This is a genomic window from Streptomyces sp. NPDC051315, assembly GCF_044455165.1.
Taxonomy (GTDB): Bacteria; Actinomycetota; Actinomycetes; order Streptomycetales; family Streptomycetaceae; genus Streptomyces.
This window is the reverse complement of the sequence record NZ_JBITEN010000007.1, coordinates 226641-340890: the sequence shown is the minus strand read 5'-3', so window position 1 is coordinate 340890 and position 114250 is coordinate 226641. Positions and strand designations below refer to the sequence as shown.

General features: G+C 72.1%; 98 protein-coding genes, 3 tRNA genes, 1 other RNA gene, 1 pseudogene and 1 riboswitch (2 of these 104 only partly in view). Of the genes and pseudogenes, 62 read left to right on the top strand and 41 right to left on the bottom strand.

Going from position 1 to position 114250, the window contains the following annotated elements:
* Nucleotides 1–386 carry the 5' portion of a UDP-glucose 4-epimerase GalE gene (galE, locus tag ACIBBD_RS16590; RefSeq protein WP_399420092.1) on the bottom strand. It extends 595 nt beyond the left edge of the window, so the window shows 386 of its 981 coding nt (coding positions 1–386); it begins with the start codon at nt 384–386; its stop codon lies off the left edge, out of view.
* A gap of 159 nt (nt 387–545) precedes the next feature.
* Nucleotides 546–1055 carry a MarR family winged helix-turn-helix transcriptional regulator gene (locus ACIBBD_RS16585; RefSeq protein WP_399420091.1) on the bottom strand — a complete coding sequence of 170 codons (510 nt, stop codon included), beginning with the start codon at nt 1053–1055 and terminating at the stop codon, nt 546–548.
* A gap of 141 nt (nt 1056–1196) precedes the next feature.
* Here ACIBBD_RS16585 and ACIBBD_RS16580 point away from each other — a divergent pair, with 141 nt between their 5' ends.
* A complete protein-coding gene (locus ACIBBD_RS16580) occupies nt 1197–1610 on the top strand; it encodes an organic hydroperoxide resistance protein (RefSeq protein ID WP_399420090.1) in 414 nt (137 codons plus the stop codon).
* A gap of 10 nt (nt 1611–1620) precedes the next feature.
* Here the strand turns inward: ACIBBD_RS16580 and ACIBBD_RS16575 are convergent, their stop codons facing one another.
* From ACIBBD_RS16575 to ACIBBD_RS16535, 9 genes are all read right to left on the bottom strand, one after another.
* Complete coding sequence (locus tag ACIBBD_RS16575) at nt 1621–3174, bottom strand: hypothetical protein (protein WP_399420089.1); 1554 nt, start codon at nt 3172–3174, stop codon at nt 1621–1623.
* Nucleotides 3175–3247: 73 nt separating this feature from the next.
* Complete coding sequence (locus ACIBBD_RS16570; RefSeq protein WP_399420135.1) at nt 3248–4525, bottom strand: hypothetical protein; 1278 nt, start codon at nt 4523–4525, stop codon at nt 3248–3250.
* Between the two features lie 2 nt (nt 4526–4527).
* A complete protein-coding gene (locus ACIBBD_RS16565) occupies nt 4528–6759 on the bottom strand; it encodes a CDP-glycerol glycerophosphotransferase family protein (protein ID WP_399420088.1) in 2232 nt (743 codons plus the stop codon).
* A gap of 8 nt (nt 6760–6767) precedes the next feature.
* Complete coding sequence (locus ACIBBD_RS16560) at nt 6768–8972, bottom strand: CDP-glycerol glycerophosphotransferase family protein (RefSeq protein WP_399420087.1); 2205 nt, start codon at nt 8970–8972, stop codon at nt 6768–6770.
* A 64-nt stretch (nt 8973–9036) separates the two neighbouring features.
* Nucleotides 9037–11301 carry a CDP-glycerol glycerophosphotransferase family protein gene (locus ACIBBD_RS16555; RefSeq protein ID WP_399420086.1) on the bottom strand — a complete coding sequence of 755 codons (2265 nt, stop codon included), beginning with the start codon at nt 11299–11301 and terminating at the stop codon, nt 9037–9039.
* Between the two features lie 210 nt (nt 11302–11511).
* A complete protein-coding gene (locus ACIBBD_RS16550; RefSeq protein ID WP_399420085.1) occupies nt 11512–12393 on the bottom strand; it encodes a carbohydrate ABC transporter permease in 882 nt (293 codons plus the stop codon).
* Nucleotides 12390–13673, bottom strand: coding sequence for a carbohydrate ABC transporter permease (locus ACIBBD_RS16545; RefSeq protein ID WP_399420134.1), 1284 nt, complete (start codon nt 13671–13673; stop codon nt 12390–12392). Before ACIBBD_RS16545 ends, ACIBBD_RS16550 begins: the two co-directional genes overlap by 4 nt.
* Before the next feature lie 70 nt (nt 13674–13743).
* A complete protein-coding gene (locus ACIBBD_RS16540; RefSeq protein WP_399420084.1) occupies nt 13744–15120 on the bottom strand; it encodes an ABC transporter substrate-binding protein in 1377 nt (458 codons plus the stop codon).
* A gap of 204 nt (nt 15121–15324) precedes the next feature.
* On the bottom strand, nt 15325–18801 hold the full coding sequence (locus ACIBBD_RS16535) for an FHA domain-containing protein (RefSeq protein ID WP_399420082.1): 3477 nt from the start codon (nt 18799–18801) through the stop codon (nt 15325–15327).
* A 392-nt stretch (nt 18802–19193) separates the two neighbouring features.
* On the opposite strand from ACIBBD_RS16535, the gene ACIBBD_RS16530 reads away from it, so the two are divergent.
* The 4 genes from ACIBBD_RS16530 to ACIBBD_RS16515 all read left to right on the top strand — a co-directional run bounded on the left by ACIBBD_RS16530 (nt 19194) and on the right by ACIBBD_RS16515 (nt 24942).
* Nucleotides 19194–20897 carry a serine/threonine-protein kinase gene (locus ACIBBD_RS16530; protein WP_399420081.1) on the top strand — a complete coding sequence of 568 codons (1704 nt, stop codon included), beginning with the start codon at nt 19194–19196 and terminating at the stop codon, nt 20895–20897.
* Between the two features lie 148 nt (nt 20898–21045).
* Nucleotides 21046–22293, top strand: coding sequence for a serine/threonine-protein kinase (locus ACIBBD_RS16525; RefSeq protein ID WP_399420080.1), 1248 nt, complete (start codon nt 21046–21048; stop codon nt 22291–22293).
* A 344-nt stretch (nt 22294–22637) separates the two neighbouring features.
* On the top strand, nt 22638–23744 hold the full coding sequence (gene prfB / locus ACIBBD_RS16520; RefSeq protein ID WP_399420079.1) for a peptide chain release factor 2: 1107 nt from the start codon (nt 22638–22640) through the stop codon (nt 23742–23744).
* Nucleotides 23745–24048: 304 nt separating this feature from the next.
* Nucleotides 24049–24942, top strand: coding sequence for a hypothetical protein (locus ACIBBD_RS16515; RefSeq protein ID WP_399420078.1), 894 nt, complete (start codon nt 24049–24051; stop codon nt 24940–24942).
* Nucleotides 24943–25057: 115 nt separating this feature from the next.
* On the opposite strand, the gene ACIBBD_RS16510 is transcribed toward ACIBBD_RS16515, so the two are convergent.
* Complete coding sequence (locus ACIBBD_RS16510) at nt 25058–25249, bottom strand: hypothetical protein (protein WP_385073572.1); 192 nt, start codon at nt 25247–25249, stop codon at nt 25058–25060.
* 237 nt (nt 25250–25486) lie between these two features.
* Here ACIBBD_RS16510 and ftsE point away from each other — a divergent pair, with 237 nt between their 5' ends.
* The 5 genes from ftsE (at nt 25487) to ssrA (ending at nt 29502) form a co-directional block, all read left to right on the top strand.
* On the top strand, nt 25487–26176 hold the full coding sequence (gene ftsE, locus ACIBBD_RS16505) for a cell division ATP-binding protein FtsE (protein WP_264930924.1): 690 nt from the start codon (nt 25487–25489) through the stop codon (nt 26174–26176).
* A 31-nt stretch (nt 26177–26207) separates the two neighbouring features.
* Nucleotides 26208–27125 (top strand): permease-like cell division protein FtsX, encoded by a 918-nt coding sequence (gene ftsX, locus ACIBBD_RS16500; protein WP_399420077.1) that lies wholly within the window; start codon nt 26208–26210, stop codon nt 27123–27125.
* 68 nt (nt 27126–27193) lie between these two features.
* Complete coding sequence (locus tag ACIBBD_RS16495) at nt 27194–28363, top strand: S41 family peptidase (protein WP_399420076.1); 1170 nt, start codon at nt 27194–27196, stop codon at nt 28361–28363.
* A 70-nt stretch (nt 28364–28433) separates the two neighbouring features.
* Nucleotides 28434–28979, top strand: coding sequence for an SsrA-binding protein SmpB (gene smpB, locus ACIBBD_RS16490; protein WP_399420075.1), 546 nt, complete (start codon nt 28434–28436; stop codon nt 28977–28979).
* A 119-nt stretch (nt 28980–29098) separates the two neighbouring features.
* Nucleotides 29099–29502, top strand: a transfer-messenger RNA (tmRNA) gene (gene ssrA, locus ACIBBD_RS16485).
* A 58-nt stretch (nt 29503–29560) separates the two neighbouring features.
* Here the strand turns inward: ssrA and ACIBBD_RS16480 are convergent.
* The 7 genes from ACIBBD_RS16480 to ACIBBD_RS16450 form a co-directional block, all read right to left on the bottom strand.
* On the bottom strand, nt 29561–32476 hold the full coding sequence (locus ACIBBD_RS16480) for a glycoside hydrolase family 3 C-terminal domain-containing protein (RefSeq protein WP_399420074.1): 2916 nt from the start codon (nt 32474–32476) through the stop codon (nt 29561–29563).
* Between the two features lie 69 nt (nt 32477–32545).
* Entirely contained in the window at nt 32546–33553 is a 1008-nt protein-coding gene (locus ACIBBD_RS16475; protein WP_399420073.1) for a LacI family DNA-binding transcriptional regulator, read from the bottom strand.
* Nucleotides 33553–35802 carry an alpha-xylosidase gene (gene yicI, locus ACIBBD_RS16470; protein ID WP_399420072.1) on the bottom strand — a complete coding sequence of 750 codons (2250 nt, stop codon included), beginning with the start codon at nt 35800–35802 and terminating at the stop codon, nt 33553–33555. Before yicI ends, ACIBBD_RS16475 begins: the two co-directional genes overlap by 1 nt.
* 11 nt (nt 35803–35813) lie before the next feature.
* Nucleotides 35814–36638, bottom strand: coding sequence for a carbohydrate ABC transporter permease (locus ACIBBD_RS16465; RefSeq protein ID WP_399420071.1), 825 nt, complete (start codon nt 36636–36638; stop codon nt 35814–35816).
* On the bottom strand, nt 36635–37600 hold the full coding sequence (locus ACIBBD_RS16460; protein WP_399420070.1) for a carbohydrate ABC transporter permease: 966 nt from the start codon (nt 37598–37600) through the stop codon (nt 36635–36637). The genes ACIBBD_RS16465 and ACIBBD_RS16460 overlap by 4 nt, the downstream gene beginning before the upstream one ends.
* Entirely contained in the window at nt 37597–38895 is a 1299-nt protein-coding gene (locus tag ACIBBD_RS16455) for an ABC transporter substrate-binding protein (protein WP_399420069.1), read from the bottom strand. Before ACIBBD_RS16455 ends, ACIBBD_RS16460 begins: the two co-directional genes overlap by 4 nt.
* A 129-nt stretch (nt 38896–39024) precedes the next feature.
* Complete coding sequence (locus tag ACIBBD_RS16450; RefSeq protein WP_399420067.1) at nt 39025–40407, bottom strand: MFS transporter; 1383 nt, start codon at nt 40405–40407, stop codon at nt 39025–39027.
* Nucleotides 40408–40490: 83 nt separating this feature from the next.
* Between ACIBBD_RS16450 and ACIBBD_RS16445 the strand changes: the two genes are divergently transcribed.
* From ACIBBD_RS16445 to ACIBBD_RS16405, 9 genes are all read left to right on the top strand, one after another.
* Nucleotides 40491–41483 carry a LysR family transcriptional regulator gene (locus tag ACIBBD_RS16445; RefSeq protein WP_399420066.1) on the top strand — a complete coding sequence of 331 codons (993 nt, stop codon included), beginning with the start codon at nt 40491–40493 and terminating at the stop codon, nt 41481–41483.
* Nucleotides 41484–41874: 391 nt separating this feature from the next.
* Entirely contained in the window at nt 41875–43269 is a 1395-nt protein-coding gene (locus tag ACIBBD_RS16440; protein ID WP_399420065.1) for a nitrate/nitrite transporter, read from the top strand.
* 117 nt (nt 43270–43386) lie between these two features.
* Nucleotides 43387–44565 carry a uroporphyrinogen-III synthase gene (locus ACIBBD_RS16435; protein ID WP_399420133.1) on the top strand — a complete coding sequence of 393 codons (1179 nt, stop codon included), beginning with the start codon at nt 43387–43389 and terminating at the stop codon, nt 44563–44565.
* Nucleotides 44566–44840: 275 nt separating this feature from the next.
* Nucleotides 44841–45434, top strand: a complete 594-nt coding sequence (locus ACIBBD_RS16430; protein ID WP_399420064.1) for a CGNR zinc finger domain-containing protein — start codon at nt 44841–44843, stop codon at nt 45432–45434.
* A gap of 518 nt (nt 45435–45952) precedes the next feature.
* Nucleotides 45953–46474 carry a sigma-70 family RNA polymerase sigma factor gene (locus ACIBBD_RS16425; RefSeq protein WP_010039908.1) on the top strand — a complete coding sequence of 174 codons (522 nt, stop codon included), beginning with the start codon at nt 45953–45955 and terminating at the stop codon, nt 46472–46474.
* 50 nt (nt 46475–46524) lie between these two features.
* Nucleotides 46525–47298 carry an anti-sigma factor family protein gene (locus tag ACIBBD_RS16420; protein WP_399420063.1) on the top strand — a complete coding sequence of 258 codons (774 nt, stop codon included), beginning with the start codon at nt 46525–46527 and terminating at the stop codon, nt 47296–47298.
* Between the two features lie 130 nt (nt 47299–47428).
* Nucleotides 47429–49786: a HelD family protein gene (locus tag ACIBBD_RS16415; protein ID WP_399420062.1), complete on the top strand. Its 2358-nt coding sequence runs from the start codon at nt 47429–47431 to the stop codon at nt 49784–49786.
* Between the two features lie 325 nt (nt 49787–50111).
* The gene (locus ACIBBD_RS16410; protein WP_399420061.1) at nt 50112–51527 is read left to right on the top strand and encodes an NAD-dependent malic enzyme; all 1416 of its coding nucleotides are present in this window, start codon (nt 50112–50114) and stop codon (nt 51525–51527) included.
* 326 nt (nt 51528–51853) lie between these two features.
* Nucleotides 51854–52135 (top strand): HU family DNA-binding protein, encoded by a 282-nt coding sequence (locus ACIBBD_RS16405; protein ID WP_004000874.1) that lies wholly within the window; start codon nt 51854–51856, stop codon nt 52133–52135.
* 324 nt (nt 52136–52459) lie between these two features.
* Here ACIBBD_RS16405 and murA read toward each other — a convergent pair whose 3' ends face one another.
* A complete protein-coding gene (murA, locus tag ACIBBD_RS16400) occupies nt 52460–53806 on the bottom strand; it encodes a UDP-N-acetylglucosamine 1-carboxyvinyltransferase (protein WP_399420060.1) in 1347 nt (448 codons plus the stop codon).
* A gap of 269 nt (nt 53807–54075) precedes the next feature.
* Here murA and ACIBBD_RS16395 point away from each other — a divergent pair, with 269 nt between their 5' ends.
* The 13 genes from ACIBBD_RS16395 to ACIBBD_RS16335 all read left to right on the top strand — a co-directional run bounded on the left by ACIBBD_RS16395 (nt 54076) and on the right by ACIBBD_RS16335 (nt 67781).
* Nucleotides 54076–54648, top strand: a complete 573-nt coding sequence (locus ACIBBD_RS16395) for a YqgE/AlgH family protein (RefSeq protein WP_399420059.1) — start codon at nt 54076–54078, stop codon at nt 54646–54648.
* Nucleotides 54649–54677: 29 nt separating this feature from the next.
* Nucleotides 54678–54959, top strand: coding sequence for a DUF3039 domain-containing protein (locus tag ACIBBD_RS16390; RefSeq protein WP_397964895.1), 282 nt, complete (start codon nt 54678–54680; stop codon nt 54957–54959).
* Nucleotides 54960–55197: 238 nt separating this feature from the next.
* On the top strand, nt 55198–56490 hold the full coding sequence (locus ACIBBD_RS16385) for an extracellular solute-binding protein (RefSeq protein WP_399420058.1): 1293 nt from the start codon (nt 55198–55200) through the stop codon (nt 56488–56490).
* Nucleotides 56487–57464, top strand: a complete 978-nt coding sequence (locus tag ACIBBD_RS16380) for a carbohydrate ABC transporter permease (RefSeq protein ID WP_399420057.1) — start codon at nt 56487–56489, stop codon at nt 57462–57464. Before ACIBBD_RS16385 ends, ACIBBD_RS16380 begins: the two co-directional genes overlap by 4 nt.
* Complete coding sequence (locus ACIBBD_RS16375) at nt 57461–58318, top strand: carbohydrate ABC transporter permease (RefSeq protein WP_399420056.1); 858 nt, start codon at nt 57461–57463, stop codon at nt 58316–58318. Before ACIBBD_RS16380 ends, ACIBBD_RS16375 begins: the two co-directional genes overlap by 4 nt.
* 1 nt (nt 58319) lies before the next feature.
* Nucleotides 58320–59951 (top strand): beta-N-acetylhexosaminidase, encoded by a 1632-nt coding sequence (locus tag ACIBBD_RS16370; RefSeq protein ID WP_399420055.1) that lies wholly within the window; start codon nt 58320–58322, stop codon nt 59949–59951.
* A gap of 284 nt (nt 59952–60235) precedes the next feature.
* Nucleotides 60236–61129 carry an FAD binding domain-containing protein gene (locus ACIBBD_RS16365; RefSeq protein ID WP_399420054.1) on the top strand — a complete coding sequence of 298 codons (894 nt, stop codon included), beginning with the start codon at nt 60236–60238 and terminating at the stop codon, nt 61127–61129.
* Nucleotides 61126–62802, top strand: coding sequence for a 2Fe-2S iron-sulfur cluster-binding protein (locus tag ACIBBD_RS16360; RefSeq protein WP_399420053.1), 1677 nt, complete (start codon nt 61126–61128; stop codon nt 62800–62802). The genes ACIBBD_RS16365 and ACIBBD_RS16360 overlap by 4 nt, the downstream gene beginning before the upstream one ends.
* A complete protein-coding gene (locus ACIBBD_RS16355) occupies nt 62799–65108 on the top strand; it encodes a xanthine dehydrogenase family protein molybdopterin-binding subunit (protein ID WP_399420052.1) in 2310 nt (769 codons plus the stop codon). Before ACIBBD_RS16360 ends, ACIBBD_RS16355 begins: the two co-directional genes overlap by 4 nt.
* The gene (locus ACIBBD_RS16350) at nt 65105–65233 is read left to right on the top strand and encodes a hypothetical protein (protein ID WP_399420051.1); all 129 of its coding nucleotides are present in this window, start codon (nt 65105–65107) and stop codon (nt 65231–65233) included. Before ACIBBD_RS16355 ends, ACIBBD_RS16350 begins: the two co-directional genes overlap by 4 nt.
* On the top strand, nt 65230–65790 hold the full coding sequence (locus ACIBBD_RS16345) for an AAA family ATPase (protein ID WP_399420050.1): 561 nt from the start codon (nt 65230–65232) through the stop codon (nt 65788–65790). Before ACIBBD_RS16350 ends, ACIBBD_RS16345 begins: the two co-directional genes overlap by 4 nt.
* Nucleotides 65791–65903: 113 nt before the next feature.
* Nucleotides 65904–67085 (top strand): SUKH-4 family immunity protein, encoded by a 1182-nt coding sequence (locus ACIBBD_RS16340; RefSeq protein ID WP_399420049.1) that lies wholly within the window; start codon nt 65904–65906, stop codon nt 67083–67085.
* 207 nt (nt 67086–67292) lie between these two features.
* The gene (locus ACIBBD_RS16335; RefSeq protein ID WP_399420048.1) at nt 67293–67781 is read left to right on the top strand and encodes a DUF6083 domain-containing protein; all 489 of its coding nucleotides are present in this window, start codon (nt 67293–67295) and stop codon (nt 67779–67781) included.
* Nucleotides 67782–67862: 81 nt separating this feature from the next.
* On the opposite strand, the gene ACIBBD_RS16330 is transcribed toward ACIBBD_RS16335, so the two are convergent.
* From ACIBBD_RS16330 to ACIBBD_RS16320, 3 genes are all read right to left on the bottom strand, one after another.
* The gene (locus ACIBBD_RS16330) at nt 67863–68747 is read right to left on the bottom strand and encodes a GyrI-like domain-containing protein (protein WP_399420131.1); all 885 of its coding nucleotides are present in this window, start codon (nt 68745–68747) and stop codon (nt 67863–67865) included.
* Between the two features lie 268 nt (nt 68748–69015).
* Nucleotides 69016–69090, bottom strand: a tRNA-Cys gene (locus tag ACIBBD_RS16325).
* 7 nt (nt 69091–69097) lie between these two features.
* Nucleotides 69098–69195, bottom strand: a tRNA-OTHER gene (locus tag ACIBBD_RS16320).
* Between the two features lie 217 nt (nt 69196–69412).
* Here ACIBBD_RS16320 and ACIBBD_RS16315 point away from each other — a divergent pair.
* The 4 genes from ACIBBD_RS16315 (at nt 69413) to ACIBBD_RS16300 (ending at nt 73437) form a co-directional block, all read left to right on the top strand.
* A complete protein-coding gene (locus ACIBBD_RS16315) occupies nt 69413–70861 on the top strand; it encodes an MFS transporter (RefSeq protein WP_399420047.1) in 1449 nt (482 codons plus the stop codon).
* Between the two features lie 78 nt (nt 70862–70939).
* Nucleotides 70940–71140, top strand: coding sequence for a hypothetical protein (locus tag ACIBBD_RS16310; RefSeq protein WP_399420046.1), 201 nt, complete (start codon nt 70940–70942; stop codon nt 71138–71140).
* Complete coding sequence (locus ACIBBD_RS16305) at nt 71137–71511, top strand: type II toxin-antitoxin system death-on-curing family toxin (RefSeq protein ID WP_399420045.1); 375 nt, start codon at nt 71137–71139, stop codon at nt 71509–71511. Before ACIBBD_RS16310 ends, ACIBBD_RS16305 begins: the two co-directional genes overlap by 4 nt.
* 123 nt (nt 71512–71634) lie before the next feature.
* The gene (locus ACIBBD_RS16300) at nt 71635–73437 is read left to right on the top strand and encodes a DEAD/DEAH box helicase (protein WP_399420044.1); all 1803 of its coding nucleotides are present in this window, start codon (nt 71635–71637) and stop codon (nt 73435–73437) included.
* Nucleotides 73438–73698: 261 nt separating this feature from the next.
* Here ACIBBD_RS16300 and ACIBBD_RS16295 read toward each other — a convergent pair whose 3' ends face one another.
* The gene (locus ACIBBD_RS16295) at nt 73699–74340 is read right to left on the bottom strand and encodes an IclR family transcriptional regulator (RefSeq protein ID WP_399420043.1); all 642 of its coding nucleotides are present in this window, start codon (nt 74338–74340) and stop codon (nt 73699–73701) included.
* Nucleotides 74341–74737: 397 nt separating this feature from the next.
* On the opposite strand from ACIBBD_RS16295, the gene ACIBBD_RS16290 reads away from it, so the two are divergent.
* The gene (locus ACIBBD_RS16290) at nt 74738–75529 is read left to right on the top strand and encodes a S16 family serine protease (protein ID WP_399420042.1); all 792 of its coding nucleotides are present in this window, start codon (nt 74738–74740) and stop codon (nt 75527–75529) included.
* A 33-nt stretch (nt 75530–75562) separates the two neighbouring features.
* Here the strand turns inward: ACIBBD_RS16290 and ACIBBD_RS16285 are convergent, their stop codons facing one another.
* From ACIBBD_RS16285 to ACIBBD_RS16265, 5 genes are read right to left on the bottom strand one after another with little or no spacing between them, the layout of a single operon-like run.
* Nucleotides 75563–76519 (bottom strand): glycine betaine ABC transporter substrate-binding protein, encoded by a 957-nt coding sequence (locus ACIBBD_RS16285; protein ID WP_399420041.1) that lies wholly within the window; start codon nt 76517–76519, stop codon nt 75563–75565.
* Entirely contained in the window at nt 76516–77358 is an 843-nt protein-coding gene (locus tag ACIBBD_RS16280) for an ABC transporter permease (RefSeq protein WP_399420040.1), read from the bottom strand. The genes ACIBBD_RS16285 and ACIBBD_RS16280 overlap by 4 nt, the downstream gene beginning before the upstream one ends.
* Nucleotides 77355–78596, bottom strand: a complete 1242-nt coding sequence (locus ACIBBD_RS16275) for a betaine/proline/choline family ABC transporter ATP-binding protein (RefSeq protein ID WP_399420039.1) — start codon at nt 78594–78596, stop codon at nt 77355–77357. The genes ACIBBD_RS16280 and ACIBBD_RS16275 overlap by 4 nt, the downstream gene beginning before the upstream one ends.
* Complete coding sequence (locus tag ACIBBD_RS16270; RefSeq protein ID WP_399420038.1) at nt 78589–79236, bottom strand: ABC transporter permease; 648 nt, start codon at nt 79234–79236, stop codon at nt 78589–78591. Before ACIBBD_RS16270 ends, ACIBBD_RS16275 begins: the two co-directional genes overlap by 8 nt.
* Nucleotides 79237–79242: 6 nt before the next feature.
* Nucleotides 79243–79737: an Lrp/AsnC family transcriptional regulator gene (locus tag ACIBBD_RS16265; protein ID WP_399420037.1), complete on the bottom strand. Its 495-nt coding sequence runs from the start codon at nt 79735–79737 to the stop codon at nt 79243–79245.
* 168 nt (nt 79738–79905) lie between these two features.
* On the opposite strand from ACIBBD_RS16265, the gene hppD reads away from it, so the two are divergent.
* Entirely contained in the window at nt 79906–81051 is a 1146-nt protein-coding gene (gene hppD / locus ACIBBD_RS16260) for a 4-hydroxyphenylpyruvate dioxygenase (protein WP_399420036.1), read from the top strand.
* Nucleotides 81052–81143: 92 nt separating this feature from the next.
* Here hppD and ACIBBD_RS16255 read toward each other — a convergent pair whose 3' ends face one another.
* Complete coding sequence (locus ACIBBD_RS16255; protein ID WP_399420035.1) at nt 81144–82595, bottom strand: tetratricopeptide repeat protein; 1452 nt, start codon at nt 82593–82595, stop codon at nt 81144–81146.
* Nucleotides 82596–82687: 92 nt separating this feature from the next.
* Between ACIBBD_RS16255 and ACIBBD_RS16250 the strand changes: the two genes are divergently transcribed.
* Entirely contained in the window at nt 82688–84094 is a 1407-nt protein-coding gene (locus ACIBBD_RS16250; RefSeq protein ID WP_399420034.1) for an FAD-binding oxidoreductase, read from the top strand.
* 14 nt (nt 84095–84108) lie between these two features.
* Here ACIBBD_RS16250 and ACIBBD_RS16245 read toward each other — a convergent pair whose 3' ends face one another.
* The gene (locus ACIBBD_RS16245) at nt 84109–84585 is read right to left on the bottom strand and encodes an SsgA family sporulation/cell division regulator (protein WP_399420033.1); all 477 of its coding nucleotides are present in this window, start codon (nt 84583–84585) and stop codon (nt 84109–84111) included.
* Between the two features lie 251 nt (nt 84586–84836).
* On the opposite strand from ACIBBD_RS16245, the gene ACIBBD_RS16240 reads away from it, so the two are divergent.
* Together ACIBBD_RS16240 and ACIBBD_RS16235 are read left to right on the top strand one after the other, a co-directional pair.
* Nucleotides 84837–86687 carry an RDD family protein gene (locus ACIBBD_RS16240; protein WP_399420032.1) on the top strand — a complete coding sequence of 617 codons (1851 nt, stop codon included), beginning with the start codon at nt 84837–84839 and terminating at the stop codon, nt 86685–86687.
* Between the two features lie 99 nt (nt 86688–86786).
* On the top strand, nt 86787–87497 hold the full coding sequence (locus ACIBBD_RS16235; RefSeq protein ID WP_399420031.1) for an RDD family protein: 711 nt from the start codon (nt 86787–86789) through the stop codon (nt 87495–87497).
* A gap of 72 nt (nt 87498–87569) precedes the next feature.
* On the opposite strand, the gene ACIBBD_RS16230 is transcribed toward ACIBBD_RS16235, so the two are convergent.
* Complete coding sequence (locus ACIBBD_RS16230; protein ID WP_399420030.1) at nt 87570–87839, bottom strand: hypothetical protein; 270 nt, start codon at nt 87837–87839, stop codon at nt 87570–87572.
* 352 nt (nt 87840–88191) lie between these two features.
* Between ACIBBD_RS16230 and ACIBBD_RS16225 the strand changes: the two genes are divergently transcribed.
* Complete coding sequence (locus ACIBBD_RS16225; RefSeq protein ID WP_399420029.1) at nt 88192–90540, top strand: immune inhibitor A domain-containing protein; 2349 nt, start codon at nt 88192–88194, stop codon at nt 90538–90540.
* 157 nt (nt 90541–90697) lie between these two features.
* Nucleotides 90698–91039: a hypothetical protein gene (locus ACIBBD_RS16220; RefSeq protein WP_399420028.1), complete on the top strand. Its 342-nt coding sequence runs from the start codon at nt 90698–90700 to the stop codon at nt 91037–91039.
* A gap of 76 nt (nt 91040–91115) precedes the next feature.
* Here the strand turns inward: ACIBBD_RS16220 and ACIBBD_RS16215 are convergent, their stop codons facing one another.
* Both ACIBBD_RS16215 and ACIBBD_RS16210 read right to left on the bottom strand, forming a co-directional pair.
* Nucleotides 91116–91703 (bottom strand): isochorismatase family protein, encoded by a 588-nt coding sequence (locus ACIBBD_RS16215; protein WP_399420027.1) that lies wholly within the window; start codon nt 91701–91703, stop codon nt 91116–91118.
* A 115-nt stretch (nt 91704–91818) separates the two neighbouring features.
* Entirely contained in the window at nt 91819–93165 is a 1347-nt protein-coding gene (locus tag ACIBBD_RS16210) for a nicotinate phosphoribosyltransferase (RefSeq protein WP_399420026.1), read from the bottom strand.
* Nucleotides 93166–93222: 57 nt separating this feature from the next.
* Between ACIBBD_RS16210 and clpS the strand changes: the two genes are divergently transcribed.
* The 8 genes and pseudogenes from clpS (at nt 93223) to ACIBBD_RS16170 (ending at nt 99056) form a co-directional block, all read left to right on the top strand.
* Nucleotides 93223–93540, top strand: a complete 318-nt coding sequence (gene clpS, locus ACIBBD_RS16205; protein WP_397958826.1) for an ATP-dependent Clp protease adapter ClpS — start codon at nt 93223–93225, stop codon at nt 93538–93540.
* 11 nt (nt 93541–93551) lie between these two features.
* Nucleotides 93552–94154: a DUF2017 domain-containing protein gene (locus tag ACIBBD_RS16200; RefSeq protein ID WP_399420024.1), complete on the top strand. Its 603-nt coding sequence runs from the start codon at nt 93552–93554 to the stop codon at nt 94152–94154.
* A 322-nt stretch (nt 94155–94476) separates the two neighbouring features.
* Entirely contained in the window at nt 94477–95901 is a 1425-nt protein-coding gene (locus tag ACIBBD_RS16195) for an amino acid permease (protein ID WP_399420023.1), read from the top strand.
* Nucleotides 95902–96034: 133 nt separating this feature from the next.
* Nucleotides 96035–96457 (top strand): Mov34/MPN/PAD-1 family protein, encoded by a 423-nt coding sequence (locus tag ACIBBD_RS16190; RefSeq protein ID WP_399420022.1) that lies wholly within the window; start codon nt 96035–96037, stop codon nt 96455–96457.
* Nucleotides 96458–96492: 35 nt separating this feature from the next.
* Nucleotides 96493–97511: pseudogene (locus ACIBBD_RS16185) on the top strand (LacI family DNA-binding transcriptional regulator).
* A gap of 88 nt (nt 97512–97599) precedes the next feature.
* Nucleotides 97600–97695 carry a putative leader peptide gene (locus ACIBBD_RS16180; RefSeq protein ID WP_392001449.1) on the top strand — a complete coding sequence of 32 codons (96 nt, stop codon included), beginning with the start codon at nt 97600–97602 and terminating at the stop codon, nt 97693–97695.
* A 115-nt stretch (nt 97696–97810) separates the two neighbouring features.
* Nucleotides 97811–98089, top strand: coding sequence for a MoaD/ThiS family protein (locus ACIBBD_RS16175; protein ID WP_399420021.1), 279 nt, complete (start codon nt 97811–97813; stop codon nt 98087–98089).
* A gap of 16 nt (nt 98090–98105) precedes the next feature.
* Nucleotides 98106–99056 carry a PLP-dependent cysteine synthase family protein gene (locus ACIBBD_RS16170; protein ID WP_399420020.1) on the top strand — a complete coding sequence of 317 codons (951 nt, stop codon included), beginning with the start codon at nt 98106–98108 and terminating at the stop codon, nt 99054–99056.
* A 200-nt stretch (nt 99057–99256) separates the two neighbouring features.
* On the opposite strand, the gene ACIBBD_RS16165 is transcribed toward ACIBBD_RS16170, so the two are convergent.
* Nucleotides 99257–99715, bottom strand: a complete 459-nt coding sequence (locus tag ACIBBD_RS16165; protein ID WP_399420019.1) for a type II toxin-antitoxin system PemK/MazF family toxin — start codon at nt 99713–99715, stop codon at nt 99257–99259.
* Between the two features lie 256 nt (nt 99716–99971).
* On the opposite strand from ACIBBD_RS16165, the gene ACIBBD_RS16160 reads away from it, so the two are divergent.
* Nucleotides 99972–100724, top strand: a complete 753-nt coding sequence (locus tag ACIBBD_RS16160) for an MBL fold metallo-hydrolase (protein WP_399420018.1) — start codon at nt 99972–99974, stop codon at nt 100722–100724.
* Between the two features lie 81 nt (nt 100725–100805).
* Here the strand turns inward: ACIBBD_RS16160 and ACIBBD_RS16155 are convergent, their stop codons facing one another.
* Together ACIBBD_RS16155 and ACIBBD_RS16150 are read right to left on the bottom strand one after the other, a co-directional pair.
* Entirely contained in the window at nt 100806–102059 is a 1254-nt protein-coding gene (locus ACIBBD_RS16155; protein ID WP_399420017.1) for a PTS transporter subunit EIIC, read from the bottom strand.
* A 139-nt stretch (nt 102060–102198) separates the two neighbouring features.
* Nucleotides 102199–103500 carry a PTS transporter subunit EIIC gene (locus ACIBBD_RS16150; protein ID WP_399420016.1) on the bottom strand — a complete coding sequence of 434 codons (1302 nt, stop codon included), beginning with the start codon at nt 103498–103500 and terminating at the stop codon, nt 102199–102201.
* A 63-nt stretch (nt 103501–103563) separates the two neighbouring features.
* Between ACIBBD_RS16150 and ACIBBD_RS16145 the strand changes: the two genes are divergently transcribed.
* The 4 genes from ACIBBD_RS16145 (at nt 103564) to rdgB (ending at nt 105918) form a co-directional block, all read left to right on the top strand.
* The gene (locus ACIBBD_RS16145) at nt 103564–103914 is read left to right on the top strand and encodes a glucose PTS transporter subunit EIIB (RefSeq protein WP_399420130.1); all 351 of its coding nucleotides are present in this window, start codon (nt 103564–103566) and stop codon (nt 103912–103914) included.
* Between the two features lie 74 nt (nt 103915–103988).
* Nucleotides 103989–104726 (top strand): ribonuclease PH, encoded by a 738-nt coding sequence (gene rph, locus ACIBBD_RS16140; protein WP_399420015.1) that lies wholly within the window; start codon nt 103989–103991, stop codon nt 104724–104726.
* 150 nt (nt 104727–104876) lie between these two features.
* Nucleotides 104877–105278, top strand: a complete 402-nt coding sequence (locus tag ACIBBD_RS16135; protein WP_399420014.1) for a hypothetical protein — start codon at nt 104877–104879, stop codon at nt 105276–105278.
* A gap of 37 nt (nt 105279–105315) precedes the next feature.
* A complete protein-coding gene (gene rdgB / locus ACIBBD_RS16130) occupies nt 105316–105918 on the top strand; it encodes an RdgB/HAM1 family non-canonical purine NTP pyrophosphatase (protein ID WP_399420013.1) in 603 nt (200 codons plus the stop codon).
* 48 nt (nt 105919–105966) lie between these two features.
* Here rdgB and ACIBBD_RS16125 read toward each other — a convergent pair.
* The 3 genes from ACIBBD_RS16125 to bcp form a co-directional block, all read right to left on the bottom strand.
* Nucleotides 105967–106045: transfer RNA gene (locus ACIBBD_RS16125), tRNA-Leu, on the bottom strand.
* 536 nt (nt 106046–106581) lie between these two features.
* A complete protein-coding gene (locus tag ACIBBD_RS16120) occupies nt 106582–107232 on the bottom strand; it encodes an HNH endonuclease signature motif containing protein (protein WP_399420012.1) in 651 nt (216 codons plus the stop codon).
* A gap of 139 nt (nt 107233–107371) precedes the next feature.
* Nucleotides 107372–107839 carry a thioredoxin-dependent thiol peroxidase gene (gene bcp / locus ACIBBD_RS16115; RefSeq protein ID WP_399420011.1) on the bottom strand — a complete coding sequence of 156 codons (468 nt, stop codon included), beginning with the start codon at nt 107837–107839 and terminating at the stop codon, nt 107372–107374.
* Nucleotides 107840–107945: 106 nt separating this feature from the next.
* Here bcp and ACIBBD_RS16110 point away from each other — a divergent pair, with 106 nt between their 5' ends.
* The 3 genes from ACIBBD_RS16110 (at nt 107946) to ACIBBD_RS16100 (ending at nt 109166) form a co-directional block, all read left to right on the top strand.
* A complete protein-coding gene (locus ACIBBD_RS16110) occupies nt 107946–108275 on the top strand; it encodes a DUF3618 domain-containing protein (protein WP_399420010.1) in 330 nt (109 codons plus the stop codon).
* Nucleotides 108276–108318: 43 nt separating this feature from the next.
* On the top strand, nt 108319–108675 hold the full coding sequence (locus ACIBBD_RS16105; protein ID WP_399420009.1) for a GroES family chaperonin: 357 nt from the start codon (nt 108319–108321) through the stop codon (nt 108673–108675).
* 61 nt (nt 108676–108736) lie between these two features.
* Nucleotides 108737–108804: riboswitch (guanidine-III (ykkC-III) riboswitch) on the top strand.
* A gap of 41 nt (nt 108805–108845) precedes the next feature.
* A complete protein-coding gene (locus ACIBBD_RS16100) occupies nt 108846–109166 on the top strand; it encodes a DMT family transporter (RefSeq protein ID WP_399420008.1) in 321 nt (106 codons plus the stop codon).
* On the opposite strand, the gene ACIBBD_RS16095 is transcribed toward ACIBBD_RS16100, so the two are convergent.
* Nucleotides 109160–111553: a transglycosylase domain-containing protein gene (locus tag ACIBBD_RS16095; protein ID WP_399420007.1), complete on the bottom strand. Its 2394-nt coding sequence runs from the start codon at nt 111551–111553 to the stop codon at nt 109160–109162. The two genes, ACIBBD_RS16100 and ACIBBD_RS16095, sit on opposite strands and share 7 nt — an antisense overlap.
* Before the next feature lie 215 nt (nt 111554–111768).
* On the opposite strand from ACIBBD_RS16095, the gene ACIBBD_RS16090 reads away from it, so the two are divergent.
* The 3 genes from ACIBBD_RS16090 to ACIBBD_RS16080 form a co-directional block, all read left to right on the top strand.
* Nucleotides 111769–112569 carry an ABC transporter permease gene (locus ACIBBD_RS16090; RefSeq protein WP_399420006.1) on the top strand — a complete coding sequence of 267 codons (801 nt, stop codon included), beginning with the start codon at nt 111769–111771 and terminating at the stop codon, nt 112567–112569.
* A gap of 88 nt (nt 112570–112657) precedes the next feature.
* Complete coding sequence (locus tag ACIBBD_RS16085) at nt 112658–113422, top strand: ABC transporter permease (RefSeq protein WP_399420129.1); 765 nt, start codon at nt 112658–112660, stop codon at nt 113420–113422.
* Between the two features lie 8 nt (nt 113423–113430).
* A protein-coding gene (locus ACIBBD_RS16080; RefSeq protein ID WP_399420005.1) for an ATP-binding cassette domain-containing protein crosses the window boundary here: on the top strand, nt 113431–114250 show its 5' portion. 230 nt of this gene lie beyond the right edge of the window; 820 of the gene's 1050 nt are visible here — the first part of the coding sequence; its start codon is at nt 113431–113433; its stop codon lies beyond the right edge, outside the window.

Below are 114250 nucleotides of genomic sequence, written 5' to 3'. Positions count from 1 at the left end.
ACCAGGTCGACGTCCGGCATGCCGTAGACGGCGGCCGAGGAGGAGAAGACGAACGACGGGACCTCGGCCTCGGTGACCGCTTCGAGGAGGACTCTCAGACCCTCCACGTTCTCCCGGTAGTAGTGCAGGGGCCGGTCCACCGACTCCCCGACCCGCTTCTTCGCCGCCAGGTGGACGACACCGGTGACGGAGTGCCCGGCGAGCGTGCGGGCCATCAGCGCCCCGTCCAGCGTCGAGCCCACCACCAGGGGCACGTCGGCCGGTACGCGCTCGGCGAGGCCCGTCGACAGGTCGTCGTACACGACCGTGCGCTCACCCGCCCGGGTCATCGCCCGTACGACGTGCGCCCCGATGTAACCGGCACCGCCTGTGATCAACCACGTCATCCGGGGACCTCCCCCTCGTCGGAGTCGTCTCACAGTGAAGCAGTCGGCGGGCCCTCCCGCAGGGCCTGTGGACAACTCTCCGCACCGGATGCGGCACGGAGGGTGTCCGCGCATCCGGCGTCACCGCCGTCCGTGTCCGAGGCCGTCCGCTGCCCCTGGTCAGCGGCCCGGCTCCCCCTCCACGTCCGCCTCCACCGCCGCCGAGTCCAGCGCGGCTGTCAGCCGGTCCAGGCGTTCGCGCAGTTCGCGGATCTCCTCCACGCCGAAGCCCGTCGCACCGGCGATCCGGCGGGGGACCCGCAGCGCGCGCTCCCGCAGTGCGGTGCCCTCCTCGGTCGGCCGGACCACCACCGAGCGCTCGTCGCGGGTGCTGCGCTCGCGCCGCACCAGTCCGGCCGACTCCAGGCGCTTCAGCAGAGGCGAGAGCGTGCCGGAGTCCAGGCGCAGGTGCTCGCCCAGCTTCTTGACGGGCAGTTCGCCCTCCTCCCACAGCACCAGCATCACCAGGTACTGCGGGTAGGTCAGCCCGAGCTCCTTGAGGATCACGCGGTACACGCCGTTGAAGGCGCGCGAGGCGGCGTGCAGGGAGAAGCAGATCTGGCGGTCCAGCCGGAGCCAGTTCTCCTCGGAGGTCTCGGCGGCGGTGGCGGGAGTCGACGTCGCGGTCATGTCTCCAGAGTAGCTCTCGCCGGACGATTTAGTTGTGCACAATTTAATTGTGTGCTCTACTGGAGCTCGTGAGGCGGCCCGGACGCGGACAGCGCGAGGGCCGACCCCCTGACACCGATTTCCGAGAGGGATGGTTCATCCATGGACGCGCTCTACACCGCAGTCGCCACCGCCACCCACGGCCGTGAGGGGCGCACCGTCAGCTCCGACGGGAAGATCGACCTCGCGCTGGCCATGCCGGTGGAGCTGGGCGGCAACGGTCAGGGCACCAACCCCGAGCAGCTCTTCGCCGCCGGGTACGCCGCCTGCTTCGGCAGCGCCCTCGGCCTGGTCGGCCGCCAGGCGAAGGTCGACGTCAGCGACGCCGCCGTGACCGCCGAGGTCGGCATAGGCAAGCAGGGCGAGGGCTTCGGCCTCAAGGTCGCGCTCCGCGTCGAGCTGCCGGACAGCGTGGACGAGGAGACCGGCCGCAAGCTGGTCGAGCAGGCCCACCAGGTCTGCCCCTACTCCAACGCCACCCGCGGCAACATCGAGGTCGACCTCGTCATCGAGTAGTCGGCACCCCTCACCCGACCCGCGCCAGCACCTCGCCCGTCCGCCGGCTCCACGCGACCACCACCGCCTCCTCGGGCACCGGCTGCCGGCGTGTGAGCAGCAGCCAGCGGACACGGTGGCGGCGGGCGATCGCCGACCGCTCGGCGCGGGTCGACGCCGGGGAGAGGTAGGCCCGCACGTCGGCGAGCCTGCGCAGCCGCTCCCGCTCCTCCAGCGCCGCGTCCGGCCAGGCGGGCGCGGCGAGGTTCGGCCCGTACCCGGCGATCGCGTGGACGGCGTAGTACCCGTCGGTGATCACCACCTCGCCGGGCCCGATGTGCCGCGCGGCCCAGTCGTACGAGGGCCAGCGCGGCGGCTGCTCGAAGCCGACCGGATCCAGCGCGCGCGGTACGACCGCCCCGGCGTGCACGGTGAAGAAGCCCAGGCAGGCCGCGCCCGCCGCGACCACCCCCAGCACCCTGCGCCCCGCGCCCCACGGCCGGGATGCCGCCAGTTCCACCGCGAGCGCGAACTGCGGCGGCACGAGGGTGAGCCCGAGAATCCGCCCGTAGGTGTAGTGGCCGCTGACCCAGCCGTACGACACCACCAGGCAGTCGGCGGCGAACAGCAGCACCAACGGGTCGCGTGCCGAGCGCCGCCCGCGCAGCCACAGCGCAGGCAGACCCAGCAACGCCAGTCCGAAACGCCCCGTGAGCCCCTCGTACAGCCGCCGGTGCATCGCGTCCACGCTGTCGTCGCCCGCCAGCGCGAACACGTCGAAGTACGGCCACGCCACCGCGACCAGCAGCGCCACGGCACCCACGACCGCCCACCGCAGCGCCACCGCCGGCCGCCAACCCCGCTGCCACCCCAGGACGAAGGCCGCGCCGCCGGTCACCGCCGCGATCGACGTGATCGGATGCACCAGCAGGATCACCCCGTACAGCGCGCCCAGCGCCGCGTACCCGGGGAGGCCGCGCAGCCCGCCCGGCCCCACGAACCGCACCCGGCGCCCGTCACGCGCGCGTGCGCCCGTCAGCGCCCACGCCCAGAAGGCGAGCCCGATGGCGAAGGTGGACGGATAGCCGAGGTTGCCGGTCATCGACATCAGCCCCAGATAACCGCTCCACCAGGCCCGTTCGGTGCCCCACAGCAGGGTCATCGCGGCCAGGGCGAGCACCGGCGCCCACGGCCGGGGCGTCAGCACGCGCGTGAAGCGGCCGATCCCGGCCAGCAGCACCAGCAGGTTCACCGGCCCGGCGACCCGCAGCACCTCCCAGCCCGTCAGTCCGGTCAGCCGGGCCACCGCGCCCTCGGCCACCGCGTACGGCGAGTAGTAGGGGCTGCCCGCGCCCGGCAGGTCCGCCATCGGATGGCGCGGGTCCAGCAGATCGGCCGTCAGCCGCTCGACGACCGCCGCGTGCTGCCCGGCGTCGCAGCACAGCGGCACCCGCCAGTACGCCAGCGACATCACCAGCCAGAACAGGAGCCCGAAGACCTGATACGGCGTCGGACGCCCCACGCGCCCGCCGCGCAGCGCCGTCGCACCGCGTACGGCGCGTCGGGTGAGGACGTCGACGCTCATCGGACGGCGGGGGGAAGGGACATGGGGGGCATTCGCCGTATGTTCCCGCCCGGGTCAACGGCCTTGCCGGCCGTCACCTCATCGAGTGAGCCCGGTCGGTCCCCTCCTGCACCGGCAGCGCGATGCCCTCCCGGAGGCGGGACTCCAGCAGCAGCGGCACGCCCAGCACCGGCAGCAGCCACGCCAGCACGATCAGCCTGCCGCCCCAGATGTTGATGTCGGGGTGCCCGGCCTGGGTGAGGAACCCGGTGCAGGCGGCGGCGAGCACCACGGCACCGGCAGCCCGGCGCCGCCCGCGCGCCACCCCCCACGCCCCGGCCGCGAGCGCCGCCAGGAACAGCGGCTCCCACAGCTGCCGCCGCAGCCACTCCACCCAGAAGTTGCCCTGCAGCTGGAAGAACTCCGGCCACACGCGTGTGCGGTCGGGCCGGGCGAAGTGGTGGGTCAGCAGGTCCTGGAGGCTCTCCGACTCCGACGGGTAGTGCAGCACGCGCGCCAGCAGCACCGTCCCCAGCGCCCCGCATCCGCCCGCGACGGCGACCACGACGGCCCCGCGCCCCACCGGCCGGCCGCACCGACGGCGCCGTACCGCGATCAGCGCGCCCGCACCCGCCAGGCCCGCCCCGAGGAACAGGGCCTGCGAGTGCTTGACGGTGAACAGGGCGGCCAGCGCGCCGCCCACCAGCCACCCCCCGGCCCGCACCCGCCCGTCCAGGGCCAGCACACATCCCCACACCGCCGCCAGGGTCAGCGCCAGCATCAGCCCCTCGGTCATCGGGCGCATGGCGGTCGTGCCGCACGGCAGGACGTAGTACAGGACCTGCCCGGTCAGACAGACGGGGACGGGCGCGCGCAGCGTCCGAAGGATCAGGAAGGCCAGCGCCCCGCCCGCCGCCGTCACCACGACACCCGCCGTCCACAGCCCCCAGGTCACGCCGAACAGGGTGACGAAGGGGACGAGGAACACCGGGTAGCCGGGCCGCACCTCGAAGATCCGCATGAAGCGTTCCGGCATGAAGGGCACCGTGTGCCCGCCGGTCCGGCCCGCCGCCAGCCGCGCCCCGACGGCGCGCCACTCCCGCGCCCGGCACTCGGCCATGACCCGCCCTGTGGGGTCGGGGCCGTGGAAGCGGACCACGTGCACGCTCTGCCGGCGGGCGGCGAGCGAGGCCTCGCCCTCGCACACGTGGTCGATGGTCGCGGCCGCCGCCTCCCGCTTGCTCTCGCCGCGCAGACTCAGCGCGTACGACAGGTAGTTCTTGCTGTCCGGGGTGGCCCGGCCGGTGACGTTCGCCAGCTGGAGCAGCGCGAACACCGCGGCCAGGACCAGCACCCAGGTGCGCGGGCGCAGCCTCACGTGGACGCCAGCACGTCGGGGGCGGTGGCCGGACCCGGCACCCGCGCCGACAGGCGCTCCGGCATCGGCTCGCCCAGCAGCAGCGTCCGCACGACCCGCTCGGCGGCCCGCCCGTCGTCGAACGCGCAGAACCGCTTGCGGAAGCCCGCCCGCAGCCGTGCCGACTCCGCGTCCCGCCAGCCGCCGGACGCGAACAGCCAGGCCAGCTCCCGGTAGCTGCGCGAGACATGGCCGGGCGCCTCGGCGGTGATGTCGAAGTAGGCGCCCCGGCTCGCCGCGAACGCGTTCCAGTCGTCGGCGTGGACGACGATCGGCCGGTCCAGGTTGGCGTAGTCGAACATCAGGGCCGAGTAGTCGGTGACCAGGACGTCGGAGGCGAGCATGACGTCCTCGACGTGCGGTTCGTCCGTCGCGTCGACGACGATCCCGCGCCGGTGCAGATCGGCCAGGCCCATGCCGCGCGCCGGGCCGGTCGCCAGTGAGGGGTGCAGGCGGACGACGAGGGTGTGGTCCTCGCCGAGGTCGGCGGCGAACCGGGCCAGGTCGATCCGGTCGACGTGCCCGCCCCGCCGGTACTCGCGGCGCGTCGGCGCGTACAGCACGACGGTGTGGTCGGCGGGGATGCCCAGCCGGGCCCGCACCGCCGCACCCGCACCCGCCGCCGGCGCCCTGCCCGCGGCGGCGTCGACCAGGACGTCGTTGCGCGGGCTGCCGGTGCGCGCCGACGCGAAGTGACACGGATACGCCCGCTCCCACACCAGCTCGGAGTGGAGGTTGGCGACCAGGCTGTGGTCCCAGCGGTCGGCGCGGCGCAGCATCTGCGGCACGTCCACGCCGTACCGGGCGCCGGGCTTGTCCAGCAGGTCGGCCGCCATGTACTTCAGCGGGGTGCCCTGGTGGGTGTGGACGTGGACGCTGCCGGGCCGTTTCACCAGCGTGCCGGGCCAGTTCACGTTGTTGACGAAGAAGCCGGCCCGAGCGGTCACCCGACGGTAGGCGGGGGAGTCGAGGAGCACGTGCTCGACGCCGTCCGGGAGCCGCGCCGCCGTCTCCTCGTCCCGCACCACCCACACCCCCCGCAGCTGCGGGGCGATCTCCCGGGCCTTGCGGTAGACGGCCGCCGGGTCACCGAGCACGCCCCGGTGCGAGAACGCCGAGTACACGACGAGGTGCGGATCCAGCGGGCGCCGGGCCTGGACGGCGGTCAGGCCCCGGCGCACGCGCGCCCCGGCCGCGCCCCGCGCCTGCACCCCGCGCCGGGCCAGCTCCCGGCCGGCCCGCTCGGCCAGCCGCCTGACCCGGTAGGCCGCGTACCCGCCCTCCAGCACCCGCAGCTCGGCGGGAACCGGCTCGTCCGTCCGGTGCGTACGGAACATCTCGGCCGTACGGCGGAAGAACTCGGCCTTGTCCGACGCCGGCAGCCGGTCCGGTTTGGCCAGGATGTCCAGGCAGTGCTCGCCCATCTTGCGGTGCAGGTAGGGCCGCCAGTCCGCCAGTTCCGGGCGGGAGCCGACGAAGGCGAAGACCCGCTCGTACTGGTCGTGGATGTCGAAGTGCTTGCGGCTGGTGGTGGACAGGATGTTGCCCTGGCGGCGCTGGCGGTAGTTCAGGCAGATCCGGTCCAGCGTGGCGATCCGCTCCGCGCTGAGCATGACCGGGAACGTCCACGGCGTGTCCTCGTAGTAGCCGGGCGGGAAGCGGAAGTCGTTCCGCTCGACGAAGTCCCGCCGGTACGCCTTGTTCCACACGACCATCAGCAGGTCGAGGATCTCGGGGTGCTCGGCCGCCGTGAAGGTTTCGTCGCCGCAGTCGGCGAGGACGTGCGCGAGGGCGTTGCGGCGGGTGCCGCCCCACCAGTAGGTGCGGGCGTAGTCGAAGACCAGCACGTCGGGGTCGCCGCTCTCGGCGAGGCGGTCGGCCGTCGCGCGCAGCGCGCCCGGTGTGAGGGTGTCGTCGCTGTCGAGGAAGAGGAGGTAGTCCCCGCTCGCGTGCGGCAGGCCCGCGTTGCGGGCGCGGCCGAGACCGACGTTCTCCGGCAGGTGCAGGACCCGCACCCGCGCGTCGCGGGCCGCGTACTCGTCGAGGATCGCGCCGCAGCCGTCGGGGGAGCGGTCGTCGACGGCGATCACCTCGAGGTCCCGGTACGACTGCTCCAGGACCGAGTCGAGACACTCGCGCAGGAAGCCCTGCACCTTGAAGCAGGGGACGATGATGCTGAAGCGGGGCACTGCGGAGGTCAGCTCCTTACGAGGGGGGAGGCGGCGGGGGCCGGGACGCGCTCGGCGAGCGGCCGCACGGGCGGGATCGCCTCCGGGGGTTCGCCGAGCAGCACCCGGCGCACCACGCGCTCGGCGGCCCGGCCGTCGTCGAACTGGCAGAAGCGGGCGCGGAAGGCGGCCCTGAGCTCCCGGGACCCGGCCGAGGCGTACGAGCCGTCGCGGAACACGCGCGCCAGCTCCTCGGGCGTGCGGGCGACCGGGCCGGGCGGGGCCGCCATCAGGTCGAAGTAGACACCCCGCGTCTCGGTGTAGACGTCCCAGTCGTCGGCGTACACGACGATCGGACGGTCGAGGTTGGCGTAGTCGAACATGATCGACGAGTAGTCGGTGATCAGCGCGTCGGCGGCGAGGCACACGTCCTCGGAGGAGCGGTGTCCGGTGACGTCGATGATCCGGCCGCTGCGCTCGCGGGCGCCCCGGTCGTAGAAGTAGTGGGCGCGCAGCAGGACGACGACGTCCTCGCCGACGTCCTCGCAGAAGGCCTCCAGGTCCAGGCCGGTGTCGAAGCCGGTCCGGTAGTCGCGGTGGGTGGGGGCGTACAGGACGGCCGTGCTGCCTTCCGGCACCCCCAGTTCCCGGCGGACGCGGGCCACGTCGTCCGCGGTCGCCGTGTAGAAGACGTCGTTGCGCGGATAGCCGTACTCCAGGTGCTCGTACGAACCGGGGAAGGCGCGCTCCCACATGTGGGTGGAGTGGGTGTTGGAGGAGAGGTTGTGGTCCCAGCGGTCCACCCGGCCCAGCAGCTTGGTGAAGCTGCCGGTCGCGGCGGCCACCACCGGGTACGTCGACTGGTCGACGCCCATCTTCTTCAGCGGGGTGCCGTGCTGGGTCTGCACGTGCACGCTGCCCTCCCGCTTGACCACGCCCTCCGCGAAGTTGGCGTTGTTCACCAGGTACTTGGCGCGGGCCAGCACCTGCCAGTAGCGGCGGCTGCCGATCACGGCGTGCTCGACGCCCTCGGGCACGGCGTGCGCCTGGTCCGGCTCCACGAGGAACACCGAACGGATGTGCGGGGCGAGTTCGGCGGCCTTGGCGTGGATCGCGGCCGGGTTGCAGGCGTACCCGCGCCCCCAGTAGGCGCAGAAGACGGCCAGGTGGGGATCGATACGGCGGTGCAGCTGGCGCCGGTAGTACAGGCGGGTGCGCAGCCCCCGGGGGCGCGGGACGCGCTGGGCGGCGGCCGACGCCTTCTGGTGGGCTCCCCGCAGCGCGCTGAACGCCGTGTACGCCCCCGCGGCCAGCAGCCGGTGCTGCACGCCCGGCTTCCCGCCGGGCCTGCGGAAACCGGCCGGACGGTGGCGTCGGTACAGCGCGCCCGCCCGGCGGAAGAAGGCCCGCCGAACGGACCCGGTCAGCCGCGCCGGATGCGCGGCCGTCTTCAGGACGGCGGCGAAGAGCTCCTCGAAGAGCGCGTCCGACCGGGCGGCCGGCAGGGACAGGCCGGCCGCCGCCGTCAGCACCAGCTCCGTCTGGTCCAGCAGCTCGAAGTGGTGCGCGCCCGGCAGGTTGAGCCGGCTGCCCTGCCGCCGCAGCAGATGCCGTACGACGACCTGGCGCAGCACCGCGATCCGCTCGGCGCGCAGGGTCACCAGGCCGCCGAAGCCGACGTCCGTGAAGTGGCCGTCGGGGAAGGCCAGCTCGTGCTCGGTGAGGAAGGACCGCCGGTAGGCCGCGCTCCACGCCGGGAGCTGCACGCCGGTCACCCGGGGTGCCTCGGCGGGGGCGAAGGCGCCCATCGGGGCCCGCGCCAGCAGCGGGGCCGCCGGGTTGGCCGACTCGCCCTCCCACCACGGGGTGCGCTCGTGCTCGGCGTACAGGACGTCGACCTCACCGGTTGCGGCCAGGCGCGCGTCCAGCGCGGTCAGCGCGCCCGGGGCGAGGGTGTCGTCGCCGTCGAGGAACAGCAGATACGCGCCGGTGGCCGCCCGCAGCCCGGTGTTGCGCGCTCCGGCGAGGCCCGCCGACGGCGGCGAGTGCACCGGGGTCACCCGGGAGTCCCGCTCGGCGTACCCGGCGGCGACGGACGACGCCGGGGCGTCGGGCGCGTCGCAGACCGGGATCAGCTCGAAGTCGCCGAAGGACTGGGCGAGGACGGAGTCCAGCGCCAGGGGCAGCCGGCCCGCGACCCCATGGGACGGGACGATGATGCTGAAGCGGGGCATTCTGCTCTTTCTCTGTGGAGGGTCCTGAGGGTCCGGCTCAGGCAGCCGTGCGGGCCGGCGGCCCTCAGCGGTGTTCGCTGACGGTGCGGGGACCGGACGGTTGCGGCACGGTGGTGAGCGGGGAACGGGGGAACGCCGACGCCACCGACGGCACGGGCCGGCGCTCGGCGAGCGGCACGACCGGCGGCTGCCCCGGCTCGCCCAGCACCACGTGCCGGACGACGCGCTCGGCGGCGCGTCCGTCGTCGTACGGGCAGAACCGCTCGCGGAACGCGGCGCGCAGCTGGGCGGAGCGGGAGCCGCGCCAGTGGCCGGTGGCGAAGATGTCGATCAGTTCGTCCTCGCTGCGGGCGACCGCGCCCGGCGGGAAGGACCGCAGGTCGAAGTAGGTGCCGCGGGTCGCCTGGTAGGCCGCCCAGTCGTCGTCGGGGGAGTGGACGACGATCGGGCGGTCCAGGTTGGCGTAGTCGAACATGATCGAGGAGTAGTCGGTGACCAGGGCGTCCGAGGCCAGGCAGAGGGACTCGACACTCGGGTGGCCGGTGACGTCGAGGACGCGGCCGACGCGGGGCAGGGCGTCGGGCTGCCAGTAGTGGGCGCGCGCCAGGATCACGAAACGCGGGCCCAGACGGTGCACGATCCGCTCCAGGTCGAGGGCGGGGCGCTGGGTGCGGCGCCAGTCGCGGTGGGTCGGCGCGTACAGGATCGCCACCGTGTCGCGGGGGATGCCGAGGGTTTCGCGCAGGCGCGCCACGTCCGCGGCCGTCGCCTGCTGGAAGACGTCGTTGCGGGGGTAGCCGTACTCCAGCGTGGTGTAGCCGCCGGGGTAGACGCGCTCCCAGGTCAGGGTGGTGTGGCGGTTGGCGGACAGGACGTAGTCCCATGTGTCGACGGCCCGCAGCAGTCCCTCGAAGTCCATGTCACGGGCGGCCGCCGGACGCTCCTGGAGGTCGAGGCCCATGTGCTTGAGGGGTGTGCCGTGCTGGGTCTGGACGAAGACCTGGCCGCGCCGTTTGACCAGACGGCGGTCGAAGTTGACGTTGTTCACGAGGTACTTGGAGCGGGCCAGCGCCGTCCAGTAGGCGGCGGTGCCGGGACGCAGGGGGCGCGGGCCCGGCGGGATCGTGTCCTGGTGCTCGGGGCGGGCGATCCACGCCGTGCGCACCTGCGGGGCGATGCTGCGGAACGCGGCCTCCAGCGCACCCGGGTTGCAGCCGTGGCCGCGGCCCCAGTAGGCGGAGAAGACGGCCCGGTCGGCGCGCAGCGGCAGGCGCAGCTGGATCCGGTAGTGGGCCTGGAGGAGCCCGGCGCGCAGGGCCCGGGTGAGCTTCGCGGTGAGCCTGAGCGTGCGGCGGCGCAGGGCCGCGGCCGCCTGGAGGGTCCGGTAGGTGCGGTGCAGGCCGAGGTGGACGAGGGTGTGGCGCAGCCGGGAGCGCAGCGGGACGGGCGCGCCGGGGGCGCGGTACCGGCGGTAGTGGACGCGGGCCCTGCGCAGGAACTCGGCACGTGATCCGCGGGGCAGCCGGCCCGGCCGGGTGAACACGGTCGTCAGGTGGTCGACCATGCGCCGGAACAGCACCGGCCGCCAGCGGGCGAGTTCGGGCCGCCCGTCGATGAACGCGAAGACCCGGTCGTACTGGTCGAATACGTCGAAGTGCCGGCGGCTGGTGGTGGAGAGGATGCTGCCCCGGCGGCGCTGCCGGTAGTGCACGCAGACCCGGTCCAGGGTCGCGATCGACTCGGCGGTCATCAGCGCCGGGTAGGTCCAGGGGGTGTCCTCGTAGAAGCCGGGCGGGAAGGTCAGGCCGGCACGGGCCACGAACTCCCGCCGGTACGCCTTGTTCCACGCCACCATCAGCACCCTGAGCAGGCCCGGCCGGTCCTCCAGACGGAAGGGCGCCGGGCCCTCCTCGGTGAGCTGGGCGGCGAACTTGTTGCGCACCGCCTCACCCGTCCAGAAGGTGGTCGCGTAGTCGTAGACCAGGACGTCCGGCTCGCCGGTCTCCTTCAGCCGGTCGGCGATCGCCTGCAGCGCGTCCGGGGTGAAGGTGTCGTCGGAGTCCAGGAACAGCAGGTAGTCACCGGTCGCCTGCGCCAGGCCGGCGTTGCGTGCCCGGCCCAGACCGGTGTTCTCCGGCAGGTGCAGGGCGCGCACCCGCGGGTCGCGTGCCGCGAACTCGTCGATGATCTCGCCGCAGGCGTCCGGCGAACGGTCGTCGACGGCGATCACCTCGAGATCGGCGTACGACTGGGACAGCACCGATTCGAGGCACTCGTGCAGGTACGCCTGAACCTGGTACACGGGGATGATGACACTGAACCTGGGCAAGGGGCATCCATGGGTCGGCGCGGGCGGTAGGCCCCGCCGTCGCGTCCCGCCCGCCCCGCCCTCGGGCGGACGACGGGGAACGAGAAGCAAGGGCCTGGCCCGGGAACGGCCGATGGAGTGACTTGGTTACGTTCCCCTACGGCATCCGGGGGACACGGGGTGAACGGCGGGGAGCGGACCGGTGACGGCCCACCCCCCTTGCCGCGGCGACTACTTGACCGCGCCGGCCATCACACCGGACACGAACTGCCGCTGGAACGCGAAGAACACGGCCAGCGGGATCACCATGGAGATGAACGCGCCGGGTGCCAGCACGTCGATGTTGTTGCCGAACTGGCGTACCTGGGTCTGCAGGGCGACCGTGATCGGCTGGCTGTCGGCGTCGGTGAACACCAGCGCGACCAGCATGTCGTTCCACACCCACAGGAACTGGAAGATGCCCAGGCTGGCGATGGCCGGGCCACCCAGCGGCATCACGACCCGGACGAACAGGCGCAGCTCACCGGCGCCGTCGAGGCGGGCCGCCTCCAGCAGTTCCCGGGGGATCTCCGCGAAGAAGTTCCGCAGCAGGAACACCGCGAAGGGCAGACCGAAGCCCACGTGGAACAGGATCACGCCCAGGACGGACCCGAACAGGCCGAGTTCGCCGAAGAGTTCGGCGATCGGGATCAGCGCCACCTGCACGGGCACCACCAACAGGCCGACCACGCCCAGGAACCACCAGTCCCGGCCCGGGAACTCCATCCACGCGAACGCGTATCCCGCGAGTGAGCCGATGACCACGACCAGGACCGTCGCCGGGACCGTGATCAGCACGGTGTTCACGATCGAGTGGGTGATGTCGCTGTTCTCCAGCAGCTTCTCGTAGCTGTCCACGGTGAGCTGGGACGGCTGGGTGAACACCTCCCACCAGCCGCTCGCGCCGATGTCCTCCGGCGAGCGCAGCGAGGAGATCAGCAGACCGATGGTCGGCACCAGCCAGAACAGCCCGACGAGGATCAGCAGCACGCGGACCAGACCGCCGCCCAGCTTCTCGACGAGCCTCGCGCCCAGCGACTGCTTCGCCCGCACGGTCCCCCCGGGGGTCGTCATCGCCGCACCTCCCGCCTGAGCCTACGGATGTTGAACCACATCACCGGGATCACCAGCAGCAGCAGGAACACCGCGATCGCGCTGGCGATGCCGGGCTGGTCCTCGGAGAAGCCCTTGCGGTACAGCTCCAGGGCGAGCACGTTGGCGTCGTCCTGGGAGGAGCCGGGGGCGATGATGAAGACCAGGTCGAACACCTTCAGCACGTTGATCATCAGGGTGACGACGACGACCGCGAGGACCGGCGCCAGCAGCGGCACGGTGACCCTGCGGAACACCTGCCACTCGTTCGCCCCGTCGACCCGCGCCGCCTCCATCAGCTCCCGCGGCACGCTCGCCAGCCCCGCCGCGATCAGCACCATCGCGAAGCCCGCCCACATCCAGATGTACGACCCGATGATCGCCGGGGTGACCAGCGACGGGCCGAGCCAGTCCAGGCCGTTGTAGGGCTCCGCGAAGTTGCTCGCGGGCAGCCGGAGCCGGGCGCCGTCCGCCGCTTCCGGCAGGCTGAACGTGCCGTCGTCGGCGGCCTTCGCCGAGGCGACGACCCGGCCGTCCTTGACCGCCTCGATCCGCATCCCCGCGTAACCCAGCTCGGACGGGTCCGGGGCGCCGAGTGTCCCGACGCCCTTGCCGCGGGTGAAGTCCTGCCAGGTGGTGCCGGTGACCCTGCCCGGCTCGGGCCGGGCAGGGACGGCCTTCTGCGCGCCGTCCGGCATCCGGTCGGGGGCGACCCCGACCAGCGGGAGGGCGACCGGATCGCCCGCGCGGACGGGCTCCCTGGTGATGAAGGCGCCGCCCTTCTCCGGCTCCAGCGGCGACTCCCGGCCCGGGTGGGCCTTCGGGAACGCCGACGACTGCGCGAACGTGTCGTGCACACCGACCCACACCGCGTTCGCGACGCCCTTGTCCGGGTCCTGGTCGTAGACCAGCCGGAAGATGATGCCGGCGGCGAGCATCGAGATCGCCATCGGCATGAAGACGACCAGCTTGAACGCCGTGCCCCAGCTCACCCGCTCGGTGAGCACCGCGAAGATCAGGCCGAGCGCGGTCGCGACCGTCGGCGCGAACACCACCCAGAGGACGTTGTTCTTCAGTGCCGTACGGATGCCCTCGTCGGTGAAGAGGGCCCGGTAGTTGTCGATGCCGGCGAAGCCGTCGCCGGACTGGTCGTAGAAACTGCGGACGACCGAGTACCCGATCGGGTAGACCACGAGCGCGCCCAGCAGCACCAGGGCGGGCAGCAGGAACAGCGCTGCCACCGTCCTGCGGGTGCCGGTCACGCTCTTGCGCGAGCGAGGAGGGGCGGGGGCTTCGGGAGCCCCCACCGCCGCAGCCGATTTCACGTCCCGCTCAGTTCCCGTAGGCCGCCGCCGCGTCCGACTCCAGTTTCCGCTGGATGCCGGCCACGTCCGTCGGGTTCTTCAGGAAGTCCTGCAGGTCCTTCCACATGCCCTTGCCGGGGGTGCCGCCGAAGGCCTGCGGGGCCTGGTCCGACATGTCGAAGCGGAAGTCGTCACCCGCCCCGACCAGCGCCTCGGCGATCGTGCGCTGCACCTCGTTCGGGTACGCCGCCGGGTCGGCGTTCTTGTTCGGTGAGAGGTAGCCGCCCAGCTTCGCCTGGATCTCCGCCGCGTCCGGCGAGGCCAGGAAGGTCGCCAGGGCCTGCGCGCCCGGGGAGTCCTCCAGGATCACCGCCGCGTCACCGCCGGAGACCACGGGCGCGGTGTCGCCGACCTTCGGGAACGGGAACACCTTCGCGTCCGTGCCCACCTTCGCCTCGGTCTGCGCGATGTTCACCTGCACGAAGTCGCCCTCGTAGACCATCGCGGCCTTGGGCTGGTCGCCGCCGGTGAAGGTCTGCGTGACGGCGTTGGGGAACTGCGTCTGGAGGGCACCGTCGGCGCCTCCCGCCACGTAGTCCTTCTTGCCCCAGATCTGGGCGAGCGTGGTCAGGGCCTCCTTCACGGAGGGGTCCGTCCACTTGATCTCGTGCTTGGCCAGCTGGTCGTACTTCTCCGGGCCCGCCTGGGAGAGGTAGACGTTCTCGAACCAGTCGGTGAGCGGCCAGCCGTCCGCGCCCGGGATCGAGAACGGGGTCACGCCGGAGTCGTAGACCGTCTGCGCGGTCGCGAGCAGCTCGTCCCACGTCGTGGGCTCACTCGCGCCCGCGTTCTCGAAGACCTTGGCGTTGTACCAGACCAGCGACTTGTTGGCGGCCTTGTAGTAGACCGCGTACTGGGTGCCGTCGACCGTGCCGAGGTCCTGCCAGCCCTGCGCGTAGTTCTTCGCCAGCTCCGCCTTCGCCTCGGCGCCCAGCGGCTTGGCCCACTTCTTGTCCACGGCCTGCTGGATGGCGCCCGGCTGCGGCAGCATCGCCACGTCCGGCGGCTGACCGCCCGCGATCTTCGACCCGAGGAAGTTGATGATCGGGTCCTGCGCGGGGACGAAGGTGACCTTGGCGCCGGTGCGCTTCTCGAACTCCGCCAGCACCTTCTTGAAGTTGGCCTGCTCAGGGCCCGTCCACACGGCGGCCACCTCGAGCGTGGTGCCGTTCAGCTTGGGGAGGGTGAGCGTGCTGCCCGAGTCCTGGGTCGGGCTGCTGTCGCCTCCGCTGCTCTTGTCGTCGTCGCCGCACGCGGTCAGCGAGAGCGCGAGGGCTCCCGCGAGCAGCGCGGCGGCTGCCTTCACGGTCCTGCGTGTCCGGATGGTGTGGCTCCTGCTGCGCATCACTGCCCCGTTCTTCGTTCCTCGTCGAACGTCGAGCGCTGTCCCGTGAGCACTGGTCTACGCCCGGTGATCGGGGTCGGCAAGAGCGCGTGGTGTGTCAAGCGGGAGATCGTGACCGCGTCGTGACTGCGCGGTGCACGTGCCGTCGGCGGGGCGGCCGTGAGCCGAACGGGGGACGCCCCCGCAACACCGTACGGGAGGCCCCTACAGCAGCGACGGCACCTCCACCGCCGACACCTCCCGTGCCGCCCGCTCCAGTGCGCTCGCCAGGAGGGCCAGGTCGGTCGGGCCGTTGCCCAGTTCGCGGACGGGCCTGCGGGCCGGGGGGTCGCCCATGCGCTGCCACTCCAGGGGGACCACCGTGGGGCGCAGGGTCGCCGTGCGGGGGATACGGCCCGTCACCCGGCCGCCCTGGAAGGGGGTGAGACGGCCGTCCGCGCTCTTCAGACGGCCGCGTCCGGGGGCCGGCTCGTCGGCGCCCGAGCCGGGGGCGTCGAGGGTGATCCGCAGGGTGGCCTGCCGGGCCGGCTCCGACTCGGCCGTACGACCGCCCGGCCCGGCCGCCGCCACCAGGTGCACGCCGAGCCGCTCGCCGTCGCGGGCCACCGCCTCCAGCGCGCGCATGACGGAGCCCGCGGCGGGCCGGCCGGGGGAGCCGAGGGCGGGCGAGACCAGGGCGTCCAGGTCGTCGACGACGACCACCAGGCGGGGCAGCGGCGGCGCCGCCTCCGTCCGCTGGCGGGCCGCCGCTTTGGGCCGCAGACGCAGCGTCGAGCTGGGCGGGCTGTCGAGGTCGGCGGCGCCCGCTCCCGGGCCGCCCGGCTGCCGCTGCGGGACGATGCGGCCCGAGACCGCGCGATGCGTGTGCCACTCGGTGAAGTCGGACCGCCCGAGCAGCTCGGCCCGCCGCTTCAGCTCGGCGCTCAGCGACTGCGCGAACTCCCGCATCCGCACCGGGTCGTTGGCGGTGAGATGCGTCGTGACGTGCGGTACGTCCGTACAGACGCGCAGGCCGTCGCTGTGTCCGCCGCCGCCCTTGCCCACGGTGTCCCGGCCGTCGATCAGGACGATGCCCAGCCGGTCGGGGCGCTCGGCGGCGGCCAGCGAGGCGACGACCGCCCGCAGCAGCTCCGTACGGCCGCTGCCGGCCGGGCCCTCGATCAGCAGGTGGGGGCCCTCGGCGGCCAGGTCCGCGGTGACCGGGCCGCGCGGTCCGGCGCCGAGCACCGCCCAGGCCCGGCCGCCCAGCGCCTCGGTGTCGTCGGCCGCGTCGGCCCAGCGGGCCATCAGGGAGGCCGGGGTGGCGCGGGCGAGACCCAGTTCGTCGAGGAGCCGCGCCGACTGCGGGAGCGGCGCCGACAGGCGCGCGGGGCGCTCGCCGCCGGCCGCGCCGTCCGGGCGCAGGGGGGCGAGCGCCCGGGCGAAACGCTCCGCCCAGGCCGGGGACACCGCGTCCACCGCACCGACCGTGCCGTGGCCCACCGGGCCGGGGCGCTCCTGCTCCGACCCGGCCGGCGCGACCCGCAGCAGCCGCAGCGCGGTCGCCACGTCCCCGCTGAGCAGGGTGACCGCCCCGCACGCGCGGAACGTGGGCGCCGCCGCGCAGGCCGCCTCGTAGGTGTCCGTCACCGGCGAGGCGGGGGAGGCGGCGGCCGTCTCGGCCAGGCACACGACGTGAATGCCGGCCCGGGGGCCCGCCGTCGCCAGCCGGGCCATCGCCTCGCGCAGGTCGGCGCCGCCGGGGTCGCCGTCCACGACGACGACCGTGTACGGGCCGGGGAAGCCGCCGGCGGTGTCCTCCGCCAGCGCCCACGAGGGGCGGCGGCCGGTGCCTCGGGGCGCCGGGATGGGTGCCGCGTCCCGGGTGTCGGCGAGGTGGTCCTCCAGACGGCGCAGGAGCTCGTCGGCGCGGGCCGTGGCCTGGTCCCGGTCGTAGGCGAGGAGGAGACGGCAGTCCTGGCCGTGCCCGGGACGCACGTGCGGGAGCCAGCCCAGCCAGGACCACTCCGCGGTGCGCTCCTCCTCGGACCGCGCGCGGTCCGTGCTGATCAGGACGATCTCCAGGAGGTCCGGTGAGTGCAGCGCGGCGAGCTGGGCCAGCACCGCGCGCGCCAGCCCGGCCAGACGGGGGCGCGGCCCGGCCACGCCCAGCGCACCGACCTCCCGCAGGCCCGCCGTCACCGGTACGGCGGGCAGCGTCCCCGAGCCGTCGGGCGCCGCCCGGTCCGCCGTGCCCAGCCGGACCGCGAGCGCCTCCGGGTGACCCGGACCGCGCTCCCAGAGGCGGGGGCCCGGGCCCAGCGCGGCCAGCAGCAGCGCGGCCGGGTCCGGCCAGGTGTCCGGCACCGGCGAGGCGCCGTACGCGGGTTCCGCCTCGGCGCCGGCCCGTACCCCGTACTCCTCGTCGTGGGTCTGCGGCTCGGCCGTGCCCTGCTCGCCGCCGCGTCCGCCGGTCAGGCGCCGCGCCCACGCGGAGAGACCACCGCGCCTGCGCGGGCCCGGGGGGACGTCGGTGCCGCGCAGGGGCGTGCCTGTGCGGTGGGAGGCGGTGGTGCTCCCGTCGTCGTGCGGCGGCGGGGTGGGCAGGGGCTCCGCCGGGGGTGAGGGGACGTGCGGTCCGCGGGCCTCGTGGGCCGCCGTGAACGAGCCGAGGCCCGAGCGGCCGCCGTGGGTGTCCCCGAAGCCGTCGCCCGTGGACGGGGGCCGCCGGTCCGCGCGGCTCTCGATGCGCGGGGCGCCGCCCTGGCCCGGCACCACGGGCCCGGGTCCCGCGCGGTGGGCGCGCTCGCCGCGGGTGGGGGCGGAGCCGCCCCAGTCGACCGAGCCGCGGGCGTGGCCGGTGGGCCCGGAAGGGGCGCCGGCGACGCCGGTCGCGCGCGCCTGCCCGGCGGTCACCGGACCCGGCACGCCCGCCGTGTCCGCGACGGCGCCGCGCGTCCCCCGCGCGGGTGTCGCGTCGGGTGTCGTGTCCGGGGCAGGCACCGGGGTGTCGTCGGGGTCAGCGCCCCCGCACGGCACCCGGACGTGTCCCTCCCCGTCCGGTGTGGCCGCCACGCGTGCCCCGGGCCCGCCGGGCGGAGCCAGCCGCAGGGCGGACTCGCCGACCCTGAGCAGGGCGCCGGGGGCGAAGCGCAGGGGGCGGGTGTGGACGCGGGTGCCGTCCAGGGTGGTGCCGTTGGTGGAGCCGAGGTCGACGACGGTGACGCGGCCGTCGGCCCCGAGGGTCACCGCGCAGTGCAGGCGGGAGACGTCCGGGTCGTCGAGCGGGACGTCGGCGTCGGCGGAGCGGCCCACGCGGATCTGACCGCCGTGCAGCAGGTGCACCCCGCCCGCGTCCGGGCCGGCCACCACGTCCAGCCGGGCCGGGGCGTCGTCGACCTCGGGATGCGGCTCGGGGTCGGCCGGAACGCCCAGGGACAGCACGGCGCCGTCGATCAGCGGCGGCTCACCGAGGGTGCAGCGCCCGGCGTCGAGCCGCTCCGCGCCCGCGTACAGCACGGGCTGGGCTCCCCCGGACGGAGCAGCGCCGCCCTCTCCGGAGACCGCCGCGGCCAGGGCGGACGCCACCGCGGCCAGGGCCGTGCCGGCGGGCGCCGTGACCAGCACGTCGCAGCTCGCGGCACGGCCCCGCGCCCCGGCGGGCGGGCCCTGCGGATCTACGACGGTCAGCCGGATCTGCATCGCCGTCAGCGGTCCCTTCTGCCCGGGCGCGGACTTGCCCCACCCCGCACGAGCACGTCGGCCAGTACTGCACGCATCCTCGCACCTGTCACTGACAATGCGCCCGCCACCCGGAGAAGAGTGATCTTGATTGGTCGGCTCTGCCCGCAAAAGTGCCTGACCGATGACCCGGCGGTGACCGCTCGGGAGCCGCTTGAGATCGGTCACGTCCGCCTCCGGCAACCAACGGACCGAGGCGAGCGTCTTTCCTTCGAACACGGACGGGAAGGGGCGCGTAACCGTGGGCAGGGCCCACAGGAGGACGACAGCCCGGTGTCGGGGGCACGGCACTACAGTGGGTCGGAAACAAGTGGGTCGGAATACCGGCAAGCGATCAGCAGGGAGCGCGTGACGTGCGGCCAGTCGGCAGCAAGTACCTGCTCGAGGAGCCGCTCGGACGCGGCGCCACGGGCACCGTCTGGCGAGCCCGCCAGCGCGAGACCGCGGGCGCCGAGGCGGCCGTGCCCGGTCAGCCCGGGGAGACCGTCGCGATCAAGGTCCTCAAGGAGGAGCTCGCGAGCGACCCCGATGTCGTGATGCGCTTCCTGCGGGAGCGTTCCGTCCTGCTGCGCCTGACGCACCCGAACATCGTCCGGGTCCGCGACCTGGTCGTCGAGGGCGACCTGCTGGCGCTGGTCATGGACCTCGTCGAAGGGCCCGACCTGCACCGCTACCTGCGCGAGAACGGCCCCTTCTCACCCGTCGGCGCCGCGCTGCTGACCGCGCAGATCGCCGACGCGCTGGCCGCCAGCCACGCCGACGGCGTCGTCCACCGCGACCTGAAGCCGGCCAACGTCCTGCTGATGCAGAACGGCGGCGAGATGCACCCGCTGCTCACCGACTTCGGCATCGCCCGGCTCGCCGACTCCCCCGGTCTGACCCGCACCAGCGAGTTCGTCGGCACGCCCGCGTACGTGGCCCCGGAGTCCGCCGAGGGCCGCCCGCAGACCTCCGCCGTCGACATCTACGGCGCCGGCATCCTGCTGTACGAGCTGGTCACCGGCCGCCCGCCGTTCAGCGGCGGCTCCGCCCTGGAAGTCCTCCACCAGCACCTCAGCGCCGAGCCGCGCCGCCCGTCCACGGTCCCCGACCCGCTGTGGACGGTCATCGAGCGCTGCCTGCGCAAGAACCCCGACGAGCGCCCCAGCGCCGAGAACCTCGCGCGCGGGCTGCGCGTCGTCGCCGAGGGCGTCGGGGTGCACGCGAACTCGATGCAGATCGCCGCCGCCGAGGGCGTGGGTCATCTGCTCGCCCCCGACCCCGCGCCCGCGACCGTGCCGGGCGCCCCGGCCGGCGCCTACGACCCGAACGCCGCGACCAGCGTCCTGCCGCACACCTCCGCCCCCGGCACCAACCCGCCGGGCGCCGCCGACCCCACCGCGGTCCTGCCCCACACCGGCGGCCCGGCGGGCGCGGCCGACCCGACGGCCGTCCTGCCGCCGGTGCCGCCGCACCAGCCCGGCCAGCAGGGTCAGCACGGGCAGCAGCCCGAGCAGCCGCACCCCTGGCAGACGCAGCTGCGCGCCGCCCGCGACCGCAACGAGCAGACCCAGATCCAGTACCTCGACCCGAACGAGGACCCGCTGCGCCGCCGCCCCCAGCGGCAGGTCGCCCGCCCGCAGCAGCCCCAGCAGCAGCCGCAGCAGCAGCGCCCGCAGCAGCGACCCCAGCAGCAGGGCTACGGCCGGCAGCAGCCGTACGCGCCGCCGCAGCAGCCCCAGCAGCAGCCCCAGCAGCGGCCGCAGCGGCACGCCCCGCAGCCGCAGCAGCGGCCCGCGCCGGAACCCCGGCAGCCGCGGGAGCCGAGGGAGCCGCGCCCGTCGCGCCAGCGCAGCGCCAACCCGATGAAGATCCCCGGGCTGGGCTGCCTCAAGGGCTGCCTGTTCACGATCGTCATCCTGGTCGTCGCCGGGTGGCTGGTCTGGGAGCTGAGTCCGCTCCAGGAGTGGATCGGCACCGGCAAGGGCTACTGGCAGCAGCTCGGCGACTGGATCGAGAAGGCCACCGGCTGGATCGGCGGCCTGGCCGACTCCGTCGGCGGTTCGAGCGGCGCCTGAACCCCGCCTGAACCCCGCCCCGGCCGACCGCGACGGGCCGTGAGTCTGGGGATTTGTCGACAACCGGCGGGTGATTTCCGTCTCCGCGGTGAAGGTTGGCTCGTCGGACGCGTACTTTTGTCGGCAACACGCGTCTGTAGGAGCAGTCTTGGCACGGAAGATCGGCAGCCGGTACACCGCCCACCAGATCCTGGGCCGGGGCAGCGCCGGCACGGTGTGGCTGGGCGAGGGGCCGGACGGACCCGTCGCCGTCAAGCTGCTGCGCGAGGACCTGGCCTCCGACGAGGAGCTCGTCGGCCGCTTCGTGCAGGAGCGCACCGCCCTGCTCGGCCTGGAGCACCCGAACGTGGTCTCCGTACGGGACCTGGTGGTCGACGGCAACGACCTGGCGCTGGTCATGGACCTGGTCCGCGGCACGGACCTGCGCACCCGTCTGGAGCGCGACCGGCGCCTCGCGCCCGAGGCCGCCGTGGCGATCGTCGCGGACGTCGCCGAGGGACTCGCCGCCGCGCACGCGGCCGGAGTCGTGCACCGGGACGTGAAGCCGGAGAACGTGCTGCTGGACATGCAGGGCCCGCTGGGACCCGGCGGTTCGCACCGCGCCCTGCTGACCGACTTCGGGATCGCCAAGCTGATCGACACCCCGAAGCGGACCCGCGCCACGAAGATCATCGGCACCCCGGACTACCTCGCCCCCGAGATCGTGGAGGGCCTCCCGCCGCGCGCCTCGGTGGACATCTACGCGCTCGCGACCGTCCTGTACGAGCTGCTGGCGGGCTTCACGCCGTTCGGCGGCGGGCACCCGGGCGCGGTCCTGCGCCGGCACGTCACGGAGAGCGTCGCCCCCCTCCCCGGCATCCCGGACGAGCTGTGGCAGCTGATCGTGCAGTGCCTGGCGAAGGCGCCGGCCTCCCGGCTGCGGGCCTCCGAGCTGGCGGCCCGGCTGCGGGAGCAGCTGCCGACGCTGGCGGGGATGCCGCCGCTGGACGTGGACGAACCGGACACCGAGGCGGCGGAGGAGGGCGAGCCGGAGGAGACGAGGCCCGCCGCCGCGTCCCCCGCGCCCCCGGGTCGGGAGCGGCGGGGCTCGGTCCCGCTCGTGCCGGGCGCGCAACCGGACTCCAACCGGGACACGCACACGTCGATGCGGGTGCCCGCCCCGGACGAGCTGGCGGGCGGGGCCCACGGCACGGCGCGCGTCCCGCGCGCGGCGGGGGCACCCCGGCCCGGCTCCGCCCGCAACCGCGCGGCCACGCGGCGCCGCCGGATCACGCTCGGCACGGCGGCGGTGGTCCTGCTGGCCGCGGTGGGGGTCGGCACCTGGGCGGCGACCTCGGGCGACGACGCGGGGGCGAGCCCCCGGGACACGGAGAGCTCGGCACCGGCGACGCCCTGACCTGGAGCTTCGCCCTGCCGCCCCTCCCGCCCCTGCCGCGCCTGCCCGGTATCGCCTCCCCCGTGAGGTGCCGGTCCGGATGAGGTGCCGGCCCCGGACGCCGGCGTCGGCCCCGAACGAGCCCCGGCCTCGAACACCGGACGGGCTGTCTCGTCCGGCCGCGCGGAAAGGCACCGGACGGGCCGAGTGGCGGGGCCCTCGTGGCCGAGCGGGCCGGGCGGCGGGGTGGGGACAGGCCGGGGTCCGGGGGCGGAGTCCCCGGTCAGGGCCCGTACCCGCGCCGGGGAGCGGGCGAGCCGCGGTCACCGGCGTCCCCCGCCCGGCGGAGCCGTTACGCTGGGAGCGTGGCAGTCGTCGATGTATCCGAAGAGCTCAAGTCCCTCTCCTCGACCATGGAGTCGATCGAGGCCGTTCTGGACCTCGACAAGCTGAGGGCAGACATCGCCGTGCTCGAGGAGCAGGCGGCCGCGCCGTCCCTGTGGGACAACCCGGACGAGGCGCAGAAGATCACCAGCAAGCTGTCCCACCTCCAGGCCGAGGTCAGGAAGGCCGACGCGCTGCGCGGCCGGATCGACGATCTTGCCGTGCTGTTCGAGATGGCCGAGGAGGAGGACGACCCGGACACCCGTGCCGAGGCCGAGGCCGAGCTCGCCGCCGTCCGCAAGGCGCTGGACGAGATGGAGGTCCGGACGCTGCTCAGCGGTGAGTACGACGCCCGGGAGGCGCTCGTGAACATCCGCGCCGAGGCCGGTGGCGTCGACGCCGCCGACTTCGCCGAGAAGCTCCAGCGCATGTACCTGCGCTGGGCCGAGCAGCGCGGCTACAAGACCGAGATCTACGAGACGTCGTACGCCGAAGAGGCCGGCATCAAGTCGACCACCTTCGCCGTGCAGGTGCCGTACGCCTACGGCACCCTCTCCGTCGAGCAGGGCACCCACCGGCTGGTCCGCATCTCGCCCTTCGACAACCAGGGTCGCCGCCAGACCTCCTTCGCGGGCGTCGAGGTCCTCCCCGTCGTCGAGCAGTCCGACCACGTCGACATCGACGAGAGCGAGCTGCGCATCGACGTCTACAGGTCCTCCGGGCCGGGTGGTCAGGGCGTGAACACGACCGACTCCGCCGTGCGCATCACGCACCTGCCCACCGGCATCGTCGTCTCCTGCCAGAACGAGCGGTCGCAGATCCAGAACAAGGCGACGGCGATGAACGTGCTGCAGGCGAAGCTGCTCGAGCGGCGCCGGCAGGAGGAGCAGGCCAAGATGGACGCCCTCAAGGGCGACGGCGGCAACTCCTGGGGCAACCAGATGCGTTCGTACGTCCTGCACCCGTACCAGATGGTCAAGGACCTGCGCACCGAGTTCGAGGTCGGCAACCCCGAGGCCGTTTTCAACGGGGAGATCGACGGTTTCCTGGAAGCCGGCATTCGCTGGCGCAAGCAGCAAGAGAAGTAGGTTTGTCGACAAGGTAACTGCCCTCGGACTGGGGGCAGTTACCTTTTGTCTTTCCTGCTGTGGCCGTGATGTCTGGGTTTTACATCACACTCACAGCTTCAACTTCCGGCAAAGTATGGCGACTTGGACATTGCGTACGCAATGACCTTGACGTTGCTTTGAAAAATAGGAAGGGTGAAGTGTGGCATGCGTATCTCTGGGACGCATGTGAACCGGGGGGCTCGCTGAATCTCAAGCTACCTCCGTCGATCACCGTCCCGAGCGCGGCCTCATCGACAATTCGGCTACTGGGGGTAGCAACCATATGACCAAGAAGACGCGGATCCGGGTCGCGCGCATTGCCGCCGGCGCCGTGATCGCCGCGGGCGCCTCGCTGACGGTGGCGGGCGCCGCCAACGCCGTGGACGGCGGCGAGAGCAGCCTCATCGAGACGCTGTCCGGCGAGGACGAAGCGGGCACCGAGGACGACCCCGTCTGCGACATCGTCGCCACTCCTGACTGCGATGACGAGGGCGCCGCCCAGGGTACGTCCGAAGGTGCGGCGCAGGGCACCGCTCAGGGCACGGCTCAGGGCACGGCTCAGGGTTCGTCCGAGGGCACGGCGCAGGGCACCGCTCAGGGTACTGCTCAGGGCACCGCCCAGGGCACGGCTCAGGGTTCGTCCGAGGGCACGGCCCAGGGCACCGCGCAGGGTACGGCGCAGGGCACCGCGCAGGGTACGGCCCAGGGCACCGCGCAGGGTACGGCCCAGGGCACCGCGCAGGGTACGGCCCAGGGCACCGCGCAGGGCTCCTCCAACGGCTCGGGCAACAACGGCGGTGCCGGTAACAACGGCGGTGCCGGCAACAACGGTGGCTCCGGTAACAACGGCGGCTCCGGCAACAACGGTGGCTCCAGCAGCACGGGTGGCGACGCCTCCATCGGCGGCTCCTCCTCCACCGGTGGCAGCTCCTCCACCGGCGGTTCCGGCACCACCCCCGACGGCACCTCCGTTCAGGAGGCCGGCAGCTCCGCGCTGACCGACACCTCGGACTCCACCACCGAAGCCGTCGCCCAGGGCGGCGGCAAGGAGCTCGCCGAGACCGGTGCCGGGCAGACCACCTTCCTGATCATCGGTGCGGCCACGATGATCGCCGGTGGCATCGGCTTCCGCGTCCTCCCGCGCCTCGTCGCGGGCCGCGGCGGAGTGGCTGCCTGACGGTAGCCGCACCCGTACGGGCCGTACGTGAACGCGCGAAGGGGCCCGGAGCTGGTCAGCTCCGGGCCCCTTCGGCGTCGTACCGCTGAGCGGTCCTGGGGGGGCGGTCCTCCGGCTACGCGCTCTGGTGGGCGAGCAGGGCCACCGCGGCCACCAGCACCGCCAGCAGCGCTATCAGCGCCATCGGATTGAGGCCCGCGAAGAAGTTCTCCTGCTGCATCCGCTCGCGGTTCGCGCGGCACACGGGGCACCGGCCCTCGCTCACGGGCGCGGCGCAGTTAGCGCACACCAGCCGGTCGTACGTCATGCGCTCGCCCTCCTTGCACCGGTTCCACGTACACAACGCCCGCGGGAACGCAAACGTTCCCCACCACTGTGCCAGGTTCCACCGGATTCAGCGCGGGCTCCCGGCAGCAGCCGACCCCCCACACGGAGCCCGCACAAAAACACACAAGCCACACGCAACCGCAACCGGTGCCTGCGCACCCGTACCCGGTTCGCGTATGGTCACGCTCATCTACCCCCGGCGACCCGTGGTGCATCCGTGATCCGATTCGACAACGTCTCCAAGGTCTACCCCAAGCAGAGCCGCCCCGCACTCAGGGATGTGTCCCTCGAAGTGGAGAAGGGCGAGTTCGTGTTCCTCGTGGGGTCCTCCGGCTCCGGAAAGTCCACCTTCCTGCGGCTGATCCTCCGCGAGGAGCGGTGCAGCCACGGTCAGGTGCACGTCCTGGGCAAGGACCTCGCACGGCTGTCCAACTGGAAGGTGCCGCAGATGCGCCGCCAGTTGGGGACCGTCTTCCAGGACTTCCGCCTCCTGCCGAACAAGACGGTGGCGGAGAACGTCGCCTTCGCGCAGGAGGTCATCGGAAAGTCGCGCGGCGAGATCCGCAAGTCCGTGCCGCAGGTGCTCGACCTCGTCGGGCTCGGCGGCAAGGAGGACCGGATGCCCGGTGAGCTCTCCGGTGGTGAGCAGCAGCGCGTGGCCATCGCGCGGGCCTTCGTGAACCGGCCCAAGCTGCTGATCGCCGACGAGCCCACCGGCAACCTCGACCCGCAGACCTCCGTCGGCATCATGAAGCTGCTCGACCGGATCAACCGGACCGGTACGACCGTGGTGATGGCGACGCACGACCAGAACATCGTGGACCAGATGCGCAAGCGCGTCATCGAGCTGGAGAAGGGCCGCCTCGTCCGCGACCAGGCACGCGGCGTCTACGGCTACCAGCACTGACCCGTCCACGGAAAGGCCTGAACAACACGCCATGCGCGCCCAGTTCGTACTGTCGGAGATCGGTGTCGGTCTTCGCCGCAACCTGACGATGACCTTCGCCGTCATCGTCTCCGTCGCCCTGTCGCTCGCCCTGTTCGGCGGGTCGCTCCTGATGAGCGACCAGGTCAGCACGATGAAGGGCTACTGGTACGACAAGGTCAACGTCTCGATCTTCCTCTGCAACAAGAGTGACGCCGAGTCCGATCCCAACTGCGCCAAGGGAGCGGTGACCGACGACCAGAAGGACCGGATCCTCGCCGACCTGAAGAAGATGGCGGTCGTCGACAATGTCACCCACGAGTCGCAGGACGAGGCGTACAAGCACTACAAGGAGCAGTTCGGCGACTCCCCGCTGGCCGCCTCCCTCACGCCGGACCAGATGCAGGAGTCGTACCGCATCAAGCTGAAGGACCCGGAGAAGTACCAGGTCATCGCGACCGCCTTCGACGGGCGGGACGGTGTGCAGTCCGTGCAGGACCAGAAGGGCATCCTGGACAACCTGTTCGGCTTGCTCAACGGCATGAACTGGGCCGCGCGGGCGGTGATGGCGCTGATGCTCGTCGTCGCGCTGATGCTGATCGTCAACACGGTGCGTGTCTCCGCGTTCAGCCGACGGCGTGAGACCGGCATCATGCGGCTGGTCGGCGCCTCCGGCTTCTACATCCAGGCCCCGTTCATCGCGGAGGCGGCGGTCGCCGGACTCATCGGCGGCACGGTCGCGTGCGGATTCCTGGTGATCGCGCGGTACTTCATCATCGACCACGGTCTCGCCCTGTCCGAGAAGCTGAACCTGATCAACTTCATCGGCTGGGACGCCGTGTTGACGAAGCTCCCGCTCATCCTCGCCACCAGCCTGCTGATGCCCGCGCTGGCCGCGTTCTTCGCGCTGCGCAAGTACCTGAAGGTGTGACGCATGCCAAGGGGGTCGCACAGTCATCCGACCGTGCGGCCCCTTCGCGTTCCCCTAGACTCACCGCCATGTCAGGCCGTGACCCGTTCTGTCCGCCCCGCCGCCTCGGCCGCGGGGCCGCCCTGACGTTGGTGTTCGCGAGCGTGCTCGTCGCGGGCGCGGCGACCGGCGCGCTGCCCGGCGACAGCCGCGGGACCGCGTCCGACCGGACGCGCGCGGCCGCCCCCACCAGTCACCCCGAGGCGGTGACCAGGGCCGCCGAGGAGGCGATGGCCGACGGGAAGTCGCCCCTGGAGGCCGCCGAACGCGCCGTCAGCCGCAGCGGGGACCGCTGGGCCGCGGTGTACTCCGCGGGCGAGTACGAGGAGTTCGAGGAGTCCCTCGACGGCCGGTACACCGGGGTCGGCCTGGAGGCGCGGCGCGAGCGGGACGGCCGGATCGAGGTGACCAAGGTGCAGTCCGGGTCGCCCGCGGCCGCCGCCGGGCTCCGCGCGGGCGACCGGCTGCGCAGCGTCGACGGCAAGGCGGTCGACGGACGTCCGGTCACCGAGGTCGTCTCCTTACTGCGGGGTGACGCCACGGACGCGCCCGCCGGCACCACCGTCCGTCTCGGCCTCCAGCGCGGCACGCGCGCGTGGACCGAGACCCTGCGCCGGGCCCGCCTGTCCACCGACTCGGTCACCGTGCGCAGGCTCGCCGGGGGCGTCACCGTCATCACCGTCGCCGCGTTCACCAAGGGCGTCGGCGACACCGTCCGCACCGCCGTACGCAAGGCCCCGGCGGGCGCCGGGATCGTCCTGGACCTGCGGGGCAACTCCGGCGGCCTGGTCACCGAGGCCGTCTCCACCGCCTCCGCCTTCCTGGACGGCGGCCTCGTCGCCACCTACGACGTCGACGGCGAGGAGCGCGCCCTGCACGCCGAGCCCGACGGTGACACCGACAGGCCCCTGGTCGCGCTCGTCGACGGCGGCACCATGAGCGCGGCGGAGCTGCTCACCGGTGCCCTGCAGGACCGCGGCCGCGCGGTCGTCGTGGGCTCCCGCACCTTCGGCAAGGGATCGGTGCAGATGCCGAGCCGGCTGCCCGACGGCTCCGTCGCGGAGCTGACCGTCGGCCACTACCGCACCCCCTCCGGTCACACCGTCGACGGCACCGGCATCACCCCCGACCTGGACGCCGGCGACCAGGCCCTGGAGCGGGCCGAGACCGTGCTGAGCGGGCTCGGCGACGCGTCCTGAGCGGCCGGCCCGCCGGACCGCGTAATCGGCTTTCCCCCCGGCCCCCTCCAGGTGCGAAAATGGCCCCACTATGAGCAAGGGAATGTACGTACCCAAGGAGTCCCAGCCGAAGCAGGGCAAGCCGGCTGCGGGCAAGGCCAAGGACGGCCAGCGCAAGATGATCGCGCAGAACAAGAAGGCCCGGCACGACTACGCGATCATCGACACCTACGAGGCCGGTCTCGTCCTCACCGGCACCGAGGTGAAGTCGCTGCGCCAGGGCCGCGCCTCGCTGGTCGACGGCTTCGTCCAGGTGGACCGGGGTGAGGCCTGGCTGCACAACGCCCACATCCCCGAGTACAGCCAGGGCAGCTGGACCAACCACTCCGCGCGCCGCAAGCGCAAGCTGCTGCTGCACCGCGAGGAGATCGACAAGCTGGCGGTGAAGTCGGAGGAGACGGGTCACACGATCGTGCCCCTCGCCCTGTACTTCAAGGACGGCCGGGCCAAGGCCGAGATCGCGCTGGCGCGCGGCAAGAAGGAGTACGACAAGCGGCAGACCCTGCGGGAGAAGCAGGACCGCCGGGACGCGGAGCGCGTGATCGCGGCGGCGAAGCGGCGGCAGCGGGGCGCGTAGGCGGGTCTCCCCCGGGGGGCCGGTTGCGGCACCCGGGAATAGGCTGGCATCGGTGTGCGTTGGTCACGTACGATGGCACCTGTGCCTCACAGCGGGCACGACGATTGAAAAATCAACATGGGGATGATCGGTTTCGACAGCGGATGTCGAAGCAGGGGAAGCGTGTCGAGGAAGCGGCCATGATCTCGTAAACCACAGGCCGAAAAAAATAATCGCCACTGTTAAGAGCGATTCTCCCAAGGCGACGCAGTTCGCCCTCGCTGCCTGATCAGGTAGCTAGGCAACTGCCCCTTACTTAAGGGAGTGTCAGCCCGGGCTCGTTCCCGACCCGGATCCTGGCATCAGCTAGGGAACTAAACCTTGATCCCGGTCACGGGGTGAAGAGGGAAATCAAACAGTGACTGGGCCCGTCGGCGACTTGTTCGCGTGATCGCCGGGGCCGAGAAAAGCGCAGCGAACTGCACACGGAGAAGCCCTGGTTCCTCACCGTTGGACGCGGGTTCGATTCCCGCCATCTCCACTCATCCCATGTGCCAAGGACCCCGTCGCTCTCAGCGGCGGGGTCCTCGGCGTTCACCGGTCTAGCGCAGGCTGAACGTCGACACGCGCAGCCCCTTGCTCAGCACCAGGTACACGTCCGTACGGCCCTTCGCCGCCGTCGACAGGTCCGCGGTGACCGTCTCGTACGTGTACGGCGATCCCGTCCCGGCCGTGCGGGCCGTCCCGGCGAGCGGGCCGGTGGGGGAGCCGAGGCGGACCTCGACCGTGCCGGGGGAGGTGCCGGAGACGCGGGCGGTGAGGCGGCCGGCGGCCGGGCCGAGGCGCGCGTCCTCGAAGCTGAGCCAGGAACCGTCGGCCGTCGCCTCCACCGCGGTACCGCGCACCTTGGACTCGTCGACGAGGCGGGTGCCGGCGTAGTCGTCGAAGTTCTCCGCGCGGGTCGCCGCCGACAGGTCCCGGGGCGGGATCGTCTCACCTCTGACCTGCCAGGAGGCACGGCTGCGGAGGTCCGAGGACGACGCGCCGACCAGGATGTCGTACGTGCCCGTCTCGACCACCCACTTCGAGCGGGTGACGTCCCAGTGGGCGAGGTCGGACGGGGTCAGCGCCAGACGGACCGTCTTCGTCTCGCCCGGCTTCAGCGACACCCGCTGGAACGCCTTCAGCTGCTTCAGGGGCTGCTTGTCGCGGGAGGCGCGCTGGTGGGTGTAGAGCTGCACCACCTCGTCGCCGGCCCGGCTGCCCGTGTTGGTGACCCGCACCTCGTAGCCGCCGGCCACGTGTCGCAGCTCGCCGTAGCGGAAGGTCGTGTACGACAGACCGTGGCCGAAGGGGTAGAGGGGGCGGCCCGTGAAGTACTGGTAGGTGCGGCCGGACTTGATGATGTCGTAGTCGAGGATCGACGGCAGGTCCGCCTCCGAGCGGTACCAGGTCTGGGTCAGTCGGCCCGCCGGGTTCGCGTCGCCGTAGAGGAGGTCGGCCAGCGCGTTGCCCGTCTCCTGGCCGGCGTGGGAGGTCCACAGGACGGCCGGGACCTCCTTCTGGAGCGACCCGAGCGTGGTCGGATAGCTGTTCTCCACGATCACGACCGTCTTCGGGTTGGCCTTGCGGACCGCTCTGACCAGGGCTTCCTGGGCGGGGGCCAGGGCCATGTCGGTGCGGTCGTGGGCCTCACGGCCGTTGATCGAGGGGTTGGAGCCGACCACGACGACCGCCGCGTCCCTGCCCCTGACCGCGGCGACCGCCTCGCTCAGGCCGCTTCTGACCACGTCCTTCGCGTAGTGCGCGGCCTCCTCCTTCGGCACCAGGCCGAGGGTGCCGTCCGTTCCGGCCGGGCCGAGGTAGACCGGGTTCGACCACCAGGACTCCTCGGTCTCGTAGCCCGCGTAACGCAGCAGGTACGTGCCGTCCGGCTGCCCCTCCAGCTTGAACTGCTGCTGGGCGAACCAACCGCCGGGCTGGACCTGGTCGTTGACGAAGTCCGACCAGTTGTAGCCGACGTAACGGCCGTTGGCCGCCGAGCGCAGGGTCAGCACGCCCTGGCCCCAGTCGAACACGTCGAACTGGGCCGCCAGGGTGGGCCCTTCGGCGCTGTCCCTCAGCGCCGCGCCCGCCGTGCCCGTGCCCGCCGTGACGTACCCGCCCGTCGCCGTGTCCCGCAGCGTGATCCGGTCCACGCCCTCGCTGGTGGTGACGTCCGTGCCGAGCTTGGCGGCGATGCCGTCGGCGGGGGTGACGGCGTAGGGGAGGGTGCCCGAGTACCAGTCGGTGTAGAGGGTGTCGGCGAGGGGGCCGACGACGGCCACGTCCTTCTCCGCGGCCCTCAGGGGGAGCGTGCGCGCCTGGTTCTTCAGCAGGACCGCGCCCTCGGTCGCCGCCTCGCGGGCCAGTCCCCGGTGCTCCGGGCTGTTGATCACCGACGCGTCGATCGCGCCGTACCTGCCGCCGCCCGGGTCGAACTCGCCCAAGCGGACCCGCACGGAGAGGATGTGCGAGACGGCCGTGTCGATGTCCGACTGGGCCAGCAGGCCCTGGTCCAGAGCCGACCGGACGGCGGTGGTCGTCGGGCCGGGGTCCGCGCCGTTGTCCGTGAAGCTGTCGATGCCCGCCTTCAGGGCGGCCGCGTCGCCCTCGGCGAGGGTCGGGTAGTAGCGCTGGTCACCGGGGAGGTTGGCGGGGGCGAAGGCGTCGGTGACGTTCAGCAGGTCGCGGTCGGTCCAGGTGCGGACGACGTCGTTCAGATCGGGATTCACCGTCGCGGGACGGCCGTTGACCAGGTTGTAGGAGGACATCACCCCGGTGGCCGCGTCCGCCGCGATCGCCGGTCTGAAGGCGGCCTCGTCGTACTCCTTGGCCACGCGCGGGCGCAGCTCGGAGGAGGTGGTCGTGCGGTGCCACTCGTTGTTGTTGGCGAGGTAGTGCTTGAGGGTGGGCGCGGTCTTCAGGTGGTCGGGGTCCCCGCCCGTAAGGCCCTTGCCGTACGCCGTGGACAGCGCGCCGGTCAGCGTCGGGTCCTCGCTGTAGCCCTCCTCGTTGCGGCCCCAGCGCGGATCGCGCAGCAGGTTCACCACCGGCGCCCAGAGGTTGAGGCCCCAGCCGTCGGGGCGTTCCTGCTGGAAGCCGCGTACCTCGTCGCCGACCGCCGAGCCGACCCGCTCCATCAGCTTCGGGTCCCAGGTCGAGGCCAGGCCGACGGCCTGCGGGAAGACGGTGGTCTCGCCGAGCCAGGCGACGCCGTGCAGGGCCTCGGTGCCGGTGCGGAAGGACCGGATGCCCAGACGCGGGATCGCGGGCTGGTGCTGGTGGAGGAGGGAGATCTTCTCCTCCAGGGTCAGCCGGGCGAGGAGGTCGTCGACGCGCCGGTCGACGGTGAGCGCGGGGTCGCGGAAGGGGTACGGGTCGGGACCGGCCGTCGCGGGGACGGTGGATCCCAGGCCGGCGATCAGGGCGAACGCCAGGACCAGCGTGGTTCTGCGGCTTCTTCGTCTGCCTTGCATGACACGGCTCCTTCGGCATCTCGTTGCGACGGGGCCTCGCGCACACCGGGGCGGGTGAGGCGGGGCGGTTCAGGCGGGGCGCGGTGCCGTGCTCGCGCGCTGCGTCAGCCGGGGCGGAAGCAGGGTCGCCTCCGGCACCTCGTCCCCGGCCAGCTTCGCCATCAGCAGGTCGACCGCCCGCGTGCCGACCTCCGCCGACGGCAGCGCGACGGAGGTGACGGGCACGCGGAGGCTCTCGGCGAGCTCGTCGGGGCAGATCGCCGTGACCGACAGATCGCCGGGCACCCGCAGCCCGAGCTGCTCGAAGGCGTCGATCAGCGGCTCCAGGACCGCCTCGTTGTGGACGACCACACCGGTCAGCGCCGGCTGCTCGCGCAGGAGCTGCTCCGCCACCCGGCGCGCGGCGGCGGGCGTGGCCTCGCAGGGGTGGACGGCGCAGGCGAGCCCGCCGCGGTCGGCGGCCGCGGTGAACCCCTGCACCACCCGCTGCGCGAACGCCGTCCCACGCACGTACACCTCCGGCGGTGAGCCGACCAGCGCCACCACCCGGTGCCCGAACTGCGCCAGATGCTCCACGCAGACCTCCCCCGCCGTCCGGAAGTCGAGGTCGATGCAGGTCAGCCCGGTGGCCTCGTGCGGGAACCCGATCATCACGGAGGGCCGGTCGAGGGAGCGCAGCAGGGACAGCCGGGGGTCGCGGAGCTGGACGTCCATCAGGATCAGGGCGTCCACCAGCGCGGTGTCCGCGACCCTGCGCAGGCCGTCCTCGCCCTCCTCCTGGGTGAGCAGCAGCACGTCGTGGTCGTGGCGCCGGGCGGCCACCGCCACCGACACCGCGAACTGCATGACGACCGGGACGTGGATGCCGGTCCGCAGCGGCACCACCAGGGCGAGCACGTTGGAGCGGCTGCTGGCCAGGGCCCGGGCGCCCGCGTGCGGCCGGTAGCCCAGCTCGCGGATGGCCGCCTCGACCCGCTGCCGGGTCTCCTCGGAGATCGGGCGCTTGCCGCTGAGCGCGTAGGACACGGTGCTGGGGGAGACCCCGGCGTGCCGTGCCACGTCGGTGATCTTCACCATCAGTCCAGCTCCAGGGTGAGGAAGCCGGTGCCCGCCTTCGCCCGCGCGAGGCGCTCCCCGGCCGCCAGCGCCCAGGGCGCCGAGGGGGCGCTGGAGCAGGCCCGCAGGGTGTCGCCCTCCCGGACGACGGTGAAGGTGACCCCGCCGGCCCGGACCGTCACCTGGGCGCCGCGCCGGAGGCCGTACGCGCGCAGCGTGACCCCGTCGGCGTGCGCGTAGTCGGGGCGGTCGGCGTGCGCGCCCACCGGGAGGACCGCGCCGGGCCGTACCAGCAGGGGCAGGCTGAGGACGTCGTGCCGCTCGCGCACCCAGCGCGGCCCGGTGACCGTGCGTCCGGTGAGGTAGTGGGTCCAGGTGCCCTCGGGGACGTAGTAGGTGACGTCTCCCTCGTCGCTGAAGACGGGCGCGACCAGCAGGTCGGGGCCGAGCATGTACTGCCGTTCCAGGTGCGCGCAGCCGGGGTCGTCGGGGAACTCCAGGACCATCGCCCGCATGACCGGCGTCCCCTCCTCGTGGGCGACGCGCGCCGCGTCGTAGAGGTAGGGCATGAGCCGCAGCTTCAGCCGGGTGAAGTGCCGCAGCACGTCCACGGACTGTTCGTCGAACAGCCAGGGCACCCGGTACGAGGAGGAGCCGTGCAGCCGGCTGTGCGAGGAGAGCAGCCCGAAGGCCAGCCACCGTTTGAACAGCGCCGGGGTCGGTGTCCCCTCGAAGCCGCCGATGTCGTGGCTCCAGAAGCCGAACCCGGACAGGCCGAGCGAGAGCCCGCCGCGCAGCGACTCGGCCATCGACTCGTACGTCGCCTCGCAGTCGCCGCCCCAGTGCACCGGGAACTGCTGGCTGCCGGCCGTCGCCGACCGTGCGAAGACGACCGCCTCCCCCTCGCCGCGGTGCTTGCGCAGCACGTCGAAGACGGTGCGGTTGTACAGGTACGTGTAGTAGTTGTGCATCCGCTCCGGGTCGGAGCCGTCGGACCAGGCCACGTCGACCGGGACCCGCTCGCCGAAGTCGGTCTTGAAGCAGTCGACGCCCTGCGCGAGCAGCGCCTGAAGCTTCGCCGCGTACCAGTCGCGGGCGGCGGGGCTGGTGAAGTCGACGAGCGCCATGCCCGGCTGCCACAGGTCCCACTGCCACACGCTGCCGTCGGGGCGCTTCAGCAGGTGCCCGAGCGCCTTGCCCTCCGCGAACAGCGGCGACCGCTGGGCGATGTACGGGTTGATCCACACGCACACGTGCAGGCCCTTGGCCTTCAGCCGGGCCAGCATCCCCTCCGGGTCCGGGAACACCCGTGGGTCCCACCGGAAGTCGCACCACTGGAACTCCCGCATCCAGAAGCAGTCGAAGTGGAAGACGGACAGGGGCAGTTCGCGCTCCCGCATGCCCTCGATGAAGGAGGTCACCGTCTCCTCGTCGTACGAGGTCGTGAAGGACGTCGACAGCCACAGGCCGAAGGACCAGACGGGCGGCAGCGCCGGACGGCCGGTGAGGGCGGTGTACCGGCGCAGGATCTCCTTCGGGGTGGGGCCGTGGACGACGTAGTACGTCAGCTCCTGGGTCTCCGCGCTGAACTGCACCTTCGACACCGTCTCCGAGCCGACCTCGAAGGAGACCTTGCCGGGGTGGTCGACGAAGACGCCGTAGCCCGCGTCCGTCAGGTAGAACGGGACGTTCTTGTAGGCCTGTTCGGTGGCGGTGCCGCCGTCGGCGTTCCAGACGTCGACGACCTGGCCGTTCCTCACCAGCGGGCCGAAGCGTTCGCCGAGGCCGTAGACGCTGGTGCCGACGCCGAGGCTGAGCCGCTCGCGCAGGTAGTGGGCGCCGGTCGCGTCGCGCATGATGCCCATGCCCTTGGCGCCGCTGGAGGTCAGGACGCGGCCGTGGGCGAGGAACTCCACCTGCCAGGGCCCGCCGCGGGTCACCCGCACCGACAGCGCGCCCGAGGTCAGGGTCGCGTGCTCGTCGTCGTGGGAGATCTGGGGGACGGTCTCGCCCCCGGTGAGCTCGAAGGCGGGCCCGCGCGGCCGATCGCCGGTGAAGTGGGTCAGGGTGAGGCCGATGACGTCGGGCATCGGGGTGTGCGCGGTGATCGTCATGACCGGTCCTGTCATCAGGTCGCCGCGCGAGCGGATGGGCCGGGTGGGCGCGTGGATCTCCAGGACGCCGTCCGACGCGCCGACGTCGAGGACCTCGGCCGGGTAGGCGGCCGTGACGCCCTCGCGCAGCAGCCAGTAACCATCGGTGAACTTCATGCGGTGGGTCCTTACTTCACGGCTCCCACGGCGATGCCGCGGGTGAGCGTCCGCTGGAAGAGGAGGAAGAAGACGACGGCCGGGAGCACGCCGAGCAGGGCGGCCGCGTTGGTCATCGTGGCGTCCATCAGGCGCTGGCCCTGCAGCACGCCGAGGGCCACCGACACCGTCTGGTTGTCGTTGGAGATCAGCATGACCAGCGGGAGCAGGAACTCGTTCCAGGTCCAGACGAAGAAGAAGACCAGGAGCACGCCGAGGGTGGGCCGGCTGACCGGGACGACGATCCGCCACAGCACCTGCCATCTGGTCGCGCCGTCGATCCGCGCGGCCTCGATGATCTCGCGGGGGAACCGGCTCAGCACCGAGGAGAGCAGGTACGTGCCGAAGGCCGCCTGGATCACCGTGAACACGATGACCACGCTGAGCCGGGTGTCGTACAGGCCGGCCTGCTTGCTCAGGTAGTAGACGGGGTAGACCAGCGCCTCCTGCGGCAGCATGTTGGCCAGGACGAAGAAGGCCAGTACCCAGGTGCGGCCCTTGATCCTGCCGATGCCGATCGCGTACGCGTTGAGGACCGACAGGACGACCGCGAGGAGGGCGACCGAGCCGCTGATCAGGACCGAGTTGACGAGCTTCTGGCTGTAGTCGACGCGCTCCCAGAAGTCCTTCAGGCCGTCCAGGTAGAGACCCTCGGGGAGGCTGAGCGGGCCGTTCCGCGCGTACTCCGCGGGGGACTTGACCGCGTTCACCGCCACGATCAGGAACGGGACGATCATGAAGAGGGCGGCGATGCAGAGGGCCACGAGGACCGGACAGCGGCGCAGGGCCGTCCTCATGAGCGTGCCCCTTCCTCGGCGTCTTCCGCGCGGGTCTGGAGTTTCAGGCCGATCAGGGACAGGACCAGGATGATCACGGTCAGGACCGTGGAGATCGCGGCGCCGTAACCGGCCTGGGTCTTCTCGAAGAACGTGGTGAAGGAGAAGTAGGACGGCACGTTCGTGGCTCCGCCGGGGCCGCCCTTGGTCAGGACGTACACCGCGCCGAAGACCTTGAGCGCGGCGATCGTGCACCAGGTCAGGACGACGTAGGTCTCCGGGCGGATCTGCGGCAGCGTGATGTGCCGGAAGCGGCGCCACCAGCCGGCGCCGTCGAGCTCGGCCGCCTCGTGGAGCTGCGGGTCGACGCGTTGCAGGCCGGCCATGAAGACGACCAGCGGGAAGCCGATCTGCACCCACACCATCACGCCCATCACGCTGTACAGCGCGAAGTCGGGGTCGCCGAGCCAGTCCCGCTGCCAGGAGCCCAGGCCGACGGCCTCCAGGAACTCGTTGAGCGAGCCGTTGTCGGGGGCGAGGATCCAGCTCCAGACGATGCCGGCGACCGCGATCGGCAGCACCTGGGGGAGGTAGAAGCAGGCCCGCAGGACGGCGGCGGTCCGGGTGCCGAAGTGCCGGCCGACGTAGTCGAACAGGGCGGCCGCCAGGACCAGCCCGATCGCGGTCGGTACGACGGCCATGGCGACGACCATGAAGAGGCTGTGCCGGAACGACTCCCAGAACGCGGAGTCGTCCATCAGCTCGCGGTAGTTGGCGAGCCCGGACCACTCCGGGCTGCCCACGCCCTGCCAGTCGGTGAAGCTCACGCCCGTGTTCATCAGGAACGGGACGACGACGACCGCCAGGAAGGCGAGGGCGCCCGGGAGCAGGAACAGCGCGTAGGACTCACGGGGGCGGTGCGGGCGGACGGCCCGGTCCTGCTTGCCGGTCACCCGCCCGCCCCGCTCGACGGTCACCGTCATCGCTTCGGCGCGCCCTTGTCGTACGCCTCCTGCAAGGCGTCCAGGTAGGCGTCCGGTGTCGCGCTGCCGGTGATCAGCTTCTGCGTCTCGGAGACGAGGACGTCGTAGAAGCCGGGGACCGGCCAGTCGGGGTAGAAGGCCAGGCCGTCGCGGTCGGAGAGGGTGTTGAAGTTCGTGATGAGCTCCTTGGCCTTCGGGTCGGTGATGGCGGCGGCGTCGGCCGCGACCGGGACTCCGCCCTTGTTGCCGAGGAGGTTCTGGATCTTCTTCGACATGGTGATGTCGATGAAGTCGTAGGCGAGGTCCTTGTTCTCGGCGCTCTGGGGGACGACCCACAGGTTGCCGCCGGAGCCCAGGGTGAGGTTCGAGCCGGGCCACAGGGTGGTGCCCCAGTCGAACGTCGCCTCCGCCTGGAAGCGGCCGTACCACCAGCTGCCGGAGAACAGGATGGGCGCCTTGCCCTGGATGAAGGAGACGCCGGCCTCCTCGGCCTTGGTGCCGCTGGAGGTCTTGGCCACGTAGCCCTTCTTCACCCAGTCGGAGAAGGTCTCGGCCGCGTACGTCCAGGCCGCGTCGTGGAAGTCGGTCTTTCCCTTGTACAGCTCGTAGGAGTCGACCCAGGCGCGGTCGGCCCTGGACAGGGCGAGCTGGTAGACGTACTGCTGGGCGAGGTACTCGGCGCCGGAGTTGGCGAGCGGGGTGACGTCGTGGCCGGCGAACGTGTCCATCGCCGCGACCAGGTCGTCGAACGTCTTCGGCTCGGGGATCTCGTACTTCGCGAACAGGTCCTTGTTGAAGTAGACCATCGTGTACTCGGCGTAGTTGGGCACGCCGTACCACTTGCCGGAGCCCATCACGCCGTCGCCGTCGTACTGGCTGGTGGTGCGCACGCCCGTGCCGAGCAGCTTGTCCCAGCCGCGTTGCGTCGCCTCGGCGGACAGGTCGGTCAGCAGGCCCTGCTTGGACAGCAGGCCCGCCGTCGCGTTGCCCTTGTTGTACTCCATGAGGTCGGGGGCGTCGGAGGAGTTCAGGACCATCGGGGCCGTCTTCTGGATCTGCTCGAAGCTCTTCTCCTCGAACTTCACCTTCACGCCCGGGTGCCGGGCCTCGAACTCCTTGACCGCCTCCGTCCAGGCGATGCCCATCGCGCTGTTCGGGGCCTCGTAGTGCCACAGCCGCAGGGTTTCGGCGTCGGAGGAGCCGCCGCCGTCCGAGTCACCGCAGGAGGCCAGGAGCAGGGCCCCCGCAAGGGCCGCCGCTGCACTCGCCACCACACGCCTTCGTGCCGTCAACATCCTGTGCCTCCAGGGGAGCCGGATGGTTCTCGGGGCAGGAACGGTCGTCACGCGGGGTGAGTCGAACCGGTTCGATGCGTGACGTCGAAGCGCTTCGACGGGCGAAGGTAGGTGTCCGCTGTGAAGGCGTCAATGGGGTGCGCGGGAATCGGCCGGGCGGGTGAGGGCGGTGAGGGAGAGCAGCAGGGCGGTTCCGGCCGCCGTGACGGGCACGCCGTACCCGGCCGCCGGGGAGAGGTGCTCGGCGACCCAGCCGCCGGCCGCGCTGCCGCAGGCGATGCCGCCGAGCAGGCCGGTCACGGCCAGGGTCATGCCCTCGTTGAGGCGGCCCTCGGGGGTGCGTTCCTGGATCAGGGCCATGGTGGTGACCATGGTCGGCGCGGTCGCCATCCCGGCGATCAGCAGGGCGCCCGCCAGCAGCGGGAGCGAACCGACGCCGGCGGCGGCCAGCGGCGGGAGGGTGAGCAGGAGGGTCATCGCGGCCACCGTCCACGGATGGCGCCGGGCCGCCGGGCCGGACGGCCGCACCGCCCCGTACACCAGGCCGGCCGCGCACGAGCCGGCCGCCTGGAGCGCCAGCACGACCCCGGCCGCGGCGGAGTGCCCCCGCGCGTCCGCGAACGCGATCGTGACGACCTCCATCGCCCCGAACACGGCGCCCAGCGCGAGACAGACGGCGAGCAGCGGCGGGATCCCGGGCGCGCGCAGCGGGGACCCGGCGGTGGTGCGGGGGTGAGGGGGCGGCTCGGTCGAGCGCTGGGCGGCGAACAGCAGGACACCCGCCACCATCAGCACCGCGCCGGCCAGCGTGCCCGCCTCCGGGAAGAACGTGCCGCACAGGAAGGCCGCCAGGACCGGGCCCAGCATGAAACACAGCTCGTCGGCGGCCTGTTCGAAGGAGTTGGCGGTGTGCAGCGCGTCCGGGTCGCCCTTCAGGAGGTGGTTCCAGCGGGCGCGGGACATGCCGCCGGTGTTGGGGGTCGTGGCGGTGGCCGCGTAGGCGGCGAACAGGGTCCAGTCGGGGGCGCCCTGCCGCACGCACAGCACCAGCGCGAGGCTCCCGAGCGCCGCGAACAGCGTCGCCGGTACGGCGATCCGGGCCTGCCCGTACCGGTCGACGAGCCGCGCGATCCACGGCGCGACCAGCGCGGTCGCGGCGAGCCCGGTCGCGGTGACCGCGCCGGCGAGGGCGTACGAGCCGCGGGTACCGGCGATCATCACGACCGCGCTGACGCTGAACATGCCCATGGGCAGGCGGGCGAGGAGGTTCCCGGCGGTGAAGGCGCGGGCGCCGGGGAGGGCGAGCAGGCGGCGGTAGGGGCCGGCGGGTCGGGTGCGGTTCCGGGTGGAGGGCCAGGGGCGGGTTCCGGTGCGGCTTCCGGTGTCGGTTCCGGCGCGGTTTCCGGTACGGCTTCTGGGCGTGAAGTCGACGGCGACGAGGGTGTCGGCGGTGAGGGTGAGGAGCGGGGCCCGGGCGGGCGCGGGCGGCGGCGGTGGCGGCTGGTGCGGCATGGCTCCACCGTCGCCCGCCGATGACCAAGCGGTCCAACACCTTCTCGCCACCGATTCACGCACCTGTGTTGTAAGTTCACCGGATGTCCGCTCACCTCGACCCCCGGCTCCTGCGCGCCTTCCTCGCCGTCGCCGAGGAACTCCACTTCACCCGTGCCGCGGCCCGTCTCTACGTCGCCCAGCAGGCGCTCAGCCGGGACGTACGGCGGCTGGAGCGGGAGCTGGGCGCCGAACTGTTCGTGCGGACCACCCGGCAGGTGACGCTCACCCCGGACGGCGAGCGGCTGGTGCCCCACGCCCGCCGGGTGCTCCAGGCGCACGACGACCTGCTCACCGCGTTCCGCCAGGCCCGCCCCCTGCTGGTCGACCTGAACTCGCCGGGTCTGGAGACCGGCCGCCGGGTGCTGTACCGGGCCCGCGAACTCGCTCCCGAGCACGAGCTGATGGCCCGCTTCGAGAGCGGGCTGACCGGCGCCGCCGTCGAGATCGTCGCGGGGCGGCTGGACGTGTCGTTCGGCCGGTACGCGGGACTGGACCCGGCGTTGCGGGCCGGGCTGGACCACCAGCTGGTGCGCCTGGAGCCGATGGCGGTCCTCCTGCCCGAGGGGCACCGGCTGGCGGCGTCGGCGGAGGTGCCGTTGGCCGCGCTGGCGGGGGAGACGGTGTACGCGGGCGCCGGCAATCCGCGGACGCCGGAGTGGACCGATCTCGCCCGTGTGCTGTTCGAGGGGCGCGGCATCGCGCTCGCACCGCCCGCCCCGCTGGCCGTCGGGGTCGAGGAGTTCCGGCGCGTCATGGCGAAGGATCCTCAGCCCATCCTGGCGGTGATGGGATTTCCGGCCATGCCCGGGACGGTGCTGCGGCCGCTGGTCGACCCGGTACCTCTCTCCCCGGTGTCGCTGGTGTGGCGGAAGGGGCTGGTCCATCCGGCCCTCGACGCACTGCGCCGGGCGGCGGTCGAGCTCGGGTCCGCCGAGTCGTGGCTGGCGTGTCCCGTCACCGGGTGGATTCCAGCCAGGGACAGGAACATCGGCTCGGCCTCACCGTCTGGATCCTCCTCCGGACCCTCCCGCTGAGCGGCCCGCCCTACGGCGAGGCGCCGCCCGGCGCGTCGCCGTCGGCGGGAGGTCAGCCGTCGACGGCAGGTCAGCCGTCGACGGTGGGCCGGCCCTGCTCGGGCACGCGGACGCCCTGCTGGAGGACGCGGACGCCCTGCTCGGGCACGTGGACGCGGCGGCGGCCCCGCGTCCGTTTCCGGCCGGCCCCGTACCCTTGCCGGCAGTCGTCCCGGCCCCAGCCGGTCCGGTCCGGCTCGCGAACCTCTCACCCCGCCCCCGCGGAAGGTGAGAGCAACGTTCCCTTCCGGTCACCCACAGCCACAGCCCGGAAACGAGCCCTCCCTACCTTCGGGACTCATCACCGCTCATCACCGCGAACCACCCGAGCCCCGGAGCACGTGGAGGCGTCATGACAGCCCCTGGTACAGCCCCCGCACCGCCGACCTCCCCCAAGCGGGGAGGCCGCTGGATCGAGCAGTGGGATCCGGAGGACGAGGCGTCCTGGAACGCCGGCGGCGAGAAGATCGCCCGGCGCAACCTCCTCTTCTCCGTCCTCTCCGAGCACATCGGCTTCTCGATCTGGACCATGTGGTCCGTGCTGGTGCTCTTCATGGGGCCGGAGTACGGGCTGACGCCGGCGGACAAGTTCCTGCTGACGTCGGTGGTGACGCTGGTCGGGGCCGTCGTGCGGGTGCCGTACACCTTCGCCGTCGCCGTCTTCGGTGGCCGGAACTGGACGATCATCTCGGCGGGCCTGCTGCTCATCCCCACGATCGCCGCGTTCACCGTGATGGAGCCGGGGACCTCGTTCAACACCTTCCTCCTCGTCGGCCTGCTGGCGGGCATCGGCGGCGGCAACTTCGCCTCCTCCATGACCAACATCAACGCCTTCTTCCCGCTCCGTAAGAAGGGGTGGGCGCTCGGGCTCAACGCGGGCGGCGGCAACATCGGTGTCCCCGTCATCCAGGTCATCGCCCTCGCGATCATCGGTGCCGGCGGCGGTCCGCGCGTGCTGCTCGGGATCTACATCCCGCTGATCCTCGTCGCCGCGGTCCTGGCCGCGTTCTACATGGACAACCTCGCGTCCGTGAAGAACGACACCGGCGCCGCGAAGGACGCCGCGAAGGACGGTCACACCTGGATCATGTCCTTCCTGTACATCGGCACCTTCGGGTCGTTCATCGGCTACAGCTTCGCCTTCGGACAGGTGCTGACCAACGGGTTCGGCCGTACGCCGCTCCAGGCCGCCTACCTCACCTTCATCGGCCCGCTGCTCGGCTCCCTCATCCGCCCCCTCGGCGGCTGGCTCGCCGACCGCTACGGCGGCGCCCGGATCACCCTCTACAACTACGTCGGCATGGCCGCCGCCACCGCCATCCTGGTCTGGGCCAGCATGCAGAAGTCGCTGGCGCTCTTCGTCGCCGTCTTCGTCGTGCTGTTCGTGCTCAGCGGCCTCGGCAACGGGTCGACGTTCAAGATGATCCCCGGCATCTTCCAGGCGAAGGCCGTCGCCCAGGGGCTGCAGGGCGAGGCGGCCGCGAGCTACGGCCGTCGTCTCTCCGGCGCCTCCATGGGGCTCATCGGGGCGGTGGGCGCGCTCGGCGGCGTCGGCATCAACATGGCCTTCCGGCAGTCCTTCCTCTCCTACGGCTCCGGAACCGGCGCGTTCGTCGCCTTCCTCGTCTACTACGCCGCCTGCTTCGCGGTCACCTGGGCCGTATACCTTCGCCGCCCGGCAGGCCGGATCACCGCCTCCGGCGCCACCCCCGAGGCGAAGCAGCAGCTCAGCTACGCCGAGGTGTGACGTAACACTGGCGACATGAAGCCGAACCGAGCCTGTCACGCACCGTTGACAGGCTCGATCGGCATGCAGGTGCACGACCTGGTGCAGGTGCAACGACTCGAGTGCGGGACGAGAGCCATGTACGAACAGCAGCGACCGGACAACGACGCCAGCGACCGGGCCCCGGAACAGCACGGACCCCTCGCCGGCTTCACCGTCGGCGTGACCGCCGCGCGCCGGGCCGACGAGCTCGGAGCACTGCTCCAGCGGCGCGGAGCGGCGGTGCTGCACGCGCCCGCCCTGCGGATCGTGCCGCTCGCCGACGACGGCGAACTGCTCGCCGCCACCAAGGACCTCCTCGACCAGGCGCCGGACGTCGTCGTGGCCACCACGGCCATCGGCTTCCGCGGCTGGGTCGAGGCCGCCGACGGCTGGGGGCTCGGCGAGCAGCTGCTCGCCCGGCTGCGGGACGTCGAACTGCTCGCCCGCGGGCCCAAGGTCAAGGGCGCGATCCGCGCCGCGGGCCTCACGGAGGACTGGTCGCCGTCGAGCGAGTCGATGGCGGAGGTGCTCGACCGGCTGCTGGAGGAGGGCGTCGAGGGCCGCCGCGTCGCCGTCCAGCTGCACGGGGAGCCACTGCCGGGGTTCGTGGAGGCGCTGCGGGCCGGGGGAGCGGAGGTCGTGGGCGTGCCCGTGTACCGGTGGATGCCCCCGGAGGACATCTCGCCGCTCGACCGGCTCCTCGACGCCGCCGTCTCGCGCGGACTGGACGCGGTCACCTTCACCAGCGCGCCGGCCGCCGCCTCGCTGCTGTCGCGGGCGGAGGACCGGGGGCTGCTGTCGGAGCTGCTGTCCGCCCTCCACCACGACGTCCTGCCGGCCTGCGTCGGCCCGGTCACCGCGCTGCCGCTCCAGGCGCACGGGGTGGACACCGTCCAGCCGGAGCGGTTCCGGCTCGGGCCGCTCGTCCAGCTGCTGTGCCAGGAGCTGCCCGGCCGGGCCCGCTCCCTGCCGATCGCCGGGCACCGGGTGGAGATCCGGGGGCACGCGGTCCTGGTCGACGGCTGCCTGAAACCCGTACCGCCGGCCGGCATGTCCCTGCTGCGGGCCCTGTCCCGGCGGCCGGGCTGGGTCGTGCCCCGCGCCGACCTGCTGCGGGCGCTGCCGGGGGCGGGCCGCGACGAGCACGCCGTCGAGACGGCGATGGCCCGGCTGCGGACGGCCCTGGGCGCGCCGAAGCTGATCCAGACGGTGGTGAAGCGGGGGTACCGGCTGGCGCTGGACCCCGCGGCGGACACGAAGTACGCGGACGCGTGAGCGGGAGGTGAGGGCGACCGACGCCGGTGCCGCCCTCACCGGGACCGCCGACCCCGGCCCCGCCTCGGCCCGGACGTGCCTGGTCCCCGGCGCCTGCCTCGGCCCGGACGTGCCTGGTCCCCGGCGCCTGCCTCGGCCCGGACGCACCTCGTCCCCGGACCGACGGGCCGAAACCCGTACCCGCCTGCGGCACAGGGGGTTCCGGCGCCGCGCCCCACCCGGCACTGTGAGAGGGACGCCTCCCCGCGGAGCCTTCCCTAGGCGGTGAACGGCACATGGCACTGGGTACACCCCCGTCCCCCTACGACCCGCGGTTCGACGCCGGACGGGTCTGCCTGGACCTCCTCGCCACCACCCACCCCCGGGAACGGCTGGACGCGGTCCCGCCGCTGTGCGCGTGGATCACCGGCTCCGGACTCGTCCCGACGGGCACCCCGCTGACGCACGCCGGCCCCTCCTGGCCGGTGGCCTTCCGGGAACTGCGGGGGTGCGTCGGCCAGTTGGTGCGTGCCTGGCTGGCCGGCGACCTCCGCCCCCACGACCGCGCCCTCACCCGCCTCAACGACGTCGCCCGCACCGCTCCCCCGGTCCCCCGTGCCGTCCGCGGACAGGACGGCACGCTCGTACGGGAACTGGACGGGCCCCCGGAGTGCGCCGCGCTGCTCGCCGCGGTGGCCCGGGACGCGGTGGAACTGCTCACCGATCCCGCCGCGCGGGCGGACCTGCGGCAGTGCGAGGGGGACAACTGCCCCCTCGTGTACGTGGACACGTCCCGGGGACGCCGTCGGCGCTGGTGCTCCAGCGAGGTCTGCGGCAACCGGGAACGGGTCGCCCGGCACCGCAGGAGGACCGCGCTCACCCGCGCGTGACCCACCGGCCGCCCTCGTCGGGTGGCCGCGAGGCTCTCCGGCGGCTGCCCGCCCAACCTCCGTCACGTGGCCGCCGGACCCCTCGACGCGCGTCCGTACGTCCCTCCGTCACGCGCCCGCCCGGTCCTCCGGCACCGACCCGCCCGGTCCTCCGGCACCGGTCTGTCCGACGTCCCGTCATGTCTTCGCGCCAACTCACCTGTCCGCTATGCCGTGTTCGTGACAGCGGTGTCGAAGTGATTTCGATTACACGTTGTTTACCTTCGGAATGCGGCGGGCAGCGCGTGTCGCCTTGACCGTGTGGCGGAAATGTAAAGGAAGAGGGGCGGGAATGTGCCCTCATGTCCCCCTCGTCACGACACCCAGAAGAAAACTGTCAGTCCGGTTTGAACACTCAACGGGCCCGTTCCGTACCGGTGGTGGAGCGACCGACTCGGGGGAACCCCCGGACACCGGAGGTGGGCGTGCGCAAGGATGCGGCCGTGGCCAATGAACGTGGATCGAGGGCCCGACATCGCATGTCCCAGCCCTCGGAACCTGATGAGGAGCTGATGCGTGCTCTGTATCGGGAGCATGCCGGACCCCTGCTCGCGTACGTCCTCCGTCTGGTTGCCGGAGACCGGCAGCGCGCCGAGGACGTCGTGCAGGAGACACTCATCCGTGCCTGGAAGAACGCCGGACAGCTCAATCGAGCGACCGGATCGGTACGCCCCTGGCTGGTGACGGTCGCACGCCGCATCGTCATCGACGGCCACCGCAGCCGGCAGGCCCGGCCGCAGGAGGTCGACCCGTCGCCGCTGGAGGTCATCCCCGCGGAGGACGAGATCGACAAGGCGCTGTGGCTGATGACGTTGTCGGACGCGCTCGACGACCTGACCCCGGCACACCGGGAGGTGCTCGTCGAGACGTACTTCAAGGGGCGTACCGTCAATGAGGCGGCCGAGACGCTGGGTATACCCAGCGGCACCGTGCGCTCAAGGGTTTTCTATGCCCTGCGGTCGATGAAGCTGGCTCTCGAGGAGCGGGGGGTGACGGCGTGATGAGCATGTACGGGGGGTTCGGAGCAGGTGGGCCGGGTATGTCTGGTCCCATGCAGGGGTCTGTGGGATCTCCGAGCCCGAGCGAACACGAGACCGTCGGCGCCTACGCCCTCGGCATCCTCGACGACGCCGAGGCGACCGCCTTCGAAGCGCACCTCGCCGGCTGCGAGTGGTGCGCGCAGCAGCTCGACGAGCTCGCCGGGATGGAGCCCATGCTGGCCGCCCTCGCGGACCTGCCCGGATCCGGTACCCCCGCGATCGGTGAGTCCCTGTCCGCCAAGCCCGGCCCGCGGCTCGTGGAGAAGCTCGTCGACGAGGTCGCGGACCGCCGCGCCCAGAAGCGCCGGCGCAGCTTCTACATGATCGCCGCCGCTGCCGCGCTGATCGTCGGCGGCCCGGTCGTGGCCGTGGCGACGAGCGGCGGTGACAGCGCAGACGCCCCCAGAGTCCTGGCGGACAGCAACCCCGCCAAGACGGTCTTCGAGAGTTTCACCGACAAGGTCACCGCCACCGACGCGGGCACCAAGGTGACGGCGACCGTCGCCATGCAGGAGAAGGCCTGGGGCACCGAGGCCGTCGTCGAGCTGAAGAACGTGGCGGGCCCCAACAAGTGCTCGCTCATCGCCGTCGGCAAGAACGGCGAGCGCGAGACCATCTCGTCCTGGTCCGTCCCGGAATGGGGCTACGGCCTCCCCACCGCCAAGACCGATCAGGCCAAGAACCCGCTCTACGTCCAGGGCGGCGCGGCCCTCACCCCGAACCAGATCGACCACTTCGAGGTCATGACCTTCGACGGCAAGAAGCTCGTCGAGATCGACAAGTAAAGAAGACCCCGGACCGACGCCGGACGCTCGACCGGGCCCGCCCGCGGTTCTCCGCCGGGCGGGCCCCTCGCTTACCGGGGGCCCTTTCGCGTACGGTTGACGGCTGCCCAGCACGTCAGAAGGGGGCCCGGTGGCCGCTCAGGCTCAGCAGGAAACCGCGGTCGGCCCGGTTCAGGACTCAGTTCGGGACCGGGAGATCAGCGTCGAACAGGAACACCTGGACCGGGTGTACCGGCGTCTCGAGGAGAAGATCCACGAGGCGGAGTTCCTCATGCACGACGCGGCCCGCCGCGGCCAGGTCGGCACGCCCGGCGCCCTGGCCGAGCGGGACGCGCAGGTCTTCCGGGCGGGCGTACACCTCAACCGCCTGAACAACGAGTTCGAGGACTTCCTCTTCGGCAGGATCGACCTGCTGCTCGGCAAGGACGGCAAGAAGGGACCGGACGGCGCCTACACCGCCGTGGAACCCGCCGACGGCGCCGTGCGGGACGACAACACCGCCGACATCGCCGAGACCCTGCACATCGGGCGCATCGGTGTCCTCGACGAGGACTACGCCCCGCTGGTCATCGACTGGCGGGCCCCCGCCGCCGCCCCGTTCTACCGCTCCACGCCGGTCGACCCCGGCCGGGTCGTGCGCCGTCGGGTGATCCGCTCCAAGGGCCGCAAGGTGCTCGGCGTCGAGGACGACCTCATGCGCCCCGAGCTGAAGGCCTTCCTCGACGGCCACCAGCTGCCCGTCATCGGCGACGGCGCCCTCATGGCCGCCCTCGGGCAGGCGCGCAGCCACACCATGCGCGACATCGTCGCCTCCATCCAGGCCGAGCAGGACCTGGTCATCCGCGCCCCCGCCGCCTCCGTCACGTACGTCGAGGGCGGCCCCGGCACCGGGAAGACGGCCGTCGCCCTGCACCGGGCCGCGTATCTCCTCTACCAGGACCGGCGCCGGTACGCGGGCGGCATCCTGATCGTCTCGCCGACCCCGCTGCTCGTCGCGTACACCGAGGGCGTGCTGCCCTCCCTCGGCGAGGAGGGCCAGGTCGCCATCCGCGCCGTCGGCTCCCTCGTCGACGGGATCGAGGCCACCTTGTACGACTCCCCGGCGGTGGCCCGCGCCAAGGGCTCGTACCGCATGCTGAAGGTGTTGCGGAAGGCGGCGCGGGGAGCGCTGGAACTGGGCCGTCCGGGCGCCCCCGCGGCCGGGCAGCTCACCTTCGACACCCACGAGGACACGGTCTCCCGTCCGCCCACCCGGCTGCGCGTGGTCGCCTTCGGCCGCCGCCTGGAGCTGGAGGCCGAGGACCTGGAGCGCGTCCGCCGCACCGCCCTCGGCGGCACCGCTCCCGTGAACCTGCTGCGTCCCCGCGCCCGCAAACTGCTGCTGGACGCCCTCTGGGAGCGCTCGGGCGCCGCCGGCCGCCACACCGACCCCGAGCTGGCCGCCGAGCTGCGCTCCTCCTTCGACGAGGACGTGACGAGCGAGGACTCCTTCATCGCCTTCCTCGACGCCTGGTGGCCGGAGCTGACCCCGAAGGCCGTCCTGGCGGCCATGTCGGACGAGCGGCGGCTCGGCCGCTGGGCCCGCCGGATCCTCAACCCCGGCGAGGTCCGCAAGGTCGCCCGCTCCCTGAAGCGCGACGGCCACTCCGTGCACGACGTCGCGATGCTCGACGAGCTCCAGGCGATCCTCGGCGCCCCGGCCCGCCCGCGGAAGCGGCGCGAGCTCGACCCGCTGGACCAGCTCACCGGCCTGGAGGAGCTGATGCCGGTCCGCGAGGAGTCGCAGCGCGAGCGGGCCGAGCGCCTCGCCCAGGAGCGCACCGAGTACGCCCACGTCATCGTCGACGAGGCACAGGACCTCACCCCGCTCCAGTGGCGCATGATCGGCCGCCGCGGCCGGCACGCCACCTGGACGGTCGTCGGCGACCCGGCCCAGTCCTCCTGGTCCGACCCCGACGAGGCCGCCGAGGCCCGTGACGAGGCGCTCGGCACCCGCCCGCGCCGTCGCTTCCAGCTGACCGTGAACTACCGCAACCCGGCCGAGATCGCCGAGCTGGCCGCGAAGGTGCTGGCCCTGGCCATGCCCGGTGCCGTGGCCCCGTCCGCGGTCCGCTCCACGGGCGTCGTCCCCCGCTTCACGGCCGTGACCGGCTCCCTCGCCGCGACCGTCCGCGCGGAGGCCGAACGCCTCCTGGAACGGGTCGACGGCACCGTCGGTGTCGTCGTCGCCATGAACCGCCGTGAGGAGGCCCGGCGCTGGCTCGCCGGACTCGGCGACCGGGTCGTCGCCCTCGGCAGCCTGGAGGCCAAGGGGCTCGAGTACGACGCGACGGTGGTCGTGTCGCCCGCGGAGATCGCCGACGAGTCCCCGGCCGGCCTGCGGGTGCTGTACGTCGCCCTGACCCGCGCCACCCAGCAGCTCACGGTCGTGTCGGACGAGCGGGACGAGCCCGACGCGGCGGGCGTGCCGGACCTGCTGCGGGACTGAGCGCGGGGGCCTTTCCTGTGAACTCGCCGGACGGGAATGGCCTCGGGCGATCCGTTTGTTAGCCTGGACGTGGCACCGGCTCGATCCAAGCCCCCGGGCCCAACCTTCGTCGCTACGAGCGACCACTTGCCGCGAGGCGAGCATGGCGGGTCGGTGCCACTCAGCGTCGGAAGAGGCCCACGTCGAATGTGACGTGGGCCTCTTTCTCTGTCGACTTTCCTGTGAACTCAACGTTCGCAATCGGATGCGGCTAACGCCTACTCGGCAGTAGGTGCGACGATCGGACGACATCCAGCGTCACAGGTGAAAGCAGAGGAAGTCGGCCATGGCAACGGCGCCCAGCGTCTCCTACTCGATGACGATCCGGCTGGAGGTGCCCGCGAGCGGAACCGCCGTCTCGCAGCTCACCACCGCTGTGGAGTCCTCCGGAGGCTCGGTGACCGGCCTCGACGTCACCGCGTCCGGACACGAGAAGCTCCGGATCGACGTCACCATCGCGGCCACCTCGACCGCGCACGCCGACGAGATCGTCGAGCAGCTCCGCGGCATCGAGGGCGTCACGCTCGGCAAGGTCTCCGACCGTACGTTCCTGATGCACCTCGGCGGCAAGATCGAGATGGCGTCGAAGCACCCCATCCGCAACCGTGACGACCTCTCCATGATCTACACGCCGGGTGTGGCCCGCGTCTGCATGGCGATCGCCGAGAACCCCGAGGACGCCCGCCGTCTCACCATCAAGCGCAACTCCGTTGCGGTCGTGACGGACGGCTCCGCCGTGCTGGGCCTGGGCAACATCGGCCCCAAGGCCGCGCTGCCGGTCATGGAGGGCAAGGCGGCCCTCTTCAAGCGGTTCGCCGGCATCGACGCCTGGCCGATCTGCCTGGACACCCAGGACACCGACGCGATCGTCGAGATCGTCAAGGCGATCGCCCCCGGCTTCGCCGGCATCAACCTCGAGGACATCTCCGCCCCCCGCTGCTTCGAGATCGAGGCCCGGCTGCGCGAGGCGCTCGACATCCCCGTCTTCCACGACGACCAGCACGGCACCGCGATCGTCGTCCTCGCCGCCCTCACGAACGCCCTGCGCGTCGCGGACAAGGCGATCGAGAACATCCGCGTCGTCATGTCCGGCGCCGGCGCGGCCGGCACCGCCATCCTCAAGCTGCTGATCGCGGCGGGCGTGAAGAACGCCGTCGTCGCCGACATCCACGGCGTCGTCCACGCCGGCCGCGAGGACCTGGTGGACGCCGCTTCCGACTCGGCGCTGCGCTGGATCGCCGACAACACCAACCCCGAGGGCCTCACCGGCACGCTGAAGGAGGCCGTGCGCGACGCCGACGTCTTCATCGGCGTCTCCGCCCCGAACGTCATCGACGGCGACGACGTGGCCGCCATGGCCGACGACGCGATCGTGTTCGCGCTCGCGAACCCGGACCCCGAGGTGGACCCGGCAATCGCCCGTCAGACGGCGGCCGTTGTGGCCACCGGCCGCTCCGACTTCCCGAACCAGATCAACAACGTGCTGGTCTTCCCGGGCGTCTTCCGCGGCCTGCTGGACGCGCAGTCCCGCACGGTCAACACCGACATGATGCTCGCGGCCGCGAAGGCGCTGGCGGACGTGGTGACCGAGGACGAGCTGAACGCGAACTACATCGTCCCGAGCGTCTTCAACGACAAGGTCGCCGGTGCGGTGGCCGGCGCGGTGCGCGAGGCCGCGAAGGCGGCGGGGGTCACGGTCTGAGGTCCGCGTCTGCGCGGGGCCCCGGTGCGGGGCCCCGGCGGGTTGCGCCCCCACGGCGCTGTGAGGATCGCCACGGCGGCCTCCGCGACGGCGCGTCGCGGAACCGCGTGTCCCCGGCCGCCCTCTAGGGTTGCGGCCGAGCGAAGCGCTCTTCGTGTGACTCCCAAGGGTGTTCTCACGACTCCTGCGGGTGCCGGATTGGCTTTCCCGCCGCAGGTAGGGGCAGGATGCGTCCCTGGGCGCGAGCACAACGACTTCGCTGTGCCCCACATGCGGCTCCGCCGCGTGGCACGCCTCAACGGCAAGAAGAACACGGGAGTAACAACATGAACCGCAGTGAGCTGGTGGCCGCGCTGGCCGACCGCGCCGAGGTGACCCGCAAGGACGCCGACGCCGTGCTGGCCGCGTTCGCCGAGGTCGTCGGCGACATCGTCTCCAAGGGCGACGAGAAGGTCACCATCCCCGGCTTCCTGACCTTCGAGCGCACCCACCGTGCCGCTCGCACCGCGCGCAACCCGCAGACCGGCGACCCGATCCAGATCCCGGCCGGCTACAGCGTGAAGGTCTCCGCGGGCTCGAAGCTCAAGGAAGCGGCCAAGGGCAAGTAAGCCTCACCCGTACGCCACGGACGCGTACGAGGCTCTGTAACGCCAATGGGGCGGCCACCCGGTCAGGGTGGCCGCCCCATCGCCGTACGGCGCCGCACAGCCGTTCGAGGCCCGCCCGGCCGCCCGATCCGAGCGGCCCGCCCGAACGGGCCCGGCCGCCCCGCTGGAGCGACGCTCGGGCCGGACGGCGCCACGACATCAGCGACCCCCGCCCTCGCCCCGGCCCCGGGCCGGTCGGGCCCGAGCCGGCCGGGCCCGGGTCGGGTGGGCCGGGGGCGGCCGGGCCCGGGTCGGGTGGGCCGGGGGCGGGAGGGTGTGGTGGGGTCAGCCGAGGGCCTTGCCCGGCAGTTCGACCTTCGCGCCCAGCTCGACGAGCTTCTCCATGAAGTTCTCGTAGCCGCGGTTGATGAGGTCGATGCCGTGGACACGGGACGTGCCCTGGGCGGCGAGGGCGGCGATCAGGTACGAGAAGCCGCCGCGCAGGTCGGGGATGACCAGGTCGGCGCCCTGGAGCTTGGTGGGGCCGGACACGACCGCGGAGTGCAGGAAGTTGCGCTGGCCGAAGCGGCAGTCGGAGCCGCCCAGGCACTCGCGGTAGAGCTGGATGTGGGCGCCCATCTGGTTCAGCGCGGAGGTGAAGCCGAGGCGGGACTCGTACACCGTCTCGTGGATGATCGACAGGCCCGTGGCCTGCGTCAGGGCCACGACCAGCGGCTGCTGCCAGTCCGTCTGGAAGCCGGGGTGGACGTCCGTCTCGAGCGCGATGGACTTCAGCTGGCCGCCGGGGTGCCAGAAGCGGATGCCGTCGTCGTCGATGCGGAACGCCCCGCCCACCTTCCGGTAGGTGTTCAGGAACGTCATCATCGAGCGCTGCTGGGCGCCGCGGACGTAGATGTTGCCCTCGGTCGCCAGCGCGGCGGACGCCCAGGAGGCGGCCTCCAGACGGTCCGGGAGGGCGCGGTGGTCGTAGCCGCCGAGCGTGTCCACACCGGTGATGCGGATCGTGCGGTCGGTGTCCATCGCGATGATGGCGCCCATTTTCTGCAGGACGCAGATCAGGTCCTCGATCTCCGGCTCCACCGCCGCGTTCGAGAGCTCGGTGACGCCCTCGGCGAGGACGGCCGTCAGCAGCACCTGCTCGGTGGCGCCGACGGACGGGTACGGCAGCCGGATCTTCGTGCCGCGCAGCCGCTGCGGGGCCTCGAGGTACTGGCCGTCCGCCCGCTTCTCGATCTTCGCGCCGAACTGGCGCAGCACGTCGAAGTGGAAGTCGATGGGCCGGCCGCCGATGTCGCAGCCGCCCAGGCCGGGGATGAAGGCGTGCCCGAGGCGGTGCAGCAGCGGACCGCAGAACAGGATCGGGATACGGCTGGAACCCGCGTGCGCGTCGATGTCGGCGACGTTCGCGCTCTCGACGTAGGTCGGGTCCATCACCAGCTCGCCCGGCTCCTCGCCCGGACGGACCGTCACCCCGTGCAGTTGCAGCAGGCCGCGTACGACCCGCACGTCACGGATGTCCGGAACGTTGCGCAGTCGACTCGGCTCGCTGCCCAGCAGGGCCGCCACCATGGCCTTCGGTACGAGGTTCTTCGCACCGCGGACACGGATCTCGCCCTCCAGCGGGGTTCCGCCGTGGACAAGCAGTACGTCGTCAGAGCCGTTGACGGTCATGTATCTCGCGTTCCGTGGAGTATGGAGTGGGGCAGGGCCAGAGAGGACAGAGTAATCGCCGCGCGCCCCCCTCAAGTAAGCCCAAGTACCGCCCGGCTACGTCATAGCTGTGTCACAACACGAACCGTTCCCCACCGGGCACATGGGGTCACCACGGGCCCGCCGTCGCGTTCGTGCGCCCGGACCGCATCCGTGCGCCCGACCTGCCCCTCACCCGGCTCGCCGTATTGCCTCCCCATGCGGAGGGAAGATGGGGGATCATGTCTGGCATGACCGAGGTGTCCTCGCTCACAGGGCGGCTGCTCGTGGCAACGCCCGCCCTGGCGGACCCGAACTTCGACCGTGCGGTGGTGCTCCTTCTCGACCACGACGAGGAGGGCTCGCTCGGTGTCGTCCTCAACCGCCCGACACCCGTGGGCGTGGGCGACATCCTGGAGGACTGGGCGGACCTCACCGGTGAACCGGGCGTCGTCTTCCAGGGCGGCCCGGTGTCCCTCGACTCGGCGCTGGGTGTCGCCGTGATCCCCGGCGACTCCACCGTGGACGGCGCCCCCCTGGGCTGGCGGCGGGTGCACGGCGCGATCGGCCTCGTCGACCTGGAGGCCCCACCGGAGCTGCTCGCCTCGGCGCTGGGATCCCTGAGGATCTTCGCCGGGTACGCCGGCTGGGGTCCGGGCCAGCTGGAGGACGAGCTGGTGGACGGCGCCTGGTACGTCGTGGAGTCCGAGCCCGGCGACGTGTCCTCGCCGTCCCCCGAGAGACTCTGGCGCGAGGTGCTGCGCCGCCAGCGCAACGAGCTGGCGATGGTGGCGACGTACCCGGACGACCCTTCGCTCAACTGATGGGTGTGAGCTTCAGTACCCTTGGCCGTATGAGCACTCTTGAGCCCGAGCGCGGCACTGGTACGGGGACCCTCGTAGAGCCGACGCCGCAGGTGTCGCACGGTGACGGTGACCACGAGCGCTTCGCGCACTACGTCCAGAAGGACAAGATCATGGCGAGCGCCCTGGACGGGACGCCCGTCGTGGCGCTGTGCGGCAAGGTGTGGGTGCCCGGCCGCGACCCGAAGAAGTACCCCGTGTGCCCGATGTGCAAGGAGATCTACGAGTCCATGGGCTCCGGCGGGGACGACCAGGGCAAGGGCGACAAGTAGACCGTCCGGGCTCCGACTGGGCTCCGCCGCGACGCGAAGGCCTTCAGGTGCGCTTGGGTGCGCCCTGAAGGCCTTCGCGTCGTTTTGTCTCCGGGCCCGCGTTGCACGGAGTGCGTCCGCCGGTCACAGAGTGGTTGAGACCTCTTGTGGCCGTGTTCCCGGAGTCCCTAGCCTCCCGAGTGTTGTGCACAGCGAAACCGTCATTGCGCATGCTGCAACACCACCGGAGGAGTGCTCCATGAAGCCGTCCGTCCGCATCGCCGCGCTGCTGACCGTCCTGGTCACCGCCGCGTGCGCCCCCCAGACCTCCGCCAACTCATCCTCCGGCAAGGACGAGAGGACCGGCACGCTGCGCGTCTGGCTCTTCCAGGAGGTCGGCAACGATCCCAAGCAGCAGGTCGTCGACTCGGTCGTCTCCGCCTTCGAGAAGGCCCACGACGGCACGCGGGTCGAGGTCGAGTACATCCCCGTCGAGAGCCGCGCCCAGCGCGTCAAGGCCGCCTTCAACGACCCGAAGTCCGCCCCGGACGTGATGGAGTACGGCAACACCGACACCGCGGGCTACGTGAAGGACGGCGGACTCCTCGACGTCACCGAGGAGTTCACCGCCTGGAACGAGAGCCGCAGCACCGACTCCACCGCCCGGCAGTCCGTCACCGTCGACGGCAGGATCTACGGCGCCCCCCTCTACGTCGGCGTCCGCGCCCTCTACTACCGCACGGACGTCTTCGACGAACTCGGCCTGAAGGTCCCGACGAGCATGGCCGAACTCGCCACCACGGCCCGCGCGATCCGCGCCGCCGAGCCCGGCCTGTACGGCCTGGTCGTCGGCGGCGCCTACACCTACGGCGCGATGCCCTTCGTCTGGGCCCACGGCGGGGAGATCGCCACCGGCCGGAACGGCTCGTACGCCTCCGCCATCGACAGTCCGGCCGCCAGGAAGGGCATCGAGGCGTACACCTCCCTCTTCACCGACGACAACTGCCCTCCCGCCAAGTGCGCGGGCATGGGCGGCAACGACACCGTCACCGCGTTCGCCGCGGGCAAGGCGGGCATGGCGATCGGCGGCGACTTCAGCCACACCGCCGTGGAGGCGGGCAAGGTGAAGGGCGCGTACGCGGTCGTCCCGCTGCCCGGTGTGACACCGGGCTCGATCGCCCCCGCCTTCGCGGGCGGCAACAACATCGGCGTCCTGAAGAGCACCTCGCACCGCACCCTCGCCGTCCAGCTGATGGAGGCGCTCGCCTCGAAGCGGACCCAGGCGCAGCTCTTCGACGCCATGGGCTTCCTGCCCACCTTCACCGACGTACGCGACAAGGCGGCCGCGCGCGAGCCGTTCGTGAGGCCGTTCGTCGAGACGCTCGCGGCGGGAACCAGGTTCGTACCCACCTCGCCCGCCTGGTCGCGGATCGACTCCCAACTGGTCCTGCCGACGATGTTCCAGGAGGTCGTCAGCGGCCGGAAGGACGTGGCGGCGGCCTCGGCGGAGGCGGCGAGGAAGATGAACGACGCGTTCGGCTCCGCCGGATGACGGCGCCCACCGGCACCAGGGCCGCGGACCGTCCGCGGCCGCGGGTGGCCCCCCGCCCGCCGCGCCCGCGCCGCTCCGCCGCCCACGGCACCGCCACGCGCCCCTCGGGCCGGACCCCGTGGCTGTACCTGGCGCCCGCCCTCCTCGTGCTGGCCGCTCTGCTCGGCTACCCGATCTACCAACTCGCCCTGATCTCCCTCTTCCGTTACACCCAGGCCCAGGTCAGCGGCGGCGAACCGACCGCCTTCCGGGGCCTGGGCAACTACGCCGACGTCGTCGCCGACGACCGGTTCTGGCAGGTGCTGCTGGCGACGGTGGTCTTCGCGGCGGCCTGTGTGGTCTCCACGCTCGCCGTCGGCTGCGCCCTCGCCGTGCTCCTCACGCGCGTGCGGGCCCTGCCCCGGCTCGCGCTGATGCTGGCCGCGCTGGGCGCCTGGGCCACCCCGGCGGTCACCGGCTCGACGGTCTGGCTGTTCCTGTTCGACCCCGACTTCGGTCCCGTCAACCGGGTGCTGGGCCTCGGCGACCACTCCTGGACGTACGGCCGCTTCAGCGCCTTCCTCCTCGTCCTGCTCGAAGTGGTCTGGTGCTCCTTCCCGTTCGTGATGGTGACGGTCTACGCCGGCATCCGCGCCGTACCGGCGGAGGTGCTGGAGGCGGCCGCGCTCGACGGCGCCTCGCAGTGGAGGATCTGGCGGTCCGTCCTCGCGCCGATGCTGCGGCCCGTCCTGGTGGTCGTCACCATCCAGTCGGTCATCTGGGACTTCAAGGTCTTCACCCAGATCTACGTCATGACGAACGGCGGCGGCATCGCGGGCCAGAACCTCGTCCTGAACGTCTACGCCTACCAGGAGGCCTTCGCGTCCTCGCAGTACGGCCTTGGCGCGGCGATCGGCGTGGTGATGCTGCTGATCCTGCTCGCCGTCACCCTGGTGTACCTGCGACTGCTGCGTCGGCAGGGGGAAGAACTGTGAAACTTCCACGGGCTCTCTCGAGCGGACTTGTGCGGCGTCCGTGGCGGACCGCCGCGGACGCCGGCGCCCTGCTCGTCGCGGCCGCCGTCGCCTTCCCCCTGTACTGGATGGTGCTCGGCGCCCTGAAACCGGCCGGGGAGATCGAGTCGAGCGAGCCGCGGCCCTGGACGCTCTCGCCCTCCCTGGATTCCTTCCGGCGCGTCCTCGGGCAGCAGGAATTCGGCCGCTACTTCCTCAACAGCCTTGTCGTGGCGGGCACGGTGGTGATCGCCTCGGGGGTGATCGCGTTTCTCGCCGCGACCGCCGTCACGCGATTCCGCTTCCGCTTCCGGACCACCCTGCTGATCATGTTCCTGGTGGCCCAGATGGTGCCCGTGGAAGCGCTCGCGATCCCCCTGTTCTTCCTCATGCGCGACTTCGGCCAGTTGAACACCCTGGGGGCGCTGATCCTGCCCCACATCGCCTTCTCGCTGCCGTTCGCGATCTGGATGCTGAGGGGCTTCGTGAAAGGCGTGCCGGAGGCCCTGGAGGAGGCCGCGTACCTCGACGGAGCGAGCCGCGCGCGATTCCTGTGGCAGATCCTTTTCCCGCTCGTCCTGCCCGGCCTGGTGGCCACCAGCGTCTTTTCCTTCATCTCCGCCTGGAACGACTTCCTGTTCGCCAAGTCGTTCATCATCAGCGACACCTCGCAGTCGACGCTGCCGATGGCCCTGCTGGTGTTCTACGAACCGGACGACCCGGACTGGGGCGGGGTGATGGCGGGATCCACGGTGATGACGATTCCGGTGCTGGTCTTCTTCGTCCTCGTACAACGGCGACTCGTCTCCGGCCTCGGCGGAGCGGTGAAGGACTGACATGACGTCTGCGAGCGACATCATTCCGGCCCCCCGGGCCGTCGACGGCCCGCCGCGCCGCGGCGCCGTGATCGACGAGAGCACCACCCTGTGGGCGGGGCCGGGCACGGACACGGCCGAACGCTGGCTGCGCGCCACCCTGGGCGCGGCGCTCGGCCTGCCCCTCAGGCCCGGCCCCGAGGACGCCCCCGGTGGCGTACGGCTGTGCCTCGACGACCGTCTGGAACCCGAGGCGTACCGGCTCGGCGTCACCGCCTCCCGGGGAGTCGAGATCCGGGGCGGCGGCGCGGCCGGCGTGTTCTGGGGCGCCCAGACCCTGCGCCAGTTGCTGGGCCCGGACGCCTTCCGACGCGCTTCCGTACGACCGGGAACCGGGTACGGCATCCCGCACCGGACCGTCGAGGACGCCCCCCGTTTCCGCTGGCGCGGCCTCCTCCTCGACGTGGCCCGGCACTTCATGCCCAAGGAAGGCGTCCTGCGCTACCTGGATCTGATGGCCGCGCACAAACTGAACGTCCTCCACTTCCACTTGACCGACGACCAGGGCTGGCGCCTGGAGATCAGGAGGTACCCGCGGCTGACCGAAACCGGCTCCTGGCGGTCCCGCACGAAATTCGGCCACCGCGCCTCACCGCTGTGGGAGGAGAAGCCGCACGGGGGCTTCTACACGCAGGACGACATCCGGGAGATCGTCGCCTACGCCGCCGAGCGGCATATCACCGTCGTCCCCGAAATCGACGTACCCGGCCACTCGCAGGCGGCCATCGCCGCGTATCCGGAACTCGGCAACACCGACGTCATCGACACCACCGCCCTCTCCGTCTGGGACACCTGGGGGATCAATCCCAACGTACTGGCCCCCACCGACACCACCCTGCGCTTCTACGAGGGGGTCTTCGAGGAAGTGCTGGAGCTGTTTCCGGGGGAGTTCATTCACGTCGGCGGCGACGAATGCCCCAAGGAGCAGTGGCGGCGCTCGCCCACCGCGCAGGCCCGGATCGAAGAACTCGGGCTCGCCGACGAGGACGCGCTCCAGGCGTGGTTCGTCGCACACTTCGACACGTGGCTCTCCGCTCGCGGGCGTCGGCTCATCGGCTGGGACGAGATCCTGGAAGGCGGTCTCGCCGCGGGGGCGGCCGTGTCGTCCTGGCGGGGGTACGCGGGCGGGATCGCCGCCGCGCGCGCGGGACACGACGTCGTCATGTGCCCCGAACAGCAGGTGTACCTCGACCACCGGCAGGACGCCGGCCCGGACGAGCCCGTGCCGATCGGCTACGTGCGCACCCTGGAGGACGTCTACCGCTTCGAGCCCGTCCCACCGGAGTTGACGCCGGGGGAGGCCGGGCGTGTCCTGGGCACGCAGGCCAACCTGTGGACCGAGGTGATGGAGGACTCCGCGCGCGTGGACTACCAGGCCTTCCCGCGTCTGGCCGCCTTCGCCGAGGTCGCCTGGAGCGCGCTGCCCGCCCCGGCCGAGCGGGACTTCGCGGACTTCGAGCGGCGGATGGCCGTCCACTACGCGCGACTTGACGCGCTGGGCGTCGCCTACCGGCCGCCGACCGGCCCCCGGCCCTGGCAGAAGCGGCCCGGCGTGCCGGGCCGGCCGATCGACGGGGCGCCCCCGCGGCGGTGACGGGGTGCCACCGCGGCGGTGGGCGGGAAGCGAACGGGACCGTGACGACCGGGCCCCTCACGGAAAAACCCCGGCGGGATCACCGAAGAGTGGCAATTCGAGCAGACCGGTGATGCTGGTCGAAATCGGACCATCACTCAGGTGAGGTGGGCGAATGCCTCCTAGCGGACCCCCGCGTCCGGGCCTTGCGAAGATGTGCCAGAGTTGCCACGTCCGCCCTGTCAGCACGTACCGTACGGCAACACAGGTGGGACCAGGTGGGGCAGCGGGAAGGGGCAGCCGGTTTGACCACGCACGCACCACAGGCGGCGCAGGCCGTCACGCTGCCCACGACGCTGGACGAGGCGGTGGCGGCTCTCGCGGCCATGCCCGCCGCCGTGCCGGTGGCGGGCGGCACCGATCTGATGGCCGCCGTCAACTCCGGGCAGCTCAGGCCCGCCGCGCTGGTCGGTCTCGGCCGCATCAGCGAGATCCGCGGCTGGCAGTACCAGGACGGCCACGCCCTGCTCGGCGCCGGCCTCACGCACGCGCGGATGGGCCGCCCCGACTTCGCGGCCCTGATCCCGGCGCTCGCGGCCGCCGCGCGCGCCGCCGGCCCGCCGCACATCCGCAACGCGGGCACCCTGGGCGGCAACATCGCCTCGGCGTCCCCCACGGGTGACGCGTTGCCCGTCCTCGCCGCCCTGGAGGCGACGCTGATCATCGCGGGCCCGGGCGGAGCCCGCCGGGAGATCCCCGTGTCGCACCTGCTGGCCGGCATGGAGATGCTGCGCGGCGGCGAACTCATCGGGTACGTGCGCGTGCCCCTGCTGCACGCCCCGCAGGTCTTCCTCAAGGCCACCGGCCGCACCGGCCCCGGGCGGGCCGTCGCGTCCGTCGCCCTCGTCCTCGACCCCGCCCGGCGCGGAGTCCGGTGCGCCGTCGGCGCCATAGCGCCGATGCCGCTGCGGCCCCTGGAGGCCGAGCAGTGGGTCGCCCGGCTCATCGACTGGGACAACAACCGCGCGATCGTCCCCGAGGCCCTCAACGCCTTCGGGGAGTACGTCGCCGCGGCCTGCATCCCCGACCCGGTCCCCGCCGAGGACGGCTCCGTGCAACCGCTTCCGCCCGCCGTACTGCACTTGCGGCGCACCGTCGCCGCGCTGGCCCGACGAGCACTGGGGAGGGCGCTGACGTGACCGACGACCAGCAGGAACAGGGCACGCCGCAGGGCGGCGGCCGGTGGGACCCGCTGCCGCAGGGCGACTACGACGACGGCGCCACCGCCTTCGTGAAGCTCCCCGAGGGCGGCATCGACGCCCTCCTGGCCGGGCGCGGCGACAGCCCGCTCGCGGCCCCCGGCCACGGCTACGTGCCGCCGCGGATAACGGTGGACCACGAGGGCGGCGACCCCGGCGCGACCGGCTCGGGCGCGTGGGCGGCCCCGGCCGGCGGCACCGAGTGGCCCGCCCCTGCGGGCGGACAGACCGCCGGTGACGACCGGTTCACGTACCACCCGGGCGCCACCGGACAGTGGACGTTCGACGAGACCGCGGCGCCCCCCGCCCCGGCCCCCGGGCACGACGTGACCGGGCAGTGGTCGATCCCCGTCGCCGGGGGTGAGCTCCCGGACGAATCGGGCGAGTTCACCACGTCCTCCCTCGTCGAACAGTGGGGCGGCACACCCCCGGCGACCCTGCCCGGCGGCGCGCCCGCGCCGTGGGCGACGGAGCCGGCGCACCGCGCCGGCGACGCCTGGGGGCAGCAGCCGGACCCGGGCGGCGCCGCTCCGGGTGCCGGGGAGGCCGAGCAGGCGCACGGCGCGGACCTCGGGCCCGCGCCCGCCGCGCCCGCCTTCGGACACGCCCCCGCCGACCAGCGGTACGGGCCCCTCCCGCCCGCCGCCGAGGCCGAGGAGGCCCCTGGGGGCGCCGGGGGAGACGAGGTCGCCTACGAGGCCGTGGAGGCCGCACGGGAGGCCACCCAGGCCGCCCACGAGGCCGCCCGGGCCGTCCACGAGGCCGCGGACGCGGTCGACGCCGTGGAGGCGCCCGGCGAGCCGCCGGCCGAGGCGCCCGCCGGGACCGACACGGCCCCGGCCCCCCACGACTCCGAGGCGGAGCCCGCCGCCCCGGGGGCGGAGGCGGCGGCCGACGACGGCACGGCGCCCTCCACCCGCGTGGAGGGCGGGAGCGCGGACGCCGGCCCGGAGGCCGAAGCCGCCCCGCCCCGCCACGACGAACACCCCCTCGCCTCCTACACCCTGCGCGTCAACGGCTCCGACCGCCCGGTCACGGACGCCTGGATCGGCGAGTCCCTGCTCTACGTCCTGCGCGAGCGGCTCGGCCTCGCGGGTGCCAAGGACGGCTGCTCACAGGGCGAGTGCGGGGCCTGCAACGTGCAGGTGGACGGGCGGCTCGTCGCCTCCTGCCTGGTGCCGGCCGTCACCACCGCCGGCAGCGAGATCCGCACCGTCGAGGGCCTGGCCGTCGACGGGCAGCCCTCGGACGTGCAGCGGGCGCTCGCCCGGTGCGGGGCCGTGCAGTGCGGCTTCTGCGTGCCCGGCATGGCGATGACCGTGCACGACCTCCTGGAGGGCAACCCCGCGCCCACCGAACTGGAGGCGCGGCAGGCCCTGTGCGGCAACCTGTGCCGCTGCTCCGGCTACCGGGGCGTCCTGCAGGCCGTCAAGGACGTCGTCGCCGAACGCGAGGCGCACGCGGCGACGGAAGCCGAGGCGGACGGCGACGAGGCCCGTATCCCCCACCAGGCGGGACCGGGCGCCGGCGGCGTCCACGCGTCGGCGTTCGAGAACCCCAACCAGCCGCACCCCCATGACCCGGTGTACGGCCAGGACGGAGGCCAGGCGTGAGCAACGAAGCAGCCACCGCGACGACCCCCGCGGAGGCCGCCCCGGCCCCCGAGCCGATCCCGCACGGCCTCGGCGCGTCCCTGCCGCCCGCCGACGCCCGCGCCAAGACCGAGGGCACCTTCCCGTACGCGGCCGACCTGTGGGCCGAGGGCCTGCTGTGGGCGGCCGTGCTGCGCTCCCCGCACGCGCACGCGCGCATCGTCTCCATCGACACCTCCCACGCGCGCGAGATGCCCGGCGTACGGGCCGTCGTCACCCACGAGGACGTGCCCGGCAGCCCGCTGCACGGACGCGGCAAGGCCGACCGTCCGGTGTTCGCCTCCGACGTCGTACGCCACCACGGCGAACCCATCGCGGCCGTCGCCGCCGACCACCCGGACACCGCGCGGATGGCCGCCGCGGCGGTCATCGTCGAGTACGAGGTGCTCGACCCGGTGACCGACCCGGAGCAGGCCTTCGAGGCGGAGCCCCTGCACCCCGACGGCAACCTGATCCGGCACATCCCGCTGCGGCACGGCGACCCGGAGGCGGCCGGCGAGGTCGTCGTCGAGGGCCTGTACCGCATCGGCCGCGCGGACCCGGCCCCGATCGGCGCCGAGGCCGGCCTCGCGGTGCCCCGCCCCGACGGCGGCGTGGAGCTGTACCTGGGCTCCACCGACCCGCACACCGACCGCGACACCGCCGCGGCCTGCTTCGGCCTGGCACCCGATCGGGTGAAGATCGTCGTCACCGGGGTGCCCGGCGCCACCGCCGACCGCGAGGACCAGGGCTTCCAGCTCCCGCTCGGCCTGCTGGCGCTCAGGACCGGCTGCCCCGTGAAACTGACGGCGACCCGCGAGGAGTCCTTCCTCGGCCACGCCCACCGCCACCCCACCCTGCTCAGATACCGCCACCACGCGGACGCCGAGGGCAGGCTGGTCAAGGTCGAGGCGCAGATCCTGCTCGACGCGGGCGCCTACGCCGACACCTCCGCCGAGGCCCTGGCCGCCGCCGTCTCCTTCGCCTGCGGCCCCTACGTCGTCCCGAACGCCTTCATCGAGGGCTGGGCGGTGCGCACCAACAACCCGCCGTCGGGGCACGTACGCGGCGAGGGTGCCCTGCAGGTCTGCGCCGCCTACGAGGCGCAGATGGACAAGCTGGCGAAGAAGCTGGGCGTCGACCCGGCCGAACTGCGCCTGCGCAACGCCCTGGCCACCGGTGACGTGCTCCCGACCGGCCAGACGGTGACCTGCCCCGCGCCGGTCGCCGAACTCCTCCAGGCCGTCCAGGAGTACCCGTTGCCGCCCCTTCCCAAGGACACCCCGGAGGAGGACTGGCTGCTGCCCGGCGGCCCCGAGGGCGCGGGCGAGCCGGGCGCGGTGCGCCGGGGCGTGGGCTACGGCCTGGGCATGGTGCACATGCTCGGCGCGGAGGGCGCGGACGAGGTCTCCACGGCCACGGTAAAGGTCCAGGACGGCGTCGCCACCGTGCTGTGCGCGGCGGTGGAGACCGGCCAGGGCTTCACGACGCTGGCCCGGCAGATCGTCCAGGAGACCCTCGGGATCGACGAGGTGCACGTGGCGCCCGTGGACACCGACCAGCCCTCGGCCGGCGCGGGCTGCCGCGGCCGCCACACCTGGGTCTCCGGCGGCGCGGTGGAGCGTGCGGCGAAGATGGTCCGCACCCAGCTCCTGCAGCCCCTCGCCCACAAGTTCGGCATGTCCACCGAACTGCTCCAGATCACCGACGGCAAGATCACCTCGTACGACGGCGTCCTGTCGACCACGGTCGCCGAGGAACTGGTCGGCAAGGAACTGTGGGCGACGGCCCAGTGCCGCCCGCACCCCACCGAGCCGCTGGACGGCGCGGGCCAGGGCGACGCCTTCGTCGGCCTCGCCTTCTGCGCGATCCGCGCGGTCGTGGACGTCGACATCGAACTGGGCTCGGTACGGGTCGTGGAGCTGGCGGTCGCCCAGGACGTGGGCCGGGTCCTCAACCCGGCGCAGCTCGCCGCCCGGATCGAGGCCGGCGTCACCCAGGGCGTCGGCATCGCCCTCACCGAGAACCTCCGCACCCCGCGCGGCCTGATCCGCCACCCCGACCTCACGGGGTACGCGCTGCCGACGGCGCTGGACACACCCGACATCCGGATCGTCAAACTGATCGAGGAGCGGGACGTGGTCGCCCCCTTCGGCGCGAAGGCGGTCAGCGCGGTCCCGGTCGTGACCTCCCCGGCGGCCATCGCCTCCGCCGTACGGGCCGCGACGGGCCGCCCGGTGAACCGGCTGCCGATAAGGCCGCAGGCGGCGGTGGTGACGGGCCAGTGAGCGAGCCGCGGCCGGAGCCCCGGGGCTACGGATCTCCGCCGGGCGCGGGCCGGCTGCGGCGGTGGATGCTGCCGTTCGTGCTCGCGGTGGTCGCGGTGGCGCCGGGAGGCGTCCACCTCACGTGAACGGGGTCGTGCTCGTCACCGGCGTGATGGCGGCCGGGAAGTCGACGGTCGCGCAGGCGCTGGCGGAGCGCCTGCCGGGGGTGGCACACGTGCGCGGCGACGTCTTCCGCCGGATGATCGTGTCGGGGAGGCGGGAGTACACCCCCGGGGCGGCGGGCCCGGCGGTGGGCGAGGCGCGGGCCCGGACCGAGGCGGAGGCCCAGCTGCGGCTGCGGTACCGCCTGTCGGCGGCGACGGCGGACGAGTACGCGCGCGCGGGCTTCACGGCGGTCGTGCAGGACGTCATCCTGGGCCCGGCCCTGCCGGCGTACGTGGAGACGGTCCGTACCCGCCCCCTCCACGTGGTGGTCCTGGCGCCGGACGCGGACACGGTGGCGGCGCGCGAGGCGGCCAGGGAGAAGAAGGGCTACGGCGCGGACTGGACCGTGGCCGCCCTGGACGCGGAACTGCGCGCCCGCACCCCGCGCATCGGACTGTGGCTGGACACCACGGAGCTGACGGTGGGGGAGACGGTCGAGGCGATCCTGGCGGGCAGGCAACGCGCGAGGGTGATCTGACGTCTGCTCGTGCGGGGGCCGTTGTCAGTGGTGCCGCGTAGTGTCCGTGGAAGTGGGACCGCGGCGGGCACGGCCCGCCGCCGGGGACGGCACACTTCACGCACGGGGGATCGATGGGCACGACCGGTACCGCCGCCGGCCCGGCGGTGATCACCTTCACCGAGGCCGAGCTGGACCCGTACGTCACGCACGCGCCGACGCGCCGCTGGCTGACCGGCCCCGGACTGCCGGGCGTCGGCGGACTGCTGACCTTCGACGTGCTGCGCGCGGACGGCCTGCGCACGGTGGGGGACCCGACGGGCGACCCGCGGGGCCGCCTGGCGGCGGACCTGCGCGAACAGCTGGTCATCGGCGGAGTCGCCGGCCCGACCGGCCCCGGGACGGAGTCGGTCCTGCTGGACGGCGCCACGGGCGAGATCACGACGACGTACTTCTTCCACGACCGCCCCGGCCCGATGGACCGCCGCCCGCTCGCGCCCTCCCTGGAGACGCTCGTGCGGTTCGCCACGGCCGCCGACGAACTGGCCGCGCTGCGGGGCCAGTTCGCGGCCTACGCGGGCCGTTACGGCCCCGAGGCGGTGGCGGAGGCGACGGCACAGCTCCTCGCGCTGTACGAGTCGGGTACGTCCGGTGAGGTGCCGCCGTTCTGGCGCCTGGCCGCGGTGATCCGTCCCCTCGCCCTGGTCGCGGGCCCCGGCACCCGCTCGGGGCTGGCCCTGGACCTCCCGCCCCGGCTCCTGGACGAGGAGTTCGGCTCCCGCGCCCTCGTCCGCTTCGAGGACGTCGACTTCCCGTCCGCCCTCACCCACGAGCCGACCCGCCGCTTCCTGCGCGAGGTGGGCCTGCCGGAGGAGTGCGTCTGGTTCCGCCTCGACACCGACGCCCCGCTGCCCACCCTCGCCGAGCACGGTGCGGACGACCCCGACGCCGTGCTCCCCGACGGCGCGGCCCACCTCATCCGCCTCGGCCACCTCGTCGAGGACACCAGCCTGGTCGTCGACGCCACCACGGGCGCGGTCCTCACCTGGTGCGGGACGGAGACCATCCTGCGCCCCCTGAACGCCGACATCTCGACCCTCGCGTTCACCCTCTGGCTGGTCCACCGGGCGAAGTCCCTGGACACCGACCACGACCTGACCGAGGCCTACGACCAGCTGGCCGCCACCCTGACCCGAACCCTGGCCGTACTGGACCCCCTGGCCTGCGATCCGACCCCGTCGGCAGTGGGGGACGACGGATGGCGGTACTGGCCGGCGGTGTTCGGGGACGAGGTGGGGGGAGGGCTGTACGCGTGAGTTCCCTCGGTCCGCCGCGGCGGCGGCGTGCGCGGCCACGGCGTCCGTGGACGTCTTGCGGGTGAGAGGCCACCCCACGGACGCCCGCCGTGGGCGGGGTACGCCGCCAGACGGGCGCGGCCGCGTCCGCGCACCCCGCCCGTCTGCTCCCGTTGCGCCCCGATCGCGCCCTACCCCACCGGTGGACGCCGCCCGCACGCTCGCATCATGGGGGACACACGCGATGCGAGCCTCATCCCGTTGCCCGGCCCTGACGGGCACCGGCAGCCGTCACCGGACGCGCCGCAGCCGTGGGAGAACACCGACCGCGCCCAGGCCGCGGTGGAGGGCGCCACCGGGCCCGAGCCGCCGGCCCCACCCGACTGCCCCCACTGCGGGCTGACCGGCGACAGGCATGCCACCTACTACGGCAGCCACGTTCTCCTTGAGCCGGGCATGCCCGTACCGGCGCACATGGTGCCTCCCTGGCACCGCTGGCACATCGACTCCGACGGGACCGCGTGGAACAGCCGCGCGGACGAGCCCGAGCCCGGCGCCGTGTGCCGCATACCGCATCAGCTCGCCTGCCCGGGCCTGGCAGTCGACGACATCGGGCTGTGGCGGTGGCTGGAGGCCGTGCGTGAGGCGAACGCGCGCCGGGCCCGGCGCAGAGCGGACGAGGCAGGGGCTCCGGGCAGGCTGCCGGACGTCGGTTGACCGACGTCACGGTGTCGCCGCCGGACGGCCTGCCGAGCCCGCCCCGTGTTCCGCCCGGTCGTCGGCTGTGCCCGGAGCACCTCACCCCCGGCCCGGCGGCTCGGCCTGCTCCCGCTCCACCGGAAGCCACAGCTCGGCGTCGGCCTCGGTGCTGTCCGCCGCCATGCGGGTGCGCAGTATCTCCGGGCCGCGGCGGCTGCGGTACGGGTTGGAGGGGAACCACTGGGTGAACACGTCCCGCCACAGTTCCTGGATGGCCTGCGGCGCCGGCCCGGAGACGGTGAAGACCGCCCAGGTGCCGGCCGGGACGGCCAGGGCCACCGTGCCCTCGGGGGCGGCCGCTGACGTGATCACCCCGTGGTAGTAGTCGAGCCCGGTTCCCTCGGCGCGGCTCGGATCCAGGTCGTCGCAGACCGAGACGATGCCCTTCGGCTCCTGGTCCGACAGCTTCTCCAGGCGCTCCGAGACCCGCGGGTCGATCCCGCGTACGAAGTCGATGATCGCCTGGTTCGGTCCCGTGTGCACGAGGGGCACCCGGGCCTTCAGGCCGACCACGCTGAAGTCCGGCCGGTCCACCACGCGATAGCGCATGCTGCTGCTCCCTTCGACGGTGAGGCGGAAGGCCAACCGGGGCTGGGAGACGAGCGCGGCACCGGTGCGGCGGGCCTCGCCCGGCCCGACGCCGTGCACGGCCCGGAACGCCCGCGCGAACGCTTCGCCCGAGCCGTAGCCGTAGCGCACCGCGATCTCCAGCAGCGGCTCGCGGCCGTCGAGGACCTCGGCGCCCGCGACGGTGAGCCGCCGGCGCCGGATGTACTCCGACAGGGGCATGCCCGCGAGCGCGGAGAACATCCGGCGCAGGTGGTACTCCGAGGTGGCCGCGATCCGCGCCAGCCCGGCCACGTCGATCGACTGATCGAGCCGGCTCTCGATGTGCTCCATGGCCTGGTTCAACCGCTCCAGCACCCCGGTCTCCTTCCTCTTCGCGATCACCACGCTAGGCAGCACGTGGCCGTTCGGACCCGACATCCTGTGCCCGATCGAGTCGGGTGCGCCGGCAGCCCGGCCGCAGCCGCACCGGGCTTTCGGCCTCGGCGGCGCCGGGGCGTCCGCGGATGTCACAGGCGGCGGGTGCTGTCTCGTCGTAGGACGAGCCGGAAACCGAGACGGACGGTCAGAAGGGCGGCACCCCTTGCGGGGTGCCGCCCTTCTCGTGCTGCCTGGTCGGGCCAGGTGGAGGCCGTGGCGGGAATCGAACCCACGTAACTCGCTTTGCAGGCGAGCCCCTGAACCACTCGGGCACACGGCCGCTTCTCCGGCCGTGGCGGGGATCGAACCCGCGTAACTCCCCGCGAGCGGAGCTCGCTGATGGGTGCAGCGCAGGCGAGCCCCTGAACCACTCGGGCACACGGCCGTTTCTCCGGTTCCTCGGGGCTCCCGCCCTTCCGAACCGTGTGAGATGACCGTAGGGCGAGCGGGAAGGGGGACTCAAGGGCGGCGGGCGGGCTGCAACGGGACTGCCATACGCCGTTCATGAAGTGGGGGACGGCGAGGTCGTACGACCAAGGAACGAGGCGGGGGCCGTCTCTCGACAGGGGTCAATGTCGGTTGCGGGCCTTACTCTGGCGGGCATGGCCGCCTTGGACCCCCGTGACACCGGTGTCACAGACGACGACTCATCGACGATCCCGCCCTCCTGCGCCGAGGAGGGCGTTCTCGGGCGGTCCTATAGCGCGCTGAGTGTCGGGATCGTCTCCGTCGTGCTGCTGATCGCCTTCGAGGCGACGGCCGTGGGGACGGCGATGCCGGTGGCGGCGCGGGAGCTGGACGGGGTGTCGTTGTACGCCTTCGCGTTCTCCGGGTACTTCACGACCAGCCTGTTCGGGATGGTGCTGGCGGGGCAGTGGTCCGACCGGCGGGGGCCCCTCGGGGCGTTGACGTGGGGGATCGCCGCCTTCGCGGCCGGGCTTCTGCTGTCGGGGACCGCCGGGGCCATGTGGCTGTTCATCCTCGGGCGGGCCGTCCAGGGGTTCGGGGGCGGGCTCGTCATCGTCGCCCTGTACGTCGTCGTCGGGCGCGCCTATCCGGAGCGGTTGCGGCCGGCGATCATGGCGGCGTTCGCGGCGTGCTGGGTCGTGCCGTCCATCGTCGGACCGCTCGCGGCCGGGGCGGTCACCGAGCACCTGGGGTGGCGGTGGGTGTTCCTGGGGATTCCGGCGCTGGTCGTGCTGCCGCTGGCGCTCGCTCTGCCGCGGATCCGGCGACGGGCGGGCGGGCCGGTGGAAGCAGCCGGGGACGGTTCCTTCGACCGGCGACGCATCCGGCTCGCCTTCGGCATCTCGCTGGGTGCCGGGCTGCTCCAGTACGCCGCTCAGGATCTGCGGCTCCTGTCCGTCCTTCCCGGCCTCGCCGGCGTCGCCCTGCTCGTACCGGCCGTTCTCGGGCTGCTGCCCCGGGGCACCTACCGGGCGGCGCGCGGGCTGCCGTCGGTCGTGCTGTTGCGCGGGGTGGCGGCCGGGTCCTTCATCGCCGCCGAGTCCTTCGTGCCGCTGATGCTGGTCACGCAGCGTGGTCTGAGCCCGACGCTCGCCGGGTTCTCGCTGGCGGCCGGCGGCGGGACCTGGGCGCTGGGTTCGTGGGTGCAGTCCCGGCCGCGCGTGGAGCCGTACCGGGAGCGCCTGACGACCCTCGGGATGGTGCTCGTGGCGGCCGCCATCGCCGCCGCGCCGAGCGTGCTGATCGACTCCGTGCCCGCCTGGACCGTCGCGGTGGCCTGGGGGTTCGGGTGCTTCGGGATGGGGCTGGTCATCTCCTCCACCAGTGTGCTGCTGCTGCGGCTGTCCGCCCCGGAGGAGGCCGGCACCAACTCCGCCGCCCTCCAGATCTCGGACGGCCTGTCCAACGTGGTTCTGCTGGCGGCGGGGGGCGCCGCCTTCGCCGCCCTGGGCGGCGGCACCGTCACCCACACCGCCACACAGACCTCCGGCTCCCACCCGGCCGCCTTCGCCGCCGTCTTCCTGCCCATGGCCGCCGTCGCGCTGGTGGGGGCCTGGGTGACGACACGGCTGCGGCAGCGGTGAGGGGTGAGCGGTGGGTGGTGAGCGGCGACCGGTAAAAGCGTTCGCCGGTGCGAGGGCGTACTCCCTAGCCTCAGCGGCATGCATGAACTCACCCTTCCCCTTCCGGCCGGTCTCTGGGAGGAACTCCAGGACCTCGCGGACGCGACCGGCCGCCGCCCGGAGGACATCGCGCTGGACGCCGTACGGCACGCGGTGGCGCAGGAGGCGTCGCGGGTGCGGGTGACCGCCGGGCTGCTGGCCGACGCGCACGCCGACCTGCTGCGAAGGCTCGGGGAATGACGCGCCGTCTCAGCGTCGCTGAGGTCGCCCGGATCGCCCGGATCGCCTTCGGCGGGCGCGCCCCCGAGGTCCGGGACGCCGGCCTGTTCGCCTCCGCCGTACGGCGGCCGCGGGCCCGGATGTTCGGCACCGAGGCCTATACGGGCCTGTACGAGCAGGCCGCCGCCCTCCTCCACGCCCTCGCCACGAACCACCCCCTGGTCGACGGCAACAAACGCACCGCCTGGCTCGCCACCGCGACCCTGCTCGGAGTCAACGGGGTCGATCTCGCGGGCTGCGACCAGGACATCGCCTACGACCTGGTCGTCGACGTCGCCTCCGGGGCGGAGAGGGAGATCCCGGTGATCGCCGAGCGGCTGCGCCGGCTGTGACGTGGGTCCCACCCGCCGGTGACCCGGCCTCGTCCGCGCGTTGACGTGGCGGGCCGCCGGTAGGGTGGCCCGGTTGTCATACGTAGCCGAGACCTGAGCCGCACGACCCACGAACCGGAGACCGTGACTACCACCGCCGCTTCCTCCTCGCACTCCCACCACCTGTCACCGGCCTTCCCGGGCCGCGCCCCCTGGGGCACCGCCAGCAAGCTGCGTGCCTGGCAGCAGGGGGCGATGGAGAAGTACATCCAGGAGCAGCCGCGCGACTTCCTCGCCGTCGCCACCCCCGGCGCCGGCAAGACGACCTTCGCGCTGACCCTGGCCTCCTGGCTGCTGCACCACCACGTCGTGCAGCAGGTGACCGTGGTCGCGCCCACCGAGCACCTGAAGAAGCAGTGGGCGGAGGCGGCGGCGCGGATAGGGATCCGGCTGGACCCCGAGTACAGCGCGGGTCCGCTCAGCAGGGACTACCACGGTGTCGCGGTGACGTACGCGGGCGTCGGCGTCCGGCCGATGCTGCACCGCAACCGGAGCGAGCAGCGCAAGACCCTCGTGATCCTCGACGAGATCCACCACGCCGGTGACTCCAAATCGTGGGGCGAGGCGTGCCTGGAGGCCTTCGAGCCGGCCACCCGGCGGCTCGCGCTGACCGGTACGCCGTTCCGCTCCGACACCAACCCGATCCCCTTCGTGACGTACGAGGAGGGCAACGACGGGATCCGGCGCTCCGCCGCCGACTACACCTACGGGTACGGGTCCGCGCTCGCGGACGGTGTCGTCCGCCCGGTGATCTTCCTGTCCTACAGCGGCAACATGCGCTGGCGGACGAAGGCCGGGGACGAGATCGCCGCGCGGCTCGGTGAGCCGATGACGAAGGACGCGATCAGCCAGGCGTGGCGTACGGCGCTGGATCCGCGCGGTGACTGGATGCCGAGTGTGCTGCGGGCGGCGGACCAGCGGCTGACGGAGGTCCGCAAGGCCATCCCGGACGCCGGCGCGCTCGTCATCGCCTCCGACCAGGACTCGGCGCGTGCGTACGCCAAGCTGATCCGGGAGATCACCGGGACCGCGGCGACGCTCGTCCTCTCCGACGACGCGGGCGCCTCGAACCGGATCGACGAGTTCAGCAACAACACCGACCGGTGGATGGTCGCGGTCCGGATGGTGTCGGAAGGCGTCGACGTGCCCCGGCTCGCGGTCGGGGTGTACGCGACCACGATCTCCACCCCTCTCTTCTTCGCGCAGGCCGTCGGGCGTTTCGTACGGTCCCGGCGGCGGGGCGAGACCGCGTCGGTGTTCCTGCCGACCGTGCCCGACCTGCTCGGCTTCGCCAACGAGATGGAGCGCGAGCGCGACCACGTCCTCGACAAGCCCAAGAAGGACGGGGGCGAGGAGGACCCGTACGCCGAGTCCGAGAAGGAGATGGAGGAGGCGAACCGGGAGCAGGACGAGGACACCGGCGAGCAGGACATGCTGCCCTTCGAGGCGCTGGAGTCCGACGCCGTCTTCGACCGGGTCATGTACAACGGCGCCGAGTTCGGCATGCAGGCCCACCCCGGGAGCGAGGAGGAGCAGGACTACCTCGGCATCCCCGGCCTGCTGGAGCCCGAGCAGGTGCAGCTGCTGCTGCAGAAGCGGCAGGCCAAGCAGATCGCGCACAGCCGCAAGAAGCCCGACACGGAGGCGGACCTGCTGGAGCTGCCCGCCGAGCGGCGGCCGGTCGTCTCGCACAAGGAGCTGATGGAGCTGCGTCGGCAGCTCAACACGATGGTCGGCGCGTACGTCCACCAGAGCGGCAAGCCGCACGGGGTGATCCACACCGAGTTGCGGCGGGTGTGCGGGGGGCCGCCGAGCGCGGAGGCGACGGCGGGACAGCTGCGCCAGCGGATCGCCAAGGTGCAGGAGTGGGCCACGCGGATGAAGTGACCACCGGTGGGTGAGGCGGGCGAGGAAGTACGGCGGCACCCCGCGACGCCGGGTCGCACGACCACCTGCCCGCCCGCACCCCGGCGGACACGTCCCCCAGCGCCGACCGCACCGCCCGCACTCACCGGGCGGCACCTGGCGCACCGCCGGCCCTCCCGCGGCACCTGGCGCACCGCCACCACAGCCCCCGCGCCACACCCCTCAAGCAGGCGCCCGCGCAACCGCAAGCCGGCCCCGCGCTACCGCAAGCAAGCGTCCGCGCTACCGCAGCGCCTCCGCCACCTCCCGTGCCGCGTCGACGACCCGCTGCCCCACCCGCTCCGGCACCGCGTCGGCCAGCATCACCACTCCCACGCTGCCCTCGACCCCCGTCACCCCCAGCAGCGGCGCGGCCGCACCACTCGCGCCCGCCTCCAGCTCCCCGTGCGTCAGCGTGTACCCGGGATCCTCCAGCGACCGCTGCCGCGCGGCGAGGATCGCCTTGCCCGCCGCACCCCGGTCCAGCGGATGTCGGAACCCGGCCCGGTACGCCACGTGGTAGTCCGTCCACGTCGGCTCGACCACCGCGACGGCCAACGCCTCCGACCCGTCGACGAGCGTCAGATGCGCGGTCGCCCCTATGTCCTCGGCCAGCGACCGCAGCGCCGGCAGCGCCGCCTCCCGCACCAGCGGATGCACCTGGCGGCCCAGCCTCAGCACCCCCAGTCCCACCCGGGCACGTCCGCCCAGATCGCGTCGTACGAGTGCGTGCTGCTCCAGCGTGGCGAGCAACCGGTACACAACGGTCCGGTTCACGCCCAGTTTGTTCGAAAGCTCGGTGACGGTCAGCCCGTGGTCCGTGTCGGCCAGCAGTTTGAGGACCTTCAGTCCTCGATCGAGCGTCTGGGAGGTCTCCGCGGTCACGACGCCCACTCCTTAGTGGTGAGGTCGGCAGCCCCCTCGCGGCGGATGCGTCACCGAGTCCCGTCAGTGACGCGCTTCAGAGGCCGCCGATCGGCAGATGGCCCGGCGTGCCCGGGCCAGTCGCTTCACGGCTGCGCTCCGCGGCGGCGCTGCCACGGGGCGTGTGCGTAGCGGGACAGTAGCGAAGCAGGTTCGCTGAGCGGAAGGCTCCGTCCAGAATCCGGTCAATGGCCGACGGGGACTACCTCTGTTTGTCCCGATACGTACGGCGCACGACCCAGTGGCCCCAAGGAAAACACGCCCACCCGTGACGCCCCGGCGGCACGGCTGCCCGCGGCTGTGCGGACCGCCCGCCCGCGCCGACCGGGGTCCGGGTGGCTCGCGTTAGATTGGGCGCGTGCTCTCTCGCCTCACGCGTCCCCGTGCCCTCGCTGTCTGTGCGGTTCCCCTGGTGGCTCTGGTCGCCACCGCCGGGCTCGCGCCGTTGCCGTTCTCGGTGGCGGAGCCGGGGATGACGGCGGATGTGCTGGGGGCGAACGAGGGCACGCCGGTGACCACGATCTCGGGTGCGCCCACGCGGGAGACCCGCGGGCAGTTGCGGATGACGACCATCGTGGCGACCGGCCCGGACGCGAGCGTCTCGCTGGGTGAGGTGATCGACGGCTGGTTCAGGACCGACCGGGCGATCATGCCGAAGGACTCGGTGTACCCGAGCGGTGAGGACACCGAGGAGATCGAGCAGCACAACACCGCGCAGATGAAGCAGTCCCAGGACGCCGCGACCCAGGCGGCGCTCACGTACCTCGACCGCGCCGACGACGGCATCGAGGTCACGCTGAGGCTCGCCGACGTCGGCGGCCCCAGCGCCGGTCTGCTGTTCTCCCTGGGGATCATCGACAAGCTCGACGGTGACGGCAGCGGCGGCGACCTCACGGGCGGCCGTACCGTCGCCGGCACGGGGACCATCGAGGCCGACGGCACCGTCGGCGCGGTCGGCGGGGTGGCGCTGAAGACGCAGGCCGCCCGCCGCGACGGCGCCACCGTCTTCCTCGTGCCGAAGGACGAGTGCTCCGACGCCAAGGCCGAGCTGCCCAAGGGCCTGCGGCTGATCCCGGTGACCACCCTCAAGGGCGCGGTCGCCTCCCTGGTCGCGCTGGAGAAGGGCAAGGGGTCCGTCCCCAGCTGCTGAACCGGAGCGCACCTGCCCGCCGTCGGGGCAGTCCTACTTCACGAACCCCTGTTCCTTCATCCACTCCAGGGCCACCTGGTGCGGGTCCTCGCCGTCCACGTCCACCTTCGCGTTGAGTTCCCGCGCCACCGCGTTGTCCAGCTTCGCGGTGACCGGGTCGATGACGTCCGCGATCGCCGGCCACTTCTCGAAGGTCTCGGTGTTGATCACGGGCGCCGCGTTGTAGTTGGGGAAGAACTTCCGGTCGTCGGCCATCACCACCAGGTTCATGGACGTGATGCGCCCGTCGGTGGTGAACACCTCCCCGTACGTGCAACTCCCCTTCGCCGTCTCGGTGTAGATGATCCCGGTGTCCATCTGCGTGATCCGGGACGCCGCCACCCCCATCCCGTACGCCTTCTGCATCCCCGGCAGTCCGTCCGCCCGGTTGGCGAACTCGCCCTCCACGCACAGGGTGACGGCGCCCGGGTCCGACCGGGACAGCGCGGCCACCTGCGACAGCGTCGTCGTGCGGTACTTCTTGTGGGCGGCCTGGTTCATGGCCAGCGCGTAGGTGTTGTTCAGCCGGGACGGCGGCAGCCACGTCACCCCGTTGCGCACGTCCGCGTCGCGCACGGCCTCCCACTGCCCGCGCGGGTCGGTGATGGGTTCGCTGTTGCCCTGGTACGTGATCCAGGCGGTGCCCGTGTACTCGTACATGGCGTCGGCGTCGCCGTTGCGGATCGCCTCTCGGCCGCCGATGGAGCCCTGGATGCCGGTGCGGTCCAGGACGTCCGCGCCGGCCGCCTCGAAGGCGATGCCCAGCATGGCGCCGAGGATCAGGTTCTCGGTGAACGCCTTGGAGGTCACCGTCAGGTGGGCGCCCTCGAGCGGGCGGCCCCGGCCGATCGAGCCGGGTTCCACGTCGTCGACCATGGGGGAACCGCTGGTCAGACCGCACCCGGACACCAGCACCAGGGCCCCGGCGAGCACCGGGCCGGCCCGCCTCACGTCCCCGCCTCCAGCCCGCGCGGCCGCAGCAGCACCTCGGCCAGCGAGGCCAGCCAGTCGACGAGCAGGGCCAGGGCCACCGTCAGGATCGAGCCGAGCACCAGGACGGGCATGCGCTGGTTGGTGATGCCGGTGGTGATCAGTACGCCGAGACCACCGCCCCCGCCGAAGGTCGCCAGGGTCGCCGTACCGACGTTCAGGACGAGGGCGGTGCGGACGCCGGCCAGGATCAGCGGAACCGCCAGCGGCAGCTCCACCCTCGTGAGCACGCCCGCCGGGGACATGCCGATGCCGCGCGCCGCCTCCAGCAGCGTCGGGTCGTTCGCCCTCAGGCCCGCGACGGTGTTGGCGAGCACGGGCAGGATGGCGTAGACGATGATGCCGACCAGGGCCGCCTTCATGCCCGTGCCCAGCCAGATCACCAGCAGCGCGAGCAGGCCGATCGCCGGGGCCGCCTGGCCCGTGTTGGCGACGGCCATCGCGACGGGGGTGGCCCTGCGCAGAGGCCCGCGGGTGAGCAGGATGCCCAGCGGGACCGCGATGACCAGCACGAAGAAGGTCGAGATCACGGTCAGTTCGATGTGCTGCCACAGCGCCTTCGACACCTGCCCGTCGGACAGCGCGTTCTCGGAGATCGGGTCGAGGTCGGCCTGCTGGAACCACAGCCAGGTGCCGAGCAGGAGCGCGACGAGGAAGCAGGGCAGGACGGTCAGCTGCTGCCAGGTGACGCGGCGCCGCGGGCGCGGGCGCGGCGGGGACTCGTCCGGCGGGGTGGACTCGTCCGGCGGCGGGAACCCGTCCCGCTCCCGCGGCTCCACGGCCGGCCCGGGGGGCGTCATGCCTTCACCTCCCCGCCGTGGCCCTCCTGCTCGGCGTGCGTCTGGGCGGCCCGCGCCTCCTCCAGCTCGTGCTGGGCCTCCATCGCCTCCAGCCGGTCGGCCTCCAGCAGCTCGTGCACGGAGTTCAGCAGCGTCTCCATGTCGACGACCCCGATGTACTCACCGCGCCGCCCGGTGACCGCGACCCGCCCGGTGTTGTCCATCAGCACCGCCTCCAGCGCGTCCCGCAGGGTCGCGTCCCTGGTCACGGTGTCGCTCACCAGGGTGCCCGCGCGGGCCAGCGAACCCTTGGCCCGCATCAGGTCGCCGCGCCGCAGCCACTTGTAGGGCCGGCCCCGCCGGTCCAGCAGCAGGATCTCGTTGGTGCCGCTGGTCCGCAGCCGGTTGAAGATGATCTGGAGCGGGTCGTCCACGCCCACCGTCGGACAGTCGGTGATCTCGACGTCCCTGACCCGGGTGAGGTTCAGCCGCTTCAGCGCCGCCCCCGCGCCGACGAACCCCGACACGAAGTCGTCCGCCGGGTTGGTGAGGATCGCCTCCGGGGTGTCGAACTGCGCGATGTGCGAGCGTTCGCGCAGCACCGCGATCCGGTCGCCCAGCTTGATCGCCTCGTCGAAGTCATGGGTGACGAACACGATCGTCTTGTGCAGCTCGTGCTGGAGCCGGATCAGCTCGTCCTGGAGGTGGTCCCGGGTGATCGGGTCCACGGCGCCGAACGGCTCGTCCATCAGCAGCACCGGCGGATCCGCGGCCAGCGCCCGGGCCACGCCGACGCGCTGCTGCTGCCCGCCGGAGAGCTGGCGGGGATAGCGGCCGTGGAACTCCCCGGGGTCGAGGCCGACCAGGTCGAGCATCTCCTCCACCCGGTTCCTGATCCGCGTCTTCGGCCAGCCGAGCATCCCCGGCACCAGGGCGATGTTCTGGGCGACGGTCATGTGCGGGAAGAGACCGGAGGACTGGATGGCGTACCCGACCTTGCGGCGCAGCCTCACCGGGTCGATGTCGGTGACGTCCTCGCCGTCGATGCGGATGCGGCCGCCGCTCGGCTCGATCAGCCGGTTGATCATTTTCAGGGTGGTCGACTTCCCGCAGCCGGACGGCCCGACGAAGACGACGGTCTCGCCCGCCTTGATCTCCATGGTCACGTTGTCCACGGCCGGCTGCGGACTGTGGGGGTACCGCTTGGTGAGGTTCTCCAGCTCGATGGTGGCGCCGTGGGACTCGGAGGTCTCAGACACGGATCCCCCTGGGAATCGTCAGCCGTCCGAGGAGGACGTAGGCGGCGTCGAAGAGCAGGGCCAGGACGATGATCCCGAGGGTGCCCGACAGGACCTGGTTGAGGGCGTTCCTGCTGCCCAGGGATGCGATGCCACGGAAGATCTGGTTGCCGAGGCCGGGTCCGGAGGCGTAGGCGGCGATGGCCGCGATGCCCATCAGCATCTGGGTGGAGACGCGGATGCCGGTGAGGACCGGCGGCCAGGCCAGCGGCAGTTCGACCCGCGTCAGCCGCGTCAGCCGGGACATCCCGATGCCCGTGGCCGCGTCCACCAGCGAGGGGTCGACGCCGCGCAGGCCGACGATCGCGTTCCGTACGACCGGCAGCAGCCCGTACAGCGTCAGCGCGACCACCGTCGGCGGCACGCCCAGGCCCACCACCGGGATCAGCAGTCCGATCATGGCGAGGGAGGGGATGGTGAGGATCGTGGAGGTGGCGGTGGTGGCGAGGTCGCCGGCCCAGCCGCTGCGGTAGGTGGCGACGGCGATCAGCAGTCCCAGCACGGTCGCCACGACCATGCACTGGAAGACGACGCTGGCGTGCTGGTAGGCGTCGGTGAGCAGCTGCTGGTGACGGCTGCCGAGGTACTCCCAGAAGTTCACACGCCCTCACCCCGCAGGTCGGCCCGGTCCTTCCCGGCCCTCCGCCGCCTGCTCCACCAGCGGGATGATCCGCAGTGGAACGGGGTTCTCCATCACGATCGCGGTGGAGGCCCGGACGATCCCATCAAAACCGACGACCCGGTCGATGACCCGTTGGAGGTCGGCGTTGGAGCGGGCCACCAGACGGCACAGCATGTCCCCGCTGCCGGTGGTGGTGTGCAGCTCCAGCACCTCCGGCACGGTCGCCAAGTGGGCCCGTACGTCGGCCCCTTGCCCCTGCCGGATCTCCAGCGTCGCGAACGCCGTGACGGGGTAGCCGAGGGCGGCCGGATCCACCTCGGGACCGAATCCGCGGATGACTCCGTTCGACTGAAGCCGGTCCAGCCGTGCCTGCACGGTGCCGCGGGCCACCCCCAGTCGCCGGGACATCTCCAGCACCCCGATGCGCGGTTCCCGCGCCAGCAGCACGATGATCAGCCCGTCCAGACGATCGATCGCCATGCGCGCCCACCCCTTTCCTCGGCTCGTCCGGCGCCGGCGGGGCCCGGTTCGCCCGCGCGATGGTCACCCTGTACAGAAAGTCCGCCGTGACCGCCGTACCGCTGAGCAGAATGCCCAGCGGGCAAGCGAAGTGTTGCGCACCTTGCCGGGCGGGGCGAGGCTTCGGCTATGACGCAGACCACACACCACACTCCCGACACCGCCCGGCAGGCCGACCCCTTCCCGGTCAAGGGAATGGACGCGGTCGTCTTCGCCGTGGGCAACGCCAAGCAGGCGGCGCACTACTACTCCACCGCGTTCGGCATGCGGCTGGTCGCGTACTCCGGACCGGAGAACGGCAGCCGCGAGACCGCGAGCTATGTGCTGGAGAACGGCTCCGCCCGCTTCGTGTTCACCTCGGTGATCAAGCCGTCCACGACCTGGGGCCACTTCCTCGCCCAGCACGTGGCCGAGCACGGCGACGGGGTGATCGATCTCGCCATCGAGGTCCCGGACGCGCGGGCCGCGTACGCCTACGCCATCGAGCAGGGCGCCCGCTCGGTCGCCGAGCCCTACGAACTCAAGGACGAGCACGGCACCGTCGTCCTCGCCGCGATCGCCACGTACGGCGAGACCCGGCACACCCTGGTCGACCGCTCCGGCTACGACGGCCCGTACCTGCCCGGCTTCGCGGCCGCGAGCCCGATGGTCGAACCCCCCGCCCACCGCACCTTCCAGGCGATCGACCACTGCGTCGGCAACGTCGAGCTCGGCCGGATGAACGAGTGGGTCGGCTTCTACAACAAGGTCATGGGCTTCACGAACATGAAGGAGTTCGTGGGCGACGACATCGCCACCGAGTACAGCGCGCTGATGTCGAAGGTCGTCGCGGACGGGACCCTGAAGGTCAAGTTCCCGATCAACGAGCCCGCCATCGCCAAGAAGAAGTCCCAGATCGACGAGTACCTGGAGTTCTACGGCGGCGCGGGCGTGCAGCACATCGCGCTGAACACCAACGACATCGTGCAGACCGTCCGCACGATGCGCGCGGCCGGGGTCCAGTTCCTCGACACGCCCGACTCCTACTACGACACCCTCGGCGAGTGGGTCGGCGACACCCGCGTCCCCGTGGAGACCCTGCGCGAGCTGAAGATCCTCGCCGACCGCGACGAGGACGGCTACCTGCTGCAGATCTTCACCAAGCCGGTCCAGGACCGCCCGACGGTGTTCTTCGAACTCATCGAACGGCACGGCTCGATGGGCTTCGGCAAGGGCAACTTCAAGGCCCTGTTCGAGGCGATCGAGCGGGAGCAGGCCAAGCGCGGCAACCTGTAGACCGACCACGGCCCCTCGCGGGCCGGCCCACGGCCCTCGTCGGACCGGCCCGCGCACCGTGCGGGCCGGTCCGTGGGCCGTGCGGGCCGGCGTCAGTTGTTCGGCGGCTCCGTCACCGAGGGCTCACCGAGCTCCGTCAGGGCCGCCCGCGCCATGCCGACGTGCAGCGGGGAGAAGTACGGGTTGATCCGCAGGGCCTCCTCGAGGTGCCGCCGGGCCGGCCCGTACCGCTTCAGCCCGCGCTCGATCATGCCCAGGTGATAGGCGTACGGCGCGCTGCGCACCCCACCGCCGTGCGCGCTGTCGGTGGCGATCTTGGCGAACCTCAGCGCCTCCTTGTCCTGCCCGGCCCGGTGCAGCGCCCACCCCAGCGCGTCCGCGACCGCGATCCCCGGCTGCCGCCGCCACTCGGCGCGCAGCCGCCGCACCGCCGACACCGGGTCTCCGTGGTCGGCCTCGAACTGGCCGAGGACCAGGTCCCCGTCGACCCCGCCGGCCGCGTCCGCGCGCACCCGATCCCGCAGGACGTCGTACTGCACATGGGCCGCCTCGGTGCGCCCCAGCGACTCGTACAGCTCGCCCAGCTCCAGCGCGTACTGCGGCTGGGGCTGCCCGGCGAGGGCCGCCTGGTACGCGCTCAGCGCCTCCGGCGTGCGTCCGAGGGCGGCCAGCACCCGGCCCTGCCCGGCCTGCGCGGCCCGCTGGTCGGGGTCGAGCCGCACCGCCGCCCGGAAGTGGCGCAGGGCCGTCTCCCGGTCGCCGCGCTCCCAGGCGAGCTGCCCGGCCCGCTCCCGCCACGCCGCCTCCTCGGCGGGCGTGGACGCCCCGGCCGCCGCGTCCGACAGCGCGGCCGCCGCGTCCTCGCGCCACCCCCGGTCCCGGTAGACGGCCGCCGCCCGCGCCATCACCGCCGGCCCCGAGCGCAGCGCCATCAGCCTGTCCAGGGCGGCGCCGACCTTCTCGTACGCGCCGAGCCCGGTGTAGGCGTCGATGAGCTGCGGATACGCCGTCCACCGCTTCGGCGCCAGCTCCCGCGCGGCCTCGCCCCACGCCGCGGCCGCCCGGAAGTCCCGGCGCGCGTTGGCGAGGGCGGCCATGCCGACGAGGGCCTCGACGTTGTCCCGGGGGCGCACGTCCAGCGAGGTGCGCAGGGCCCGCTCGGCCCGGGGGTAGTGGCCGGCGGCGTCGGCGGTGCGCCGGCCCTGCTCGACGTAGGCCGAGCCGAGCACCGCCCACGTCCGGGCGTCCCGGGGATGGCTGCGCAGATGCGCCTCGCGCTCCTCGATCAGCACGGCGAGCTCGGGCAGCGCGGCCGCCACCCCGGTACGGACCGCCGAGTGCGCCTGCGCCCCCGACAGCGGTTCGGGCGCCGCCGGCCGTTCCTCACCGGGCAGGAGCACGAGGATCCCGCCCAGCGCCAGGCATCCGGCCAGCGCGCCGAGGAGCACCCAGTGGCGCACCCGGGAACGGGCCCGCGAGCGCGGGGCGGGCGTCTCCGGCTCCGGTGGCCGGTCAGCGGCTTCGGTCTTCATGGCGCTGTCCATGGCGCTCACTGTGCGTCAGGACGAGGGCGCTACCCGGGCATCCCCCGGGTGCCGCAGACGGGGTTCACACCGATGGCCCCGGGTGCGACGCTGTGATCATGAGCCGTATCGAAGCTCCTCGCGACGAAGCGACCGGCAACCTCCTGGACCGGCTGCTCGACGGCCTGCCCGCCGACGCGGTCCTCACCGACCCCGACGTCACCACCTCGTACGCCCACGACATGGCGAGCTTCTGCCCGGCCGGCACACCGGCCGTGGTCGTGCTGCCGCGCACGGTCGAAGAGGTGCAGCACGTCATGCGCACCGCCACCGCGCTGCGCGTCCCGGTCGTCCCGCAGGGCGCCCGCACCGGCCTGTCCGGCGCCGCCAACGCCTGCGACGGCTGCGTCGTGCTGTCCCTGACGAGGATGGACCGCGTCCTGGAGATCAACCCCGTCGACCGCGTCGCCGTGGTCGAACCGGGCGTCGTCAACGCGGTGCTCTCCCGCGCGGTCGGCGAACACGGCCTGTCCTACCCGCCCGACCCCTCCAGCTGGGAGATGTGCACGATCGGCGGCAACATCGGCACCGCCTCCGGCGGCCTGTGCTGCGTGAAGTACGGGGTGACGGCCGAGTACGTCCTCGGCCTCGACGTAGTCCTCGCCGACGGCCGTCTGATGTCCACCGGCAGGCGCACCGCCAAGGGCGTCGCCGGGTACGACCTGACCCGCCTCTTCGTCGGCTCCGAGGGCTCGCTCGGCATCGTCGTACGGGCGGTGCTGGCGCTGAAGCCGCAGCCGCCCGCACAGCTGGTCCTGGCCGCCGAGTTCCCGTCGGGTGCCGCCGCCTGCGACGCGGTCTGCCGGATCATGGCGGGAGGACACGTGCCGTCCCTCCTCGAACTGATGGACCGCACGACGGTCAAGGCCGTCAACGAGCTGACCCGCATGGGCCTGCCCGAGACCACCGAGGCCCTGCTGCTCGCCGCCTTCGACACCGCGGACCCGGCCGCCGACCTCGCCGCCGTCGGCGCGCTGTGCGAGGCCGCCGGCGCCACCGAGGTCGTCCCGGCGCAGGACGCGGCCGAGTCCGGACTGCTCCTGCAGGCCCGGCGTTCCTCGCTCGTCGCGCTGGAGGCCGTCAAGGGCACGACGATGATCGACGACGTCTGCGTGCCCCGGTCGCGGCTCGGCGACATGCTCGAGGGCGTCGAGCGCATCGCCGAAAAATACCGGCTGACCATCGGGGTCGTCGCCCACGCGGGTGACGGCAACACCCACCCGACGGTCTGCTTCGACGCGGCGGACCCCGACGAGTGCCGGCGCGCCCGTGAGTCCTTCGACGCGATCATGGCCCTCGGCCTGGAGCTCGGCGGCACCATCACCGGCGAGCACGGCGTGGGCGTGCTGAAGAAGGAGTGGCTGGCGCGCGAGATCGGCCCGGTGGGCCTGGAGATGCAGCGGGCGATCAAGGCGGCCTTCGACCCGCTGGGCATCCTCAACCCGGGCAAGCTGTTCTGACCCTCCCCGCGGGCTCACTCCCCGTCCGTGACCTCGTCGGACGGGCACGGGCCGAGCAGCCACGGCTCGTCGGTCGGCGTGGGGGTGAGCAGGTCGGCGAGGGCGCCGTCGAGACCGAGCCGCCGGCCCTCGGTGCCCGGCGGCACCACCCGCAGCGTCCGCTCCAGCCACGACGAGACCTGCGCGGCGGGCGCCTCCAGCAGGGCGTCACCGTCGGGTGAACTCAGCGCCATCAGCACGACGCCGCGCCCGTTCACCTTCGTCGGCCACACCCGTACGTCCCCGTGCCCGCACGGCCGGAACACCCCCTCCACCAGGAGGTCGCGGGCGAACGTCCAGTCGACGGGGCGCTCGGAGTCGATGTGGAAGGCGACGTGCACGGCGAAGGGGTCGTCGCTGCGGTAGGTGAGCCGGGCCGGGACCGGGATGCCGCGCTCCGGCGACAGGACGAGCCTGAGCTCCAGCTCGCGTTCCACCACGGTGGGGTGCATGTCCGTTCTCCTCTCGGTACTGATCCGTACGTGAGCCGTACGGAGGGGAGAGCGGGCCGGGCCCGGAGCGTTACGCGGGTTCGGAGAACTTTTTTCGCCCCGCGCTCCGAACGTGTGAAGGGCCTGTACGGGGTTGCCCGCAAGGAGCCCGGAAAGGAGTGGGTACGGCGGGACTGGCGGTGGGGGTTGCGCTCGTCTGATAGATGTGGAGGCCCCCATCACACCCCTCGAGCAGATACGGGACGACGGACATGAGCGCCCCAACCCCGGCCCCCGGCGACGACAGGCCCAGCGAAGGGTATTACCCGGACCCGTCCATCCCCGGATACGTCCGGTACTGGAACGGTGCCGCCTGGGTGCCGGGCACCAGCCGCCCGGCGCCGGCCGACGGCGAGCCGCTCGCGCCCCCGCCCGGCGCGCGGCCGGCGGCTTCCCCGCCCGCCGCCTCCGCCGCGCCCGCCGCCTCGGTCGAGGAGACCGGCCCGCACTTCTTCGACGAGGACCCGACGCCGGCCGGGCAGTGGGGTGAGGACCCGGGCCCGGACGGGCAGTTCGGCGCCGGGCCCGAACCGGCGTCCGCGTGGGGAGCCGACCGCTCCCAGCAGTCCGGGTTCGGCGGCGACCAGGACCGCAAGGTGTCCTGGGGGAGCCCGCAGGGCCCGGACCCGCGGATGCCGGCGGCCCAGCCGGACGGGCGGTCGGCCGGCACCGGGGGCACGGCGACGATCCCTCCGGCGGAGCCGGAGGCGGGCGAGGGAGACGTCCCGTCCGACGGCACGTTCGTCTTCCGCCGCCCGCCGGCCGGATCCGCCCCCGCAGGCACCCCGTCCGGCACCTCCGGCTCCACCGCCGACGACGGCACCATGACGTTCCGTGCGCCGGGCCCACGCACGCCCCACCAGGGCGGAGCACCGGGCGCGGGGCCGGGAGGGACGGGCGCGCCCACGGGGCCGGGCCGGGCGACGCCGGGGGCCCCCGGGACCTCGGCGGCGGCCGGTTTCGGCGCCCAGGGTCCGGTGGGTGCGCCGGGTACCGGTGGAACTGCCGAGGCGGCGGCGGGTTACGGCGCTCAGGGTCCGGTCGGCGCGACCGGCTCGGGCGGCGCCGCCGTGGGGGCCGCTTTCGGCGCCCAGGGTCCCGTCGCCGTCCCCGGCGCCGCCGTTTCGGGTGCTCCGGCCGCCGCGGGCGGCGCCGTCCCGGCCGCCAAGCCCGGCTTCGCCGCGGGCAAGGCCGCCGCCGAGCGGGCCGCGGCGGCGCAGGCCGCCCAGGCCCAGGCCCCGGCCGCCGTACCCGCCGCGCAGGCCCCCGCGGGCCCGCAGACCGGCCGGCCCGCCGCCCAGGCGCCCGCGCCCGCCTTCCCCGGGCCCCAGCAGGCCGCGCCGGGCGTCCCTCAGCAGGCCGCGCCGGGCGTTCCCCAGCAGGCCGCCGGTCCCCAGCCCGCGGCCGGCGCGGCCCCGGCGGCGCAGGCCGCCACGCCGATGAGCGCCGGACCCGGCGGCGGCCAGCCTTCCTGGGCGCAGCAGGTGCACCGGCTGGCGGGGGCCGGGGACGACCAGCCGGTCGCCCCCTGGAAGCCGCCGGCGGAGGACATCTTCCAGGCGGCCGCCCGGCGTCAGGCGGCGGCCCGCCCGGCCGGCCTCGGCAAGCGGCTGGCCGCCCGCCTCGTCGACTCGCTCGTCCTCGGCGCCGTCACCTCCGCCGCCGCCGTCCCGCTCGGCATGAAGGCCGTCGACCACGTCAACGACAAGATCGACGCGGCCAAGCTCACCGGAGAGACCGTCACCGTCTGGCTGCTGGACGGCACGACGTCGGCGTACCTCGGCATCGTCCTCGCCGTGCTGCTGCTCTTCGGGATCGTCTACGAGGCGCTGCCGACCGCCAGGTGGGGGCGCACGCTGGGCAAGAAGCTGTTCGGTCTGGAGGTGCGGGACATCGAGGGCCACGAGCCGCCGTCCTTCGGCGCGGCCCTGCGCCGCTGGCTCGTCTACAGCGTGCCCGGTCTGCTCGCCGTCGGTGTGGTGGGTGTCCTGTGGTGCCTGTTCGACAGGCCGTGGCGTCAGTGCTGGCACGACAAGGCGGCGCACACCTTCGTGGCGGGCTGACCGGCCACCGCCCCCTACCGCGGGAGGCGCAGGGAATTTCGTACCCCGGACGGCCGCTCGCGGGATGCGCGGCCGCGGGGTTCGCGGTCGACTCGGGCCATGACGACCGAACCGCCCCCCGGTTCCGGCGGCGAGCCGCCGGAGGACGACCCGTTCAGGAAGCAGCCCCCGCAGCAGCCCCCGCACGGTCAGGGGCAGGGCGGCCCGCAGGGTTCGCCGTACGACAGCCCGTACGGCGGTCCGGGCGGGCAGGAGCCGCCCCACGGCGGGCAGCAGCCACCGCCGTACGGAGGCGGCCCCTACGGAGGCGGCCCCTACGGCGGTGACCCGTACGGCGGCTACCCGGCCGACCCGCTGGCCGGCATGCCCCCGCTGGCCGACAGTGGCAAGCGGACGCTGGCCAGGATCATCGACATGGTCATGGTGGCGGTCGTCGTGTGGTTGCTGACGTTGGGTTTCGGGGTCAACGAGTACGACATGGACGGCGACCGCGTCGAGGTCGGCAAGTCGCTCGCGCAGTCCCTGGTGGCCGCCGTCCTCTACGTCGCCTACGACACCTTCATGACCGCCCGGTCCGGGCAGACGCTGGGCAAGAAGTGGCTCGGCATGCGGGTGGCCAACCTGGAGAACGGCTCGACGCCCTCCGCGCAGGTCGCGCTGATCCGGGCCCTGGTGCTGTGGGTGCCGTTCGCGTTCTGCTGCGCCTGCCTGTGGACGGCGGTCTGCGGCGGCTGGAGCTTCTTCGACAAGCCCTACAAGCAGGGCCTGCACGACAAGGCCGCCAAGACGGTGGTGGTCAGCATGACCTGACGCATCGCCAGGACGACGGCGCGACGGAGGGTCCCCTGCCCGAGCGGGCGGGGGGCCCTTCCGTCGTGGAGTTCAGTGCGCCGACGGCTCGCGGACGGGCGCGGGCGCCGCGCTGACCGCGGTGCGTACCGGCTCGTCCACGGTGGAGCGGGCCACGACGCGGGGCGCCCGCCGGGGCGCCGGGACCGTCATGGCGACCAGGACGCCGAGGGCGACCGCGGTGACGGAGATGACCGCGATGAGCGGTCCCGAACTCGTCTGGGACAGCGCCAGCATGGCGAGCGCCGAGAGGATCACGGTGCAGGAACCGTAGATGAGCTGTGCGACAGTCGGACGAGGCATGGCAATCGTGTCCTCGGAAGCGGGGGCAGTCTCGACTCTAACCGCCTGCATGCCCGAGGCGATCGAGCGGTAAGCGTGACCTTACCCACGGTGCCGGTGCACAGGGGGCGCACGGAGTCATGACGTCCACTCCGTGGACGGGCCCGCGCGCCCGTCACGTTACGGTCATGCGTCCGCAATGCGAACGACAGGTCCTGATAATGCAATTGACCTGTCCAAGTCAAGGTCTGTCTTTTCTCCTGAACCAGTAGTCAAATGACGGCACTTGACTACACGCGTATAACCGCGCGCGGACATCCCTTGACATGGATCCCCCTTCCGCGCGACCGGGGCGCGTTAGGGGAGGCATCAAGTGACCAGTAGATCCTGGACGTTCAGGACGGCCGCCACGGTCGTCGCCCTCGCGGCGGCCTCGGCGACGTTCTCGACGTTCGCCGTGGCACAGGCGGCCGACGACGCGCCGGCGAGGACCACGGCGGTGGACCGGCGGGACCCGCAGCCGGCCAAGGCCACGGAGCACGACTTCGACGGCCCGCTCAGCAAGACGCAGGAGGCCCAGCGCGAGGAAGCCCTCAAGCAGGTCATATCCGGCGAGGCCACCGTCAAGGAGAAGGACGGCTCCAAGGTCGTCCAGCTCGACAGCCGCAAGGGCGACAGCAAGTACGTCGAGCTCGGCCGCGAGAAGACCGACAAGATCTTCACGATCCTCGTCGAGTTCGGCGACCAGGTCGACCCCCGCTACGGGGGCACCCCCGGCCCGCTGCACAACCAGATAGCCCAGCCGGACCGCACCCAGAACAACAGCACGGCCTGGCAGGCGGACTACGACCGCAAGCACTTCCAGGACCTGTACTTCGGCACCGGCGCGGGCGTCGAGTCGCTGAAGAAGTACTACGAGAAGCAGTCCTCGGGCCGCTACTCGGTCGAGGGTGAAGTGACCGACTGGGTCAAGGTCCCCTACAACGAGGCCCGTTACGGCTCCAACGACGCGTCCACCGGCGCCTGGTACGCGGTGCAGGACGGCGTGAACGCCTGGGTCGCCGAGCGCGAGGCCGCCGGTGACACCGCCGCCGAGATCAAGGCGGAGCTGGCCGAGTTCGACCAGTGGGACCGCTACGACTTCGACGGCGACGGCGACTTCAACGAGTCCGACGGCTACATCGACCACTTCCAGATCGTGCACGCCGGTGAGGACGAGTCCGCGGGCGGCGGCGCCCAGGGCGCGGACGCCATCTGGGCCCACCGCTGGTACGCCTTCGGCACGGACGCCGGCTCCACCGGCCCCGAGACCAACAAGCTCGGCGGCACCGAGATCGGCGACACCGGCATCTGGGTCGGCGACTACACCATCCAGCCGGAGAACGGCGGCCTCGGCGTCTTCGCCCACGAGTACGGCCACGACCTCGGCCTGCCCGACGAGTACGACACCTCCGGCGGCGGCGAGAACTCCACCGGTTTCTGGACCCTGATGTCCTCCGGCTCCTGGCTCGGCACCGGCAAGGAGTCCATCGGCGACCTGCCCGGCGACATGAACTCCTGGGACAAGCTCCAGCTCGGCTGGCTCGACTACGAGGTCGCCAAGGCGGGCGTGAAGTCGACCCACAAGCTGGGCCTCGCGGAGTACAACACCGCGAACCCGCAGGCCCTCATCGTCGAACTGCCGAAGAAGACGGTCACCACCGAGGTGGTCCCCCCGGCGCAGGGCGCCTCGCAGTGGTGGAGCGGCAGCGGTGACGACCTGCGCAACACCCTGACCCGCTCGGTCGACCTGACCGGCAAGTCGTCGGCGGCGCTGACGCTGGACGGCTGGTGGGACATCGAGGCGGACTACGACTACCTCTACACCGAGGTGTCCACCGACGGCGCCAACTGGACGCCGATCGACGGCAAACTGGCCGACGGTTCCGCCGTCCCGCGTGACGGCAGCGGCAAGCCCGCCCTCACCGGCACGGTCGACGCCTACCAGAAGCTGACCTTCCCGCTGGACGCCTACGCGGGCCAGAGGATCGACGTCCGCTTCCGCTACGCCACCGACGGCGGCGTGGCCCAGAAGGGCTTCGCGGCCGACGAGATCACGGTGACCGCCGACGGCGCCACCCTCTTCGCCGACAACGCGGAGACCGCGGACGCGGCCTGGACGGCCAACGGCTTCAGCCGCATCGGCGCGGCCATCACCGACGACTACGAGCAGTTCTACATCGCCGAGAACCGCCAGTACGTCTCGTACGACAGGACCCTCAAGGTCGGCCCGTACAACTACGGCTTCTCCACGACCCGTCCGGACTGGGTGGAGCACTACCCGTACCAGAACGGCCTGCTGATCTGGAAGTGGGACACCTCCCAGGCCGACGACAACACCAGCCAGCACCCGGGCGAGGGCCTGATCCTGCCGGTCGACTCCCACCCGACCCCGCTGAAGTGGTCCGACGGCACCCTGATGCGCAACCGCGTCCAGGCCTTCGACTCCACCTTCAGCTGGTACCCGACCGACGCGATCACGCTGCACAAGGACGACGTCGCCACGACGATCAAGTCCCGTCCGGGCGTCCCGGTCTTCGACGACGGCCGGTCGAGCTACTACGACGCGTCGAACCCGCTGGCCGGCGTCCAGGTCACTGACACCAACACCTCGATCAGGATCGTCAAGGAGCCCCTGAGCGGCTCGACGATCACGGTCAAGGTCGGACCGTCGGCGAAGTAGTCGGCGTTTTAGCAGGTCAAACGCGTATCGGCGGCGACCCCCTGGCGGGTCGTCGCCGATCGTGTTTAGGTGCCTCCTGTGCTTCTCTTATTGACACCGGCATGGACGCCGGCCCGGACACCGGCATCGACACCGATACGCACGGGGGTGTGAGCGCATGGCCGCAGGAGGCTTCTGCAAGCTGCCGAACGGCACGGTGGTGGTGGCGCTGAACCTGCCGAGCCCCACCGCCGACGCCGTCGCCGCGGTACGCGTCCTCGTCCTCGCCCAGAACCGCGCCCGAGCCCTGACCAGGCTCCGCAACCTGGGCCTGCGCGCCGTCTACCTGCGCGGGAACGCCGAGCCGCCGACTCCGGACGAGATCACGGCGGTCCTGCACCATCCCGACGGCCTGATATGGCGGACAGCCCCCGACAACGCTGTCCCCACGGTCTCCACGGTCCCGGAGCTGTGGCGCCCGATCCGGTCCCTGCTGAGGAGGCCGGCGCCCCAGCCGTAGCACCTCTCCCGGCCCGGGAGCGTGGCCCTCCGCCGGCCGGCCGCTCGCCCGGGCCGGCCGGAGCGCGCCCGGGCGCCTACGGCACCACCGGCTTGCCGGACAGTTCGACGCCCGCGGCCCGCATCTCCTCGATCGCCCGCTCGGTGGTCTCCTGGGCCACCCCGGCGGTCAGGTCGAGCAGCACCTGCGTACGGAAGCCGTCCCGTGCCGCGTCCAGCGCGGTCGCCCGGACGCAGTGGTCGGTGGCGATGCCGACGACGTCCACCTCGTCGATCTCCCGCTCCCGCAGCCAGTCGCCCAGCTTCACGCCGTTCTCGTCGGCGCCCTCGAAGCCGCTGTAGGCGGCCGCGTAGGCGCCCTTGTCGAAGACGGCGTCGATGGCCCCCGAGGCGACCGCCGGGGCGAAGTTCGGGTGGAACCCCACGCCCTCGGTGCCCGCGACGCAGTGCGCGGGCCAGGAGTGGACGTAGTCGGGGTTGTCGGCGAAGTGGCCGCCGGGCGCGATGTGGTGGTCGCGGGTGGCCACGACGTGCCGGTAACCGGCGGGGGCCTGCCCGATCAGCTCGGTGATCGCGGCGGCCACGTCGGCACCCCCGGCCACCGCGAGGCTGCCCCCCTCGCAGAAGTCGTTCTGCACGTCTACGACGATCAAGGCGCGGCGCATGGTGGGTGTCCTTCGACGGTGTGTGAAGTTACGAGCCTAGAGACTTCGGCGGCGGTACGGGAGGGGTGCGACGGGAGTGCCGGCCGGTCGGCACTCCCGGTGTGTCCGACAGCCCCTAGCTACCCGAACGCCCCTGTACGTACTCCGTCGGAATGACGGGTTCCCCGCGCGAGAGCTGTGTCGCGGACAGCGGCAGGCCGGCCCGGGCGGCGATGTGCCGGTCGCGGACGACGTCCAGGGGCTCCCGGGCGACTATCCCGCCGCCCTTGACCAGCTGGACGAGCAGCTGCCGGTCGGCCAGCTCGGCGGGGACCGGGCCGGTGCCGACGACCTCGGCCTCCGCCACCCCGTCCTGGTCCAGGCGCCGCGCGGCCCACTTGCGGCCGCCGATGGAGGTCTTGCCGCCGGAGGACTTCTTCGCCACCGGCACCAGCGGCGCCGTCGGGTCGGCGGACTCCGCGCGGGCGACCAGCTTGTAGACCATCGAGCAGGTGGGGTGCCCGGAGCCGGTCACCAGCTGGGTGCCGACGCCGTACGCGTCCACCGGGGCCGCGGCGAGCGAGGCGATGGCGTACTCGTCGAGGTCGGAGGTCACGATGATCTTCGTGTCGGTGGCGCCCAGCTCGTCCAGCTGCTGGCGCACCCGGTGGGCGACGAGCAGCAGGTCACCGGAGTCGATGCGCACCGCGCCCAGCTCGGGCCCGGCGACCTCCACCGCCGTACGGACCGCCTCGGCGACGTCGTACGTGTCCACCAGCAGGGTCGTGTTCCCGCCCAGCGAGTTCACCTGGGCCCGGAAGGCGTCGCGCTCGGTGTCGTGCAGAAGGGTGAAGGCGTGCGCGGAGGTGCCGACGGTCGGGATGCCGTAGCGGAAACCTGCGGCCAGGTCGGAGGTGGTGGTGAAGCCGCCGACGTACGCGGCGCGCGAGGCGGCGACCGCGGCCAGCTCGTGGGTGCGGCGGGCGCCCATCTCGATCAGCGGGCGCTCCCCGGCCGCCGAGGCCATGCGGGAGGCGGCCGCCGCGATCGCGGAGTCGTGGTTGAGGATGGACAGGATCACGGTCTCCAGGAGCACGCACTCGGCGAAGGAGCCCTCCACGCGCATGATCGGCGAGCCCGGGAAGTACACCTCGCCCTCCGGATAGCCCCAGATGTCACCCGAGAAGCGGTACGAGCCGAGCCAGTCGAGCGTGTCCTCGTCGACGATGTTCCGCCCGCGCAGGAAGCCCAGGACGCCCGCGTCGAAACGGAAGTTCTCCACGGCGTCCAGGACCCGGCCGGTGCCCGCCACCACGCCGTAGCGCCGCCCCTCCGGAAGCCGCCGGGAGAAGACCTCGAACACGCTGCGCCGTCCGGCGCTACCGGCCCTCAGGGCGGCCTGCAGCATGGTCAACTCGTACTGGTCCGTGAAGAGTGCCGTCGAGGGAACATCCACCGGCAGCCCAAGGTCCGCTGTGTTCATGAGAGAGGATCGTACTCCCTTTTCGTCGGTGTGACGATTTCGGTGATGCGTGGCAGCATGGTTCGTGTGACGTCACCCGCTCCCCTTGAGATCGAACGCACCGAGTCGGCGGAGGAGGTCTTCGCCGTACCCGAGCCGGACGTCCCCTGGGTCACGATCGTCCACAACGACCCGGTCAACCTCATGAGCTACGTGACGTACGTCTTCCAGACGTACTTCGGCTACCCGAAGGACAAGGCCACCAAGCTCATGCTCGATGTCCACCACAAGGGCCGGGCGGTCGTCTCCAGCGGTAGCCGCGAGGAGATGGAACGCGACGTGCAGGCGATGCACGGCTACGGTCTGTGGGCCACCCTCCAGCAGGACCGGAAGTAGTCACCTCACTGATGCCAGGACACTTCGAACCGCTCCCCGGCGGCGGCGCGGCCGTCGCCCTCGACGACGTCGAGATCTCCATCATCCGGTCGCTGGCCGTGCAGCTCCTGGAGCTGATCGGTCCCGGCCCCGCCGAGGACGCCTCCGACGATCCGCTCGCCGAGCTGTTCGCCGAGGGTCCGAGCGAACCGCCCGCCGACCCCGTCCTCAGGCGGCTCTTCCCCGACGCCTACACCGACCCGGAGGCGACCCCGGGGCCGCGGGAGGCGGAGGAGCAGCGGACGTACTCCGCCGAGTTCCGCCGCTACACCGAGAACGACCTGCGGGCCGGCAAGCGCGAGAACGCCCTCGCGGTGGTGCGCTCCCTGGACGAGCTCGCCGTCGAGGAGCAGGGCGCGGCGGTGCTGAAGCTGTCGCCGGAGGGGTCCCGCCAGTGGCTCGGCGCCCTCAACGACCTGCGTCTGGCCATCGGCTCCCGTCTGGAGATCACCGACGACGAGGACACCGACCTCCTCTACCGGCTGCCGGACGAGGACCCGCGCAAGCCGATGGTGATGGCGTATCTGTGGCTGGGAGGGCTCCAGGAGACGCTCGTCTCCACCCTTCTGCCCTGAGATGTGACGATTCTGTGTTCGCTCAGAGGACGCTCAAATCCGAATAACGATCGCATTACCGCGACGACCCCTTTTAATCCCTCTGGGTGCCCTTTGTCCGCTTCTCCCTGTGTGGTGCGCCACATGTCGTACAGATGATCAATATTGCGGCCGTGATAAATCTTCACGACCGCCCGGCGAACACCACCCGAATGTTCGGCCGGGTGCGCCACCGAGCCGGCGGATCGCCGGCCAGGCACAGCTCCAGCAATCCGGGGGGATCGAGACCCGATCCGAGGCCGACGACAGGCCCGGGTCGGCATGGAGAAAGGCGCACCACCACATGACCTCCGCTCAGGTCGACACGGAGAAGACCTCCGAAGAGGGGTACGAGCGCGGCCTCGGCAGCCGCCAGGTCCAGATGATCGCCATCGGCGGCGCCATCGGCGTCGGCCTGTTCCTGGGAGCCGGCGCGAACATCGCCAAGGCCGGTCCCAGCCTCATCTTCATGTACGCCCTCGCCGGCGTGATCATCTTCTTCATCATGCGGGCGCTCGGTGAGCTCCTGCTCTACCGCCCGGTCTCGGGCTCCTTCGCGGAGTACTCCCGCGAGTTCCTCGGCCCGTTCTTCGGCTACTTCACCGGCTGGACGTACTGGCTGATGTGGGTCGTCACCGGCATGGCCGAGCTGACGGCCGCCGCGATCTACGTCAACTACTGGTTCCCGGCCATCCCGCAGTGGGTGACGGCCCTGGTCTTCCTGGTGATCCTCTTCGGGGTCAACCTGATCTCCGTGAAGCTCTTCGGTGAGCTGGAGTTCTGGTTCTCCATGGTCAAGGTCACCGCGCTCATCGGCATGATCGTCATCGGCCTCGGCGTCCTCACCTTCGGCTTCAGCTCCGCCGGTGACACCGCCGCCGTCTCCAACCTGTGGGCCTTCGACGGCTTCTTCCCCAAGGGCATCGGCTCCTCCCTGATGACCCTGCAGGGCGTCATGTTCGCCTACCTCGCCGTCGAGCTGGTCGGTGTCACCGCCGGCGAGTCCGAGGACCCGGAGAAGACCCTCCCCAAGGCGATCAACACCCTGCCCTGGCGCATCGCGCTGTTCTACGTCGGCGCCCTCACCGTCATCCTGTGCGTGGTGAAGTGGACCGAGTTCGCGCCGGGCGTCAGCCCCTTCGTCGCCGCCTTCGCCAAGATCGGCATTCCGGCCGGCGCCGCCATCGTCAACTTCGTCGTGCTGACCGCCGCGCTGTCCTCCTGCAACTCCGGCATGTACTCCACCGGCCGCATGCTGCGGAACCTGGCCGACAGCGGCGAGGCCCCGGCCGCCTTCAAGAAGCTGTCGTCGACCAGGACGCCCGCCTTCGGCATCGCGGTCTCCGTCGCCTTCATGGGCATCGGCGTGGTCCTCAACTACGTCGTCCCGGAGAAGGCCTTCGGCTACGTCACGTCCGTCGCCACCGCGGCCGGCATCTGGACCTGGCTGATGATCCTGGTCAGCCACGTCCTCTACCGCCGCGCGGTCGACGCGGGCCGCCTGCCCGCCTCGTCCTTCCCGGCCCCCGGCGGCGCGAAGTGCTCCTACGTCGCCATCGCCTTCCTGCTCTTCGTCACGGGCCTCATCGCCTACGACGCGGACTCCCGCGTCTGCCTCTACGTGATGGCCGGCTGGGCCGCCGCCCTCGCGATCGGCTGGGCCGTGCTGAAGTCCCGCAACCCCGAGGTCACCCGGCGCCGCGACGCGGAGCTGGAGAAGGTGAACTGACCCTCACCCGGGACGTCCGGCCGCAGGGAGCTCTCGTGGCGCTCCCTCCGGCCGCCGCTCAGGACGTCCGCCATGTGGGCCCTTCCGTACCGTCCCTCGGTACGGAAGGGCCCCTTTGCTTATCCTGACGACCATGCTGACCATCACCCAGGACCTCGTCGACAAGATCGTCGCGCACGCGCGCAAGGACCACCCCGACGAGGCGTGCGGCGTCGTCGCGGGCCCCGCGGGTTCCGACCGCCCCGAGCGCTTCATCCCGATGCTGAACGCGGCCATGTCGCCCACCTTCTACGAGTTCGACTCCGGCGACCTGCTGAAGCTCTACCGCGAGATGGACGACCGCGACGAGGAGCCGGTGGTCATCTACCACTCCCACACCGCGACCGAGGCCTACCCCTCCCGCACCGACATCTCCTACGCCAACGAGCCCGGCGCCCACTACGTCCTCGTCTCCACCGCCGACACCGACGGCGCCGGCGAGTTCCAGTTCCGCTCCTTCCGGATCGTCGAGGGCGAGGTCACGGAGGAGGAGGTCGAGATCGTCGAGGCGTACTAAGCTCGCGACGACAACTCCCTTTCCCGGAGCAGGCGTTGACGCAGCGGACGAACGCACGGCGGCCCACCCTCGAAGACGTCGCACGCCGGTCGGGCGTGTCGGGATCCACCGTGTCACGGGTGATCAACGGCGAGCCGCGGGTGAGTGCCGAGGCCGTCGAGCGGGTCCGTGAGGTGATCGCCGAGCTGGACTACGTCCCCAACCAGGCCGCCCGCCGGCTCGTCACCCACCGCACCAACGCCATCGCCGTCGTGGCCAGCCCGCCCGAGGGCCGCCTCTTCCTCGACCCGTTCTTCGACTGCCTGTTGCGCGGGGTGCGCCGGCAACTCGCCGCACACGGCGCCCAGGCCGTCCTGCTCTTCCGGGAGGACCCGGACGACCACCGGCGGGTGGCCGACTACCTCGGCGGCGGACACGTCGACGGCGCCGTGCTGTTCTCACTGCGCCCCGGCGACCTGCTCCACGAGATGATCGACCGGCTCGACATCCCGGCCGTCTTCGGCGGCCGCCCCCGCCGGCGCGGCGGCGACACCCGCCACGCCCACGCCTACGTCGACGGCGACAACCGCGGCGGAGCCCGCCAGGCCGTCCAGCACCTCGTCTCCCTCGGCCGCACCCGCATCGCCACCGTCACCGGCCCCTACGACCAGGAGAACTCCGCCGCCGACCGCCTCGCCGGTTACCGGGACGTCCTGCCCGACGCCTCGCCCCACCTCGTCGAGAAGGCCGACTACAGCCAGGAGGGCGGCGCCGTCGCCATGGCCGCGCTGCTCGACCGCTGCCCCGACCTGGCGCCGTCTTCGTCGCCTCCGACTTCATGGCCTCCGGCGCCCTGCGGACGCTGCGCGAGCGCGGGCGGCGGGTGCCCGAGGACGTGGCCGTCGTCGGCTTCGACGACCTGACCTCCATCGCCGAGTCCACCGACCCGCCGCTGACCACGGTCCACCAGGACGTCGAGGTGGGCCGCCTGATGGCCCGGCTGCTGTTCGAGCCCGGCCCGCAGGCATCGTCCGTGGTCGTACCGACCCGACTGGTCCGGCGACGGCCCGCCTGAAGAGGCCGGTCTCACTCCCCGGCCCGATATCGTCCACCATATGGGATCACACTCGGGGGGCCCGGCCGGGAATCGATACGATGAGCCCATGGTTTTGAACGACGTGAGCGACAGGACGCCGGGCACGCTGCTCGTGGCGCGGCTGCACGTCGACCTGTGCAGGCTCGCCAGCGCCATCTGTTGACGCTGCCCCTGCCGCCGTACGGCCCGTGAGCCGCGGCGCGAAGCACGACCCTGCTGTACTTGTGGCGCTGCCGCGCGCTTACCGACCTGACCACTCCCGACAGGAGCCCTGAGCCATGGCCATCGAGGTCCGCATCCCCACCATCCTCCGCCAGTACACCGACGGTCAGAAGGCGGTGGAGGGCAGCGGTGACACCCTCGCCGACCTGTTCGCCGACCTCGAGACCCGGCATGCGGGCATCCAGGCCCGCATCGTGGACGGCGGCCAGCTGCGCCGCTTCGTCAACGTGTACCTGAACGACGAGGACGTCCGTTTCGTCGACGGCATCAACACCAAGCTGACCGACGGCGACACCGTGACGATCCTGCCGGCCGTGGCCGGCGGCATGGCCTGATCGGCCGCACGACCCCATGCGTTACGACTCCCCGCTGGCCGCGGTGGGCAACACCCCTCTGGTGCGCCTGCCGCGGCTGTCGCCGTCCACCGACGTCCGCATCTGGGCCAAGCTGGAGGACCGCAACCCCACCGGCTCGGTCAAGGACCGCCCGGCCCTGCACATGATCGAGCAGGCGGAGAAGGACGGCCGCCTCACCCCCGGCTGCACCATCCTGGAGCCCACCAGCGGCAACACCGGCATCTCCCTCGCCATGGCGGCCAAGCTCAAGGGCTACCGCATGGTGTGCGTGATGCCCGAGAACACCTCCCAGGAACGCCGTGACCTGCTCGGCATGTGGGGCGCGGAGATCATCTCCTCCCCGGCCGCGGGCGGCTCCAACACCGCCGTACGCGTCGCCAAGGAGCTCTCCGCCGAACACCCCGACTGGGTGATGCTCTACCAGTACGGCAACCCGGACAACGCGGGCGCCCACTACGCCACCACGGGCCCGGAGATCCTCGCCGACCTGCCCTCGGTCACCCACTTCGTGGCCGGCCTCGGCACCACCGGCACCCTGATGGGCGTCGGCCGCTACCTGCGCGAGCACAAGCCGGACGTCAAGATCGTCGCCGCCGAACCGCGCTACGACGACCTGGTGTACGGCCTGCGCAACCTCGACGAGGGCTTCGTCCCCGAGCTGTACGACGCCTCCGTCCTCACCACCCGCTTCTCGGTCGGCTCGGCGGACGCGGTCACCCGCACCCGTGAGCTGCTCCAGCAGGAGGGCATCTTCGCCGGCGTCTCCACTGGCGCCGCGCTGCACGCCGCGATCGGCGTCGGCAGGAAGGCCGTCAAGGCGGGCGAGAGCGCCGACATCGTGTTCGTCGTGGCCGACGGCGGCTGGAAGTACCTCTCGACCGGGGTCTACACCGCCGCGACGACGGAGGAAGCGATCGAGACCCTCCAGGGCCAGCTCTGGGCATAGAGCTCCGGACCAGAGGAGCGCCCGGCTCGCGACGCCCGGCACGCACGCTCGCCTCGTTGCGTTGCCGGAAGGTCCTGGTAGCTCCGCTACGAGGACCTTCCGGCGCCTTGCGATCGCACGCACCGGACGCCGCGAGCTGATCGGACTCCCCTTTCGTCCGGAGCTCACAGGGCCTGTCCGCCCGGACAGGCCCTCGGGGCTCACCTCGTCAGGTGACGGACCTGGTCCCACAGGGCCGGGTCCACCACACCCACCCGACGCCGGAAGTCGCGCACCGGGACCTGGCGCAGCTCGTCGGTCTCCAGGAAACTCGGACGGCCCTGCGTGTCCCCGACGGCGCCCGGCGGCAGCGGGATCACCCCGGACCGCTCGTCGCGGTACTTGCTGGTGATCTTCGCGACGGTCACCCGGTCCCCGCGCACCACCAGCACCAGACACGGCCGGTCCTTGGCGCCCGGCCCGTCCTCGAAGGGCACGTGCGCCCACCAGATCTCGGCCGGCTGCGGCCGCCCCGCCGCACCGCGGCGTCGCGTGGGCCGGCCCGGCGGCCGGGTCCTCCGCCCCTGCGGACGCCGCCCCCCTCCCCAGCCGTCGACGAGCGTGGCGACGAGCGCGAGCAGTACCACCGCGGCGAGCGCGAGCCACCAGGACGTGTCCATGGGAACGACGTTACCGGCGTGCGCGCGACAGCGCGCGCCCTCCCTCGTGCCTCACACGCCCCGCATCCAGCCGAACCGGTGACAGCACAGGTGAGTTCGCCCACAACGGCCCCTGGCGGAGGAGCGACCGAAGGTTTCGCGCCTTACGCTCGACGGACCGCACGACCCCCGTCGCCCCCTTTCCCGACCGTTCGTTTCACGATCTTTCCCGGTGTTCCGTTTTCCTTCGGTTCCCGCCAGCGGAGGTTTCTGCTTTATGAAGCTCACCGTCGTCGGCTGCTCGGGGTCGTTCCCGTCCGCGGAATCGGCCTGCTCGAGCTACCTCGTCGAGGCCGACGGCTTCCGGCTGCTTCTCGACATGGGCAACGGCGCCCTGGGCGAGCTGCAGCGCCACTGCGGTCTCTACGACCTCGACGCGATCTTCCTGAGCCACCTGCACGCCGACCACTGCATCGACATGTGCGCGTACTTCGTGGCGCGCTACTACCGGCACGACGGCGGACGCTGCGACCCCATCCCGGTCTTCGGGCCGGAGGGCACCGAGCACCGCCTCACCACGGCCTACGCCGACACCCCCTCGGCCTCCTCCATGAGCGAGGTCTTCGACTTCCACACGGTCAAGCCCTCCACCTTCGACATCGGCCCCTTCACCGTCCACACGGAACGCGTGGCCCACCCGGTGGAGGCGTACGGCATCCGCGTCGAGCACGGAGGGAAGACACTGACCTACTCCGGCGACACGGGCGTCAGCGCGGCCCTCGACGAACTCGCCCGCGACACCGACCTGTTCCTGTGCGAGGCCGCCTTCACGTACGGCAAGGAAGACATCCCCGACCTCCACCTCAACGGCCGCGAGGCGGGTGAGACGGCGGCCCGCGCGGGCGCCCGCCGCCTGGTCCTCACCCACATCCCCCCGTGGACCGACCCGGAGGTCAACCTCGCGGACGCGCGGGCGGTGTTCGACGGGCCGGTGGAGCTGGCCGTGCCGCGGGTGTCGTACGCGATCTGACCCCGCGGAACATCCCGGACGTGACGAAGGCCCCCGGAGCGGTTCAGGGCTCCGGGGGCCTTCGTGTGTCCGGGCGGATGCTCACGCCTTCGTGAGGTCCTCGACCTCCTCCTCGGGCTCGCGGCCCGGGGTGGCGATGTTGAACCTGACGATGGCGAACCGGAAGGTCACGTAGTAGATCGCGGCGAAGACCAGGCCGATCGGGATGATCATCCAGGGCTTGGTGGCGAGGTTCCAGTTGAGGAAGTAGTCGATCGCGCCGGCCGAGAAGCTGAAGCCGTGGTGGACGCCCAGGGCCCAGGTGACCGCCATGGAGACGGCGGTCAGCACCGCGTGGATGACGTACAGCAGCGGCGCGATGAACATGAACGCGAACTCGATCGGCTCGGTGATGCCGGTGACGAACGAGGTCAGCGCGAGCGAGACCATCATGCCGCCGACGGCCTTGCGGCGCTCGGGGCGTGCGGTGTGCGTGATGGCGAGGGCGGCGGCCGGCAGGGCGAACATCATGATCGGGAAGAAGCCCGTCATGAACTGGCCGGCGGTCGGGTCGCCGTGGAAGAAGCGCGGCAGGTCACCGTGCCAGACGGCGCCGGAGGCGTCCTTGAAGGAGCCGATCTCCTGCCAGGCCACCGTGTTGACGAACTGGTGCATGCCCACCGGGAGCAGCGCGCGGTTGATCGCGCCGAAGATGCCCGCGCCGACCGCGCCGAGGCCGGTCATCCACTCGCCGAAGTTGGTGATGACGTCACCGATCGGCTCCCACACCAGGCCGAAGAAGACGCCGACGGCGGTGCCGATGAAGGCCATCAGGATCGGGACCAGGCGGCGGCCGTTGAAGAAGCCCAGCCAGTCGGGGAGCTTGGTGCGGTGGAAGCGCTGCCAGGTGACCGCGGCGATCAGGCCCATGATGATGCCGCCGAAGACCTTGGGGTCGTTGTAGGTGGCGGCGACGTCGGCACCCTTGGTGACCTTCGCCTCGGTGATCGGGAACGCGGTCAGGACGTTCTTGTAGACGAGGAAGCCCACCAGCGCGGCGAGGGCGGTCGAGCCGTCGGCCTTCTTGGCGAAGCCGATGGCGATGCCGACGCAGAACAGCAGCGGCAGGTTGGCGAAGACGGCGTCACCGGCGGTCATGAACACGGCCGCGACCTTGTTCCAGCCGAGGCCGTCCTTGCCGAAGACGTCGTCCTGGCCGAGGCGGAGCAGGATGCCCGCCGCCGGCAGCACGGCGATCGGGAGCTGCAGGCTGCGGCCGACCTTCTGGAGGCCCTGGAAAAGGCCGGATCCCCACTTCTTCGTGGGGGCCGCCGTTGGCGCGGTGGCGGTGCTCATAGACTTCCTCCATCGGGTGGTGGTCTACACCACTCAGTGGTGTAGACCTGTTGTAGCACGATGGAGTCGATATAAGGAACCCGTCAAAACTGCAACCGGAGCGCTACGCTCAGCGCCCTTTTCCGGCCACGGCGGCGGCTCAGGCCTTCGTGACGTCCTCCCGCTCCTCCTCCGGCTCCCGCCCCGGCGTCTTCAGGTCGAACGCGGTGATCGCGAAGCGGAAGATCACGTAATAGAGAAGGCCGAAGCACAGACCGATCGGGATGATCGCCCACGGCCTGGTCGCCAGATTCCAGTTGATGACGTAGTCGATGAGACCGGCCGAGAAACTGAACCCGTCGTGCACCCCCAGCCCCCAGGTCACCGCCATCGAGGCACCCGTCAGCAGCGCGTGGACCACGTACAGCACCGGCGCCGCGAACAGGAACGAGTACTCGATGGGCTCGGTGATGCCCGTGACGAACGAGGTCAGCGCCACCGACAGCATCAGACCACCGACCTCCTTGCGGCGGGCGGGCCGCGCGCAGTGGGTGATGGCGAGGGCCGCCGCCGGGAGCGCGAACATCATGATCGGGAAGAAGCCCGAGGTGAACTGACCCGCGTCCGGGTCGCCCGCCAGGAACATGTTGATGTCACCGTGCACCACCTGCCCGTCCGGCTTGGTGTAGCTGCCGAACTGGAACCAGATGGGCACGTTCAGGAACTGGTGCAGCCCGACCACCAGCAGCGCGCGGTTGGCGACGCCGAACACACCCGCGCCCCAGGCGCCCGCGTCGCTCAGCCAGTCGCTGAAACGCTCCAGCCCGTCTCCGATCGGCGGCCAGACCCACAGGCACAACGCCGCGAAGACGATGGCCACGAACGCCATGATGATCGGCACCAGCCGCCGCCCGTTGAAGAAACCGAGCCAGTCGACCAGCCTCGTACGGTGGAAACGCTGCCAGAAGTAGGCCGCCAGCAGACCCATCACGATTCCGCCGAAGACCCCCGGATTCTGGAACGTGAAGGCCGTCACCGTCTGGTCGGCCGTCGCCTCGCATCCGATGCCGGGAACGGCCCTCGTGCCGTCGGGGCAGTCCTCCGGGAACTGGCGCAGCACGTTGTAGTAGACGAGAAACCCCACCACCGCCGCGAGCGCCGTCGAACCGTCGGCCTTCTTCGCCATCCCGATGGCCACACCCACACAGAACAGCAGCGGCAGCCCCAGCGAGCCGTCCAGCAGGGCGCCGCCCGCGCCCATCATCACCTTCGAGACGTTCGTCCAGCCCAGACCGCCGTCGCCGAACACGTCCGGCTGGCCCAGCCCGTTGAGGATGCCGGCGGCCGGGAGCACGGCGATCGGCAACTGCAGACTCCGGCCCATCTTCTGCAGCCCCTGGAACAGACTGTTCCAGCGGGCGCGCGCGGGGCCGACCGCGGTGTCGGCGTTCTCGGCACTCATGGTTTGGCGACCGCCTGTCAGGTGGTGTAGACCAGCCAGGGACGATTTCGTAGCTGTGACGTCATCTTTCGGTACATCCGGCACGAACGCTCGCAAAGTTGCGCCAACTGTGGATTACTGCGACACAGCGGTCCACGCCAGGTCGCACCAGTCCACACCAGGGATTTCAGGGAGAAGGACATGGCCAGCAAGGCTGAGAAGATCGTCGCCGGGCTCGGTGGCGTCGACAACATCGAGGAGATCGAGGGCTGCATCACCCGACTGCGCACCGAGGTCTCCGACCCCTCGCTGGTCGACGAGGCCGCCCTCAAGGCCGCCGGCGCCCACGGCGTCGTCAAGATGGGCACCGCCATCCAGGTCGTCATCGGCACCGACGCCGACCCGATCGCCGCGGAGATCGAAGACATGATGTGAGCCCCGCTCACGCGTCAGGGGCCCTTCCCACCGCGGGAGGGGCCCCTTCCGCAGGTACGGCTAGGCTCGGCGCCATGTCACGAATCGACGGCCGCACCCCCGAACAGCTCCGCCCGGTCACCCTCGAACGCGGCTGGAGCAAGCACGCCGAGGGCTCCGTCCTCGTCTCCTTCGGCGACACCAAGGTCTTCTGCACCGCCTCCGTCACCGAAGGCGTCCCCCGCTGGCGCAAGGGCAGCGGCGAAGGCTGGGTCACCGCGGAGTACTCCATGCTGCCCCGCTCCACCAACACCCGCGGCGACCGCGAATCCGTCAAGGGCAGGATCGGCGGCCGGACCCACGAGATCTCCCGCCTCATCGGCCGCTCCCTGCGCGCCGTCATCGACTACAAGGCACTCGGCGAGAACACCATCGTCCTCGACTGCGACGTCCTCCAGGCCGACGGCGGCACCCGCACCGCAGCCATCACCGGCGCGTACGTGGCCCTCGCCGACGCCGTCTCCTGGGCCCAGCGCAAGAAGCTGATCAAGGCCGGCCGCCAGCCGCTCACCGGCACCGTCTCCGCCGTCTCCGTGGGCATCGTCGGCGGAGTCCCGCTCCTCGACCTCTGCTACGAGGAGGACGTCCGCGCCGAGACCGACATGAACGTCGTCTGCACCGGTGACGGCCGCTTCGTCGAGGTCCAGGGCACCGCCGAAGCCGAGCCGTTCGCCCGCGAGGAGCTCAACGCCCTGCTCGACCTGGCCGTTTCCGGCTGCACGGAACTCACTGTCCTGCAGCGCGCGGCCCTTGATACCGTCCTCGAAAAGTAAAGGACACACCAAGACGGGCGGCCGGGGCGAGCAACCAGGCCGCCCGCCCCCGCGTCACTACGGGTACGGGCGCACGGCTCACCGCCGTACACCCCGCGGAAGACCAGCACACGGGGGCCCTTGGGGCTGAGCTAGGGGAGGACCACCACCATGGCCGAGAGCCGACGCCGCCGTCGCCGTACCGTCATAGCCGCAGCGGTCGCGGCCGTCGGACTGACGGCCGGACTCACCACCGGCTGCGACGCCGTCAACAAGGCGCTGGACTGCGTCCAGACCGCCGACGCCATCGCCGACAGCGTCACCGACCTCCAGCAGGCCGTGGAGAGCGCGTCCAACGACCCGACCCAGCTCGAGGAGTCCCTCGACTCCATCGACAAGAACCTCAACAAGATCGGCGACACGACCGACAACGCCGACGTCAGCAAGGCCGTCGACGACCTGACCACCGCCGTCGACAACGTCCGTACGGCGGTGAAGAACGGCGACGAGACGCCCGACCTCAGCCCCGTCACCGACGCGGCGGGCGAGCTCACCAAGGTCTGCACCCCGTAGCGAGGGACGGGCACCGGCCCCCGCGATACTGGGGGCCATGACCCGCCTGATCCTCGCCACCCGCAACGCCGGAAAGATCACCGAACTCAGGTCGATCCTCGCCGACGCCGGCCTGCCCCACGACCTCGTCGGCGCGGACGCCTACCCCGACGTTCCCGACGTCAGGGAAACCGGCGTCACCTTCGCCGAGAACGCCCTGCTGAAGGCCCACGCCCTCGCCCGGGCCACCGGCCTGCCCGCCGTCGCCGACGACTCCGGCCTCTGCGTCGACGTCCTCGGCGGCGCCCCCGGCATCTTCTCGGCCCGCTGGGCCGGCCGCCACGGCGACGACAAGGCCAACCTGGACCTCCTCCTCGCCCAGCTCTCCGACATCGCCGACGAACACCGCGGCGCCCACTTCGCCTGCGCGGCGGCCCTCGCCCTGCCCGACGGCACGGAACGCGTGGTCGAGGGCCGACTCCGCGGCGTCCTGCGCCACACCCCCGCCGGCACCAACGGCTTCGGCTACGACCCGATCCTCCAGCCGGAGGGCGAGACGAGGACCTGTGCGGAACTGACGGCCGAGGAGAAGAACGCGATCAGCCACCGGGGCAAGGCGTTCCGGGGGCTGGTGCCGGTGGTGCGGGAGTTGCTGGGCTGAGCCGGACAGACGAGCCCCGCATCTCCGAAGCGGAGGCGCGGGGCTCGTTGGTGGGCCCGGTGGGACTCGAACCCACGACACACCGGACCTAAACCGGCGCCCTCTTGGCCAGCTGGGGTACGGGCCCGCAGCGCTGCTTACTCTACTGGGCGCCGGGAGCCGTTCGCTGTCGGCTTCCTCCTCTGCACCAGGTACTCGTGATCGCATGACAATTCGGACAGAGCATCCGCAGGTTCTCCCGCCGGTTGTCCCTCCAGTCCCCGTTGATGTGATCGAGCTCCAGCGTCATGGGCCTGCCGAGCCATTCCGGGCCGACTCCGCAACGGGCGCACTCCTCGACCACACCTACAGCCAGCAGCGCACGACGTATGCGCTTCGTTGCCGTCCGGTGGGTGCCGTTGTGCCGTACCAGTACCGCCTCCGGCGGCTTGGTGGTCGTGCCGGGCCTGCCCCGCTGATGGGCCTGCCCAAGGAAGTGTGAGGTCGGGATCTCGTGCTCGGCGATCCATCCGCGCAGCCGCGCGTGTTGCGAACCGTTGCCGGGGCGACCCAGGCGACGCAGCACCTCTGCGAGGGAGAGCGACTCGGCGACCGCCGCACGCAACTGCTCGGGCGTGGGGCGCGGTGACCTGCACCACTTGCCCCGGATCTCCGTGCCGCCCGTCACGAGGCGCGCCCCGCGCCGCGCCCCCGGTAAGTGTCCGTCGTCGAGTGACAGTTGGGGCAGAGCAGTCGCAGGTTCTCGATCCGGTTGTTCCGCCAGTTTCCGTCGATGTGGTCGACCTCAAGGGGGAGCGGTTCCCCCAGCCATACCGCCGTGGTCCCGCACAGGGCACAGTTCTCCTCCGCGCCCAGCTCACGCATCGCCCGCTTCAGGCGACTGCTCGGTACACGTCGGGCGTGTTCCGACGCATCCTCCACGAGAATCTCCGCGGCGGTCCGGCGTCGGTGGTTGTGCCTCTGCCGCTCGGTGCGGCTCACCGGCGTGAAGTGCGACGTGTCGATGCCATACGCCTTGATCCTTCGGCTGATGTGCGTGTGGTGTCCGCCGACCACCTCCAGTCCGAGCCGGCGCAGCACCTCGCACATGTTCGTGGAGGCCGCGACCGCCGACTCCAGGACCTCCCTCGTCCACTTCACCCCCTCCCGCTCGAAGTGCGACGTGTCCACCCCCAGCTTCCTCATCCGCTCGGCGATGTACCGGCGTGTCGAGCTCCCCGGATCCACCCCCAGCCTCTCCAGCGCCTGCGACAACGTCCGCGCCCTGCGAGCCGCCTCCTCCAGCCGCTCCCTGGTGTACGCACTGGCCCCCATCGAGCCCCCTCCGCTCTCGGCCACCCGTTCGTGGCCCGTACGGAGTAACGAACCGCTTGCCGGACCGTCACGCGCGAAGCGTGGAGCGGCCCGCGTCGGGTCACCCCGGCGCGGGCCGCTCAGCGGGACGGAGGCGTTCTCAGATGCCCAGGTCCTTGATGATCTTCGCCACGTGTCCGGTGGCCCGGACGTTGTACAGCGCCCGCTCGACCTTGCCCTCCTCGTCGACGACGATCGTCGAGCGGATGACGCCGAGGTAGGTCTTGCCGTAGTTCTTCTTCTCGCCGAAGGCGCCGTAGGCGTCGAGGATGTTCTTGTCGGGGTCGGCCAGCAGCGTGACCCGCAGGGATTCCCTGTCGCGGAACGTGCCCAGCTTCTCGGGGCTGTCCGGGGAGATGCCGATGACGTCGTACCCGGCGCCGGCCAGCAGCTCCAGGTTGTCGGTGAAGTCGCAGGCCTGCTTCGTGCAGCCGGGGGTCAGGGCCGCCGGGTAGAAGTAGACGATGACCTTGCGGCCCTTGTGGTCCGACAGGGACACCTCGTTGCCGTCGGCGTCGGGGAGGGTGAAGGCGGGGGCCACGTCCCCGGGCTGGAGTCGCTCGCTCATCGGACCAGCGTAACGGGGGGTCCTGGCGGTGCGGGTGCGCGGTCAGCTGACAGACTGTCCTGGACAGGTATCGGCAACAGGCATCGGCTGACTCGGAGGCCTCACCGTGGCGGACACGTCGGACACCAGAACCCCGGCGCAGATCGAGGCGGACATCAGGCGCCGCCGTGAAGTGCTGGCCGAGACGCTCGACGAGATCGGGGTGCGGGTGCATCCGAAGACGATCGTCGGGGACGCCAAGGCCAAGGTCGTCGCCAACGTCGACCACACCCTCGGGAAGGCCTACGTCCAGGTCAACCGGGTCGTGAGCGAGGTGAGGGCGCAGTTCGTCGATGACGAGGGCGCGCCGCGGCTGGAGCGGGTCGTGCCGGTCGCGCTGGTCGTGGTGGGGGTCGTGGGGCTGCTGGCCCTGGGTACCCGGCGTCGTAAGGGCTGACCCGGGGGAGTTCCCGTCCGGTCGAGGCAGGTAGGTTCAAGGCGTGAGCGGTAACAGAGACGAGCACAGCAGCCAGCACGACAAGCTCCCCATCCGGATGCTGCACGACCGTGTTCTCGTGCGGCAGGACACCAGCGAGGGCGAGCGGCGTTCCGGGGGCGGGATCCTGATCCCGGCCACCGCCGCGGTGGGCCGCCGGCTGGCGTGGGCCGAGGTCGTCGCGGTGGGCCAGAACGTTCGGACCGTGGAGACGGGCGACCGGGTCCTGTTCGACCCGGAGGACCGGGCCGAGGTGGAGGTACGGGGCGTCGCGTACGTGCTGATGCGCGAGCGTGACCTGCACGCCGTGGCCGCGGACCGCTTCGAGGGGGCCGAGGACTCCACCGGGCTGTACCTCTGACGCACCTCCGCTGCGAAGGCTGGAGAAGGGCTGGTGACCGCGGTCACCAGCCCTTCTCCGCTTTTTTGCTAGTTTGGTGGGAGCCCGACGAGACGCGCCGTACCGGGATGCAGGCAAAGACGACGCACGCCCGTCAAGAGATTCATCGCGTCGTCGGAGGTGCGTTGTCCATGGCCTGGGTTCTGCTGGTGCTGGCCGGTCTGCTCGAGGTCGGCTGGTCGGTCGGGATGAAGTACACGGACGGGTTCACCCGGCCCGTGCCCAGTCTGCTCACCGGTGCCGCCATCGTGGCCAGCATGCTGCTGCTGTCGTACGCGGCCCGGACCCTGCCGATCGGTACCGCCTACGGCGTGTGGGTGGGGATCGGGGCGGCCGGGGCGGCGGTGCTCGGCATGGTGGTGCTGGGGGAGCCGGCGACCGCCGCCCGGATCTTCTTCGTGTGTCTGCTGCTGGTCGCCGTCGTGGGGCTGAAGGCGACCTCCGGTCACTGATCCAGCGGTCTGCGGGCCGCGAGCTGCGGGCTGGTTCCGCTCGGCTGGCCGGGCGTGCCGCCGTCGGTGGTCTCTCCGGTCGTGCCGCCGTCCGTGGTGTCCCCGGTGGTGCCGCCGTCGGTGGTCTCTCCGGTGGTGCCGCCGTCGGTGCCGCCGCCCGTGGAGCCGCCGGTCGTGGTGCCGCCCGTGGTCGTGCCGCCGGTCGTCGGGGTGCCGCCGGTGGTGCCGCCGCTCGTCTGGCCCCGGGTCTGTCCCGGGGTCAGGGTGTCGGGGTCGCCGCTGGCCGGTGTGTCCTCGTCCTCGTTCCCGGTGGGCTCGTCCTGGCGGGGCTCGGAGGAGGGGTAGGCCAGTTCCTCGGAGCCTTCCTGGAGCTGGAGGCTGAAGTCGGTGACCGGGGTGCCCTTCAGGGCCTCCTTGGTGAACTGGGCCCAGATCTCCGTGGGTGCCCCGCCGCCGTTGATCCGGGGCAGGCCCATCGCGCCGTACAGCGACTTGTGGGCGGCGGTGACCGGGTCCTGGCCCATGACGGCGACGACCGTGGCGAGGTCCGGGGTGTAGCCGGCGAACCAGGCGGCGGTGTCCTCCTCGGCGGTGCCGGTCTTGCCGGCGGCCGGGCGGCCGGCGGCCTGGGCGGCGGTCGCGGTGCCGTTCTGGACGACGCTGCGCAGGACGGAGGTGGTGGTGTCGGCGGCCTCGCGGCTGATGACCTGCGAGGACTTGCGCGCGGGCAGCTCGATGACGTCCGAGCCGTCCTTGGTGATCTTCTCGATCATGGTGTAGGTGCCGTGCCGGCCGTGGTTGGCGAGGGTCGCGTACGCCTCGGCCATGTCCAGGACGCTGGCGGTGGCCACGCCCAGCGCGATCGACGGGTACGGCTGGAGCTCGGGGGTGTCGGTGGGCAGGCCCAGCTCGATCGCGGTCTGCTTGACCTTCGCGGGGCCGACGTCGACGGCCATCTGCGCGTACACCGAGTTCACCGACTTGTCGGTGGCTTCGCGCACGGTGATGTCGCCGTAGGAGACGTCGTCCTCGTTGGCGGGGTCGTAGCCGCTGCTCCAGCCCTGGACGGGGCGCTTGTTGGTGCCGTCGTAGATCGTGTTGGGGGTGATCCGCCGGCCGTCCTGCGTCTCGGAGCCGTTCTCGACGGCCGAGGTGAACACGAACGGTTTGAAGGTGGAGCCGACCTGGAAGTCCCGGCGGGTGGCGTTGTTCGTGTACTGCTTGATGTAGTCGATGCCGCCGTACATGGCGAGGACCTTGCCGGTCTTGGGGTCGACGGCGGCGCCGCCCGCGCGGACGTAGGTGTCGACCTTGCGGTCCTTGTCGAGCTTGTCCATCAGCTGGTCGTTGACGGCGTCGACGAACGCGTCCTGCTTCTTCTTCTCCAGCGTGGTGGTGATCCGGTAGCCGCCGGCGTCGAGCTGGCTCTCGGCGATGATCTTGTTGCTGGTCAGGTAGTCCTTGAGGGCGCGCACGATGTAGCCGCGCTGCCCGGACATGCCGGTGTCGGCGCCGCTGGTCTCCCGGGGGGTGGGGAAGGCCATGCCCTTGCGGGCGGACTCGCTCAGCCAGCCCTTGGTGACCATGCCGTCGAGGACGTAGTTCCAGCGGGCCTGGGCGGCGGCCGTGTTCTCGGGGTGGGCGATGACGTCGTACTCGCTGGGCGCGTTGAGCAGGGCGGCGAGGTAGGCGCCCTGGGCGGCGGTGAGTTCGGCGGCGTCGACGCCGTAGTAGGCCTGGGCGGCGGCCTGCATGCCGTAGGCGTTGCGGCCGAAGTAGCTGGTGTTGAGGTAGCCCTCGAGGATCTGCGCCTTGGACTGGTTGCGGTCGAGCTTGATCGCGATGAAGAACTCCTTCACCTTGCGGGTGACGGTCTGTTCCTGCGCGAGGTAGTAGTTCTTGACGTACTGCTGGGTGATCGTGGAGCCGGACTGCTTGCCCTTGCCCATGGCGGTGTTCCAGCCGGCGCGGATCATGGCCTTGGGGTCGACGGCGGACTCGGAGTAGAAGTCGCGGTCCTCCGCGGCCAGGACGGCGTGCTGGGCGGCCTGGGAGATCTGGGCGAGGGTGACGTTCTCCCGGTTGACCGCGCCGTCGCGGGCGATCTCGGTGCCGTCGGCGTACAGGTAGACGTTGCTCTGCTTGGTGGCGAGCGCGTTGGCCGGGGGGATCTTGACCGTGGAGTAGCCCAGGTAGAACAGGCCGGCGAGGAGCAGGGCGCCGAGGACGAGGGTGCCGAGCACCATCCGCCAGGTGGGCAGGAGGCGGCGCCAGCCGGTGCGCTTGGGACGCTTGGGCTTCTTGCCGGCTGCCGGCTCGGCCGCCTCGGGCTCTCTGGAGGCCGCCCAGCCCTCGGTCGGCTGCTGCGGCTGCGGCTCGTCGCTCATGTGTTGCTCGGACTCCTGTTTCGCGTCGCACGTTCCCGTACGCCTCGTACGCCTTCTGCGCCCCCTGTTAGAGACTCTCGCACCAAGCGTTCCGTTCCCGGCAATCGGCACGCGTTGACGGGCGGGTTCGTGCCCGGAAAACGCGTGGCACGCGACCGTACCGGCGGACTAGGCTCCTGCGCTTCGGTGTCCGCGAGTCTGGGAGGACGGTTGCCGTGGGTTCGGCGCGGTTGTACGCGGCCGTCGCAGCGGGGGGCTTCCGAAGGTACGCGACCTATCGGGCGGCGACGGCCGCGGGGGTGTTCACCAACACCGTTTTCGGCCTGATCCTCTGCTCCACATACCTGGCGTTGTGGGACGAGCGGCCGCAGCTCGGGGGCTACGACCAGGCGCAGGCGGTCACGTACGTGTGGCTGGGGCAGGCGTTGTTCGCGACGCTGGCGTTGCAGGGCGGCGGCTTCGAGTCCGAGCTGATGGAGCGCGTGCGCACCGGGGACGTGGCGATCGATCTGTACCGGCCGGCCGACCTCCAACTGTGGTGGCTGGCGCAGGACCTGGGGCGGTCGCTGTTCCAGCTGCTGGGGCGCGGGGTGATCCCGTTCGGGTTCGGGATGCTGGTCTTCCCGATGGCGGTGCCGGGGGATCCGGCGGCCTGGGCGCACTTCGTGGTGGCGGTGGTGCTCGCGATGGTCGTGAGTTTCGCGATCCGGTACCTGGTGGCGTTGAGCGGGTTCTGGCTGCTGGACGGCACGGGCGCGTTGCAGATGCTGATGGTCACCGGCATGTTCTGCACGGGGATGGTGCTGCCGCTGAACGTCTTCCCGGGGGTGCTGGGGGAGGTGGTGCGCGCGCTGCCGTGGGCGGCGATGCTGCAGATGCCGGCGGACGTCCTGATGGGGGAGACCGGCCCGTGGGGCACGTACGCCTTCCAGGTGGGGTGGGCGGTGGTGCTGCTGACGGCGGGCCGGCTGGTGCAGGCGGCGGCGACCCGGCGGGTGGTGGTGCAGGGTGGGTGACATCGGCGGGCCGCGGAAGAGGCCCGGGGAGGCCGGTGCGCGCGGCCGGGCGCTGGAGGGGCTGCGGGCCTACCGGCTGATCGCGGGGATGTGGATCCGCTCGACCATGGCCTACCGGCTGTCCTTCGTGATGACCGCGTTCGGTGGCCTGGTGGTGACCGGTCTCGACTTTGTCGCGATCTTGCTGATGTTCTCCCGGGTCGATGTGCTCGGCGGCTACGCGCTGCCGGAGATCGCCTTCCTCTACGGCCTGGCCGCGCTGTCCTTCGGCTTCGCCGACCTGGCGATCGGTTCGACGGGCCGGCTGGGCCAGCGGGTGCGCGACGGCACGCTCGACACGCTGCTGGTGCGGCCGGCGCCGGTGCTCGCCCAGGTCGCCGCGGACCGGTTCGCCCTGCGACGCCTGGGCCGGATCACCCAGGCCGTGCTGGTGCTGGGCTACGCGCTGGCCGCGCTGGACGTCGACTGGACGGTGCCGAAGGTGCTGCTGCTGCCGGTGATGGTGGCCAGCGGCGCCGGGATCTTCTCCGCGGTGTTCGTGGCGGGCGCCGCGTTCCAGTTCGTGACGCAGGACGCGTCGGAGGCGCAGGCCGCGTTCACCTACGGCGGTCAGACGCTGTTGCAGTACCCGCCGACGGTGTTCGGCAAGGACCTGGTGCGCGGGGTGACGTTCGTGCTGCCGCTGGCCTTCGTCAACTGGGTGCCGGCCGCCTACGTGTTGGGGCGGCCGTATCCGCTGGGGCTGCCGGAGTGGGTGGCGTTCACGCCGCCGCTGGTGGCGGTGGCGTGCTGTGCGCTGGCGGGGCTGGCCTGGCGGGCGGGCCTGCGGTCGTATCGGAGTACGGGGAGTTAGGGGCGGTCATGGACGTGGCGGGCGGGCAGGACGCGGTGCGGGAGGCGTCGTTCATCGCGCTCGACCGTGTGGAGAAGGTCTTCGACGTGCGGACGAGGACCGGTTTCCTGAAGCGGCAGACGCGGCGGGTGCGGGCGGTCGACGCGATCTCCTTCACCGTGGCGCGCGGTGAGATGGTCGGCTACATCGGGCCGAACGGCGCCGGGAAGTCGACGACGATCAAGATGCTGACGGGGATCCTGACCCCGAGCGGCGGCCGGCTGCGGGTGGCGGGCATCGACCCGTCCCGGGAGCGGACGCGCCTGGCGCACCGCATCGGGGTGGTGTTCGGGCAGCGTACGACGCTGTGGTGGGACCTTCCGCTGATCGACTCCTACCGGCTGATGCACCGCATGTACCGCATCCCCGACGCCCGCTACCGCGAGAACCTCGACCGTCTGGTGGACCTGCTGGACCTGTCCGCGCTGCTGGACGTGCCGGTGCGGCAGTTGTCGCTGGGCCAGCGGATGCGCGGTGACATCGTGGCCGCCCTGCTGCACGACCCGGAGGTGCTCTACCTCGACGAGCCGACGATCGGGCTGGACGTGGTCTCCAAGGCGCGGGTGCGGGAGTTCCTGCGCGAGCTGAACGCCGAGCGCGGCACGACGGTCCTGCTCACCACCCATGACCTGCAGGACATCGAGCAGTTGTGCTCCCGGGTGATGGTCATCGACCACGGCCGTCTGGTCTACGACGGTTCCCTCGGCGGCCTGCACGAGGCGGGGGAGAGCGAGCGGACGCTCGTCGTGGACCTGGAACGGGAGCTGCCGCCGATCGAGGCGGGCCCGG

What these genes read in the sequence shown, in the direction of transcription:
- ACIBBD_RS16135 (WP_399420014.1), top strand. Translation starts at nt 104,877, where the DNA reads ATGGCCGAGAGCCGACGCCGCCGTCGCCGTACCGTCATAGCCGCAGCG.
- ACIBBD_RS16200 (WP_399420024.1), top strand. Translation starts at nt 93,552, where the DNA reads ATGCCAGGACACTTCGAACCGCTCCCCGGCGGCGGCGCGGCCGTCGCC.
- ACIBBD_RS16445 (WP_399420066.1), top strand. Translation starts at nt 40,491, where the DNA reads ATGTCCGCTCACCTCGACCCCCGGCTCCTGCGCGCCTTCCTCGCCGTC.
- ACIBBD_RS16190 (WP_399420022.1), top strand. Translation starts at nt 96,035, where the DNA reads ATGCTGACCATCACCCAGGACCTCGTCGACAAGATCGTCGCGCACGCG.
- ACIBBD_RS16255 (WP_399420035.1), bottom strand. Translation starts at nt 82,595, where the DNA reads ATGGACAGCGCCATGAAGACCGAAGCCGCTGACCGGCCACCGGAGCCG.
- ACIBBD_RS16215 (WP_399420027.1), bottom strand. Translation starts at nt 91,703, where the DNA reads ATGCGCCGCGCCTTGATCGTCGTAGACGTGCAGAACGACTTCTGCGAG.
- ACIBBD_RS16240 (WP_399420032.1), top strand. Translation starts at nt 84,837, where the DNA reads ATGAGCGCCCCAACCCCGGCCCCCGGCGACGACAGGCCCAGCGAAGGG.
- ACIBBD_RS16560 (WP_399420087.1), bottom strand. Translation starts at nt 8,972, where the DNA reads ATGCCCCGCTTCAGCATCATCGTCCCGTCCCATGGGGTCGCGGGCCGG.
- ACIBBD_RS16515 (WP_399420078.1), top strand. Translation starts at nt 24,049, where the DNA reads ATGACCAAGAAGACGCGGATCCGGGTCGCGCGCATTGCCGCCGGCGCC.
- ACIBBD_RS16575 (WP_399420089.1), bottom strand. Translation starts at nt 3,174, where the DNA reads ATGAGCGTCGACGTCCTCACCCGACGCGCCGTACGCGGTGCGACGGCG.
- ACIBBD_RS16455 (WP_399420069.1), bottom strand. Translation starts at nt 38,895, where the DNA reads ATGTTGACGGCACGAAGGCGTGTGGTGGCGAGTGCAGCGGCGGCCCTT.
- ACIBBD_RS16390 (WP_397964895.1), top strand. Translation starts at nt 54,678, where the DNA reads ATGAGCACTCTTGAGCCCGAGCGCGGCACTGGTACGGGGACCCTCGTA.
- ACIBBD_RS16245 (WP_399420033.1), bottom strand. Translation starts at nt 84,585, where the DNA reads ATGCACCCCACCGTGGTGGAACGCGAGCTGGAGCTCAGGCTCGTCCTG.
- ACIBBD_RS16315 (WP_399420047.1), top strand. Translation starts at nt 69,413, where the DNA reads ATGGCCGCCTTGGACCCCCGTGACACCGGTGTCACAGACGACGACTCA.
- ACIBBD_RS16210 (WP_399420026.1), bottom strand. Translation starts at nt 93,165, where the DNA reads ATGAACACAGCGGACCTTGGGCTGCCGGTGGATGTTCCCTCGACGGCA.
- rdgB (WP_399420013.1), top strand. Translation starts at nt 105,316, where the DNA reads ATGACCCGCCTGATCCTCGCCACCCGCAACGCCGGAAAGATCACCGAA.
- ACIBBD_RS16395 (WP_399420059.1), top strand. Translation starts at nt 54,076, where the DNA reads ATGACCGAGGTGTCCTCGCTCACAGGGCGGCTGCTCGTGGCAACGCCC.
- ACIBBD_RS16480 (WP_399420074.1), bottom strand. Translation starts at nt 32,476, where the DNA reads ATGCAAGGCAGACGAAGAAGCCGCAGAACCACGCTGGTCCTGGCGTTC.
- rph (WP_399420015.1), top strand. Translation starts at nt 103,989, where the DNA reads ATGTCACGAATCGACGGCCGCACCCCCGAACAGCTCCGCCCGGTCACC.
- ACIBBD_RS16585 (WP_399420091.1), bottom strand. Translation starts at nt 1,055, where the DNA reads ATGACCGCGACGTCGACTCCCGCCACCGCCGCCGAGACCTCCGAGGAG.
- murA (WP_399420060.1), bottom strand. Translation starts at nt 53,806, where the DNA reads ATGACCGTCAACGGCTCTGACGACGTACTGCTTGTCCACGGCGGAACC.
- ACIBBD_RS16335 (WP_399420048.1), top strand. Translation starts at nt 67,293, where the DNA reads ATGGGGGACACACGCGATGCGAGCCTCATCCCGTTGCCCGGCCCTGAC.
- ACIBBD_RS16475 (WP_399420073.1), bottom strand. Translation starts at nt 33,553, where the DNA reads ATGGTGAAGATCACCGACGTGGCACGGCACGCCGGGGTCTCCCCCAGC.
- ACIBBD_RS16370 (WP_399420055.1), top strand. Translation starts at nt 58,320, where the DNA reads ATGACGTCTGCGAGCGACATCATTCCGGCCCCCCGGGCCGTCGACGGC.
- ACIBBD_RS16230 (WP_399420030.1), bottom strand. Translation starts at nt 87,839, where the DNA reads ATGCCTCGTCCGACTGTCGCACAGCTCATCTACGGTTCCTGCACCGTG.
- ACIBBD_RS16430 (WP_399420064.1), top strand. Translation starts at nt 44,841, where the DNA reads ATGGCACTGGGTACACCCCCGTCCCCCTACGACCCGCGGTTCGACGCC.
- yicI (WP_399420072.1), bottom strand. Translation starts at nt 35,802, where the DNA reads ATGAAGTTCACCGATGGTTACTGGCTGCTGCGCGAGGGCGTCACGGCC.
- ACIBBD_RS16175 (WP_399420021.1), top strand. Translation starts at nt 97,811, where the DNA reads ATGGCCATCGAGGTCCGCATCCCCACCATCCTCCGCCAGTACACCGAC.
- ACIBBD_RS16420 (WP_399420063.1), top strand. Translation starts at nt 46,525, where the DNA reads ATGCAGGGGTCTGTGGGATCTCCGAGCCCGAGCGAACACGAGACCGTC.
- ACIBBD_RS16085 (WP_399420129.1), top strand. Translation starts at nt 112,658, where the DNA reads ATGTGGATCCGCTCGACCATGGCCTACCGGCTGTCCTTCGTGATGACC.
- smpB (WP_399420075.1), top strand. Translation starts at nt 28,434, where the DNA reads ATGAGCAAGGGAATGTACGTACCCAAGGAGTCCCAGCCGAAGCAGGGC.
- ACIBBD_RS16540 (WP_399420084.1), bottom strand. Translation starts at nt 15,120, where the DNA reads ATGCGCAGCAGGAGCCACACCATCCGGACACGCAGGACCGTGAAGGCA.
- ACIBBD_RS16280 (WP_399420040.1), bottom strand. Translation starts at nt 77,358, where the DNA reads ATGACGCCCCCCGGGCCGGCCGTGGAGCCGCGGGAGCGGGACGGGTTC.
- ACIBBD_RS16535 (WP_399420082.1), bottom strand. Translation starts at nt 18,801, where the DNA reads ATGCAGATCCGGCTGACCGTCGTAGATCCGCAGGGCCCGCCCGCCGGG.
- ACIBBD_RS16095 (WP_399420007.1), bottom strand. Translation starts at nt 111,553, where the DNA reads ATGAGCGACGAGCCGCAGCCGCAGCAGCCGACCGAGGGCTGGGCGGCC.
- ACIBBD_RS16170 (WP_399420020.1), top strand. Translation starts at nt 98,106, where the DNA reads ATGCGTTACGACTCCCCGCTGGCCGCGGTGGGCAACACCCCTCTGGTG.
- ACIBBD_RS16120 (WP_399420012.1), bottom strand. Translation starts at nt 107,232, where the DNA reads ATGGGGGCCAGTGCGTACACCAGGGAGCGGCTGGAGGAGGCGGCTCGC.
- clpS (WP_397958826.1), top strand. Translation starts at nt 93,223, where the DNA reads ATGGTTCGTGTGACGTCACCCGCTCCCCTTGAGATCGAACGCACCGAG.
- ACIBBD_RS16435 (WP_399420133.1), top strand. Translation starts at nt 43,387, where the DNA reads ATGTACGAACAGCAGCGACCGGACAACGACGCCAGCGACCGGGCCCCG.
- ACIBBD_RS16385 (WP_399420058.1), top strand. Translation starts at nt 55,198, where the DNA reads ATGAAGCCGTCCGTCCGCATCGCCGCGCTGCTGACCGTCCTGGTCACC.
- ACIBBD_RS16235 (WP_399420031.1), top strand. Translation starts at nt 86,787, where the DNA reads ATGACGACCGAACCGCCCCCCGGTTCCGGCGGCGAGCCGCCGGAGGAC.
- ACIBBD_RS16380 (WP_399420057.1), top strand. Translation starts at nt 56,487, where the DNA reads ATGACGGCGCCCACCGGCACCAGGGCCGCGGACCGTCCGCGGCCGCGG.
- ACIBBD_RS16100 (WP_399420008.1), top strand. Translation starts at nt 108,846, where the DNA reads ATGGCCTGGGTTCTGCTGGTGCTGGCCGGTCTGCTCGAGGTCGGCTGG.
- ACIBBD_RS16160 (WP_399420018.1), top strand. Translation starts at nt 99,972, where the DNA reads ATGAAGCTCACCGTCGTCGGCTGCTCGGGGTCGTTCCCGTCCGCGGAA.
- ACIBBD_RS16450 (WP_399420067.1), bottom strand. Translation starts at nt 40,407, where the DNA reads ATGCCGCACCAGCCGCCACCGCCGCCGCCCGCGCCCGCCCGGGCCCCG.
- ACIBBD_RS16195 (WP_399420023.1), top strand. Translation starts at nt 94,477, where the DNA reads ATGACCTCCGCTCAGGTCGACACGGAGAAGACCTCCGAAGAGGGGTAC.
- ACIBBD_RS16440 (WP_399420065.1), top strand. Translation starts at nt 41,875, where the DNA reads ATGACAGCCCCTGGTACAGCCCCCGCACCGCCGACCTCCCCCAAGCGG.
- ACIBBD_RS16180 (WP_392001449.1), top strand. Translation starts at nt 97,600, where the DNA reads ATGGTTTTGAACGACGTGAGCGACAGGACGCCGGGCACGCTGCTCGTG.
- hppD (WP_399420036.1), top strand. Translation starts at nt 79,906, where the DNA reads ATGACGCAGACCACACACCACACTCCCGACACCGCCCGGCAGGCCGAC.
- ACIBBD_RS16510 (WP_385073572.1), bottom strand. Translation starts at nt 25,249, where the DNA reads ATGACGTACGACCGGCTGGTGTGCGCTAACTGCGCCGCGCCCGTGAGC.
- ACIBBD_RS16410 (WP_399420061.1), top strand. Translation starts at nt 50,112, where the DNA reads ATGGCAACGGCGCCCAGCGTCTCCTACTCGATGACGATCCGGCTGGAG.
- ACIBBD_RS16550 (WP_399420085.1), bottom strand. Translation starts at nt 12,393, where the DNA reads ATGACGACCCCCGGGGGGACCGTGCGGGCGAAGCAGTCGCTGGGCGCG.
- ACIBBD_RS16580 (WP_399420090.1), top strand. Translation starts at nt 1,197, where the DNA reads ATGGACGCGCTCTACACCGCAGTCGCCACCGCCACCCACGGCCGTGAG.
- ACIBBD_RS16165 (WP_399420019.1), bottom strand. Translation starts at nt 99,715, where the DNA reads ATGGACACGTCCTGGTGGCTCGCGCTCGCCGCGGTGGTACTGCTCGCG.
- ACIBBD_RS16220 (WP_399420028.1), top strand. Translation starts at nt 90,698, where the DNA reads ATGGCCGCAGGAGGCTTCTGCAAGCTGCCGAACGGCACGGTGGTGGTG.
- ACIBBD_RS16340 (WP_399420049.1), top strand. Translation starts at nt 65,904, where the DNA reads ATGGGCACGACCGGTACCGCCGCCGGCCCGGCGGTGATCACCTTCACC.
- ACIBBD_RS16310 (WP_399420046.1), top strand. Translation starts at nt 70,940, where the DNA reads ATGCATGAACTCACCCTTCCCCTTCCGGCCGGTCTCTGGGAGGAACTC.
- ACIBBD_RS16495 (WP_399420076.1), top strand. Translation starts at nt 27,194, where the DNA reads ATGTCAGGCCGTGACCCGTTCTGTCCGCCCCGCCGCCTCGGCCGCGGG.
- ACIBBD_RS16465 (WP_399420071.1), bottom strand. Translation starts at nt 36,638, where the DNA reads ATGAGGACGGCCCTGCGCCGCTGTCCGGTCCTCGTGGCCCTCTGCATC.
- ACIBBD_RS16150 (WP_399420016.1), bottom strand. Translation starts at nt 103,500, where the DNA reads ATGAGTGCCGAGAACGCCGACACCGCGGTCGGCCCCGCGCGCGCCCGC.
- ACIBBD_RS16305 (WP_399420045.1), top strand. Translation starts at nt 71,137, where the DNA reads ATGACGCGCCGTCTCAGCGTCGCTGAGGTCGCCCGGATCGCCCGGATC.
- ACIBBD_RS16265 (WP_399420037.1), bottom strand. Translation starts at nt 79,737, where the DNA reads ATGGCGATCGATCGTCTGGACGGGCTGATCATCGTGCTGCTGGCGCGG.
- ACIBBD_RS16425 (WP_010039908.1), top strand. Translation starts at nt 45,953, where the DNA reads ATGTCCCAGCCCTCGGAACCTGATGAGGAGCTGATGCGTGCTCTGTAT.
- ACIBBD_RS16460 (WP_399420070.1), bottom strand. Translation starts at nt 37,600, where the DNA reads ATGACGGTGACCGTCGAGCGGGGCGGGCGGGTGACCGGCAAGCAGGAC.
- ACIBBD_RS16155 (WP_399420017.1), bottom strand. Translation starts at nt 102,059, where the DNA reads ATGAGCACCGCCACCGCGCCAACGGCGGCCCCCACGAAGAAGTGGGGA.
- ftsX (WP_399420077.1), top strand. Translation starts at nt 26,208, where the DNA reads ATGCGCGCCCAGTTCGTACTGTCGGAGATCGGTGTCGGTCTTCGCCGC.
- bcp (WP_399420011.1), bottom strand. Translation starts at nt 107,839, where the DNA reads ATGAGCGAGCGACTCCAGCCCGGGGACGTGGCCCCCGCCTTCACCCTC.
- ACIBBD_RS16405 (WP_004000874.1), top strand. Translation starts at nt 51,854, where the DNA reads ATGAACCGCAGTGAGCTGGTGGCCGCGCTGGCCGACCGCGCCGAGGTG.